100 protein-coding genes, 2 tRNA genes and 1 pseudogene (1 of these 103 running past the window's edge) are annotated in these 115,343 nt (G+C 40.8%); 48 read left to right on the top strand and 55 right to left on the bottom strand.

Annotated elements, in window-relative coordinates:
- Positions 1 to 180: 180 nt before the first annotated feature.
- Entirely contained in the window at positions 181 to 387 is a 207-nt protein-coding gene (locus V7L20_RS22905) for a hypothetical protein (protein WP_334746293.1), read from the bottom strand.
- 294 nt (positions 388 to 681) lie between these two features.
- On the opposite strand from V7L20_RS22905, the gene V7L20_RS22910 reads away from it, so the two are divergent.
- Together V7L20_RS22910 and V7L20_RS22915 are read left to right on the top strand one after the other, a co-directional pair.
- The gene (locus V7L20_RS22910) at positions 682 to 912 is read left to right on the top strand and encodes a DUF433 domain-containing protein (RefSeq protein WP_292779210.1); all 231 of its coding nucleotides are present in this window, start codon (positions 682 to 684) and stop codon (positions 910 to 912) included.
- Entirely contained in the window at positions 909 to 1,277 is a 369-nt protein-coding gene (locus V7L20_RS22915; RefSeq protein ID WP_322713711.1) for a DUF5615 family PIN-like protein, read from the top strand. The genes V7L20_RS22910 and V7L20_RS22915 overlap by 4 nt, the downstream gene beginning before the upstream one ends.
- 91 nt (positions 1,278 to 1,368) lie before the next feature.
- On the opposite strand, the gene V7L20_RS22920 is transcribed toward V7L20_RS22915, so the two are convergent.
- On the bottom strand, positions 1,369 to 4,092 hold the full coding sequence (locus V7L20_RS22920; protein WP_334746294.1) for a HEAT repeat domain-containing protein: 2,724 nt from the start codon (positions 4,090 to 4,092) through the stop codon (positions 1,369 to 1,371).
- A 129-nt stretch (positions 4,093 to 4,221) separates the two neighbouring features.
- The gene (locus V7L20_RS22925) at positions 4,222 to 4,662 is read right to left on the bottom strand and encodes a hypothetical protein (protein WP_334746295.1); all 441 of its coding nucleotides are present in this window, start codon (positions 4,660 to 4,662) and stop codon (positions 4,222 to 4,224) included.
- A gap of 204 nt (positions 4,663 to 4,866) precedes the next feature.
- On the opposite strand from V7L20_RS22925, the gene V7L20_RS22930 reads away from it, so the two are divergent.
- A complete protein-coding gene (locus tag V7L20_RS22930) occupies positions 4,867 to 6,243 on the top strand; it encodes a dihydrolipoyl dehydrogenase family protein (protein WP_334746296.1) in 1,377 nt (458 codons plus the stop codon).
- A 175-nt stretch (positions 6,244 to 6,418) separates the two neighbouring features.
- Here V7L20_RS22930 and V7L20_RS22935 read toward each other — a convergent pair whose 3' ends face one another.
- The 7 genes from V7L20_RS22935 to alr form a co-directional block, all read right to left on the bottom strand.
- Complete coding sequence (locus tag V7L20_RS22935; RefSeq protein ID WP_334746297.1) at positions 6,419 to 9,433, bottom strand: hybrid sensor histidine kinase/response regulator; 3,015 nt, start codon at positions 9,431 to 9,433, stop codon at positions 6,419 to 6,421.
- Positions 9,434 to 9,818: 385 nt separating this feature from the next.
- Positions 9,819 to 12,647: a methyl-accepting chemotaxis protein gene (locus V7L20_RS22940; RefSeq protein ID WP_334746298.1), complete on the bottom strand. Its 2,829-nt coding sequence runs from the start codon at positions 12,645 to 12,647 to the stop codon at positions 9,819 to 9,821.
- Positions 12,648 to 12,707: 60 nt separating this feature from the next.
- Positions 12,708 to 13,205 (bottom strand): chemotaxis protein CheW, encoded by a 498-nt coding sequence (locus V7L20_RS22945; RefSeq protein ID WP_334746299.1) that lies wholly within the window; start codon positions 13,203 to 13,205, stop codon positions 12,708 to 12,710.
- A gap of 4 nt (positions 13,206 to 13,209) precedes the next feature.
- Positions 13,210 to 13,587, bottom strand: a complete 378-nt coding sequence (locus V7L20_RS22950) for a response regulator transcription factor (RefSeq protein WP_334746300.1) — start codon at positions 13,585 to 13,587, stop codon at positions 13,210 to 13,212.
- Positions 13,588 to 13,779: 192 nt separating this feature from the next.
- Positions 13,780 to 14,847, bottom strand: a complete 1,068-nt coding sequence (locus V7L20_RS22955) for a response regulator (RefSeq protein WP_334746301.1) — start codon at positions 14,845 to 14,847, stop codon at positions 13,780 to 13,782.
- A 1,179-nt stretch (positions 14,848 to 16,026) separates the two neighbouring features.
- Positions 16,027 to 16,108 (bottom strand) — tRNA-Leu (locus V7L20_RS22960).
- Positions 16,109 to 16,378: 270 nt separating this feature from the next.
- Complete coding sequence (alr, locus tag V7L20_RS22965) at positions 16,379 to 17,566, bottom strand: alanine racemase (protein ID WP_334746302.1); 1,188 nt, start codon at positions 17,564 to 17,566, stop codon at positions 16,379 to 16,381.
- Between the two features lie 418 nt (positions 17,567 to 17,984).
- Here alr and V7L20_RS22970 point away from each other — a divergent pair, with 418 nt between their 5' ends.
- From V7L20_RS22970 to V7L20_RS23040, 15 genes are all read left to right on the top strand, one after another.
- Positions 17,985 to 18,482, top strand: coding sequence for an HNH endonuclease (locus tag V7L20_RS22970; RefSeq protein WP_069070622.1), 498 nt, complete (start codon positions 17,985 to 17,987; stop codon positions 18,480 to 18,482).
- A 764-nt stretch (positions 18,483 to 19,246) separates the two neighbouring features.
- Positions 19,247 to 20,530, top strand: a complete 1,284-nt coding sequence (locus tag V7L20_RS22975) for a DHH family phosphoesterase (RefSeq protein WP_334746303.1) — start codon at positions 19,247 to 19,249, stop codon at positions 20,528 to 20,530.
- Between the two features lie 235 nt (positions 20,531 to 20,765).
- Positions 20,766 to 20,909 (top strand): PIN domain-containing protein, encoded by a 144-nt coding sequence (locus V7L20_RS22980; protein WP_334746397.1) that lies wholly within the window; start codon positions 20,766 to 20,768, stop codon positions 20,907 to 20,909.
- A 287-nt stretch (positions 20,910 to 21,196) separates the two neighbouring features.
- A complete protein-coding gene (locus V7L20_RS22985) occupies positions 21,197 to 21,442 on the top strand; it encodes a hypothetical protein (RefSeq protein WP_334746304.1) in 246 nt (81 codons plus the stop codon).
- Complete coding sequence (locus tag V7L20_RS22990; protein ID WP_334746305.1) at positions 21,417 to 21,785, top strand: type II toxin-antitoxin system VapC family toxin; 369 nt, start codon at positions 21,417 to 21,419, stop codon at positions 21,783 to 21,785. Before V7L20_RS22985 ends, V7L20_RS22990 begins: the two co-directional genes overlap by 26 nt.
- Positions 21,786 to 22,000: 215 nt before the next feature.
- A complete protein-coding gene (sixA, locus tag V7L20_RS22995; protein WP_334746398.1) occupies positions 22,001 to 22,495 on the top strand; it encodes a phosphohistidine phosphatase SixA in 495 nt (164 codons plus the stop codon).
- A 107-nt stretch (positions 22,496 to 22,602) separates the two neighbouring features.
- A complete protein-coding gene (locus tag V7L20_RS23000; RefSeq protein ID WP_334746306.1) occupies positions 22,603 to 23,739 on the top strand; it encodes a citrate synthase in 1,137 nt (378 codons plus the stop codon).
- Positions 23,740 to 24,041: 302 nt separating this feature from the next.
- Positions 24,042 to 25,160, top strand: coding sequence for an NADH-quinone oxidoreductase subunit NuoH (gene nuoH / locus V7L20_RS23005; protein WP_334746307.1), 1,119 nt, complete (start codon positions 24,042 to 24,044; stop codon positions 25,158 to 25,160).
- A gap of 89 nt (positions 25,161 to 25,249) precedes the next feature.
- A complete protein-coding gene (ndhI, locus tag V7L20_RS23010; RefSeq protein ID WP_334746308.1) occupies positions 25,250 to 25,834 on the top strand; it encodes an NAD(P)H-quinone oxidoreductase subunit I in 585 nt (194 codons plus the stop codon).
- A 221-nt stretch (positions 25,835 to 26,055) separates the two neighbouring features.
- Entirely contained in the window at positions 26,056 to 26,670 is a 615-nt protein-coding gene (locus V7L20_RS23015; RefSeq protein WP_334746309.1) for an NADH-quinone oxidoreductase subunit J, read from the top strand.
- A 59-nt stretch (positions 26,671 to 26,729) separates the two neighbouring features.
- Positions 26,730 to 27,035, top strand: coding sequence for an NADH-quinone oxidoreductase subunit NuoK (gene nuoK, locus V7L20_RS23020; RefSeq protein ID WP_006199065.1), 306 nt, complete (start codon positions 26,730 to 26,732; stop codon positions 27,033 to 27,035).
- A gap of 6 nt (positions 27,036 to 27,041) precedes the next feature.
- The gene (locus V7L20_RS23025; RefSeq protein ID WP_334746310.1) at positions 27,042 to 27,962 is read left to right on the top strand and encodes an NAD(+) kinase; all 921 of its coding nucleotides are present in this window, start codon (positions 27,042 to 27,044) and stop codon (positions 27,960 to 27,962) included.
- A 159-nt stretch (positions 27,963 to 28,121) separates the two neighbouring features.
- Positions 28,122 to 28,364 (top strand): DUF3303 domain-containing protein, encoded by a 243-nt coding sequence (locus V7L20_RS23030; RefSeq protein WP_334746311.1) that lies wholly within the window; start codon positions 28,122 to 28,124, stop codon positions 28,362 to 28,364.
- A gap of 429 nt (positions 28,365 to 28,793) precedes the next feature.
- Positions 28,794 to 29,576, top strand: a complete 783-nt coding sequence (locus V7L20_RS23035) for a GNAT family N-acetyltransferase (protein ID WP_334746312.1) — start codon at positions 28,794 to 28,796, stop codon at positions 29,574 to 29,576.
- Positions 29,577 to 29,975: 399 nt separating this feature from the next.
- A complete protein-coding gene (locus tag V7L20_RS23040; protein WP_334746313.1) occupies positions 29,976 to 31,634 on the top strand; it encodes a glycosyltransferase family 39 protein in 1,659 nt (552 codons plus the stop codon).
- Positions 31,635 to 31,959: 325 nt separating this feature from the next.
- On the opposite strand, the gene V7L20_RS23045 is transcribed toward V7L20_RS23040, so the two are convergent.
- Both V7L20_RS23045 and cobU read right to left on the bottom strand, forming a co-directional pair.
- A complete protein-coding gene (locus V7L20_RS23045; RefSeq protein ID WP_334746314.1) occupies positions 31,960 to 32,364 on the bottom strand; it encodes a hypothetical protein in 405 nt (134 codons plus the stop codon).
- Positions 32,365 to 32,413: 49 nt separating this feature from the next.
- The gene (cobU, locus tag V7L20_RS23050; protein WP_334746315.1) at positions 32,414 to 32,986 is read right to left on the bottom strand and encodes a bifunctional adenosylcobinamide kinase/adenosylcobinamide-phosphate guanylyltransferase; all 573 of its coding nucleotides are present in this window, start codon (positions 32,984 to 32,986) and stop codon (positions 32,414 to 32,416) included.
- A 216-nt stretch (positions 32,987 to 33,202) separates the two neighbouring features.
- Between cobU and V7L20_RS23055 the strand changes: the two genes are divergently transcribed.
- From V7L20_RS23055 to V7L20_RS23080, 6 genes are all read left to right on the top strand, one after another.
- Positions 33,203 to 34,012, top strand: a complete 810-nt coding sequence (locus tag V7L20_RS23055) for a hypothetical protein (protein WP_334746316.1) — start codon at positions 33,203 to 33,205, stop codon at positions 34,010 to 34,012.
- A gap of 411 nt (positions 34,013 to 34,423) precedes the next feature.
- On the top strand, positions 34,424 to 35,356 hold the full coding sequence (locus V7L20_RS23060; protein WP_334746317.1) for a glycosyltransferase: 933 nt from the start codon (positions 34,424 to 34,426) through the stop codon (positions 35,354 to 35,356).
- Positions 35,357 to 35,438: 82 nt separating this feature from the next.
- Positions 35,439 to 36,395 carry a glycosyltransferase family 2 protein gene (locus V7L20_RS23065; protein WP_334746318.1) on the top strand — a complete coding sequence of 319 codons (957 nt, stop codon included), beginning with the start codon at positions 35,439 to 35,441 and terminating at the stop codon, positions 36,393 to 36,395.
- A 64-nt stretch (positions 36,396 to 36,459) separates the two neighbouring features.
- The gene (gene hpsU / locus V7L20_RS23070; RefSeq protein WP_334746319.1) at positions 36,460 to 37,041 is read left to right on the top strand and encodes a hormogonium polysaccharide biosynthesis acetyltransferase HpsU; all 582 of its coding nucleotides are present in this window, start codon (positions 36,460 to 36,462) and stop codon (positions 37,039 to 37,041) included.
- Positions 37,042 to 37,894: 853 nt separating this feature from the next.
- Positions 37,895 to 39,058, top strand: a complete 1,164-nt coding sequence (locus V7L20_RS23075; protein ID WP_334746320.1) for a substrate-binding domain-containing protein — start codon at positions 37,895 to 37,897, stop codon at positions 39,056 to 39,058.
- A gap of 366 nt (positions 39,059 to 39,424) precedes the next feature.
- Positions 39,425 to 39,901 (top strand): hypothetical protein, encoded by a 477-nt coding sequence (locus V7L20_RS23080; RefSeq protein WP_334746321.1) that lies wholly within the window; start codon positions 39,425 to 39,427, stop codon positions 39,899 to 39,901.
- 43 nt (positions 39,902 to 39,944) lie between these two features.
- On the opposite strand, the gene V7L20_RS23085 is transcribed toward V7L20_RS23080, so the two are convergent.
- The 3 genes from V7L20_RS23085 to V7L20_RS23095 form a co-directional block, all read right to left on the bottom strand.
- Entirely contained in the window at positions 39,945 to 40,343 is a 399-nt protein-coding gene (locus V7L20_RS23085) for a nuclear transport factor 2 family protein (RefSeq protein WP_334746322.1), read from the bottom strand.
- Positions 40,344 to 40,381: 38 nt separating this feature from the next.
- Positions 40,382 to 41,389: a zinc-binding dehydrogenase gene (locus V7L20_RS23090; protein ID WP_334746323.1), complete on the bottom strand. Its 1,008-nt coding sequence runs from the start codon at positions 41,387 to 41,389 to the stop codon at positions 40,382 to 40,384.
- Positions 41,390 to 41,478: 89 nt separating this feature from the next.
- Positions 41,479 to 42,270: an aspartyl/asparaginyl beta-hydroxylase domain-containing protein gene (locus tag V7L20_RS23095; RefSeq protein ID WP_334746324.1), complete on the bottom strand. Its 792-nt coding sequence runs from the start codon at positions 42,268 to 42,270 to the stop codon at positions 41,479 to 41,481.
- Positions 42,271 to 42,387: 117 nt separating this feature from the next.
- Here V7L20_RS23095 and V7L20_RS23100 point away from each other — a divergent pair, with 117 nt between their 5' ends.
- Positions 42,388 to 43,887, top strand: coding sequence for an amidohydrolase family protein (locus V7L20_RS23100; RefSeq protein WP_334746325.1), 1,500 nt, complete (start codon positions 42,388 to 42,390; stop codon positions 43,885 to 43,887).
- 8 nt (positions 43,888 to 43,895) lie between these two features.
- Here V7L20_RS23100 and V7L20_RS23105 read toward each other — a convergent pair whose 3' ends face one another.
- The 3 genes from V7L20_RS23105 to V7L20_RS23115 form a co-directional block, all read right to left on the bottom strand.
- The gene (locus tag V7L20_RS23105) at positions 43,896 to 44,810 is read right to left on the bottom strand and encodes a DUF4437 domain-containing protein (protein WP_334746326.1); all 915 of its coding nucleotides are present in this window, start codon (positions 44,808 to 44,810) and stop codon (positions 43,896 to 43,898) included.
- Between the two features lie 97 nt (positions 44,811 to 44,907).
- Positions 44,908 to 45,207 carry a protealysin inhibitor emfourin gene (locus V7L20_RS23110; protein WP_334746327.1) on the bottom strand — a complete coding sequence of 100 codons (300 nt, stop codon included), beginning with the start codon at positions 45,205 to 45,207 and terminating at the stop codon, positions 44,908 to 44,910.
- A gap of 130 nt (positions 45,208 to 45,337) precedes the next feature.
- A complete protein-coding gene (locus tag V7L20_RS23115) occupies positions 45,338 to 46,417 on the bottom strand; it encodes a M4 family metallopeptidase (protein WP_334746328.1) in 1,080 nt (359 codons plus the stop codon).
- A 603-nt stretch (positions 46,418 to 47,020) separates the two neighbouring features.
- Between V7L20_RS23115 and V7L20_RS23120 the strand changes: the two genes are divergently transcribed.
- Complete coding sequence (locus V7L20_RS23120; RefSeq protein ID WP_334746329.1) at positions 47,021 to 48,202, top strand: sensor histidine kinase; 1,182 nt, start codon at positions 47,021 to 47,023, stop codon at positions 48,200 to 48,202.
- 105 nt (positions 48,203 to 48,307) lie between these two features.
- On the opposite strand, the gene V7L20_RS23125 is transcribed toward V7L20_RS23120, so the two are convergent.
- A complete protein-coding gene (locus tag V7L20_RS23125; protein ID WP_334746330.1) occupies positions 48,308 to 50,578 on the bottom strand; it encodes a RelA/SpoT family protein in 2,271 nt (756 codons plus the stop codon).
- A 322-nt stretch (positions 50,579 to 50,900) separates the two neighbouring features.
- Between V7L20_RS23125 and patD the strand changes: the two genes are divergently transcribed.
- Complete coding sequence (patD, locus tag V7L20_RS23130; RefSeq protein ID WP_334746331.1) at positions 50,901 to 51,254, top strand: heterocyst frequency control protein PatD; 354 nt, start codon at positions 50,901 to 50,903, stop codon at positions 51,252 to 51,254.
- A gap of 126 nt (positions 51,255 to 51,380) precedes the next feature.
- Here patD and V7L20_RS23135 read toward each other — a convergent pair whose 3' ends face one another.
- A complete protein-coding gene (locus tag V7L20_RS23135) occupies positions 51,381 to 52,022 on the bottom strand; it encodes a TetR/AcrR family transcriptional regulator (RefSeq protein ID WP_334746332.1) in 642 nt (213 codons plus the stop codon).
- Positions 52,023 to 52,316: 294 nt separating this feature from the next.
- Between V7L20_RS23135 and V7L20_RS23140 the strand changes: the two genes are divergently transcribed.
- A complete protein-coding gene (locus V7L20_RS23140; RefSeq protein ID WP_334746333.1) occupies positions 52,317 to 53,906 on the top strand; it encodes a DHA2 family efflux MFS transporter permease subunit in 1,590 nt (529 codons plus the stop codon).
- Positions 53,907 to 54,623: 717 nt separating this feature from the next.
- Complete coding sequence (gene cysH, locus V7L20_RS23145; protein WP_334746334.1) at positions 54,624 to 55,349, top strand: phosphoadenosine phosphosulfate reductase; 726 nt, start codon at positions 54,624 to 54,626, stop codon at positions 55,347 to 55,349.
- Positions 55,350 to 55,467: 118 nt separating this feature from the next.
- On the opposite strand, the gene V7L20_RS23150 is transcribed toward cysH, so the two are convergent.
- From V7L20_RS23150 to V7L20_RS23175, 6 genes are all read right to left on the bottom strand, one after another.
- Positions 55,468 to 56,568 (bottom strand): hypothetical protein, encoded by a 1,101-nt coding sequence (locus V7L20_RS23150; RefSeq protein ID WP_334746335.1) that lies wholly within the window; start codon positions 56,566 to 56,568, stop codon positions 55,468 to 55,470.
- Positions 56,569 to 56,588: 20 nt separating this feature from the next.
- Complete coding sequence (locus V7L20_RS23155; RefSeq protein WP_334746336.1) at positions 56,589 to 58,049, bottom strand: trypsin-like peptidase domain-containing protein; 1,461 nt, start codon at positions 58,047 to 58,049, stop codon at positions 56,589 to 56,591.
- Between the two features lie 72 nt (positions 58,050 to 58,121).
- Positions 58,122 to 58,463, bottom strand: a complete 342-nt coding sequence (locus V7L20_RS23160; RefSeq protein WP_334746337.1) for a hypothetical protein — start codon at positions 58,461 to 58,463, stop codon at positions 58,122 to 58,124.
- Positions 58,464 to 58,519: 56 nt separating this feature from the next.
- Positions 58,520 to 58,858, bottom strand: coding sequence for a hypothetical protein (locus tag V7L20_RS23165; protein ID WP_334746338.1), 339 nt, complete (start codon positions 58,856 to 58,858; stop codon positions 58,520 to 58,522).
- A gap of 127 nt (positions 58,859 to 58,985) precedes the next feature.
- On the bottom strand, positions 58,986 to 59,279 hold the full coding sequence (locus tag V7L20_RS23170; protein WP_334746339.1) for a hypothetical protein: 294 nt from the start codon (positions 59,277 to 59,279) through the stop codon (positions 58,986 to 58,988).
- A gap of 9 nt (positions 59,280 to 59,288) precedes the next feature.
- On the bottom strand, positions 59,289 to 60,590 hold the full coding sequence (locus V7L20_RS23175) for a DUF4011 domain-containing protein (RefSeq protein WP_334746340.1): 1,302 nt from the start codon (positions 60,588 to 60,590) through the stop codon (positions 59,289 to 59,291).
- Positions 60,591 to 60,855: 265 nt separating this feature from the next.
- Between V7L20_RS23175 and V7L20_RS23180 the strand changes: the two genes are divergently transcribed.
- From V7L20_RS23180 to trxA, 5 genes are all read left to right on the top strand, one after another.
- Positions 60,856 to 62,109 (top strand): exonuclease SbcCD subunit D, encoded by a 1,254-nt coding sequence (locus V7L20_RS23180; protein ID WP_334746341.1) that lies wholly within the window; start codon positions 60,856 to 60,858, stop codon positions 62,107 to 62,109.
- 90 nt (positions 62,110 to 62,199) lie between these two features.
- Entirely contained in the window at positions 62,200 to 62,331 is a 132-nt protein-coding gene (locus V7L20_RS23185) for a type II toxin-antitoxin system HicA family toxin (RefSeq protein WP_334746399.1), read from the top strand.
- Positions 62,332 to 63,090: 759 nt separating this feature from the next.
- A complete protein-coding gene (locus V7L20_RS23190) occupies positions 63,091 to 63,621 on the top strand; it encodes a YdcF family protein (RefSeq protein ID WP_334746400.1) in 531 nt (176 codons plus the stop codon).
- 471 nt (positions 63,622 to 64,092) lie between these two features.
- A complete protein-coding gene (locus V7L20_RS23195; protein ID WP_334746342.1) occupies positions 64,093 to 65,256 on the top strand; it encodes a GuaB3 family IMP dehydrogenase-related protein in 1,164 nt (387 codons plus the stop codon).
- A gap of 357 nt (positions 65,257 to 65,613) precedes the next feature.
- Positions 65,614 to 65,937, top strand: coding sequence for a thioredoxin (trxA, locus tag V7L20_RS23200; protein WP_229553437.1), 324 nt, complete (start codon positions 65,614 to 65,616; stop codon positions 65,935 to 65,937).
- Between the two features lie 148 nt (positions 65,938 to 66,085).
- Here the strand turns inward: trxA and V7L20_RS23205 are convergent, their stop codons facing one another.
- Complete coding sequence (locus tag V7L20_RS23205) at positions 66,086 to 66,679, bottom strand: MarC family protein (RefSeq protein ID WP_334746343.1); 594 nt, start codon at positions 66,677 to 66,679, stop codon at positions 66,086 to 66,088.
- A 209-nt stretch (positions 66,680 to 66,888) separates the two neighbouring features.
- Between V7L20_RS23205 and V7L20_RS23210 the strand changes: the two genes are divergently transcribed.
- A complete protein-coding gene (locus tag V7L20_RS23210) occupies positions 66,889 to 67,701 on the top strand; it encodes a carbon-nitrogen hydrolase family protein (protein ID WP_334746344.1) in 813 nt (270 codons plus the stop codon).
- Positions 67,702 to 67,751: 50 nt separating this feature from the next.
- Positions 67,752 to 68,033 (top strand): hypothetical protein, encoded by a 282-nt coding sequence (locus V7L20_RS23215; RefSeq protein ID WP_334746345.1) that lies wholly within the window; start codon positions 67,752 to 67,754, stop codon positions 68,031 to 68,033.
- Between the two features lie 96 nt (positions 68,034 to 68,129).
- Here V7L20_RS23215 and fba read toward each other — a convergent pair whose 3' ends face one another.
- Positions 68,130 to 69,209 carry a class II fructose-bisphosphate aldolase gene (fba, locus tag V7L20_RS23220; protein WP_300423302.1) on the bottom strand — a complete coding sequence of 360 codons (1,080 nt, stop codon included), beginning with the start codon at positions 69,207 to 69,209 and terminating at the stop codon, positions 68,130 to 68,132.
- 220 nt (positions 69,210 to 69,429) lie between these two features.
- On the opposite strand from fba, the gene V7L20_RS23225 reads away from it, so the two are divergent.
- Positions 69,430 to 69,585, top strand: coding sequence for a hypothetical protein (locus V7L20_RS23225; protein WP_334746346.1), 156 nt, complete (start codon positions 69,430 to 69,432; stop codon positions 69,583 to 69,585).
- 87 nt (positions 69,586 to 69,672) lie between these two features.
- Here the strand turns inward: V7L20_RS23225 and V7L20_RS23230 are convergent, their stop codons facing one another.
- The 4 genes from V7L20_RS23230 to pdhA all read right to left on the bottom strand — a co-directional run bounded on the left by V7L20_RS23230 (position 69,673) and on the right by pdhA (position 73,661).
- Positions 69,673 to 71,001 carry a sensor histidine kinase gene (locus V7L20_RS23230; protein ID WP_334746347.1) on the bottom strand — a complete coding sequence of 443 codons (1,329 nt, stop codon included), beginning with the start codon at positions 70,999 to 71,001 and terminating at the stop codon, positions 69,673 to 69,675.
- A gap of 500 nt (positions 71,002 to 71,501) precedes the next feature.
- A tRNA-Lys gene (locus V7L20_RS23235) sits at positions 71,502 to 71,573 on the bottom strand.
- Between the two features lie 60 nt (positions 71,574 to 71,633).
- Positions 71,634 to 72,503, bottom strand: coding sequence for an aldose epimerase family protein (locus tag V7L20_RS23240; RefSeq protein ID WP_334746348.1), 870 nt, complete (start codon positions 72,501 to 72,503; stop codon positions 71,634 to 71,636).
- 123 nt (positions 72,504 to 72,626) lie between these two features.
- Positions 72,627 to 73,661 (bottom strand): pyruvate dehydrogenase (acetyl-transferring) E1 component subunit alpha, encoded by a 1,035-nt coding sequence (gene pdhA / locus V7L20_RS23245; RefSeq protein ID WP_334746349.1) that lies wholly within the window; start codon positions 73,659 to 73,661, stop codon positions 72,627 to 72,629.
- 767 nt (positions 73,662 to 74,428) lie between these two features.
- Here pdhA and V7L20_RS23250 point away from each other — a divergent pair.
- On the top strand, positions 74,429 to 76,732 hold the full coding sequence (locus V7L20_RS23250) for an IMS domain-containing protein (RefSeq protein WP_334746350.1): 2,304 nt from the start codon (positions 74,429 to 74,431) through the stop codon (positions 76,730 to 76,732).
- A 668-nt stretch (positions 76,733 to 77,400) separates the two neighbouring features.
- Here the strand turns inward: V7L20_RS23250 and dhaL are convergent.
- The 3 genes from dhaL to V7L20_RS23265 all read right to left on the bottom strand — a co-directional run bounded on the left by dhaL (position 77,401) and on the right by V7L20_RS23265 (position 80,448).
- Positions 77,401 to 78,048 carry a dihydroxyacetone kinase subunit DhaL gene (dhaL, locus tag V7L20_RS23255; protein WP_334746351.1) on the bottom strand — a complete coding sequence of 216 codons (648 nt, stop codon included), beginning with the start codon at positions 78,046 to 78,048 and terminating at the stop codon, positions 77,401 to 77,403.
- A 129-nt stretch (positions 78,049 to 78,177) separates the two neighbouring features.
- Positions 78,178 to 79,254, bottom strand: coding sequence for a dihydroxyacetone kinase subunit DhaK (dhaK, locus tag V7L20_RS23260; RefSeq protein WP_334746352.1), 1,077 nt, complete (start codon positions 79,252 to 79,254; stop codon positions 78,178 to 78,180).
- 318 nt (positions 79,255 to 79,572) lie between these two features.
- On the bottom strand, positions 79,573 to 80,448 hold the full coding sequence (locus tag V7L20_RS23265; RefSeq protein WP_334746353.1) for an MBL fold metallo-hydrolase: 876 nt from the start codon (positions 80,446 to 80,448) through the stop codon (positions 79,573 to 79,575).
- Positions 80,449 to 80,576: 128 nt separating this feature from the next.
- Between V7L20_RS23265 and V7L20_RS23270 the strand changes: the two genes are divergently transcribed.
- Together V7L20_RS23270 and V7L20_RS23275 are read left to right on the top strand one after the other, a co-directional pair.
- Entirely contained in the window at positions 80,577 to 80,780 is a 204-nt protein-coding gene (locus V7L20_RS23270) for a transposase (RefSeq protein ID WP_334746401.1), read from the top strand.
- A 71-nt stretch (positions 80,781 to 80,851) separates the two neighbouring features.
- Complete coding sequence (locus V7L20_RS23275; RefSeq protein WP_334746354.1) at positions 80,852 to 81,073, top strand: zinc ribbon domain-containing protein; 222 nt, start codon at positions 80,852 to 80,854, stop codon at positions 81,071 to 81,073.
- 132 nt (positions 81,074 to 81,205) lie between these two features.
- On the opposite strand, the gene V7L20_RS23280 is transcribed toward V7L20_RS23275, so the two are convergent.
- The 3 genes from V7L20_RS23280 to V7L20_RS23290 all read right to left on the bottom strand — a co-directional run bounded on the left by V7L20_RS23280 (position 81,206) and on the right by V7L20_RS23290 (position 84,562).
- Positions 81,206 to 81,670, bottom strand: coding sequence for a hypothetical protein (locus tag V7L20_RS23280; RefSeq protein ID WP_334746355.1), 465 nt, complete (start codon positions 81,668 to 81,670; stop codon positions 81,206 to 81,208).
- 769 nt (positions 81,671 to 82,439) lie between these two features.
- Positions 82,440 to 83,393, bottom strand: a complete 954-nt coding sequence (locus tag V7L20_RS23285; protein WP_334746356.1) for a heme o synthase — start codon at positions 83,391 to 83,393, stop codon at positions 82,440 to 82,442.
- A 233-nt stretch (positions 83,394 to 83,626) separates the two neighbouring features.
- Complete coding sequence (locus V7L20_RS23290) at positions 83,627 to 84,562, bottom strand: COX15/CtaA family protein (RefSeq protein ID WP_334746357.1); 936 nt, start codon at positions 84,560 to 84,562, stop codon at positions 83,627 to 83,629.
- A 410-nt stretch (positions 84,563 to 84,972) separates the two neighbouring features.
- Here V7L20_RS23290 and V7L20_RS23295 point away from each other — a divergent pair, with 410 nt between their 5' ends.
- The 5 genes from V7L20_RS23295 (at position 84,973) to V7L20_RS23315 (ending at position 92,469) form a co-directional block, all read left to right on the top strand.
- A complete protein-coding gene (locus V7L20_RS23295) occupies positions 84,973 to 86,112 on the top strand; it encodes a cytochrome c oxidase subunit II (RefSeq protein ID WP_334746358.1) in 1,140 nt (379 codons plus the stop codon).
- Positions 86,113 to 86,297: 185 nt separating this feature from the next.
- The gene (gene ctaD, locus V7L20_RS23300; RefSeq protein ID WP_334746359.1) at positions 86,298 to 88,034 is read left to right on the top strand and encodes a cytochrome c oxidase subunit I; all 1,737 of its coding nucleotides are present in this window, start codon (positions 86,298 to 86,300) and stop codon (positions 88,032 to 88,034) included.
- Between the two features lie 114 nt (positions 88,035 to 88,148).
- Positions 88,149 to 88,775: a cytochrome c oxidase subunit 3 gene (locus V7L20_RS23305; RefSeq protein ID WP_334746360.1), complete on the top strand. Its 627-nt coding sequence runs from the start codon at positions 88,149 to 88,151 to the stop codon at positions 88,773 to 88,775.
- A 1,223-nt stretch (positions 88,776 to 89,998) separates the two neighbouring features.
- On the top strand, positions 89,999 to 91,171 hold the full coding sequence (locus V7L20_RS23310; protein WP_334746361.1) for a serine/threonine-protein kinase: 1,173 nt from the start codon (positions 89,999 to 90,001) through the stop codon (positions 91,169 to 91,171).
- Positions 91,172 to 91,395: 224 nt separating this feature from the next.
- Positions 91,396 to 92,469: a PstS family phosphate ABC transporter substrate-binding protein gene (locus V7L20_RS23315; RefSeq protein ID WP_334746362.1), complete on the top strand. Its 1,074-nt coding sequence runs from the start codon at positions 91,396 to 91,398 to the stop codon at positions 92,467 to 92,469.
- Positions 92,470 to 92,662: 193 nt separating this feature from the next.
- On the opposite strand, the gene V7L20_RS23320 is transcribed toward V7L20_RS23315, so the two are convergent.
- The 5 genes from V7L20_RS23320 to V7L20_RS23340 form a co-directional block, all read right to left on the bottom strand.
- Entirely contained in the window at positions 92,663 to 92,833 is a 171-nt protein-coding gene (locus V7L20_RS23320) for a hypothetical protein (protein ID WP_334746363.1), read from the bottom strand.
- Complete coding sequence (locus V7L20_RS23325; protein ID WP_334746364.1) at positions 92,820 to 93,155, bottom strand: XisI protein; 336 nt, start codon at positions 93,153 to 93,155, stop codon at positions 92,820 to 92,822. Before V7L20_RS23325 ends, V7L20_RS23320 begins: the two co-directional genes overlap by 14 nt.
- Positions 93,143 to 93,559 (bottom strand): XisH family protein, encoded by a 417-nt coding sequence (locus V7L20_RS23330; RefSeq protein ID WP_334746365.1) that lies wholly within the window; start codon positions 93,557 to 93,559, stop codon positions 93,143 to 93,145. Before V7L20_RS23330 ends, V7L20_RS23325 begins: the two co-directional genes overlap by 13 nt.
- Positions 93,560 to 93,651: 92 nt before the next feature.
- Positions 93,652 to 95,436: a tetratricopeptide repeat protein gene (locus V7L20_RS23335; RefSeq protein ID WP_334746366.1), complete on the bottom strand. Its 1,785-nt coding sequence runs from the start codon at positions 95,434 to 95,436 to the stop codon at positions 93,652 to 93,654.
- Positions 95,426 to 96,718: an ATP-binding protein gene (locus V7L20_RS23340; protein ID WP_334746367.1), complete on the bottom strand. Its 1,293-nt coding sequence runs from the start codon at positions 96,716 to 96,718 to the stop codon at positions 95,426 to 95,428. Before V7L20_RS23340 ends, V7L20_RS23335 begins: the two co-directional genes overlap by 11 nt.
- An 836-nt stretch (positions 96,719 to 97,554) precedes the next feature.
- Here V7L20_RS23340 and V7L20_RS23345 point away from each other — a divergent pair.
- Positions 97,555 to 98,475: an RluA family pseudouridine synthase gene (locus V7L20_RS23345; protein ID WP_334746402.1), complete on the top strand. Its 921-nt coding sequence runs from the start codon at positions 97,555 to 97,557 to the stop codon at positions 98,473 to 98,475.
- Between the two features lie 254 nt (positions 98,476 to 98,729).
- Here the strand turns inward: V7L20_RS23345 and V7L20_RS23350 are convergent, their stop codons facing one another.
- The 7 genes from V7L20_RS23350 to V7L20_RS23380 all read right to left on the bottom strand — a co-directional run bounded on the left by V7L20_RS23350 (position 98,730) and on the right by V7L20_RS23380 (position 108,103).
- The gene (locus V7L20_RS23350) at positions 98,730 to 99,497 is read right to left on the bottom strand and encodes a phycobilisome rod-core linker polypeptide (RefSeq protein ID WP_334746368.1); all 768 of its coding nucleotides are present in this window, start codon (positions 99,495 to 99,497) and stop codon (positions 98,730 to 98,732) included.
- 675 nt (positions 99,498 to 100,172) lie between these two features.
- Entirely contained in the window at positions 100,173 to 100,757 is a 585-nt protein-coding gene (locus V7L20_RS23355) for a hypothetical protein (protein WP_334746369.1), read from the bottom strand.
- The gene (locus V7L20_RS23360; RefSeq protein ID WP_442943618.1) at positions 100,758 to 101,354 is read right to left on the bottom strand and encodes a phycobiliprotein lyase; all 597 of its coding nucleotides are present in this window, start codon (positions 101,352 to 101,354) and stop codon (positions 100,758 to 100,760) included. It abuts the gene before it with no gap.
- Positions 101,355 to 102,716: 1,362 nt separating this feature from the next.
- Positions 102,717 to 103,916, bottom strand: a complete 1,200-nt coding sequence (locus V7L20_RS23365) for an acyltransferase family protein (protein ID WP_334746370.1) — start codon at positions 103,914 to 103,916, stop codon at positions 102,717 to 102,719.
- Positions 103,917 to 104,369: 453 nt separating this feature from the next.
- Entirely contained in the window at positions 104,370 to 105,806 is a 1,437-nt protein-coding gene (gene glgA, locus V7L20_RS23370; protein WP_334746371.1) for a glycogen synthase GlgA, read from the bottom strand.
- A gap of 137 nt (positions 105,807 to 105,943) precedes the next feature.
- Positions 105,944 to 106,915: a hydroxymethylbilane synthase gene (hemC, locus tag V7L20_RS23375; protein ID WP_334746372.1), complete on the bottom strand. Its 972-nt coding sequence runs from the start codon at positions 106,913 to 106,915 to the stop codon at positions 105,944 to 105,946.
- Between the two features lie 765 nt (positions 106,916 to 107,680).
- Positions 107,681 to 108,103: a lysozyme inhibitor LprI family protein gene (locus tag V7L20_RS23380; protein ID WP_334746373.1), complete on the bottom strand. Its 423-nt coding sequence runs from the start codon at positions 108,101 to 108,103 to the stop codon at positions 107,681 to 107,683.
- Between the two features lie 190 nt (positions 108,104 to 108,293).
- Here V7L20_RS23380 and V7L20_RS23385 point away from each other — a divergent pair, with 190 nt between their 5' ends.
- Positions 108,294 to 109,265 (top strand): YegS/Rv2252/BmrU family lipid kinase, encoded by a 972-nt coding sequence (locus V7L20_RS23385; protein WP_334746374.1) that lies wholly within the window; start codon positions 108,294 to 108,296, stop codon positions 109,263 to 109,265.
- 130 nt (positions 109,266 to 109,395) lie between these two features.
- The gene (locus tag V7L20_RS23390; RefSeq protein ID WP_334746375.1) at positions 109,396 to 110,946 is read left to right on the top strand and encodes a metallophosphoesterase family protein; all 1,551 of its coding nucleotides are present in this window, start codon (positions 109,396 to 109,398) and stop codon (positions 110,944 to 110,946) included.
- A gap of 225 nt (positions 110,947 to 111,171) precedes the next feature.
- Here the strand turns inward: V7L20_RS23390 and V7L20_RS23395 are convergent.
- The 5 genes and pseudogenes from V7L20_RS23395 to V7L20_RS23415 form a co-directional block, all read right to left on the bottom strand.
- A pseudogene (locus V7L20_RS23395) lies at positions 111,172 to 111,988 on the bottom strand (NAD(P)H-quinone oxidoreductase subunit H); the annotation flags it as partial.
- Positions 111,989 to 112,483: 495 nt separating this feature from the next.
- Positions 112,484 to 112,894 (bottom strand): hypothetical protein, encoded by a 411-nt coding sequence (locus V7L20_RS23400; RefSeq protein WP_334746376.1) that lies wholly within the window; start codon positions 112,892 to 112,894, stop codon positions 112,484 to 112,486.
- Positions 112,895 to 113,417: 523 nt separating this feature from the next.
- Positions 113,418 to 113,852: a CAAD domain-containing protein gene (locus tag V7L20_RS23405; RefSeq protein ID WP_334746377.1), complete on the bottom strand. Its 435-nt coding sequence runs from the start codon at positions 113,850 to 113,852 to the stop codon at positions 113,418 to 113,420.
- 188 nt (positions 113,853 to 114,040) lie between these two features.
- Positions 114,041 to 114,502, bottom strand: coding sequence for a BON domain-containing protein (locus tag V7L20_RS23410; protein WP_334746378.1), 462 nt, complete (start codon positions 114,500 to 114,502; stop codon positions 114,041 to 114,043).
- Positions 114,503 to 114,655: 153 nt separating this feature from the next.
- Positions 114,656 to 115,343 carry the 3' portion of a histidine kinase gene (locus tag V7L20_RS23415; RefSeq protein WP_334746379.1) on the bottom strand. It continues 593 nt past the right edge of the window, so the window shows 688 of its 1,281 coding nt (coding positions 594-1,281); the start codon falls outside the window, past its right edge; the stop codon is at positions 114,656 to 114,658.

Here is a 115,343-nt window from a genome sequence, read left to right on the forward strand (position 1 = left end):
TTGGTAACGAAACAACTTCATTGATAAGTTTTCTTTAAGCGTTGTTAACGATCGCATAAGCGTTTGCCACAAATGGATAAGCATTCGTAACCAAACAGGTTGTGTTGTTAACGATCGCATAAGCGTTTGCCACAAATGAATAAGCTTTGGTAACGAAACAACTTCATTGATAAGTTTTCTTTAAGCGTTGTTAACGATCGCATAAGCGTTTGCCACAAATGGATAAGCATTCGTAACCAAATAGGTTGTGTTGGTAACGAACGCATAAGTTTTCGTTACCAAACAGGTTGTGTTGGTAACGAACGCATAAGTTTTCGTTACTAACGGATAAGCATTCGTAACCAAACAGGTTGTGTTGGTAACAAATGGACAAGCTGTTGTTACCACGGGAACTTCATTTGTAACGTTGCTGCTGCAAAATTGCTCAAATTCTTCTGAAGAGGATTTTCTTTAAGCTTTGCATCGCACGAGTAACAACATGATGCTGAGATGTATGTAGGGTAGAGCGATCGCCACACCCAACACCAAGATCCATGTTGGGTTGGATTGTGCTTCACGCAACCTACATCTAATTTAAAACAACCTCTAATGCTTAACGTGAAAAATTCAGATAATAGAAAAAATGGACGCAGTTATTTATAATTCTTCAATCTAATAACCCCACATAGCGAGGTAACAACCATGCAAAATCTCACCAGAATTACCCGCAATCCAGAAGTGATGGGTGGTAAACCCTGCATTCGAGGAATGCGTATTACTGTTGGTACTATCGTTGGGTTAATGGCATCTGGACACAGCAATAACGATATTCTTAAAGCATATCCCTACCTCGAAGAAGCTGATATTTATGAGGCACTTGCCTATGCTGCATGGCGAGTTGAAGAAATTGAAGTGCCTCTAAAAAGTGCATGAAAATTTTGATTGATATGAACCTTTCCCCTGATTGGGTTGCGGTTTTTCAGAGGTACAATATTTCGTCTGTCCACTGGTCTACTATTGGCAACCCCCGTGAGAAAGATGCAATCATTATGGAGTGGGCAAGAACTAACAGTTATATCGTCTTTACTCACGATTTAGACTTTGGTACTTTGTTAGCTGCAACAGGTGCTGATACCCCCAGTGTAATTCAAGTTCGCGCTCAGGATATTTTGCCAAACAGTATCGAAAATCTAGTCATTTCAGCCCTGAATCAGTTTGAGTCCTTACTGGAGTCAGGTGCATTAGTTACTATTGACCAAGCTCAATCTAGGGTGCGTATTTTACCAATTCGTAAATAGCTGACAGCTTTGATTTAAGCATTTACCTACAAATATGACGAAGTTCGTTACCACCACCACTAGATTTGTAACGTCGCTGCTGCAAAAGTATTTAAATTATTCTTGTGAAGAGGATTTTCTTTAAGCTTCGCATTGTACGAGTAATAACATTATGCTGATGCCAAGCTTGATAGAAATCGGGGAAAGGCATATTCTGGGCGCAATTCCAGACAACATCGTATTCTACATCACCCAATAGCAAAGAACTGCTTAAAGCTTTGATTACTGCAAATCGAGACTTATTGTCTAGTAAAATTCGCCTCAAGCTTTCTGCCGTAATTATACGCTTGCCCTCATCGACATCTGTTGATTGCAGCAATTGAACCAATGTAGTGATTGCTTGTGAATTACCAGGATCGATTTGCCCTAAGTTATATGCTACTAGCCTACGAGTTTCCTCATTTATATCTGTTGATTGCAGCAGTTGCACCAATGTAGTAATTGCTTGTGAATTACCAGGATCGATTTGCCCTAAGTCATATGCTATTAGTCTACGAGTTTCCTCATTTATATCTGTTGATTGCAGCAGTTGCACCAATGTAGTAATTGCTTGTGAATTACCAGGATCGATTTGCCCTAAGTTATATGCTACTAGTCTACGCATTTCCTCATTTATATCTGTTGATTGCAGCAGTTGCGACCAGGTGGCAGTTTGATTTTTATTGCTAGTGCTGATTTTCCATAAGCGATGTGCAGCCAACCAATAGATTTCTTGACTTACATCTGTTGATTGGAGCAGTTGTGTCAAGGCAACTATTGCATTTTGATTGCCAGTGACGATTTCCTGTAAGATATATGCTGCTAGCCTACGACTGTCTTCATCCAGATTTGTTGATTGGAGCAGTTCTGTCAAGGTGATGATTACATTTCTATCACCAGTACCAATTTCCCATAAGCTATAGGCTGCGCCCCGACGGGTATCCTCATCCAGATTTGTTGATTGCAGAAGTTGCACTAAGGCGGCGATCGCATTTTTATTGCCAGGATGGATTTGGACTAAGCTTGTTGCAGCTTGTATATATATTTCCTGATGCAAATCACTTGATTGGAGAAGTTGCACTAAGGCGGTGATCGCCTTTTCGTCGCCAGTACCGATTTTCCCTAAGCTTTTTGCTGCCTGCCAACGGATAATCTCATAATACTTATCAGTTGAATGAAGTTGTTGCAGCAAAGTGGCGATCGCATTTTTATTACCAGGGTCGATTTGCCCTAACTTTTCTGCCGCCTGAATACGAGTGACTTCTAAGGCATCTGTTGATTGCGACAGTTGCAGCAAGAGGGCGATCGCTTTTGTACGGTTTGTTTGTTCCAGTACTGAACTAGCTTCCTCTTTAATTGAACTCTGACTATCAATTGTCCACTTGACAATTTGTGTTACTATTTCATCTGCTCTGAAATAATCTCTAAACTCTGCAATTCCTGCGGCGGCTAAAAAATAGGCGCGATATTTATAAAATTTTTGACATCCATCTTTAAAATTAACTAAAGCATCAATAAACTCTTGCTTTTGCTGCTTGAGGTTTTCTTCTTCTCGCCCTAGCCAAAGTAATATTGTTTGCCTCCATTGCGGTTCAAAAATGCGATAATTTCCTTGTCTGGGATTGTCAGGAACGTGGTTGAGAAAGAAATGCCAGTCATCAATTGCTTTAGCAGCAAAATACTCTTGAAATGAGGCATGAAAGAAAGCATAAATAGGTTTTTTCTTTGTATCTATCCCGACACAGTTCAGCCAGCCGCGACTTAGTGCCAATTTCAGCAGCGAATTTTCGTCATCAGCATCGCCCAAAAACTGACTAACAAAATCCTGCCGTAAGCGAAAACGGGTTGCTTCTTTGTCTATTGCTGCTTTAGCTAATTCCCCTAACTTTACATTGAGTTGCTGACGCTGGTGAGAGTTGATCGCAAATTCCTCTTTTTTCCACTTATAGAAGTCATCAACAAATTGCTGATAGAGTCCCGCTTGAGTATCTGGTAATTTGCCATCTCCTGATTGCCAATTCAAGCACAGCAGCGTCAACCGCAAAGGATTTTTCACTAAATCCTGAATCCGTTCTTTACCTGATTTTTTTAACGCAGTACATAACTGCTTTCCAGTTTCAGGAATAGCAGCGAACCATCTGTGAATAAATCTCTCTACCTGTTCTGGATAAGAAAAATCTAAACTGCGATAGGTATCAAAATCATCAAGTGCATTAATGCTGCCATCCCACAGATTAACTCGACAAGTCAGCACAATTCGCGCTTGATAAATTAACCCTGCTTCCCGGAATTGCCGTGCAATCTCTGTTAGAGGATTAGATGCGGACATTTCATCTAACCCATCTAACAAAAGCCACACATTCTTTTGATTAAACAGAGCAACAAAATTATCCTTCAGTTGCTTAGTGGCTTCAGCTTTACCTATTTTCTCAGCTACCTGAGTCAACCAAGTTTCAAACAGATAAGATTTTAGTTCCTGACCTCGCAAATCTGCTAAAGATACCCAAATGACAATCGACTGGTGATTCTCACGAGATACCCAATTAGCAATCTGTTGTAACAGTGTTGTCTTTCCTGCACCAGGTTCGCCAATAATTGCTATTCGCTTACCTTTACTTTTAGGCGTGTTCTGCTGTTTGAGAACTTCTTCAAGAAAAGCATCATGCTCAAATGTTTTGGTGATTTGTGTCTCCTTGTACAGTTCTGACCCCTGCTCTGGAGAAATATCACTTTGACGCTTGGATGGTTTTTTGCGCTCAACTAATCCCAGTGGTACGTAAACATCATCAACTTGCAAGGCGACTCCTTCAGTTGATGTCAGAGGATTTGTAGTCAGCTTTCGCCGTTCTGCGAGTATTTCACAGCAGATTTCACGCCAGTCATCGGGAGTTAACTTTGTCCCATCCTCCCCTTGAGACGACTGTAGTCAAATCGTAAAGTTATTAGTTTGGTTATTTATCTGTCCTTGATTTACAACCCCAATTTTTTCTGCTAGCTGCGTCAGATTTTGAATGGTTGGCTGTTGAGACTTGAGGGTATTTTCGATTTCTTGAATTTTTTGAGTGAGTTTTGGTTCTGCTTTTGCTGCTGCTTCCACTTCTACAACAGCTTGAGCAATTTCTGGATCTTGTTCTGCTGCTGCTTTGAGTTCTAGCACTGCTTGACCATAATCTAATCGCTGCGGTTCATTTCCCTCTACAGCACTGGTGAGTAATGGCGATTTATTCTTCTGGCGGAGTAATCCGATTAACTTACCACCTAGCGTCCATGTAGCATCACCAATGTTTTCGCCGATTTTTTCTTGGGCTTTAGTCCAAAGCGTAGTTGCGATCGCAGTAGCAACAGCCGTCAGTGTTACAGTTACCATAAATTCACTACAAATTGAATTGATATAGAAATTTCTCGGCTCAATACCTTTTGCAATTTTTCACAGAGAATATCACGAATACTACGCACAACCTGATAAGTTGAATTTTAACTCAAATAATTTGAGTGGTTTGACTGGAATCAGCGTTGAAGAAGAACACCTAATTAGAACCCAAGCAAACTATCTCCAAGGAGTTTAGCACTGATGGAAACAGCAGATGTGATTGTAATCGGCAGTGGTCAAGGAGGCATTCCACTGGCGGCTGATTTTGCCAATGAGGGACGTAAGGTTGTCTTGTTTGAGCGGGATGCTTTAGGCGGCAGTTGCATCAACTATGGCTGCACTCCGTCGAAAGCGTTCTTAGCTGCGGCTCATGCAGCAGGGCGGGCGCGCCAAAGTAAGAAGTTAGGCATCCACACGCAGGTTGAAGTGGATTTTCCTGCTGTCATGGAGCGAGTTCGGGGAGTCCGCAGCAGCTTTAATCAGGGGATTCACAAGCGATTGGAGAGTGCGGGTGTCAAAGTCATTTGTGCCGAAGCTTCTTTTGTAGGTGAACGGACGGTCAAAGGTGGGGATGTTACCCTTCAGGCTCCTCTGGTAATCATTAACACAGGCACGTCAGCGCTGATTCCTGACATTCCCGGACTTGCAGGAACTCCCTACTTCACCAACCACAACTTCTTTGACTTGAACACCTTACCAGCCCGTTTATTGGTGATTGGAGGCGGCTATATTGGCTTGGAATTGGGACAAGGATTAGCGCGTTTGGGCAGTCAGACTGACTTAATTGTGCGGGGCGATCGCGTCCTCGATCGGGAAGAGGCTGATGTCAGCAAGGTCTTAGCAGAAGCATTAAAACAGGATGGGATTAAGCTCCACTTTGGAGTCAATGTGAATCACGTCGCCCACGAGAATAATGTGTTTAGCCTGACCCTGAGCAATGGCGAACAACTCCAGGGAGAAGCGTTGCTGGTTGTGACTGGACGCAAACCTAATACAAGTCGATTAAATGCAGCCGCCAGCAAAATTGAGCTAGACGATCGAGGGTTTATCAAAATCGATCAGCAGTTCCACACTACTTGTTCTGGAGTCTATGCGATCGGGGATGCTGCCAAACAGCCTGCCTTTACGCACGTCTCCTGGGAAGACTATCGCCGCTTAAAAGCAATTTTGTGTGGAGAAAACCGGACACGGAGCGATCGTGTCCTTGGCTATGCGGTTTACACAGAACCCCAGGTTGGGCGAGTGGGTATGACCTTAGAACAGGCTCTAAAACAAGGCATCAACGCGCGTGCTGTCACGTTACCCATGAGCCAAATTGCGCGGGCGATCGAGTGGGGGCATGAACTCGGATTTTATCGCATGGCGATCGACAGCGACACAGACAAAATCCTGGGAGCAACTCTGGTGGGCTACGAAACTGCTGAACTAGTGCATGTATTTTTATCCCTGATGGAAGCAGGAGCAACTTGGCAGTTGTTAGAGCGATCGGTTCATATCCATCCCACCTATGGTGAAGGTTTACCCAGTCTGGCACGATTGCTGCTTGGAGATAATATGCCAGGGTGTCCGAATATGTGAAGAGGTTTTATTGATGCATAACATCATACCAATTCGCAATTCGCAATTGAGAAATTTAGATGCAGCAAGGCAATCCCTGCTTACATCTGTTGCCTGATTTTAGAGAATTGGTATTAGTCTTTGGCGTAATGCACTCTACAAAAATATTTGAAACCTAATTATGAATTATCAATTTTTAATTAGAAGCTGCCTTTTCTGCTACACTACGAATTATTTCTTCCAGTGTTTGCAATAATTCTTGCTCGTTATAAGGTTTAGAAAAGTAAGCCCGTGCCCCCAATTGCATAGCTAGTTGCCGATGTTTATTGCTACTACGGGAAGTCAGCATCGCAACTGGAATATTTTTTGTATTAACGTCTGAATTTATCTTACCTAAAAAGCCATAACCATCTAAGCGAGGCATTTCAATATCACAAATTACTGCCTCTACTTTCAATCCACTATGGAGTTTTTCTAAAGCATCTTGACCGTCTTTAGCTTGCTCTACTTGATACCCTCCTTTTTCAAGGGTAAGCGCTAAAAAGCGGCGAACATTAATCGAGTCATCTACAATTAAAATTGTGCCTTTATGCTTAATAGATGCTGCTGATATTTTCTCTTCATCAAATATCAGGAACGGTGTTTTTAACCTTGCAGATGGTAATTGAGTACCTTTAGGAGTCCACCGATTTGTAGCAATCCAATACAGCAACTCATTGACATTAACTAGTGGCACTACTCGACCATCACCGAGAATCGTGCAGTTGCTAAAGCCTTTAGGTAAAGGTATATTTCCCTCGACTTGGCGAATCGCAACTTCCTGTTCACCCCAGCAACGGTCTATTTGGATTGCTACTGGCTGATTATTACCTTTGACTACTAAAACGCTGTTAGCATTAATTGCTGCCGGAGTTTCTAACTCTGAGCGATCATAGCGCAGGCAATTAAACTCTAAATAAGGAGTCAAGCGAATCAGTGGCAACATGTTTCCTTGCCAATTTAGAACTTCGCTACCTGCCATTTGTAAAACTCGCTCGTCTTGGAGTAAGGATATTTCTGAAATGACATCTGTGGGAAATGCCAATAGCATTTTGTTGATTTCTACTAGCAGAACTCGGGCCACGGAAAGCGTAAATGGTAGTGATAAAGTGAAGGTAGTACCAACTCCTGGTTCCGTATCAACTTTCACATCTCCTCGAATCAGTTTGAGGTTGTTACGAACCACGTCCATACCGACACCGCGGCCAGATAATGCTGTAACTTGTTCGGAGGTGGTAAAACCTGGTTCAAAAATTAGTGATAATAGTTCTTCATCACTAGCATTAGCAAGTAGAGAAGCATCCAATCCCATAGCTAAGGCACGGGTGCGAATTTTCTCCAGAGAAATACCCCAACCATCATCACGGATAGTAATCAGGGTGCGATTGCTGCGGTGAGTAGCTGTAATTTCAATTAATCCTTGTTCTGGTTTACCCAGAAGGCGGCGGGTGCTAGAGTCTTCGATACCATGATCGAAAGCGTTTCTTAAAAGATGCATTAAAGGCTCGTTTAATGCTTCTAAAATGCTGCGTTCAATTAAAGTGTTGCCACCTTCAATTTTTAACTGGACATTTTTACCATACTCTACATTTAAATCGCGCAAGGCTCTAGGAAAACGCTCAATTAAATCGGACAGAGGCCGCATTCGGATGTGATTTAGCTTTGTTTGTAATTGTTTGGACGTTTTGTTTAATTTCCGAGCAATTTGGTCTGTATCATCTACACTGAGTTGAACATCAGTTGTAACTTCTTGTACCTGAACAATGGTTTCCATAACTTCCTGCGATCGCAGGTTTAAATCGTTATAGCGATCCATTTCTAAAGTATCAAATTCTCTCTCAATGTCTTGTGTTTGTTGGCTATTGTCAACTTGCATTCGTACCCCAGCCGACATCCCAGCTTGAGTAGAAATTTTGTCATAAGCTATCCGTAATTCTTGGTTTTCGCGGTCGAGAACTTGGACTCGCTGGTTTAAGTTCCGAACGAGTTTGCGTAATCTTTCTAATTGGGAGTTTAATCCATTTCGCTGGACAATCAGTTCGCCAAATAAATCATTAATTTGCTCTAGTTGTTTGCTGGGAACTCGGACGCTATTCTCATGAGTTTCCCGCTCTTTAGCAACGCCATTTGCTTCAACTTTACCTTCGCCAAATTTGGCATCTGAAGGATTATTTTCTCTAGAAAATATTGTACTATGCTCTGTGACATTGACAGCATTAACATCATCGGCAAATTCTACATCTACAAATGTAAAATTAGCAGCAATTGCTTCATGATTAGTCCAATTTTCTTTAATGTTTTCTAGTGGCCAAACAGATGTTGACACTACTTCTGTATCTGTGGCAATATGTGGTATGATTTCTGCTGGTAATACTGGCTGAGATTGCTTATAACTATTATTGAAGTCAAGTTCTGTAGGCAAGTTATCTAGTTGATTTGTCAGCACCAAAGCTTGCGATCGCCGCCATGCTTGCAATGTTAACTGGGCAATTTCGGGAATGCGCGAGCTGCTAACAGTTTCCAATTGCTGCGTTACTGACTCACAAAGCTTGGTAAAAGCTGCTAACTGGAGCATTTCACCCAAACCGCCCAATTCAGCAGCCATGATCGCAATTTCTTCATACAATCTTGACTGTTCGCTATCTGCCAATATAAATTCTAGACGCTGCAAACACTCTTCTACTTCTGTGCTAAATAGCAACGGGATAACGTCTTGGCCATCTTCTGGCGATAGCATGGTTGAGGCATCTTCAGGGGTGGGGTCACCTAAGCGATCGTGCAACTCATCAAAAATTGGGTAACAAAAGGTTGCTAACCACTGATCTTCGACAACATTTCCTTGTACAAGCAATTCTACAATCTGACGCAGCCAATCAACTCCAGATAGCAATAAACTTTGCAACTGAGTATCAATTTCGAGAGAATTTTTTTTAGTTTTTAAAACTTTAAAGGAATCCTCTAGACGATGAGCTAAATGACTTAGAGATTTAAATCCCATCATCCCCGCGCCACCTTTGATTGAATGAGCGGCCCGGAGTGCAGCATTGATTTTATCCAAATCGATGCGGTTACTGGTATCGATTTCCAGTAATACCCCTTCTAAAGTATTTAAGTAATCAGTTGCTTCTTCCAGAAACTGCATCTGGATTTCTAGTTCTTTGTCTTGTAACATAGTTTTTGTTAATAGTCATTGGGCATGGGGCACTTGTACTGCCCTTCGATTATGCTCAGGAACCGCGACTTATAGTGAGCTTGTCCTCTTGGTAGTCGTTCGCGCTAGCGTCTCTGAAAGAGAAGAGCTTAGTCGAAGTAAGCCGAGGTAAGTCGAAGTATTGGGCACTTGTACTGAGCGACTTGTGCCGAGCGTTCGCGTAGCGTCTCGTAGAGAAGCCGAGGTAAGTCGAAGTATTGGACATGGGGCATGGGGCATGGGGCATTGGGCATTGAGCATTGGTCATTAGTCATTAGTAAAAGGACAAAGGACAACGGATAAATAATAAAAGTCGTTGGTCACTAGCAAAGGACAAATGACAAATGACAAATGACAAATGACAAACTTAACTAACTTTAAAAGCCTCAACAGTCTCTTGTAACTGATGGGAAATCTTTACAGTTTGTTGCAGAGATTCGGAAACTTGGCGAGAAGAATCCCTGGTGCGTTGTGATAAAGCAGCGATATCTTTCATTAATTGGCTAACACTTTGCGATGTTTCAACCTGAGATGCAGTTGTAGTGGAAATCGACTGCACTAAGGAGTCAATTTCACGCGATACATCCAAAATTTCACTCAGACTTTGTTTAGCTTCCTCTACAATTCGAGTTCCTTCTACAACTTGCGTAGTGCCTATTTCCATCGCTAGTACCACTTCACTGGTTTCTCGTTGGATATTTTCAACAATTTGTTCAATTTCTTGGGTTGCTGCGGCACTTCTAACTGCTAGTTCGCCGACTTCTTCAGCTACTACGGCAAAACCTTGACCTTCTTCACCTGCACGCGCTGCTTCAATACCGGCGTTAATGGCAAGTAAGTTAGTTTGAATAGCGATTTGGTTAATCAAGGAAACCACGCGGGAAATTTGTTGTGAAGATTCTCCCAAACGTTTCACTTTTTTAGCAGTTTCACCCACAGTTTTCCGCAAAGACAGGATGTTTTGTACTGTTAAATCCATCGCCTGTCCACTCTTATTAGCGGTATGAGCCGCATGATTGGCAACGAAAGCAGCTTTTTCGGCACTTACGGCTACAGACTGCATGGATTGGGTCATTTGGTCAACAGCATCAAGGGTGCAGTTGATTTCGGAAGCTTGGGTGAGTGCTTCCTCTGCTAAGTGGCGGATGGCTCCTTGGTTAGAGCCAATGGCAGTATTAACGTGGGTGGCAGCTTGTTGGACTTGGGTAACAATATCCCGGAGGCTTTCTACAATAGAGTTGAAAAAGTCGGCAACAGTGCCTATTTCCCCAGCCGTTACATCTGCACGTACTGTCAAGTCACCTCTGGCTGCACCTTCTACTTCATTGAGCAGTTGTAAAAGTTGCTGTTGCAGCGTTTCTTGTTGATGCAGTTCGTCGCCAGAATGGATTACTGCAACATTCTTAGATTGCTCTATCTCTTCTAATAACTTGGCTTGTTCTAAGGCATAGCCGATTTGAGTTGCTATCTGTTGAAACAAGTCAATTTCTGGCTGTTGCCAAGCACGAGGAGTTTCGCACTGATGAGCAATTAATAAGGATAATAGCTGGCCTTGGGCAATAATTGGTACGATCAAATTACTTTTGACAGCAAATTTTTCCAAAAATTGGATATAACCGATTGCATTTTTCAAGCTTTGGTCTTGATGAATGTTTGCAATTGCTTGCACCTGTCCATACTGATCAGTTTCTACATAACGTTCCCGAAAATAAGGCTCGTCAATTTTTACTCCAAGCATTTGTGGCCAATTATCAGTTACCGATTCAGCAACGACAACGCCATTTTCAGTATTTTGATTTAGACTATAAATAATTACCCGGTTTGCTTTTAGCGATCGCTGAACTTCTTTTACTGCTGCTTGATAAATATCTTCAGTTTTGATAATTTTCCGAATTCGTAGGGTAATATCTGTTAATAACTTTGCCCCTTCAACGTCCAGTTCTTGTTCCTTAACTAAGACCTGTAATTCTTTGGCCATCTGGTTGATATTTGCACTTAATACCCCTAATTCATCTTCTCTTTCGATTTCCAGACGGGTATTAAATTTACCTTGACCAAGCTTTGCTAATGCCACAGTCGCATCTAAAATTGGCTGTGTAGTAAGTTTAGCTAACCGAGATGCGATCGCAGCTACAATCAATGCTGTAACTGCTGTACCAATGCCTAGAATCCACAATAATTGTCTTTGCGGCTCAAATACAATTGCTGTGTCTGTAGATAAAAGTACTTGCCAGTTTAAATCTGGTAAACCGTTTAACTTAGTGGCTGGTACATAGCTGACTAGTTCTTCTTTTTGGTAAGTTTTGGGAACTTCTATAAAACTATCTACTTTATTGGCTGCTACCAGTTTAGTTAAACCAGAATACTCTCCCTTTGCCTCTTTCCCTAATAATTCCTTTTGTGGACTCAAGAAAACTGTTCCCGAAGCATCAAGCAAATGGTATTGTTGTCCGTTGGCTACGTAGTTTTTAATAACTTCTTGTAAAGATTTTACAGGCATCCGCGCTCTTACCACACCAATGGTTTGGCCCGTCCTTATCTCTTTCACAGGTGCAGCTATATAAATACTCACTACACCAGTATTTTTTTCTGCTTCAGGTTTACTAATGACAGGCGTATCTTTTTCTAAAGCCTCTTGAAAGTAAGTATGATCTTTTTGGTTGTCTAGGGGTTCGCCTCTGGATTGGACAATCAAGTTACCTTGGCGATTAAAAACAGCAACGCTGTCATAAGTTTTGTAGGCTTCGATAACTCCATCTAAGATTGCTTGTTTATCTTGAGTGGTGATACTGACACTAGCCTGGGGACTTGTCAAAAAAAGTAAACTTGATATGATTTGAATATCACCGTAGCGCCCCAACATGAAACGGTTAACTTTATCACTTAAGCCAATGGCTTGGGCTTGTTGAGATTGGGTAATTTGCTTAGTAATCGATTTGTTGGCAAAGCTAAAAGCGATCGCACCAATGCCCAATACTGGTATTGTACCGATTGCGATCGCTAAAATAGTCGCTTTCTTAGCCAATCCAAGTTTTGCAAAAGAGGCAATAGCCTGATTTAGTAAAGAATTATTAGCTGTTTCACTAGTAGTCTTAGCTGGTAGCTTTATCACACTACCACTTATTTTTTGGGATGAAGTTAGTGATGCTCGATTTTTGGCGCCACTACCTTGATTTGCATTGGTTTTATTAAACATAAGAGTAATTCTCTTAACTATGTGAATAAGAAGACTAAAAATCCTTTTTAGTAATACACCCTAATCACTGCGGAGAATAGAAGACTGCACAATTGCCTGAGCATCTAATACCAGTAATATTTCTTCTTTTTGTACAACGCACCCACATAAATAAGGAACTAAGCTGGATGCCACTTGTCCTATAGGAGAATGAATATCATCAGGGATGAACTTAGTCGTACCTTTTATTTCTTGCACAACTAAACTTAATACTAATGATTCCACTTGGATCACGATCGCATTGTACTGTCGCAGTCGATAATCTAGGGATTCTAAATTGAGCATTATTGGCAAATCAACAACCCAAATTATCCGACTCCGCCAATTCATTAACCCTAATATACAGGAGGGCATATTAGGCATTGAGGTTACAGATTCAATCGGTATAATAATTGCTTCTTGCGTATGTTTCATTGATAAAACAGCAGCAGTTTGTTGATTTAGCTGAAACTTTAGATAACCATCTGCTAAATTATTTTCGGTTTCTTTTGAAGGAAGTGTAATGTTTATACTAGTCATTGATTCAAATTACCACTGATTTAATAGTACGTAGCAGAAGTTCGCGGGTATAAGGTTTAGTTATATAGGCATCTGCACCTTGTCTCATTCCCCATAAACGGTCAATTTCTTGATTTTTTGAACTACAAATTACAATTGGCACTTTTGCAGTAATCGGATTTCGTCTCAGATAACGACATAATTCAAATCCGCTCATTTCTGGCATTACTACATCAGTAACAATCGCATCTGGTTTTTCTAAAACAGCTTTTTCTAAACCCTCTTTTGCACCACTTGCTTTAATTACGTTGTAACCACTTTCTTTCAGATAATGGCTCATTAATTCCAATTCGCTGGGAGAATCTTCTACAATCAGAATTGTGCCAATTAAAGTTATACTCACTATTAAATCTCCTAAAAAATAAATTAAACATATTAGCATTTTTTATTAGAATTCAGGAGTCATTAGTCAGAATTAAGAATGGAATTAGCATAGCTTGTTATTAGCTTACTAACTTCCTCAAGTTGAAGTTTTAATTTAAATCTCTTCGCTGGCTGTTTCATTTCTTCTAACTCTTGAATTCTGAGTACTAAATTATCCAAGATGTTTGAAAACAATTTTCAGCAATTCTGATTGTGTAAAAGGCTTAGTTAAATATCCTGATGATCTAACTATCTTCGCCTTTGCCCTGTCGATAAATCCTGTTCTACCAGTCACCATAATGATAGGTGTATGTTTAAAAGCTGAATGTTTTCGTAATAAGGAACATAGCTCGTAGCCATCTAAGCTTGGCATCTCAACATCTAGCAAAATCAGCTCAGGCTTACTCCGAAGAATTTGCATTAACGCCTTCACAGGATCGTTGATCATCACAACCGAAAATGTGTTTTCATCCAAAAAGTGTTTGATAGAATTCAAAACTGTTTGGCTGTCATCAATGCAGGCAATTGTATATAATTTTTTGCCAACAGGCAGCTGAGTAGTTTTATTATTTTCATGGACATCAAAATTGATTGGTATTGGTAACTTTTGCCCAAGTTTTATTTGCAGTTGTGGCTGAACTTGAGACGGTTGTATTCTAGACAAAAGTCGGGAACCCGCACCAGCCGGAATTGATGACTGGATATTTTGCCGATTTCGTAACTGCTTTTGACAGTGTTCAACAAGTAACCGCAAATCCAAGCGACAGAACTTTGGTAGTTCATCCAAAGAGCTTTCTGAGCTGAATTCATAGCTACCTTCTTTTAAAGATAAAAATGATTCCAGTACTTCTTTTGCTAATTCGTCTATCAGGCTTGCTGCTTGCACAGAGGTGATATAGTCCTGATTTACTAACCAACAAATAGCTTGGTAATCTGCATTTGTTATTGATTGGTGTTCATTTTTAGTCTCAAACATCAACCGCATCTGCACACGAGTGGCGCTGTTGAGAGCAGGAATTTGCTGGCTCAAGCCTCGCAAATGACTGTCAAGCCGCTCAAACAGTTTATCTGAATAGGAGGCATAAGTAAGTTTACCTTCCTCTAGATAAATTGACCAAGAAACTATTCCAGTAAATATGTTTAAGCACCCTGTAGCACGCCGACTGGTTAATTGTGCCAACAGAGATAGCGGATGTAGTTTCTGGAACAATCTGTAGCTACCTATAGGAGTTGTGCTCATTTTCCTTTTACTTCAGCTAAATTCAATACATGTAAGTTAAATTCGTACAAAGTTATTCCACAATTGACATCAAGTAAAAAACATTAAACTTTTGTATTTTCAAGTACATCAGTTTATATTTAGGATTTGTGGTGAAACTCAACGATAACAGGGTTATTTCAAATGTTAAAATCTCAGTAAATTCGGAAGTTATTATTAATTTACTTGCTGCTACTGAGGTTTATAGACATTTTTGGACAATAAGACATAAAAATGTCAAGACTAGATGAAGCCACTTTCCATTGAGTAACCCCAATCTGACCACAGGAATAATACTGATTTTGTAGATAGTAATATATTTGAACTTCTGTATTTACACTGAAGTGAACTCTATTTTTGAAGTAGATAACGACTAGATGAAGCCACTTTCCATTGAGTAACCTCAATCTGACCACAGTAATAATACTGATTTATTGATAATAATAAATTGATTTTTTAATATGTTTGAGTTTCATGAACAGAGATAGTATGTCTTATTTCCCTGTTCATACCTTGGTAAATAGTGCGGAAGACTTATCAGCAGAAACCAACATACTTATAAAACGAATGTGATTGTTACAGAACTCTTAGAGAAAGCGTAACTGAAAGTTAGAGGTAATCCAAAGTTTACTTGAACCGTGCGATCGCACAACTGAAGGGTAGAAGTTCGAGACAGGGGGAGCAAGAGAAGTGATTTGTATCAAGAATGATAAAAATAAATATTAAAGGGAATTGTTTATAGTACCTGACCTGGAGGAGTGTAGGTTTTCTCACCGCAGGCAATCTACTAGGTATTATTGAAATCCCACAAGTTACAGCTAACTTGGCATGGGGAAACAATGATTATAAAACTTTGTACATCATGGCTAGAAATAACTTGTATCGTATCCGCCTTAAAAACTCAGGTGTTAAACTAGGAAAGAGTTGCGCCCTGCGTAGTTGGCAAAATGAGCCTAGAAAATTGGCAAAAGAAATAATCTACAAAACTTATAATTAAAAATCATCATAAACACATTATTTATTATAAAACATCATGTGTTTATGTAATAATTTATATTTTATTTATCGCGTGATTAAGGTCTTTGTCTAAATGACAAAAAACAATTAGTCACTGCACGCTATAATTACCAGTTGAGATCAGGAAATTCAATTGATTAAAAATGCGGATGAAAGGACTTGAACCTTCACTCCTTTCGGAACTAGAACCTAAATCTAGCGCGTCTGCCAATTCCGCCACATCCGCATCAGTTTACTATCATACCATGACAAATTATTTTTGGGAATAGGGAATGGGGAATAGGAAATCAGGGAGTAGGGAAGGCAAGGGGACAAGGTGGCAAGGTGACAAAAGTTAGAACTTGCAACAAGTCTTCCATTCTCGTTGTATCTTCCCAATGCTCAATACTTCGACTTACCTCGGCTTACTTCGACTACGCCCAACTCTACCAGAGGCTACGCTCTAAGCGTAGCTATGCCGCAGCCTCTCGTAGAGAAGGGCAGTACAAGTGCCCAATTACATAATTGCAACACGAGGCAGACGATGTTTAAAACCACAGAGAATTTCCCAAGAAATAGTGTTTAATTGTTCTGCCCAATCATCTGCTGAAATTTCTTCTTTTCCCTCTTCCCCTAGCAAGGTGACTACTTCCCCTTCTTGGATATTGGGTATAGCACTCACATCCAACATCAACTGATCCATTGTAATTGCCCCGATTTGCGAAACTCGCTGACCGCGAATTAATACTTGCATTTTGTTGGAAAGATTGCGAGGTACACCGTCAGCATAGCCAATTCCCACGACGGCAAGGCAAAGTTCACGCGGGGCAATAAATTTATGCCCGTAACTAACAGCTGTTCCTGCGGAAATTGTTTTAACTTGGGTGACTCGTGCTTTAAGTTGCAAAACCGGCTTGAGATTGATCGCATTTTGTAAATGCGGTGCTGGGTAGAGTCCGTAAACTGCTAAACCGACTCGCACAATGTTGTAGTGTAATGCTGGATTTGTAAGTGCAGCAGCTGAGTTTGCCAAGTGTAAGCAGGGTGGTTCAATTCCCATTGCTTTTATTTGAGCGATCGCTTCCTCAAATCGTTTATGCTGTTCTTGCATTGCCGTAGTATCAGGATCATCTGCTGTTGCCAAATGAGAATAAATACTGGCAATAGATAGATGTGGTAAGCGCTGTACTAATTGCACAAACTCACCAGCTTGCTGCCAATTAGTTCCTAACCTGGACATTCCCGTGTCTAATTTGATGTGTACGGGGACTGAAGAACCATAATTCATCGATTCTAGAGTGTCGGAAAATACCAAAGCTTGTTTAGGGCTATAGAGTGTTGGCTGAAGTTTCCATTGTGCGATCGCATGAATCTGCTCTGGTGTATGAGTTGCCCCTAAAATCAAAATGGGCGCTTGAATCCCCTCTTCTCGCAATTGAATAGCTTCTGGAACTGTAGCGACTCCCAGCCAACTAGCACCTGCTTCCAATACTGTTTTAGAAACTGTCACCGCCCCATGCCCATAAGCATCAGCTTTGACTACTGCCATTAACTGGGTATGTGGCGATAAAAACTGTACCAATTGCTGTACATTATACGTCAACGCCTTTAAATCAATTTCTACCCAAGCGCGTTGGGAAAACCAAGCGTAGGTATTACACTCCTGACTATCAGCAAAATTTGGGGTTTGTTTATGACTTAACATTGCACTTACTCCTTCACACCACCGCAAAGCTTCCAGCTTATCTGTAGGGCTTTTTTATATGCAATACACTCTGACCTCATTTATAAACCTCTCTCCTAAAACAAGAGAAGCTTTGAATTTTACTCCCCAACGCTAGCTTTTAAGAGGCTGGGGGTTAGGTCTGTATTGAACTCAACACCGAAGCGCTATATCAACTCGCGTTCCTCAAAGCCATATCAATTTAATCAGGAAGTTTAACTTTTATCCGAGAGCTTATACAAGATCATGGCTAAATCTGCTTAGAAGGAGGCTGGAAGATTAGATTTGAGTAAAAGTTCACAAGGCGAAATTATTCCAAAAGTATAATTTATTCTCTTTTCCCTAGCAGGATGTATTTGTGTTAACATTTATGTAAAGCTAATACCCTGAGCGCAGATAAATGGGGAAGGTTTTAGTCTTAAACGCCTCTTACGAACCTCTCAATATAACGAGTTGGCGTCGCGCTGTAGTTCTCTTAATTAAGGGGAAAGCAGAACGCGTGGAACACAACGGTAAATTCCTATACTCGGATTTTCCGTTACCGACCGTGATCAGGTTGCGTCATTACGTGCGTGTTCCTTATAAAGAAATTCCTCTGACTCGCCGAAATATATTGCACCGTGACGGTCATGCGTGTCAATACTGTGGTTATACAGGGGATGAGTTGACCCTAGACCATGTAATACCGCGATCGCGCGGCGGGGGAGATACCTGGGAAAACATTGTTACCGCTTGTGTGCGTTGCAATGTTAAAAAAGGTAGTCGCACTCCCCATGAAGCTCACATGCCTTTACGTCATCCTCCTCGCCAACCGTATAGCAGCCTCTATTTCGAGGTCAGTAAACATCTTAAAAGTGGACTGCATACAGAGTGGCAAAAGTATGTTATAGGTCTTTGAGCAAAAAAGCAGAGGAGCAAAGGAGAAAGAAAAAATATCAGCGTTGCTTTAGTGATCAATTGTTAAAAAATTGGTGGCTATATTGGTTGTAAAGAATGTGAGGGCGTCTGGGAAACAAGCGCAATGCCTCAACGCTCAAGCCTCTACATTTATGTATGGGGCTTGCTCCTAGCTTCTACCTTCTTGTACTAGTAAAGGGCGGCATAAATCAAGCTACCATTTTAAAACTTGCAAAAGCCTTAATATATAAAACTTTTGACTTTTGAATGCGTGACTTTTGACTTCCGCCTTGCAAAACTAGGCTTGCTCTAAATTATTAGAATTTTCAAAGGGGATAAAAAACACGCATTATTCAATAAAAATAATTCTTAATTGCTCAATAGTCACAATTATGAGAGTATTTAGCGTAAGACTGTTTCAAATATCGAAGTAAAGTATAAAATAGAAATTATACCCTAAGTTAGATTAAAATTTCACTAATTGAATTTAGGAAAGACAAAAAAGCTCCTCAACCAGATTTATGCTGTCAGATAAAGCCCTATATACTAAACTTTCTTGTTTCCAGCACCTATAGGCCTAAGAGTGGAATTTACTTGATTATTGGCCATTGTTGAGCGCTGCTGTGACTGACAAAAATATACTTAGATGTATAGTGCAATGTTTTGATATTTTTGCGAAGATCAAAATAATGTGGCTGAATTCAATGAATTGCTGATTATGGTATTTCTGAATGAAAGGAGCCTCACACTTTAAAAAAGTTCCCTATGTACTTGAATTCTCCCGTTAGTAAATTTGAGAGTTTGTCATCGACCACAGAGCCAAACCCAGAGGAACCTGAAATAGAAAAAGCGCCAGTGGAAGTTTCATTTAAAACTCCCTCATTACCGCCATCAGTAGGTGAAGGAGCTATATATCTTAATCAGCGTAGTAATTCTCTGGCACAACAAAAATCAGAAGAACTGCAAAGAACGCTTCTGGCACACCGTCACGACCGCCAACTGGTAATTCTGCAAGATTTTCCCGATCCTGATGCCCTTTCCTGTGCCTGGGCTTATCAGCTGATTGCCCAGCAATATGATATCAAATGTGAAATCATTTATGCTGGCGCATTAAGCCATCAAGAAAATATTACCTTGGTAAGGCTGACTAATTTACCTATCCAACGCTGGACGCCGCAAACCTTGAAAACCAAGGATTTGTCATGTTACCAAGGTTTTGTATTAATTGATAACCAGGGAACCACTTCACAACTCCTGTCAGCAATGCAGCAGGCTGGAATTCCCTTAGTAGTCCTCATCGACCATCATAGTATCCAAGGCGATCTGCAATCAGAGTTTGAGGACATCCGTCCTTATGTAAGAGCGACAGCAACAATTTTTACTCAATATCTCCAAACGGGATTATTGGCATTAGATAGTAGCATAAATCAACACGTCAAATGTGCTACTGCCTTGATGCATGGGTTGCGATCAGATACAGATCGGCTCATGCAAGCCCAAGAAGAAGATTTTATGGCAGCGGCATATTTAAGCCGATTTTATGACGCTCAACTGCTAAACGCCATTTTACAGGCGAATCGTTCCAAGCGGGTAATGGATGTGATCGAGCGATCGCTAAAAAATCGCATCGTCCAAAATAACTTTTCCATCGCTGGTGTTGGTTATTTACGCTACGAAGACCGTGACGCCATCCCCCAAGCAGCTGATTTTCTCGTCACCGAAGAAAACGTTCACACCGCCGTAGTTTACGGCATTGTTCACGATGAAGACGAAGAACTAGAAATAGTCATTGGTTCCCTAAGAACCAGTAAACTTACCCTTGACCCCGATGAATTCATCAAAGAAGCCTTTGGACAAGATAGTGCAGGGCGCTTTTTTGGCGGTGGAAGAACAAGCGCAGGCGGCTTTGAAATTCCAATGGGCTTCTTATCTGGCAGCAACGAAAATTCCGCTTATGCGAAAATGAAATGGGAAGTATTTGAAGCTCAAATTAAGCAAAAACTGCTGAGGTTAGTTAATCCTAGAGACAATCCGATTCAGTCGGAATAGAGATATCAAGGAGATGCAAATAACTCCTAACTAATGCAACAGCCTGGGATAAACAGATTGAAAAAGATGTGGCTCAACAAGAAACCCTATCGCCTATTCCTGGCACTCCAACCTTAGAACCTTTAACCGACCTTGACTCCTGGACTCAAAGTTTAATAGGTGTAATCTAACTAGGAGAAGAAAATCCGACAGACAATTATGTGGATTATTTAGAGGAAAAATACGGTTGAAACGGGTGTTGTTCGACAGCGATGTGTTGCTCGATATTTTGGCACAACGTAAACCATTTAAAGCAGCTTCCGCACGAGCGTTAAATATAGTAATGCAGAATCAAGTACAAGGTTATGTTTCAGGTCATGCAGTAACCAATATTTTCTAAATCTTGCGCGTAAGGTTGGTAATGAAGTAGCGCGTGAACTATTAGCAAAGTTATTACAGCACCTTCAAGTTGCCAGCGTGATAGATGAAGTTATTCGGCAAGCTTTGAATAGCCCAATTAAGGATTTTAAGGATGCGGTAAGAGTGCTGCGGCGCTTACGGCAGGTTTAGAAATAATTGTGAGGCAAACACACCCGATTTTGTGGCTTCTTTAGTTTCGGCAATGCTGCCAGATGAGTTTTTGACAACGCTAATTTGAGTGAGTTTATTTTTCTGATAGGTATAAAAATGACACAGCAAGAATTGTTTAATGAGTTTTTATCCCTTCTTGCCGAAGCACAGCGTCAAGTAATCGACTTTATTGCTTTTTTGCGACAAAGATATGCAGTAGTTAAACCAGCCTCTCAGTCATCTGATATTGACTTGATAAATGATAGCTTTATTGGGATGTGGAGCGATCGCCAAGATTTAGCTGATAGTACTGCTTGGCTATGTGGTGTTCGAGAAAATGAGTGGTCAAAGTCACATGACTAACTCAACCATCGTTGATACTGATATTCTAATTGATGCAGGTCGCGGTGTTCTCGAAGCAGTAAAGTGTTTGCAAAATCTGAAAGCTAGTTCTGGCATAGCAATTAGCATAATCACACAAATAGAACTAATGGTTGGTTGTGCTAACAAAGCAGAGCTACAAACACTAGAAAATTTCCTCAACCAGTTTTACATCATTAAGATTGACCACGCTGTGTCTGACATAGCAGTTAATTTATTGCGGTCTTATCGGCTCAGTCATGGTTTAGTCATTCCTGATAGTCTTATTGCAGCTACAGCAATAGTGAGTGGGAAATTACCCGTTTATCACAAAAAACCAACGTGATTATAGATTTATTCAAGGTTTAAATCTATTGCCATATCCATAATATTCAAAATGTCTAACACCTTATTGTAAAGGACAGATGGCAGATCAATGAATACGTAATAATGATTAAGATTAGGATAGATGAAGTCATTAGGATAGATGAAGTCACACCAGACTTAACTCCTAACTCAGTACGGGCTATACCCCGCTACGCTAATAATATTAATAAAAATATGGAACTATATTTAATTCGTCATGGTATCGCTGAAGACAAGGGATTAGACATCAAGGATGAGGAGCGCAGCCTTACTAAAGAAGGAAGGCAAAAAACTGAAAAAGTTGCCCACAAACTTGTTAAATTGGGATTAAGCTTTGATTTAATTCTCACCAGCCCCTTAGTGCGGGCCCGCCAAACGGCTGATATTTTTATAGCAGAAAAACTAAGCTCCCAATTAGAGGAATCTAGCCACCTCGCCCACGATGGTCAAATTTCTAGTTGGCTAAAAGACTGGTTAGAGCCAAGAAATTATTCTCAAAATACTCAACTAGCATTGGTTGGACATGAACCTGATTTGACCAATTGGGCAGAAATTCTTCTATGGGGAGAAGTCAAAGGAAGTTTAGTCTTGAAAAAAGCAGGTATGATTGGGATAAAACTACCAGAAACAGGTTCTGCTCTGGGTCGGAGTCAGATGTTTTGGTTGACACCACCCAAGTACCTGCTATAGCAGTTTTTCAACATTTCCAATTGTTGTTAGAAGGGCTACTGTTATAGCGACAATAATTTCTGGTAAGTTAGCTTGATCAGATATTTCATAAAGCGAATGGTGGTGCCATGATGGTGTGCGAATACAAGCCTGGTTTAGAAGGCATTCCCGCCGCTCAATCAAGTATCAGCTATGTTGATGGGCAAAAGGGAATATTAGAATATCGTGGCATTCGGATTGAAGAATTAGCAGAAAAAAGTACATTCTTGGAAACTGCTTATCTCTTAATCTGGGGCGAACTGCCAAGCAAGGAAGAACTGAAAACATTTGAGCATGAAGTTCGTTACCACAGGCGAATAAAGTACCGCATTCGGGACATGATGAAATGCTTTCCAGAAAGCGGTCACCCAATGGATGCGCTGCAAGCCTCTGCTGCTGCTTTAGGCTTGTTTTATTCGCTCCGGGATTTACATAATCCTGGCTATATTCGAGATTCGGTGGTGCGCCTGATAGCAACCATTCCCACAATGGTAGCAGCGTTCCAACTAATGCGAAAAGGTAATGATCCGGTACGTCCTCGTGATGATTTAGATTATTCCGCCAACTTTCTATACATGCTCAATGAGCAAGAACCCGATCCTTTGATGGCGCGGATTTTTGATATCTGCTTGATACTTCAAGTTGAGCATACAATGAATGCTTCCACTTTCAGTGCCAGGGTGACAGCTTCCACCTTGACCGATCCTTACGCTGTGGTTGCTAGTGCTGTGGGAACTTTGGGAGGGCCCCTGCATGGTGGAGCCAATGAAGAAGTAATTCAGATGTTGGAAAAAATTGGTTCAGTGGAAAATGTCCGTCCCTACATAGAGCATTGTCTGGAAACTAAATCTAAGATTATGGGCTTTGGACATCGCGTGTATAAAGTCAAAGACCCACGAGCCATAATCTTACAAGGACTAGCAGAACAGCTGTTTGAAAAGTTTGGGCATGACAAATTCTATGATATTGCCCTAGAAATGGAACAAGTGGTAGGAGAAAAACTCGGTAGCAAAGGGATTTATCCTAATATTGACTTTTATTCAGGTTTGGTGTATAGAAAGATGGGAATTCCCACAGACTTGTTTACGCCAATATTTGCGATCGCTCGCGTTGCCGGTTGGTTAGCCCACTGGAAAGAACAACTAGCAGAAAACCGAATTTTTCGTCCTACTCAAGTTTACAACGGTCTGCACGAAGTTACTTATACCCCCATTGACCAACGGTAAATGGGAATTAAGATTGGGGATTGGGGATTGGGGATTGGGTAGTTATTCTTTGTCCCCCTGCTTTCCCTGCTTGCTCATCCCCGCATCCCCTCAATAGCTAATCTCAATGCCAACCATAAGTAGAAGTTCTCATTTCGCTTCAGAGGGCTAAAACCATCCAAGGATATACTAGGCATGGGAATTAGCAACAAATCTTCAATCAAGCGTCATCTGGGCAAAAATTAAAAACGCGTGAATTTACAGGTATTCATTCAACTAATAGTTGTAATTCACTATGACTCAATGTCTTAAAGAGTGGAAACATGAACTCAGGAATTGACCTCCAAGGAACTTTTATTGAATCCCTCCGGGATTTAGGTATACCAGCAGGAACAGCCAAAGCGATTTGGATGCCACTGCCAATGATACTGATGCTGATTGGGGCAACAGTGGGGGTATTAGTTGCTACTTGGCTAGAGCGAAAAATTTCCGCCGCCGCACAGCAGCGAATTGGCCCAGAATACCAGGGGCCTTTTGGGTTACTGGTACCTGTAGCGGATGGTTTGAAATTGGTATTTAAAGAAGACGTAGTACCAGCCAAATCTGACCCTTGGCTGTTTACCCTTGGGCCAATTATTGTTGTGATTCCGGTGTTTCTGTCATTCCTGATCGTCCCCTTTGGGCAGAACATCGTAATTAGCAATGTCGGCATGGGCGTATTCTTGTGGATTGCCTTGTCAAGCATTCAACCCATTGGTTTATTAATGGCTGGCTACGCATCTAATAATAAATACTCCCTCTTAGGGGGGTTGCGGGCAGCAGCGCAATCTATTAGTTATGAAATTCCTTTGGCGCTGGCGGTGTTAGCGATCGCTATGATGTCTAACAGCCTCGACACCGTTGATATTGTCAATCAACAGTCTGGCTACGGCATTCTGGGCTGGAACATTTGGCGACAACCAATCGGTTTTGTGATCTTTTGGATAGCCGCTTTAGCTGAATGCGAACGATTACCCTTTGACTTACCCGAAGCGGAAGAAGAAATCGTCGCAGGCTATCAGACTGAATACTCAGGTATGAAATTCGGTCTTTTCTACCTGGGTTCTTACGTTAACTTGATCCTTTCTTCCCTACTAGTAGCAATTCTCTACCTGGGCGGTTGGGACTTTCCCATTCCCCTCAACCTCATCGCTGCTTGGCTGGGAGTCAGTGAACTAAATCCCGTGTTGCAGATAATAACTGCTGCTTTGGGTATCACAATGACCGTGTTCAAAGCCTATTTACTAGTATTTGTTGCCATCCTGTTGCGCTGGACAGTGCCACGGGTACGGATTGACCAACTGTTAGATTTAGGATGGAAGTTTTTATTGCCAGTTGGCTTGGTTAATCTTCTATTAACTGCCGCCTTGAAACTAGCCTTTCCCTTCGCCTTCGGCGGCTAAATCAATTTTAGATTTTAGATTTTAGATTTTGGATTAAATCTCAAATCTAAAATCCAAAATCCAAAATCCAAAAGAGAGAGTGAAATACAATGCTAAAGTTCCTGAAACAAGTTGGTGATTACGCCAAAGAAACAGTACAAGCTGCACGTTACATTGGTCAGGGGCTTTCTGTCACCTTCGACCACATGCGGCGGCGTCCAATTACCGTACAGTACCCTTACGAAAAACTGATTCCTGGTGAACGGTTTCGCGGTAGAATTCACTTTGAATTTGATAAGTGTATCGCCTGCGAAGTCTGTGTTCGCGTTTGTCCGATTAATCTGCCTGTAGTAGATTGGGAATTCGACAAAGCTAGCAAAAAGAAAAAACTCAACCACTACAGTATTGACTTTGGAGTTTGTATCTTTTGTGGTAATTGTGTGGAATTTTGCCCTACTAACTGTCTATCTATGACAGAAGAGTATGAGCTTTCCACTTATGATCGCCATGAATTGAACTATGACAACGTAGCGTTAGGTCGTCTGCCCTACAAGGTAACAAATGACCCAATGGTTACACCACTGCGCGAACTTGTTTACCTACCCAAAGGCGTCCTCGAACCACATGGACTGCCCGCAGATGCACCGCGTGCTGGTGCGCGTCCAGATGACCTGGTAGAACAAACAGAAAAATAATGTCATTTGTCCATTGTCATTTGTCCTTTGTCCTTTTTATTTGACCAATGACTAATGACCACTGATCAATACTTCGACTACGCTCAGTACAAGTGACCAATGACCATACAAATTTGTGATTTGTGATTTTGGATTCAAACAAAAATCTAAAATCGTTCGACTGAGCGAAGTCGAAGTCTAAAATCCAAAATCCAAAATTGATTGACTAAGGACAAAAAACAGTGAATCTAGCCGAAGGAGTACAGTTTGTATCACTTGGCATACTAGGCATGATGATGATTGGGGCGGCCATTGGTGTGGTGCTGTTCTCCAACATCGTCTATTCTGCCTTTTTGCTGGGGGGTGTGTTCATTAGCATAGCGGGAATCTACCTGTTGCTAAATGCTGATTTTGTTGCAGCTGCACAAATACTAATTTACGTTGGGGCGGTTAACGTGTTGATTTTGTTTGCCATTATGTTGGTGAACAAGCGGCAGAATTTTGTAGCATTTCCTAACTCTTGGGTGCGGAAAGTACTAACGGGTATAGTCAGTGTCGGATTGTTCGGTCTTTTAAGTACGATGGTGCTGGCTACTCCTTGGGCTTACTCAACTGCTCCTGTGGCGGGTGGTAAAAGTTCTATAGTTTTAATTGGAGAACATTTCTTCACTGACTTTTTACTGCCTTTTGAACTGGCTTCCATTTTGCTGTTGATAGCAATGGTAGGAGCAATTATTTTGGCACGCCGCGAGTATTTGCCAGACCTATTGACACCATCCAAACTGGGGCAAACTGTTTTGACTTTGCAAGAACGCCCCAGAGAACTAGTATCAACAACCAGCGAAACAAAAGAGTAATATTTGTGACCAGAGTCGCAAATATACAGCCGATTTTTTCAGGAGGGATACCCAAATTCATGCAACTCCAGTACTTTTTATTACTAGCAGCAGCTTTATTCTGCATCGGCATCTATGGTTTAATTACCAGCCGCAATGCTGTGCGAGTGCTGATGTCAATTGAGTTACTGCTCAATGCTGTTAATCTGAATTTAATGGCATTTTCCAACTTCCTCGACTCAACATTAATTAAGGGTCAGGTTTTCACAGTATTTGTGATTACCGTGGCCGCAGCCGAGGCGGCGGTGGGTTTAGCGATCGTGCTTGCCATTTATCGCAACCGCGATACCGTCGATATGGAGCAGTTTAATCTCCTGAAATGGTAATTGTGCGTGCAACTAAAGCAGGTAATCATTGCTTATAAAGCGCGAGATGCCCGGAGTAAACAATGGGCAGAACTCTGTGCTAAACAACTAGAAAGTCGCGAGTGCCATGTGTTGATGGGGCCAAGCGGCCCGAAAGACAACCCCTATCCTGTCTTTTTGGCTTCGGCGGCTCAACCAATCGATCTCGCCTTGGTACTCGGTGGCGATGGTACTGTTTTAACTGGTGCCAGGCATTTAGCCCCAGCTGGTATCCCTATTCTGGGAGTGAATGTGGGAGGTCATCTGGGGTTTTTAACTGAGTCAGTGGAAGAGTTTCAGGATACTGAGAAAGTTTGGGATCGGCTGTTTGAGGATCGCTATGCTATCCAACGACGGATGATGTTACAAGCTGCTGTGTATGAGGGTCATGGATCTAATTTAGAACCAGTTAGTGACCATTATCTGGCTTTGAATGAGTTTTGTGTCAAACCCGCATCTGCTGACCGGATGATCACTTCAATTCTGGAAATGGAAATTGACGGTGAAGTAGTCGATCAGTACGTTGGGGACGGGTTAATCATTGCTACTCCTACAGGTTCTACTGGTTATACCGTTTCTGCCAATGGCCCAATTATGCATGATGGTATGGAAGCAATTACCATCACTCCTATTTGTGCAATGAGCCTTTCTAGTCGCCCCCTGGTATTACCCCCTGGTTCTGTAGTGAGTATTTGGCCTTTGGGAGATTATGATTTGAGTACCAAGCTGTGGACAGATGGAGTTTTGGGGACTTCAATTTGGCCGGGAAACCGCGTTGATGTGCGGATGGCAGATTGTCGGGCTAAATTTATTATTTTGCGCGAGAACAATTCTTACTATCAAACGCTGCGGGAGAAGTTGCTTTGGGCTGGTACAAGGGTTCACTACAGCAATAATCACCGTAATTAATTAAGTCTTTTAGAGTGCATTTACCGCAGATTGCGATCGCGTAGGGTCGCAATTAAAATTATCTAAGCCCCTGGATTTATCCGGGGGCTTTCTCAAGGGCAGTAGAGGATGAATTAGAGAGAGATTCAATTTACATAATTCAAGGCTGATATGCTTTACATGATTGTTGCACACTTTAAAAATGAAGATCCTCTGCCCGTATATAGCAGGTTTCGAGATCAAGGTCGTCTCGCGCTTGAAGGACTGATCTATGTTTCAAGCTGGGTCGATGAAAAAATGCATCGTTGTTACCAGCTAATGGAAACGGATAATCCAACATTGATTGAACAGTGGATTGCTAATTGGAATGATATTGTTGATTTTGAAGTCTATGGAGTAGTTACGTTTAAAGAAGCTACTTAACGTATTACTCCTTTGCTTTAGATTCGTGTTGAGCATATCATGTAGTGTCTCCATCAGCAATCATGCGATCGCTTTGAGCTTCTGAAGATGAATTGAATAATAAATGCTGGTTCTTTCGCTGGTTCTTAACCTTGGTTTTGGTCAGGACTAATTTAGATGCATCTGCCCTGATTTTGATTATTTTAATTGGTTTACATTTATAGCGTATATCAAAGGAAAATTTTGTATCTTATTGCCAGATTTTTTAGGAATTAATGTCCATAATAAAAGCACTCTACCTCTAATCCAAGAGAGTAAAAAAGCTCTCTAGAGGCTCTTTTATCAAAAACCGTCTCAATCACCTTTTGACACATTAATGCATAATGTGGGCTATTTGTATAGTGTCTAAATTTTAGTAGAATATTTTCGCAAATCTAAATAGGAAGATAGATGGAAGTTTCTGGACGCAACATCAATTACCCACTGAATCCTCCTCTCACTCTTGAAGATTTTCCCGTCCTTCAAACTGAAAAATATACCCTACGGCTAGCGTCAACTAAAGAAGAATTAGAATCAATTTTTCGGTTGCGCTTTGAAGTTTTTAATCTTGAACTAGGCTTGGGATATTCTGCTTCTAACTTTACCCAGATGGATATAGATAAGTTTGATATGGTTTGCCATCATTTAATCATGATCTCCAAACAAACGGGTAAAACCATTGGAACTTATCGGATGCAAACCTATGCAATGGCTTCTCAAAGATTAGGCTTTGATGCTGCCGATATATTTAATCTTAATGCGATTCCCAATTCTGTACTTCAGGCATCAGTTGAAGTTGGACGTGCATGTATAGCTAAAGAATACCGCAATATTCAGGCACTTTTACTATTATGGAAAGGGCTAGCAAATTATCTCATCTGGAGTAAAAATCAATATTTCTTTGGGTGTGCATCATTACTAACACAATGTCCTTTAAAAGCTACTTGCACTTATGATTATTTTCAGCAGAATGGCTTAATGCATCCAAGTATTTTGGTTTATCCAAATTCACAATTTTGTTTAAAAATGCCTCATAGATGTCCAGATTCATCCAACGTTGAAATACCTAAAATTTTGCAAGCATATTTAAATATTGGGTCTAAAATATGTAGTATTCCAGCTATTGACCGACACTTTAAGACTATTGATTTTTTAACTATATCTGATACCAAAGACTTTTCTAGATGGCGTTAGCAAATATTGTAAAAATTCTCTTTTGTCTTAACGACACTCAGTCGCAACTACAGGAACAAAGCTAGTCTATTGTGCTATTGCTAGCGCACCACATGGGCTGTAAGAATAGCAATATTTATGGTATTTTACTTCTCATCTACATCTTGGCTGTAAAACGAAGGTCAGTTTTGCCGTATTGGATACAACCTTGTGCTATTGTTTTCAGAGTTAATAGAGGAGAGATATTTATTGTCAATATTTCAAATCAGATGACTCTCACTCAAAGTACGTTGGCGATGTCTGATGAGCAGGTTCAGATATGATAACTAGCGATGTCTACAACGGGCGTAGCTGTGGCACTTCATCCAGTACGCCTACCTGACTGGATTATTTTAGACAAATTATTGGGAAAAATTACTTATGCGCCATCTCAAATTTGCTCCGAGTTGGTTGCGATTTTTAATTATTTTCTTATTGGCGATGGGTATATTGTTTCGCTTTTTTAACCTTGACGGTAAAGTTTACTGGTATGATGAAACTTATACCTCATTGCGGATTTCTGGTTACAGAATAACTGAAGTAAAACAACAAATTTTTAATAATAGTGTCATTACTGGAGAAAGCTTTGCCCACTTTCAAGGTGCAAATCAACAAAAAAGCTTAAATGACACAATTATGACTCTGGCAAAAGAAGATCCGTACCATCCACCGCTTTATTACATAATAGCCAGATTGTGGATGGAAATTTTTGGTAATTCGGTGACGGCGATTAGAAGTTTATCTTCCTACATCAGTTTGCTGGTTTTTCCTTGTGTTTATTGGCTATGCCGAGAATTATTTAATGTACCATTATCGGTTCCTGGTGTAGCGATCGCACTCATGGCAATTTCTCCAATTCAACTAGTTTATGCCCAAGAAGCACAAGAATATATTCTCTGGTTAGTCACCATCTTACTATCCAGTGCATCTCTGTTACGAGCAATGCGGCTAGAATCACAAGATAAAGATGAGCTAGCAAACGAACAAAAACAGCCCGATTTATTCGCTATCTGGAGTATTTATGCAGTAACTTTAGCTATCAGCCTTTATACATGTATTTGGAGTGCATTTGTAGCACTTGCTCACGTAATTTATGTAACGAGCGCTGCCAAATTTAAGTTTACTGAAACTGTCAGAACTTATCTGTTAGTATCACTGGTAGGTTTTTTAGCCTTCATGCCTTGGATAACAATTGTGATAGGTGACTTTTTTCAATTTTTGCTTTCAGCAGATAAAACAAAAAATCAGTCATTTTTGATGCCTATATTTCCATTTTTACAGATGCAGTTAAGCCGGATTTTTTTTGATATAGACCTTAGCCCAGCTAATCCTCTGAACTCTTTAATTACACCAATACTTTTAATTATTATCGGATATTCAATTTGTTTTCTTTGTCTAACAACTAACTATAAAGTCTGGTTTTTTCTCATCACATTCATTGTAGTGCCAGCACTACCCTTAATACTGTCAAGTGCTGGTGGCATACAATTATCTACCGAACCATATTTCATGCCATCTTATTTAGGAATCCAAGTAACTGTTGCTTACCTATTAGCTACACAAATATATAATGAAAGCGTGTCACGCCGGAGCATTTGGCAGATAATCATGACATTGGTGATTGTTTGTGGACTGATTTCTTGTAAGGTGAGTTCCCAAGCAGAAACTTGGTGGAATAAGGGTGTGAGTTATGGCAATCCACAAGTTGCCCGAATCATTAATCAGACTAGTAGTCCACTTTTGGTTAGTGATGCTTTGGGCAATAATTATGGAAATATTTTTTCTCTAAGCTATCTTTTAGAAACAAAAGTGCGATTTTTATTGGTGAACAACCAAAAAATTCCCATAATCCCTGATGGGTTTGCTAATGTATTTTTATTTAATCCTTCAGACCCTTGGCGCGAAACAATTGAAAAAAAGTATAACTTAAAGACAGATATTGTTTATAGTGATCAATATTATTCGGTCTGGAAATTGGTTAAATCTCCTAATTTGCGCCAACGTAATATCTCAATTAATAAGTTAGTTAGCAGTTTATAGGAGAGCTATTTCATCTCATTTAGACCGCTCAGAATCAATTCTGAGTCTAATAGCGAAAGTTGTCTTTAAACGACTGAGAAAAGGCTATAGTTCAATATGCTTAACTTTGTGAAAAATTTTAGGTTGGGTTAAGCAAAGTGCAACCGAACAAAGCCTCGGAAATATTGAGTTACCCTACGGATCTTGCTACGTCCCTTAACCCAACCTACACAATTTAAGGCTTTTGGCTCAACCCAACTCTCTCCCCCTTTTTCGAGAGCTTGCTCTGATATACTTCATTTGCTCATGAATGGAGAATCCTGAATTCTTCTTCAAGCAATGTTGTTTACAAGCGATCGCGAATTATTTTAAGTTGATCTTGAGTCTTAATTGGCTCTCGCGGTGCTGGTAATTCGGTATTAGGCCAGCTAGGTAAATCATTGCAAGGGCATAACAACGCCGGCATCCCAACGTTTCGCACTGCTACAGGCATACTGCAACGGCTGCAAGGTAGCATCTCCCAGGCTGGGGTCAACAGTTCACCAATGGTTTCATGTGTACCCTCTAGGTAACAATCACCAGATTCTGGTGAGAGAATTTTTTGCCAGCACTCTTCAAATTCTTTACTATAGTGATCGCCATTTAGCACCGATTGCGGCAAAAAGCTTGCCTTACCGTTGCTCGTAATCACTTTCTTACCTAACTGAAACCAGTAGGCAAGGTATCCTCTAACTTCTTGTTTGGTTGCCATATTACAATTTTAGATTTTAAATTTTAGATTTTCGATTAATTTAAATCAATTAAGAATCTTGACTTCTCACTTCTGGTTCTCCTCTATTTGGCAATGGGTAACCAAGGATGCTGAGATTGAGAACATGACCACCAGTAACTAAATAAACAGTATCGCTGAGTACACCTAGCTGGCGCACCAAAGAACCGAGGCGATCGCAAAACGTCCTCCCAAGAGGATAAGCTGGTATCACACCCCAACCCACCTCTTCTGCTACAAACAGCATATCAGCAGCAACCAGATCCACCGTCTCTAATAACTCTCTAACAATGTTTTCCCAGCTAGATTTGTCCTCTTCTAAAAGATTAGCAACCCAAGTTCCTAAAGAATCAACTAAAAGACAGGTATAAGGTTTGGCATCGGCGAGGGTAGCAGAGAGTTCCACAGGTACAGATAAAGTCACCCAGTCTTGGGGGCGACGTTGTTGGTGTTCTAAAATACGTTGATGCCATTCTTGGTCATTTGGGTTATCGGTGGCTGTTGCTACGTAAACAACTGCTTTTTTTGACTGGATGGCCAGAGTTTCCGCCCATTCACTTTTACCAGATCGTGCTGGCCCTGTTACTAAAATGATTTTACCCAAAGTTGTTTCCTGAGTATTTTAACAATATGCCTAATGTTGCAATTTCTCACCGCAGTTTTTTACTTTATCGGCAAAATTTTTAGTTTCAAATAACTTTTAAGAGATAAAATTAGCACCAGCATCATTGATGTCACAATTGGCAAAAGCCAAAAATCCCAACAACCCCATTCTTAATTATTTAACACCATTGGGAACAGTAAACTTTAGGATGTCTTTATGAACGCAGGCTTAAAACGCATAGAAGCAACTCTACATGATTTAGGGAATCGTGGCACTGCCTCTGCCACTGAAGCTGGTGATTCAACGACAAAACGGCCTTTTTCCTTTAGAATTAGTGTCGGAGCCAACGAACCCACAGAAAGTACACAAACTCCATCCTCTCAGGAAGAAAAAACAGTTGACTTAGGTGTAGATACTGAGAGTGATTATCCTTATGAACAAAATTTCTTTCCTCACCATGACTCTGTGCAGACCTTTCAAGCAGAAGAGAATGGTAGCAAAACACCCAGTCTACCCAAGTTGAAAACTCCGAGCTTTAGTAGCCATCGCCACGGAGCAAACCCAGGATTGGCGATGAATCTATTGCAAGAAATTCAGGAAACTGTCGCTGGTTGGCAAATAGAACTGCAAAATATTGTGAAGCAAATTCAGGATATTTACTTAGAAGGACCAATTGTCAATGGCTGGTTAGAATCCAATCCCAAGGAACCAGAAGCAGGAGGAACTGCAACACTGCGCCATGCAGAAGTTGACCGCCTGATGAACTACGTAGAAGAAATTTGTGCCACTGGTGGGAAAGTATCTTATCAATCATCTATTACTGGCTACCGCCTCTGTGGTATAGACGATACTGGTAAAGTCTGGTCGCGCCCATGTCCGGCAGATCAGATTCCCAATGTTAGCATGGCGATCGCGCGTTACCAAAAGTTACGTCAACTGTTAGGGCGCAAGCAATCTTTGGAAACCCGCCTGAGTCAATTAGCCCAAACACTTGTAGTTTTACACAGTCATATTCAACAAAGGTAAAGTTTTAAAGATTATTTCCGAAGAAACTCGGTTGGTGGGTCGGTAATTTTTAGTTTAGATTAACTCTCAGCAGGTGTGCCTTGGATTTAAGATTTTAATCTAAAATCGTTCGATGGTTCCTGAGCGAAGTCGTAAAGCCTGCGGCATAGCTACGCTTAGGGCGCAGCGTCTGGCAATACGGTTCGGATAAGATCCCCCCGCCTGTGGCGACCCCCTTAAAAAGGGGTAATTAGAAAAAAAGCCTGCCTTAAAAAGGGGGGTTGGGGGATCTTCGAGGAATAAACACGTTAACCGAACCGTATTGCAGCCTCTCGTAGAGAAGGACTGAGCGTAGCCGTACTTTTTCAAAGAAGCAAGCTACACGTAGCGTTCTGCAGGAAAGTCCCAAATCTAAAATCCAAAATAAAATCTATGCCAAACACCCAAATCTCTGCCATTATCTGTACCCACAATCGAGATACCTATTTAGGAGCTGCAATTGATAGTCTTTTAACGCAAGATTTTGCTGCTGACTTTGAAATTGTAGTAGTTGATAATGGGTCTAGCGATCGCACTCGTGAGGTTGTAGAACAAAGAACCCATAATCCGCGCCTGAAGTATGTATTTGAACCCACCATTGGTTTATCTGTTGCCCGGAACACAGGTGCAAAAGTAGCTAGTGGTGATATTCTTGCTTATCTGGATGACGATGCTGTTGCGAGTAAGGGCTGGCTACAAGTTTTATATTTTGCCTATTACAATAATTCTAAACTAGCGATCGCAGGTGGCAAAGTCACTCTCATCTGGCCTCTAGGAATTCAGCAACCACGGTGGCTATCTCCAGGATTAGCTGCAAATCTCGGTGCATACGATTTGGGTGACAATATCATCTACATTGAGCAACCTGGTTTAACACCCAGAGGTTTAAATTACTCCATCCGCCGCAGTTTTCTAGAAGAAATTGGCGGTTTTGATCCTCATCTCGGTCGAGTAGGAAAAAATCTACTATCAAATGAAGAACTGCAAATGACCGAATTTGCCCTACAACGTAATTGGCAAGTCGCTTATCTTCCCGAAGCGCTGGTTGCTCATAATGTTGCTCCAGAACGCCTCCAACGCTCCTGGTTTTTAAACCGTGGCTGGTGGCAAGGTATTAGTGAATGTTATCGAGAAGAACTCGCTGGAAAAGCTGGAATTACTCAATTACAGAGAGGTACCGAACGGTTTGTGCGTGGCTTGTATAAGGCATTGCAATATTTTTATGATCCAGCAGAACGGTTTGATAAACTTGTATATGCTTATGGTCAGATTGGTTATTTAAATGCAGCTATTCAAGGTCTTTTATCCAGATCAAATAATAAATAAAGAAAAGTTCAGAAGACTTTTCTCTTCAAAATACAATCCGCAATCATATTCAAGCCCATTTTAACTCCTAACTCTTAAATATATGTCATCTAAAATACCAGTTTCTGTATTAATTCCGGCAAAAAACGAACAAGCAAATTTGCCAGCTTGCCTTGCTAGCCTTAGCAGAGCAGATGAAATATTTGTAGTAGATTCTCAAAGTACTGATAAAAGCATTGAAATTGCTAACAGTCACGGTGTAAATGTCGTACAATTTAACTTCAATGGACGCTGGCCCAAAAAGAAAAATTGGTCTTTAGATAATCTACCTTTTCGTAACGAATGGGTGCTAATTGTAGATTGCGATGAACGCATTCCTTCAGAACTTTGGGAAGAAATTGCTCAAGCAATTCAAAATAACCAATATGCTGGTTATTATCTCAATCGTCGCGTATTTTTCTTAGGAAAATGGATTCGTTATGGCGGGAAATATCCCGATTGGAATCTACGTTTATTTCAACATAAAAAAGGTCGCTACGAAAACCTACATACAGAAGATATTCCTAATACTGGCGATAACGAAGTTCACGAACATGTGATTTTGCAGGGCAAAGTTGGGTATCTCAAAAATGATATGCTCCACGAGGACTTCCGCGATCTTTATCACTGGTTAGAACGACACAACCGCTATTCCAACTGGGAAGCCAGCGTTTATTTTAATATTCTTACAGGTAAAGATGATAGCGGCACTATCGGTGCGAATTTATTTGGTGATGCAGTGCAACGCAAGCGCTTTTTGAAAAAAGTATGGGTACACCTGCCATTTAAACCTATTTTACGGTTTGTTTTATTTTATTTTATTCAACGCGGTTTTTTGGATGGCAAAGCCGGATATATTTATGCACGCTTGCTGAGTCAATATGAATATCAAATTGGCGTTAAACTCTACGAATTACGCAATTGTGGTGGTCACTTAAATACTGCAACTACCCCGAAAGAAGAAGCAGGAAAGCAGGGGAGCACAGGAGCGGAAGGAAAGCTATTGACTATTGACTCCTAACTGCTGTACAGACGCGATTAATCGTGTTTATACTCCTTACTCCTAACTCCTAACTCCTAAATAAATGAGTAATGACCAACCTTTTGTAGATTTACGCAAATACGACCAATCCTGGTTTGATCGAGGCCGTCCAGCTTGGTATATTTTGTTATGGTGGCTTGTACAAGCGATCGCCTTTCCCCTGACTCCTCAACCGTTAAATATTTTCCGTTGTGCTTTGCTACGACTATTTGGCGCTCGTATCGGTAAAGGCGTATTAATTCGACCCACCGCCCGCTTCACTTATCCTTGGAAAGTTACCATTGGCAATCACAGTTGGATTGGAGATAACGTAGTTTTATATAGCCTCGATCAGATTAGCATCGGTGAACACTGCGTAATTTCCCAAAAAAGTTACTTATGTACTGGTAGTCATGATATCCAAGACCCTGCCTTTGGGTTGAAAACAGCGAGTATCAATATTGACAATGGTGCATGGGTAGCAGCAGATTGTTTCGTTGGGCCGGGAGTGCAAATCGGCGCTAATGCTGTGATTGGCGCTCGTAGTAGTGTTTTTACTAATATGCCTTCTGGCCAGGTTTGTTGGGGAAGCCCCTGTCATCCCAAGACGGTTCGGATAAAACTTGATCCCCCCATAAACTCTTGATTTGAGTGCGTTGCGGGGGTAAATGAGCAATCGTACAGAAAGTTCCGCGCTTGGCTGGAAATTTTACTAAATATATTTTTTATTAATGAATACTGGTTTAAGTAAGTATCGTTTCTACCATATTCATAGCTTATCTGGCAGTATGATTTTTTTGAGGAGCCTACAACAATAAGTGGCTTTTTGGCGTTGCTGAATTAAAGTATGAATCAGGATGTAGAGACGTAGCAGTGCTACGTCTCTACAAGGATTTTGGTATTGTGCAAAATCATTATCATTTTCATACATGGAATCAGCAACGCCGACTTTTTATCCTTTGAGGAAAAAACTGTCCTAAGTATTAATCAATAATTAATTTGTTAAGACAAAAGAAATGCTTATTTATAAATTGAAATAACTCTAGAAAAATTTAATTAATTCATAACCAAAATTTAATAGTAATCTAACTCACACTTGTTTAATTTTATGATGAACTGTAGAGCGTAGGTAGAATTGCAGTTTTAAATTTCTTACCCAGAATACTGTAGTTCCCTGTTATAACAAGTGATGCTAATATTGGCATTTGTAGGGCAGTTTATATATTGAGAATGTTTTGAGAGTTTTAGAAGTTTTAATAAGCAGAGAATTACCATGACTCTTTACGGCTCTTAACACCTTCTTACATATTTAAATTTTTGCCTTGAATTTGCTTTAACTCTACATTGTTCAGCGTTCTATGCAAACTTTTGATTGGATCAATAACCTTTATTCATGCCAGTTTTTTCAGCTTAACGAAGGTTATTTATAATCATCAGCTTGAGACTTAATTTGGATTGGATATGGTGTTGAACCAGAAATTAATTTTAAGGAGCAAGAAATGAGTTTATCTCCCGTTCGCCTGAATAATTTGACAAATTCAATTTCTGTACTTGCCATCACAATTGGTTTAGTAGTAGGCCAATCCGCTACTCAGAAATCTTTAGCTCAGACCATAGGTAATGGTGTAGGTGCAAGCACTGTAAATGCTTTGTTTACAGGTCTAAAAACAGTCGCTCCGAGCATCACGCTCACATATTCTCCAGTTGGTAGTGGCGCAGGGTTAACAGCTTTTTTCACTCAAACCCCACCAGCTGGTACTCCTGGCCCAATCACTTTTGCAGCTAGTGACGACCCCGTAGCAGGAACAGAAACAGTTACTGGCGGTCGTGGTTACGTCCAAGTGCCTGTAGTAGGTGTCGGAATCACATTAGCTTATAACGCTAATGGTCTTACTGTACCAACAGGTGGAATTAAGCTTTCACGAGCTAGTTACTGTGGTATTTTGAACGGTAGCATCAAAAATTGGGACGATAAGAGCATTAGTGCAGATAACGGCGGCCAAATAGCAGGCAATGTACCCATTAAAGTTGTACGTCGTAGTGACTCAAGTGGTAGCACTTTTGTTTTAAGCAGTCATCTTAATACTGCATGTAAGCCTGCTGCGACTCCAGGTCTTCCAGCAGCTTATGTATGGAATAGAGGAGTGGGTACAACTGTTAATTGGCCAACCACTTTCATTGGCGCTACTGGTGGTAGTGGTGTAGCCACTGCGATCGCAAGTACTAAGGGTGCAATTGGTTATGTGGATAGTGCTACCCGTTTAGCTAGAAATCTACCAGCCGCACTCTTACGTAACAAGACAGGTAATTACACTGCTCCCTCAACAGACGCAATTACAGATGCTCTTCTAGGTGGAACTGTCGTCAAATATGGTACTAATCCCACTAACAGGCTGATTAGAATCGATAATTTGAACGATCCAACCCGTCCAAATGCTTATCCTATTTCTACAGCAACTTATTTCCTGTTTTATGACATATATTCAGATGCTACCATAACAAATAGTATCAAAAGCTTGCTCACCTTGGCTTCGGGATCAATTGGGGATACTTTCGTTGCGTCTCTCGGATATGCTCCTCTTCCCGCTTCCATTAAAACTGTGTCTATAGGTGTTGTGAATACTTGCGTAAATAGTGTTTTAGGTCCTTCTCCTTGCAATTAGGTTATAAATTGACCTAGCAGCCTGTCAAAGCATAGCTGTTAATTCTGTTTGCAGACTTTAACAGCTATCTGGCATTGCTAAATTTAATTAAGACTTACCCACTCAAGCCTGAAAACCTGATCCCTCCTAATAAAAAGGGTAGAATTCTAAAGTCCCATTTTGGCGATCGTAGTACTGTTTTTACTAACATGCCTTCTGGCCAGGTTTGTTGGGGAAGTCCCTATCGTCTAAAGATGACTGCGATAAAACTTGCTCCCCCGAAAAAGCCGTAATTTTATAGATAAATATAAAATCAAAGTTTCCTCAAGCAAGACGGTAAGCAGCAATGATAGTATATTTTCATGGCTGCTCTAATCCTTGCTATTGATGAACAAACTATTGGATGAAACGCTGTCAATCAAAATTGCTGAACAGATAAACAGCAGAGCTAGTACTCCGTTTGATAATGCTTACAAAGCAGCATTATCTACTGAGGGAGCAAGATATATTCAGGGATTTTTAACTTTTGCAGGGAAACCATACAGACCGATTGAACACGGTTGGATTGAGATAGGCGACGCCTCTAATGTCCGCATTGTCGATCCCACATTACCGCATCTAAACAAGAATCCTCAAGACCTCTGGTATTTTGCAGCACAAACGCTGACCCTTAAAAAACTGAAAGCTATCATTGAAGAATCCAAAGAAGATTATCCAGAGGATGATCCATTGCCAATCTATGGTGATCCACCTTATGAATATTACGGTGATGTCATGTTAGGTGGTCAAGACTATTTAGCAGCATATCAAGCCGCAGAGGCTAAATGCAAAGAAATCAACAAACTCAACCCTGAGAGAAATTAAATAATTCGTAATTCGTAATTTGTAATTACGAGTTAGGAATTATTTAATATGATTTTCCATCACTGCCAAAGTATTCCCTATAGCCACAAATTTTGTCTCCACGCACATCAAAAGAAACTGCTACTCGATTTTTGTAAAGCTGTCCGAACAAAAGCCCTTCATCCCGAAACTCAAAAACAACTGTCGTTTCATTGCTAGTAACACGGTCTAGACCAGTCAGGTTCAAACCAGGACTAAAGGATTCAAAAACATACTCGAAAAATTCTCTAGCTCGCTCTTTTCCGACATTCAAACCGTGGAATTTTCCCATTGGAAACCAAAGGGTAAAATCTTCTGTGAGCATATCTAACAAAGGTTCCCACTCTCCTGTTGCCATACCATGCGTCAGATTCTCAAATGCCTGCCGAGCAACTTTTAAAGTATTTTCTGAATCTTGTGTCATTCTCACCCCCGACTGGATATAAGCTAATACCGTATTATTTAAAACTTCACAATTACTTTGCCACAATTCTGACCACTGAGGAGATATTCTACAGCATCAGGTATTGATCCTATGCCTTGAAACTGTGTTGGGTCAACGGCGACTTTGAGTTTGTTTGTGTAGAACAGGTTTAAAAGGCGATCGCGTGCCTCTGCCATATATTCTTTATAATGAGGCATGAGAAAGCCTCTCACAGAAACTGCTTTCCAAAATAGCTGCTGATAAATGCGTGGTTGGGTAATTTCTTCTACATTATTTGCGTATTCGGAGATAAAACCAACCACTACTAAACGTCCCCGCACTGCCAAGTTTTCAACGCAGGTATCAAATACAGCTTTGCCTACACACTCAAAAATTAGATTAATCCCATTGGGGTATTCTTGCTTGAGGACTTGATTGAGGTTTTCTGTGCGATAGTTGATAATGCGATCGCACCCTAATTCTCTCAGTAACTTTGCTTTAGCCTCAGAACTACAAGTACCAATAACATGATTACCACCTAGCTTTGCCAATTGTACCGCAATATGACCAGTTCCCCCTGCTGCTGCTGTCACTAAAACCACTTCATTACTCTTCATCTCTCCCACTTGTTCCAATGCAACCAAAGCTGATACACCTGTAGGCATTAGTGTTAGCAACTCTGGCGTTGCTTCTTGCACTTTCAGAGCTAAGTTTGCATGAATAACCTGATATTCTCGATAACCGCCACCACGCGCTGTAGTTACTACAACATCACCTATTTGAAAATCTTTGACATTTTCACCCATAGCCACAACTTTTCCCACAGCCTCCACACCTAAATCAAAGGGAGGGATTAAGTTAACATAAGGAACATCACCACGACAAAGTAAAGTATCAAAGCCACCGTTAACGCCAGCAAACTTGTTTTGAATTAAAAGTTCATCACCAGCAGGTTTAGAAATAGGAATTTCGACAATTTCAACGGCAGATTTAAAATCTTGATCAAGTTGCTTTGCTATTAACTTTTTGTAAGTTTTTGCGTTCATTTACCAATTTGATTTAATCAATATCAATGTTGGGTGCGTTATGCTTCAACTAACGCACCATCAACAATCGAAGCTACATTACACTAAGCTTATAAAGCTTTATCCCACTCTAATTGATAAGCTAAACCATATTTAATAAAATCTTCTTCTTTAGCTTTATCACTTTTTCCAAAAACACCTAAACTATAAGGATTATCTTGCATACGTTGTGTAACTTGTTCTTTTTCAAATTGGATAACTTCCGCTCTAGGTTTATCCGGTTTAAAAAAGTCTATGACCAATACAGTTCTATCATAATTGGTGTAATTATGCGGGCAGTGTGGATAGCTGTGATCTAAAACCAGGAATTTTCCTTCATGCCAATAAAGCTGCTCATAGCATATTTTCATAGCTACATCTCCCTCTGGCACGATTAATCCTAGATAGCCACGATTCATATGAGGGTTATAGTTCACATGCAACTTGATATCTAAGCCTGGATGAAATGTACCAAAATACACATTTCTGATGATTTCATTATCGATAAAGTTGACTTTTTCTATTACTTTAGCCAAATTTGGGAAATATTTATCTCTTAATACAAGTGCTTTTTGTGATGCATCATCTGACCCATAATCAGGATATTCTATTTGATGTACCTGAATATATTTTTCAATAAACATACCTTGAAATAAAATTCCAAAAGCACTGTATTTTGAATCACCCTTGGTTTTAATCGTTTGACTTTTAGGCCCAAGAATCTCATAAGTTAACTTTAACTCCTCATCAGATGCATCCTGAATAAAGCGTGTAAACTCATCTCTAATCACTTCCCAGTTATCTTCAAAACTTTTGAGAAAAGGAAATTGCTTTGGGTCTATATGATACTCATTAAAATCCATTGTCTTTTCTCCTGAAGATAATTGAATAAAAAACCATTACATGGTGATAGGATTTGGTTTGCGTCCCGGTATGATGTTGGAATTCCTGACTAAACTCATTTTAGTGTGAGGTCTACTGTGTCTGAAACTCCCGTATTAGATCAAATTATCAAAAATGTGCGGGTAGTTCGTCCCCATGAGGATGCAATCGAACTACTTGATTTAGGCATTAAGGATGGAAAATTTGCTCAGATTGCCCCTAATATTAGCCCAGACACAGGCAAAGAGGTATTTGATGCCCAAAACTTGTTAGGCTTTCCTGGGGTCGTGGATGCCCATATGCACATCGGTATCTATCAACGCCTTAATAAAGATGCTGTGACTGAAACCAAAGCAGCTGCGATGGGAGGTGTAACTACTAGCTTAAATTATATCCGTACAGGGCAGTATTATCTTAACAAAGGCGGTTCCTACCGCGATTTTTTTCCAGAGGTGTTGGCGTTATCCGCAGGTAATTTTTTTGTAGATTACAGCTATCACATCGCACCTATAGCTAGCCAGCATATCGACGAAATACCTTTATTGTTTGAAGAACACGGTGTCTCTTCGTTTAAAATTTTCATGTTTTATGGCGGATATGGGTTGCATGGTTTGTCAGACCAGCAAAACCTCTTTTTAATGATTAATAAAGAGGAACGGTATGATTTCGCCCATTTTGAATTTATTATGCGCGGTCTCACTCGCTTAATGGAAAAACATCCAGAAGCGCGAGATACTATCAGCTTAAGTTTACACTGCGAAGTTGCAGAAATTCTCAACGCCTACACTAAAATAGTTGAATACGATTCTAGCTTTAATGGATTACACGCTTACAGTGCAGCGCGTCCTCCTCATTCTGAAGGTTTAGCAATTTGCATTGCTTCTTATTTGGCGCATGAGACTAACTGTGCAAATATCAATTTGTTGCACCTGAGTTCGCGTAAAGCAATGGAAGCAGCTTTGACTATGCAAACTGCTTTTCCTCATATCAATTTTCGACGAGAAGTCACTGTTGGACATTTGTTATTAGATGTCGATACTCCTAATACAATTTGGGCAAAAGTCAACCCTCCTATTCGTCCCCGTGCTGATGTGGAATACTTATGGCAAGCAGTATTGAACCATCAGGTAGATTGGATAGTTAGCGACCACGCTTGCTGTTCTGCTGAACAAAAAAGAAGTCCTAAAGACCCAAATAATATTTGGTTAGCAAAGTCTGGTTTTGGCGGTACGGAATATTTACTTTCTGGTGTATTTAGTGAAGGTAGCAAGCGGGGGATGTCCTACAATCAAATGGCTAAATTGCTATCTTGGAACCCATCGCAACGCTTTGGTTTGTTAGAAAAAGGCGATATTGCCATTGGCTATGATGCTGACTTGGTACTGGTAGACCCCAATGAAAGCTTTGTGGTAAGTGCTGCTGAGTCGGAGTCACAACAAGGTTATACACCATTTGAAGGAATGGAGTTAACTGGAAGGGTAAAAAGTACCTTTTTGCGTGGAAATTTGATTTTTAATAACGGACAGGTTTTGGGTTCACCCACTGGACGTTATTTAAAAAGACCTTCTAGTAATTGCGACAGAAACTTTGCTGCTTAACAAATCTATTAGTCTTGAGGTGTATATGACAAGACTGTTCCAACTTGTGATAAATCCCTATCAACTCTCACAAAAAACAAACCGCCATCCTCCGTTGTATGTGTAGGAAGAGTGCTAAAGCTAGGACAATAGCCAAAGTGGTCTTTTGCAAAACTGTAATTTCCTATATCACAGTATCCAACTAAGCCGTATGCTTCTTCATTATAAGATTGAATCATTTGATACTTGCCATCGTAATGTGGCAAGATAGCAAGCAACCATACTCCACCCCCGTTACTATCTTTTCTTAAGTACTTTTTTTTAGATATCTCAAATTGAACTGTATCTGTCTTACTCCAGGGTAGCAATTTGCTATCCAATGCAGGGATGAAGTCACGCAATCTAGCATCTGGATGATCGTTTATTGCGTTTTTATATTTCAATGGAATAGCGCCATTCTCCATCCAAAGTATTTCAACTTCTTCATTGCCTAGCGCTTTCCAAGGACCTACTTTCACTCCTGCGGGGATAAAAGAGTAGCCATGCTTGTTTAATTGCCACTCACCTAATTGAATTGCACCCCTGAGTACAAAAATCTCTAAATCGGCACTAAAAAAGCCAGAAGGCGCTTCAAACTGAGGCGGTAAAACTACTTTTGAAGTGGATGCACCACAGTCATGCCACGTTAGCGATCGCTTACTACCAAATGCTACATTATCTGGCATTCCACTCACTCGCCAACCGTGTTCTTCTGGTAGGGTATTTGTATCAAAGAATTGGTATTGGCGAGGTAGATACTCTTTGGAAATCGCTGTGCGCCTTCCTGATAAATTCATGCGCCCTCTGCCGTCTCCACCCCAATCCTCTTTTACAGATGCTACATGCAAAAAGTCATCAGTTTGGTTTTCTTCTGCGGAATTAAAAGTTATATTTTCTTCGCCCACGACTTCAGATTCTCCTAGTTATATGCATCTCTTTAGGCATTCAATTTTATATTGTGCTGACTGGATTTTCCTCTAAAAATTCAATTGTTAAAGCAAATTATCTTTTTTGTGCTATGTTCTGTAGCCATTCAATTAGGGGTCTTAAGGTTCCTGGCAATACTGACTCACTGACAGTCACCGTATGCTGCTTACCGTTATCTTCTACTGTTAACTTATATTGAAAGCGATCGCTCTGGGGATTTGGCGAAGTAATTTGTTCAGGTAGCCTAAATAAATCAGCAGCTTCCACTAATCGGGGAAGTGTATTGGCTTCGTTTGGCGGGAGAGTGTCTGTATCAACGGTTGTTTTCTTGGTAATCCCAGCAAAGCCGCCTGTGCGTTCAAACGATATCCGCATTTTTTTGCTCTTTGTTGCGCTACTTGGTTGGGAGAAATACAAAGACTGGAAGATAATAGTTTTCACCTCCCAGTTTAGCAATAACAATTAGTACATCTAAAAGTTAGAAGTTAAGAAAAAACTCCTAACTCTAAACAACTCCTACCTTTTGCCAAGCGTTCTGTACAGCTTTTTGCTCATTACTATCATTACCGTAGAGTTCACCAGCAACTTGAATGGTGACGTTGGCAGCTTTTTTAAAATCTGCTTTGGCATTCAAGCGATCGCGTAAAGCAATATACCAGATTTTGCCAACTGTTTCCCAAGCATAACCACCAATCTCAATAGCCGCTAGATAAAAGGCATGGTTAGGGATTCCTGAGTTGATATGCACCCCGCCACTATCATCAGTACCAGTATATTTATCCTTTACATGGGCTGGTTGCGGATCTTTACCCAATACTGGGTCATTGTATGCTGTTCCCGGTGCTTTTAGCGATCGCAGGGCAACACCTTTGATAGTCGATAGCAAAAGACCTTCGCCAATGAGCCAATCTGCCTCTTGTGCAGTCTGATTTTTGGTCTTTTGTTTGACTAAGGAACCGAAGACATCAGAAAATGATTCATTCAGTGCCCCAGGTTCGCCATAATACTGTAAACCCGCTTCATATTGGGTTATACCATGAACTAGTTCATGCCCAATAACATCAATTGATTTCGTGAAGCATTGAAACATTTCTCCGTCGCCATCACCATAAACCATTTGATCGCCGTTCCAAAAGGCGTTGTCATATTGAGCGCCATAATGCACGGTGGAGTCTAAACGTAGTCCTTTGTCATCGATGGAATTGCGATCAAACATCTCATGAAACAAGTCATAAGTAGCACCTGCTGCATCGTAGGCTTCATTCACTGCTGGATCACTGCTGGGAGGGTCTCCTTCACTACGCACCAGCGTACCAGGGAGTTGCTGTCCATTTTTGGCATCATAGATGGTGCGGCGCTTTTCACCAGGGGAAGGGGCAAAGGAAATATTACCTACAATGTTTCTCCGTCCCAGAAATTGTGCCGAAATATTTAATGTATGAAAAGCCCAAGTACGCTGCTGGGGATTGCCATTCACCACGACATTTTTTAGTATATGGGGCGGGATAATACAACAAATAGGGCATCTATAATGTTGCGATCGCTCATACTTGAACCCGGCTGATTTCTTTTTATTTCGAGCCATCCAAGATATTCTCCTTTTGAAACTAAGTGATGGCAAATAAAGGAACAGAAAAACGAATCCAAATCGTGTATTCCTGGTTTATTTTCTGAAAATTTTTCTCCTTTGTACTTTCCGATTGGTTTGTGGAGGATGGATAGTATTCTCATGGAGTACTTTTGATGTATAAATTTTGCCTAAAAACACAAGGTTTGTGGGCTATCCTAATGAAAAATTTGTTTAAGATAAACCAATTCACAGGGGCATTGTCACCACGGCTTAGTGGGAAATCTTCCTTGATTATAAAGTAAACCTTAAATTTAAAGTACAATTATTATACTTGATCAAGATGGGACAGGAAAATCGCAAATTCAACCACCTAAACGAGCAAACTAGCAGCCTAAACCAGATGTAACGTAAATATGTAAAACCAAATTCTTAGTAGCGAATGAAAAACTAATTTTAAAGTTGTCAAAAAATTAATAAATCACTTTGAAGGTAATCTCAACTAATCAACAGTCTTTTCACTAATATTTATCTTTTGCCAGTTGCCAACTTTACCTTAAATGTCTTAAGCTAGCTCTAGCCTAAAGGGCTTCGTGCTTACTGTCTTTGGTTGAGCAAAAGATGGATTTTAGTCAGACTCTAATTGCAAAAAGCGATGCCATTGTTGATCAATGGGTAAAAGCGGTTTACCAAGATCAACAAATTGAAGCTACTAATGAACTTACTTTCAACGCTGTACGGAATAGCTTACCCCGCATTTTAAAAGCATTAGCAACAGTACTTTCTGAATCTGAAACGAGCGATTTGCAAACAGTAGTAGATGCAAGTTTAGAACACGGTACACTTCGCGCCCAACAGGGATTTGAACCAGAGGAAATTGCGCGAGAGTATCGTTTACTCCGGTTTGTAATTTTTTCCTTTTTAGAAGAAGATTTATTACAGGGATCTGCACAAGAGGTGCTAAGGACTGTTCGCCTGATTGATACAGTAATTGATGAAGCGATCGCGCGTTGCTTTAACAGTTATACTCAAGGACGATTACAAGAGCTTAAACAACTCCAAAGTCAGTTACGGTTGACTAACCAAGAACTAACTCGTCTGGTTAGTGCTAATAAAGATAACCTCTCTCATTTGGCTCATGAACTGAAAACACCCCTGACTTCAATCATCGGTTACGCAGACTTATTTCTGCGCCAGCAGCGTCAACAACAACCGGAAATCAAGGACACGTATTCAAATATTGAAAGTATTGAGCGAGTTCTCAAGAATGGTAGGCTTCTTCTGCGGTTAATCAACGATACTCTCGAAATTTCGCGCTATAATGCCGGACAGATGAAATTGCAGCCTACTTTAACTGATGTGCGTAGTTTAATCAACTTTGTTTTAGAGATGATTGAGCCATTAGCGCGTACTAAAGAATTATCCTTGGTTGTTGAATGCGAACGCGCTCCAAGTCAAGTTACCACAGATTCTCTTCGGCTTCAGCAAATTCTGACAAATCTGCTGAGTAATGCAATTCGCTACACAGAATCTGGTTCAATTCATTTGCAGTGCTGGACGATATCTCAACAGCAGTGGGCTATCTGCGTTACTGATAGTGGTATTGGTATTTCTTTAGATGCTCAAGCACAAATCTTCAAACCTTATTTTCGGGAAATAACTGCTCCCCAAGTGCAAAGTTCTGATGGTACAGGATTAGGTTTAGCAATAGTCTCTCGATTGGTTCAGTTAATGGATGGTGAAATTAAAGTAGATTCACAGCTAGGAAAAGGATCTACATTTACAGTAACTTTGCCATTATAAACCATCGCCTATGGTCAAGGCTGATTATTTTAAGGAAATTTGAAATATGAAATCGCAACTTAAAATTGGTGCGTTAACGCAGTCTAACGCACCCTACAGGCGCATCTACTCGTCAATTTGACCAATGCGGCGGATATTCAAAATGTCGCTCATTTTCTTAATTTGGACAAACACTTGCTCTAATTGCGAGCGATCGCGTATATCTATTCCTAAGTCCATCAATGCAGGTTGACCAACAGAGGTTTTCACTTGGGCATGACGGACATTAATTCCTTGGTCACTCAACCGTGACAAAATATCCTTTAGCACCCCTACGCGGTCAAGAGCTTCAATTTGAACATCTACTGGGTATGTGTGCGGACGACCACTATTTTCGGCGGCTGGGTTCCATCTAACTGGTACTAAACGCTCATATTCCACAGTCTCTAAATTATTGCAGCCTTGGCGATGAATTGAAATCCCTCTACCTCGCGTCACTACACCAATAATCGGTTCGCCAGGAATCGGAGTACAACACCCAGCTAAATAATACACCAACCCTTCTACCCCAATAATTGGCGAATCACTAGAGCGAGAGATAGTCGCAGGTGCATCCCGCAAAGCTTTTGATGTAGCTGGTTCTTTAGGAATAAATGGCGAGACAGTGGAAACTGGTTGTTGTGCTTTCGCCACTTCTCGCCAACGATTTAGCACTAAGTTCAACGTTACTTCTCCGTAACCCAAACCGGCAAGTAAATCCTCTACGCTGTGGTAATTACACTTTTGGGCGACAGTCTCCATCGCATCCGACTTCAGCAAACTATCAAAACCAGTTTTACCGAGTTCTTTTTCTAGCAATTCCCGTCCACGGGCGACATTTTCTTCCCGGCGCGATCGCTTGTACCATTGTTTTATCCGATATTTCGCTGCTGAAGTTCTGACAAAGTTTAACCAATCCAAACTCGGATGGCAGTTCTTTTGGGTAAGAACTTCTACAATATCGCCATTGTGTAGCCGCGTTGACAGAGATACCATTCGCCCATTCACCCGCGCCCCTGAACAATGGTTTCCTACTTCGGTATGAATCCGATAAGCAAAATCTACAGTGGTGGAACCGGGGCTTAAAGGAACAACATCCCCCTTAGGCGTGAAGACATAGACATCATCTTCAAATAAATTATCTTTGACGCTATCAAGATATTCTTGTGCATCCTTGAGATCACTTTGCCATTCCAGCAGTTGCCGCAGCCAAGTAAACTTGTCATCCGTCTCTGTCAAATGGCTAATACTAGAACCTCCTGTTTCTTTGTACTTCCAATGGGCAGCAATCCCATACTCAGCGATATGATGCATTTCGATTGTCCGAATTTGCACCTCTAAAGGACGGCCAGTTAGTCCAATAACCCCAGTATGCAACGACTGGTAACGGTTAGGTTTTGGCAGTCCAATGTAGTCTTTAAATCTTCCAGGAATTGGGCGAAAAGCATCATGGACCACCGCCAACGCCCGATAGCATTCCTCATTGGTTTGAACAATAATCCGCAGCGCCGCCAAATCGTAAATTTCATGAAATTCCTTTTGCTGGCGGTGCATTTTTTGGTAAATACTATAAAGGTGCTTAGGACGACCGCTAATATCCTGAAAGCGAATTCCGGCTTGCTGCAAACGCTCTTGCAACATTTTCGTAGCTTTAGCCAATTTCTCTTCTCGCGCCGTCCGTTTTTCAGAAACATGCTCTTGTATTTGGCGAAAAGCTTCCGGTTCCAAATACTTAAAAGCCAAATCTTCCAGTTCCCATTTAATTCGCCAAATCCCCAAGCGATTGGCTAAGGGTGCAAAGATATCTCGCGTTTCTTGGGCACTGCGGCGACGGCTGGCCTCTGGCATATATTGTAAAGTTCGCATATTATGCAAACGATCTGCCAATTTCACCACAATTACCCGAATATCTTGCGCCATTGCCAAAAACATTCGCCGGAAGTTTTCGGCTTGACTTTCGGTTTTGCTAGTAAAATTGATTTTAGAAAGCTTGGTGACACCTTCAACCAATTGCCGCACTTCTGGGCCAAAGCGTTCTTCTATTTCTTGACTTGTTACTTCTGTATCTTCAACGACATCATGAAGAAATCCAGCTGCTATCATAGCAGCACTGCCTCCCAAGTCACGCAGCAATTCAGCCACAGCAATGGGATGAGCAATGTATGGTTCTCCCGATTTGCGGTATTGACCTTCATGCAATTGGTAAGCAAATTCAAATGCGCGACCAATTAAGACTGTATCACTATGCTTTCGGTCATCTTCTGGTGTGCCGCTACTTGTGGATGACTCCTTCAAACATTTCTTTAACCATTCTGGAATAGAAAGATCAACTGATAAATTTATAGCTAGGCTGCTCATACAATTGGGTTTGGATAGGATCGGTAGATTAAGTGAATGATAAATAAAACTGGCAGCATCGCCGTAAAAAGATGCTGTCGCCCACAGACCGATAGAAAAAACAGTGTAAAGATGATTTTCCAATTTCCGATAGCGCAGCGTTAGCGACACAGGAGCGTGCGGTAGTCATCCAATTAGAGTTTCAAAGATCATAAAGAAAATCGATTGATGGCAAACAAAGCCCCAAATCCCGATTTGAGGCTTTTAGTGCTGATAAGTGTTTAAGAAAGTTTATTGTAGAAGAAAAATTACTTGACATTAATACTATCTTAACTACCACTGGATGTCTTTAAATCGTGAGAAATATCTGGCACTCGTAACCTTGCTAGAGCAATTACGTTCCGATGCCACAACGACCCAAATTGTTGCACCACAACTGCGGCAGCGTGTAGCCTCGTTGCAGCAATTCTTTGGGGAGCAGATTGTGCCTTTGGCTGATGAAAACTGGCGAGTGCAGTCTTATCAAACCGAAATGAGCAAGCAACTGCGCCTGTTGGCAATAGATGTGATGTTTTTGCAAGGAGCGCGCCAAGCATCTACTGTACAAACGAGACTTCAGACGATTAGCGATCGCTTGACCACTCTCATTCAATACTGTAATGCCATTCTGGAACCAGAAGCGGAAGGAGAAAAATAACAATTGTTCACCTTTTTCTCTAATTAATCCATCATCTCATTTATGACCTGTACTGAAAAGTTATTTTGATAACAAGTTGGGATTGGGGATTGGGGATTGGTTATTCCCCTTATCTCCCTTGTCTCTCTATTCCCCATTCTCCATTCCCATTTGCCCTGAGCGAAGCCGAAGGGATGCCCCATTCCCAATTCCTTTGAGGAGAAGATTTATTGTGCGGCGCATGTATGTTTCTACAGGCTCAGTTGTGGGTTTAAATATCAGTGCATAATATAGTGACCCGCTTAGAAGGTCAATAATTAAGTCTACGTCTGCATCTTTGTGAATTTCGCCTCTAGACTTGGCACGCTCTAGTACTTTAGAAAAGGCTTTACGTCGAAGTTTCGTATATTTTGTCCAATAAACCTCTGCAAACTTAGGATTGCTAGACGCTGTACTAATTATCAAGGCGAGTGTCTGACGACCAAGGGGACTATCTATTTTTTTGGCAGCATTATTTATCAAAATATCCATGTCTCCCCAAAACCTGCCAGTATCGGGGATCACTAAATCATCTCTCAGACTTTCTATCGCGTCTGCAACTAGTTCTTCTTTGGAAGTGTAACGTCGATAGATAGTCGTTTTACCAACTCCAGCACGGGAAGCGATCGCTTCTATACTCATGCTTTCATATCCTACCTCTGCAAGCAAATCCAAGGTCGCTTGCACAATAGCCTGATCGGCCTGGATGCTGCGTGGTCGTCCAGAGAGGCTGTTGATTTGCTTACTCATAAAATATCATCCCCAAGCAATATCTTCTTGGCTATTTGCTCCTAGCTTTGGGCATAGAACATTGCCTATAGGAAGCAAATAACCCCTATACCCCAATTCTGATGCATGAAAATAGCAGCAGTGACCATCCATCCTTAGCATAGGTATTTTTCCTACTTTTTATTGAATTCTTCCTTGACTGTTTTATTATGATACGCTACCGTAGCGTATGTATATAAAATTTAATTTTAGCTTTGGCGTCAGTGTCTCAATCAAGGCATTGCTTGACATCTTCCAAATATTATTTATGTAACAATGGCTACTAATATTAAAAGTTCTAGTTTTGACCAATTTGGTTATGTTCACGGGCCATTGAAGTGGGCGATCGCTTTTACGGCTTCCCTTGGTGCCATCTTAGAAGTAATTGATACTAGTATTGTTAACGTAGCTCTCACCGATATCCAAGCGACTTTGGGTGCAACTGTCAGTGAAGTGGGTTGGGTAGTTAGCGGATATGCGATCGCTAACGTCGTCTTAATTCCCTTATCGGCATGGTTGGGAGATTACTTTGGGCGTAAAACCTACTTTATCTTCTCACTGATTGGTTTTACGATTTCCTCCGTTTTATGTGGGCTGTCCTTCAATCTACCGATGTTGATCGTTGCCCGAATTCTCCAAGGTTTATGCGGTGGCGGGTTGCTAGCGAAAGCCCAAGCGATTTTGTTCGAGACTTTTCCCCCAGCTGAACAAGGTTTGGCCCAAGCAGTTTTTGGTGTAGGTGTAATTGCTGGCCCGGCAATTGGCCCAACCTTGGGAGGATTCTTAGTAGATGGTTTAGGCTGGCGCTGGATTTTCTTTGTTAACATTCCCTTTGGGCTCATCGCAGTAGCGATGTCTTTGGCGTTTTTGCCAAAGAATAAGGACAGGAACGAGGCTCAAAACCAAGCTGTTGATTGGTGGGGAATTGGGTTTTTAGTCGTGGCTGTGGGTAGCATACAAACTGTATTAGAAGAAGGGGAGACAGATGACTGGTTTTCCTCTGGTTTCATCGTCACTCTGGCTATCCTTGGTATTATCGGCTTGGGGTTGTTTATTTGGCGAGAACTGAAAACACATCACCCTGCTGTGGATTTGAGAGTTTTGCATCACCGTTCTTTAGCTGCGGGAAGCGTTCTCTCAGCAGTGGTGGGTATGGGGCTTTATGGCGCACTCTTTGCTGTGCCGATATTTGCTCAGAGCGTGCTGCAATTTACGGCAACACAAATAGGACTATTGTTAGCACCTGGAGCTTTAGCATCTGCCATCGGTATGATCTTATTAGGCAAACTGACTAGTATAATTGATGCCCGATTTTTAATTGCGATCGGCGCTGTCGGCTCATCTGGAGTCATGTTTCAATTGGCAGCAATTACCCCACAAAGCGGGACAGACGATTTATTTTGGCCATTGGTATGGCGCGGAGCTTTTACTGTATTTATGTTTCTCCCTTTGAGTTTGGCAGTTTTAGGGCCGCTACCCAAAAAAGATATTTCTGCTGGTTCTGGTTTCTACAACCTGACTCGACAACTAGGTGGCAGTATCGGCATTGCCTTACTCACTACTCTACTTGACCGGAGGCAGACCTTTCATCGAGCTATCCTATCAGCAAAACTTAGCCCTTATGACCCAGAAACCAATCAGCGTCTCGACTTGCTCAATGGGGCACTTCAAAGCCAAGGCATGGATGCGGCAACAGCGCAACAACAAGCACTAGCTTTATTAAGTCAAATAGTAGATACTCAAGCTGCTGTTTTATCTTACGCAGATTGCTTTCGAGTCGTAGGGGTAGGGTTCCTTTGCTCATTACCTCTATTATTATTCCTGGGCAAAGGCGGCGCAGGAGCGAAAGCGCCAATCGGTCATTAGTGGCCTGTCCCATTAATTTTACTCGGTTCGTAGTAAACACGAAGCGTGCTTAAAAATCTAGGGATAAAGTCCTTACTACGAACTTGTCTACCCCTAGATTCAAAGCTGACAGACTAGTAGGGGTAAATAGCGATCGCATCCCAATTTTAAATTCTCTGATTGCAAAACTACGTAAAAACACGGCTTCCAAATTATTTTCTACTGAAATTCATAGAAAAAAGTTAATATACACGGATTCATCTGGATTAAAATTAAAAGCCCCACTCAGTTTTGAGCCGGGCTATGTCAAGTTTTATTGCTAAAATTAAAAATTTTTATTTTAGAAAAAGTTCATTATTGTAATTATGCTAACGCTAGTCAACATCATTAAAGCGCCCATGATTATAGATTCGCCTAAGCGATTGGGGGATTTTGAAGTGTTCATTTAAGTAAAATCCTTTTTATTAATTGTTCCTTAACCATATCAAAATCAGTATAAATATCGATAAAAGTATTGTAAAACTTAAATTTCCGTAAAGTTTCTTAGTAAATAGTGTAGTTTTTACTTATGTATTTGTTTTGACTGAATTCTCAAAATAGAACAACACCCCATACCCCATTCCCGAAATGTAGTAATTTCCGAACAGAATAATTACCTTATCTCCGAGCGGAATATGTACCTTTGTGGATTAAAATAAATCTTAGGTCAAGGTAAAAATATTTGAACAGAAGATTATCATGACAGTTTCCACGGCATCTAGAAACCAAGCGATCGCTTTTGACTTAGAAAAATTAAATCAGGAATTTGAAACTGCCACTCCCAAAGAAATACTGGCATGGTCTATAGAAAACATCCCAACCGGACTGGTGCAAACAAGCGCCTTTAACGTGGATGATATGATAATTACTCATATTCTTTACACTGAACTGAAGCATCCAGTTCCTGTGATCTTTCTCGATACTTTGCACCACTTCCCTGAAAGCCTAGAATTAGTAGCCAAAGCCATACAAATCTACAACCTGGATTTGCAAACTTTCAAAACTCCAGACGTAGATACCCGCGAAGCCTTTGAAACCAAATACGGTGACAAACTCTGGGACAAGGATATTGCCAAATTCCATCAGATTACAAAAATTGAACCACTGCTACGGGGTCTAGACGAACTCAACAGCGTCGCTTGGATTACTGGACGCCGTCGTGACCAAGCAGTAACTCGTGCAAATATGCCTATATTTGAATTAGATGGTAAAGGTCGGCTGAAAGTAAATCCTATAGCTACCTGGACACGCAAAGACAGCTGGGTTTACGTAGCTGAACACGGAGTCATCTACAACCCTCTACACGACAAAGGTTATCCCAGCATAGGCGACGAACCCATTACCACCAAAGTAGGCGAAGGCGAAGATGAACGCGCCGGACGTTGGCGGGGAAGTGATAAAACAGAATGTGGAATTCATATTTAAAAGTGAGTGGGGAGTAGAGATTGGGGAGTGGGGAATAGAAGAAAATTTCCCGCGACCTTCCTTACTCTGCGCCTCTGTGGTTAGATAACAGTGTTACACAACAAATTTAGAGGCTAGTTTATTGGCCATTTTGCTGGAAAAGCTGGTCTAGAGAAGCTAATTCAGCTTCTTTGGCTGCGTCAATCTCTGGCAAAGGTCGCTGCATAATTGAATAAAGTGATCGCTTTTGCACTTTTACAGCCTGTAAGCCCAACTCCCGTAAGAAATCCTCAATTTTCACCACCATTTGTTTACGGTCGGCTTTTGTAATATCGGGACTTTGATAAATTGCAGCCTTAATAACAGGCAAAAATATTGTTTTAACTACTTCATATTTTCCATTAAGCACAGCCTCTTGGGCTTTATCAACCAATTCTTTAATGCTGGTTAAGGATTCCCAATCTTGAGCGGTGCGCTTTTCTATACGAAACAGCATATAGCTGTAGCCTTCTAGGGGTTTACCGTCACGCTTAAAAGTTTTTGTTGTTCCAGGTGAACCAAGACAGAGGCTATCATTGACAATACAAAGGTTATCGTTATTTATCTTGTTATCCTGCGCCAAAATTGCAGCAAAATAACCTGCTTTCAGGGAATTAGTACCACCTCCATTAGCTTCAGAAAATGTTTGTTGGTAGCCTAGTTCTAACCGACGCTCACCAATATCGAGTAAATCTTCAATACCGCGATATACTGGTTCTGCTAGCTTTATAACATTTGAAAGTTGCGGCACAGGTAGCAATTCAGAAAATCTGCCCATTGTATTAATAAATTTACCAATGGAGTCATTATTAACTATGCTAAATAAACCTGCTTGTAACTCAACTAATCCATCATTGAAGGGAAATAAGGATGTGAGAGGATAGTTGCACTGAATGACTTTATCCAGATTATCTGCTATTGATTTTTCTAGTTGTCCAGGTGCAGCCAGATAGGGAATTATTACGGATTTTCTACCGTGATTGAAGCGGACAGCAGCATGAACCACCGGATATCTTTGCTTGAACCATTCTACATCTTTGGCCAAGCGCATCTCCACTAGCCAGATACGACAATAGGCTTCACCTGCAATAATAGGTTTTTCATCGTAGTCTACATCAACTCGATGTTTCGATAGAAAAAGGATTTTATATTTTGGAGCCTCATGGCTGAAAGTTTCAAATAAACTCTGGAAAAAGCTCATGAAATTATTCCTCTGTCACATTAAGGTAAATGCTGTGAAATTTGAGTCCAAATAGCACGAATGGGAATACCTCCCGTTGAACCTGAAGTTACAGTACGTCCTATACCGGGACTTCCTTGATGAATTGCAATCAATTCCCATTGGTGATTAAAAATTGGTGCGCCAGAGGAACCGTCATCAGTTTTCACATTATGGTCAATGTAATCTTCTCCTACTTGTGTAATTTGTCCAAGGTCGGAAATTATTATTGGGTTGCCTTGTGGATGATGGATAATACGAACATCTTGACCACTATCTAATATAGATGTTTCATTAATAAAAATTGATTTTTGCTGTGTTTGAGCGTTGATTTTAAGTAAAGCATAATCAAGGTGACTATTATTATTAATAAAATCTAATTTAAAAATATCCTTTTCTGATTCGTAACTTCCATCTTTATAACCAAAGCGCACCCATGCTTTTTGCACTTGGCTCTTACTAAAAATGTGATTACAGGTTAATAAAAAATTTTTTGTAATTAACACTCCTGTGCCTATGGCGTTTCCTATAGGTGATTCGATTCTGCCAACTGTGTTACAAGCCGCTAAAGCTTTAAAGTTTTCCTGACCTTTTTCGACTAATCGAGTGTATAATTCTACATCTTGGTCTTTTAATCCATAAATTGATGCTAAATTGCGTAGAGACTCAAGTACACTTACTAATGGGTGAGCGTTAAAGTTTTTATGAGAGATTTGATAATTTTTAAATGCTGATACTAATGATTGAGCAAATATATGAGATTGAGTGTCAAATCTCAAATTACTTAAAAACGCATAATCAACACCAGCGCTTTCTAAAAAATTTTGGCGATCGCTTGCTACATTAACCTTGAGAGCAAAGTTATTTAGCGCCATAATTAATGGTATCACATCTTTCTGCTCTAAAAATATTTTCGGATTCATGAAGTTCTCATTTGTCCAAATTAAGCTATAATTATCAGTTGCAAATAACGAATTTTCAATAGTTTGAGTAGCAGAGAATGAATCAGCAAAAGGTTCCGATGTTTGTTGCTGAAATTTATCATCTAATTTCAGATTATATGTTTGCACATTTTTACTTAAAATTGGGGTTAGGATTATAGAATCTGTAGTAACTTGGGTATAAGTGGTCTGATTAAATCGACGCTTCAAATCCTGAAGAAACTCTTCTGATGAAGTTTTTTGAAGAGAATATTTTCTTAAGGCTTTCTCAATTGTTTTAAGTAAAGTTTCATATAGATTATCGATATATTCTTCCCGTACAGCTTTTGAATTATTTAACTCAAATGACCAGTAATTATACCATTGCCAAAGAGATTGAAATTGATTGGAATTTGGAGCATCTATACCTATCTCTTTAAGAATACTTATTTGTAATCTCACCTCCCAATAAAGCTTTTTATAGTCCTCATCTTCAGACTTAACTAGCTCAACAGGCTGTCCTTGAGTAGCTACCGAAAGCATGGTTAACTTTAACTGTTTAATCTTTGCTATTAAAGATTCAAATTGTGATATTTGCCACTCATAAACTAATTCTTATTGAGATTTATCTTTGATATAATGCTGGCACGAAATAATATCAATTTGATTGAAAACGCTAGTATATAGGTCGTGAATATATCCTGCTTTTGAAGCATATCCACTTTTTAAAGATGACCAGCGATCGCGCCAATCTGAAAGAGATTTAAAGTTATTAGGATTTTCGATGTAAACCCCTTCCTCTTCAATAAATTCTATCAGGTCAGCAATATCTTTATAAAGTAGTGTATACTCTTTTTCTTTTTCATGAATTTTCAACTCTCCAGTAGAAACCGCAATCATGATTAATTGCAACTGTTGAATTTTAGTTGACAGTTCTTCAATTAGTGCTACTACCATAGAAAATCCAAGTTTTATTCAAATCTCTGTTTATAAAGCTACACTAGGAACTGTGTTTATTTCTGATTGCATAGATTCTCTATATACTCTACTAGTCGGTTTATTTGAGTGTCTCTATCGCGGTTCCATTCACGAGACCAAATTCTGTAAATGCGCCAGCCTAATTTTTGTAGGACTTCTTGGCGGAGGCGATCGCGATCGCATGCTGTTGGATAGTCACGATACGTTGCTCCATCGCATACAATGCCCAAAAAATACTCCTCTGTTTCTGGCTTGAGGTTATCTATCAACACTAAATCAATCGGGTAAGCTGAACGACCTACCCGTTTCTTAAATGAAGCGAAAAATACCTGTAAATCTTTTTGTAAAAAGTCTCCTAAGTTATAACAAATCAAAAGTTAAAAATTCACAAGCATACTCAGCATTTAGTATAGAATTAATAGATTGATACTTTCTGATCTGTTTTTCTAAATCAGAATACAACTGTCTTAAATCGACTAAATCTGTTGAAAAAGACCAAGTTTAAATTCTTGATGGAGCATCAAGGATATGAGCTACTGCTGGCTGTAACCGTTCCAAATCATACAATGTTTCGAGTGGTTCTGTTATTTTTAGCAGTTGCGTCAATGAAGCTATAGTATCCTGAGCAAGTTTTATTCCTTGAATAAGATTGTCAATATTACGACGTAAATAATTATTGATATCAGACGACCAAGATTCAGATTTTAGTGGACTATTTGACCATATCGTTTTTTGCCTTCCCCGAAATATAGCCTCGAATTGACCAAGTTTTTCCAGTGGTATTTTTGCTTCCAATAATCTGGTTTATGACCAATCGTCCAGATTATCAAGATTAAACTCTAGCACAGGAGTTTCTTTTCGTTCTAACCTGAGAATTTCGCCATACAGGTCAAAAGCAGATTTATTTAATGGTTGCTTCTGTTTATGTAGGCCTACTACATGATCATTAAGAACTTGCTGATAGTCACGTAAAGGTTTAAAGAATGTATCCCAATCTTGCTGTTGTGCTTTGTTTCTTTCTGAAAGCTGAGTACGAGTTTGGTCTAGTTGATTAAAGAAATCTTTTGCTTTTGTTGTGACTTGGTGATGTAAATTTAGACAAACATCTTCCAATTTACTTTTTTTAAGTCTGTCAAAGACAACTTCTAGAGCAGTTTGCTTTTCCGCAACTACAAGCACTTTCTTATTTTTGCCGATTAACTCAGTGATGATGTTAACAATAGTTTGGCTTTTTCCTGTACCAGGAGGCCCCTGCACTACACAGCTAAGTCCTGCCTTTACAGCTTCTATAACTACTTGCTGGCTGGAGTCGGCGTCACATATTTGATAAATTGATGAGGGGTCTATTTTTTCAAGTTCTTGCTCTTGAGTAGTGGGGAGCTTATTGACATTATCAGGTGTTCGTTTTATGGCTAGTTCTTTCAAAATAGGATGATTAGCTATCTTCTGCTGATTTTGTTCCAAGTCTTTAATCATTGCTGCTTTTGCATCTTGGAACAAAGTAATGTGTGCTGTTTCTTCTACTTGCCAGTCAGGTTGTTTAGCGATCGCAGCACGAATAGCATCAAAAAAACTCTCATAGCTCAATTTTTGAACGCGATCGCTCTCAGGCAATACAATATTAAAATCTTCACGTAACTTGTTGACTAAAATAAAGTTAACAGAAATATCATCATCAGTAGAGTATAGTGTGAACTCTGGCGACTTTCTACCCTTTTTGTCTAATTTGACAGGAACAAGCAGCATTGGAGAAACATACTTTTCCTGGGGTTTTTCGGGGTCAAACCATGTTAAAGTACCAAAAATTAGAAAGAGACTATTAAAACCTTTCTCCTCCAAGCTTGATTTCGCACCTTTACGAAGTTCATCTAATATCCTGATCCGGTCAATATCACTCTGCTTGCTTGTGAGTTGACTAAAAGTAAATGGAGTGGATTCTTCTCCTACAAAGTTTTTATATAAAACTGAAGAGGTTGTAAGAATATCAATTACTGGTTTTTTATTTTTGCGAAAATCAAGTAAAGGATTACTGTTGGAGTCGCCAGCAAGTTTTTTCTTCCAAATATTGATTTTTTCTTGGATTGCCTGAGTGTCCGAGATACTCATTCGGTTTCAATTGGTAGTGATCGACAAAACTAAGCTTGTGTTTTAATACTTCTATTGTAAGTAATATGTATTATAAAAATCATGATTTGTTACAAATTGCAGACACAGCGATTATTATTCAAGTAGACGACACTTTTAAAAATCTTAATTTTAGCGACGTTATATGTAAAGCTTCTAAGCTATGGTTTATTAAAACGCAGACTGCTGTAAGCAATAGTATGATTGGCGTGGTAATTTAACCTCATATAGTTAAATTAAGATATGTATGATTAAAATTCTTCACCTCTCTGACATCCACATGGGAAGCGGCTTCTCCCACGGACGAATTAATCCCGCGACTGGATTAAACACACGATTGGAAGATTTTGTCAATACCTTGTCTAAATGTATTGAGCGAGCGTTGACAGATGCTGTTGATATGGTGATATTTGGTGGCGATGCTTTCCCAGATGCTACACCACCGCCCTATGTACAACAAGCTTTTGCTAGCCAGTTTCGCCGTCTCATGGATGCCAATATTCCAACAGTGTTGTTAGTAGGTAACCACGACCAACATTCCCAAGGACAGGGAGGAGCGAGTTTAAATATTTACCGCACTTTGGGAGTGCCAGGATTTGTTGTTGGTGATACATTAACTACTCACTGCATTGAAACCCGCAATGGCAAAGTGCAAGTAATCACCCTCCCTTGGCTAACTCGTTCGACTTTGATGACTCGCCAAGAAACTGAAGGTTTGTCTTTGACAGAAGTCAACCAACTATTAACGGAACGCCTGCGAGTTGTTCTAGAAGGGGAAATTCGCCGTCTTGACCCCGATGTGCCAACTGTCCTTCTGGCTCACTTGATGTCTGACAATGCTAGCTTGGGCGCAGAACGTTTTTTGGCAGTAGGTAAAGGCTTTACTCTACCCCTATCTTTGCTGACGCGACCTTGTTTTGATTATGTAGCGTTGGGACATGTCCACCGCCACCAAAATCTGAACAAATCCAACAACCCACCGGTGATTTATCCAGGGAGTATTGAGCGGGTAGATTTCAGCGAAGAAAAAGAAGACAAAGGCTATGTGATGATAGAACTAGAGCGGGGGAAAGTTGAATGGGAATTTTGTCCCTTAACAGTTCGGACTTTCCGCACTATTAAAGTGGATGTCTCGAAAGCAGATGAGCCACAAGGGGTGTTAATGAAAGCGATGGCTAAGTATGATATTCAAGATGCTGTAGTGCGGCTAATTTACAAACTCCGCTCTGAACAGATGGATTTAATTGACAGTTCCTCTCTACATACTGCTTTAAGTCCGGCTCATACTTACACCATTCAAGCAGAATTAGTGAGTCAATTAGCTCGTCCCCGCATTCCTGAATTGACTGCAAGTAGCAGCATCGACCCAATGGAAGCGTTGAAAACCTACTTAAACAACCGCGAAGACCTCAAGGACATAGCAGTATCAATGCTGGATGCAGCACAGAAGTTATTAGCAGATGATGTGGAAGTTTGGCTGGAACCAGCAACTAGTGAGTAGGTTAAAATAATTGTTGAGATATGAGTCAATTCCCAAGCTTCACAGGACGCGAATGCAGCCCTTAGCAAAGTCGGTTTTGGAGTCGCTAAGATATGTGGCAGCCATCATATTATGATACATAGCGATGGACGCAGGACAGTAGTTCCTGTACATTCAGGTGAAATAATTGGTCGTGGTTTGCTGGCACAAATACTACGTGATTACCAAATAACTTGTGAATAATTTAGGGAATTATTGTAAGAATTGATGCTTTTAAAAGTTAAATATTATGTATAGATAATATAGTTGTAAAAGTGCGATGCCTTCTCTACCAGAGGCTTCTCTTTCAGAGACGCTAACGTGAATGCCAACGGGGGGCGTAGTCATCGCTAAATATAATATTTAAGATGCTGTACTGGGGCTAATTTATAAACTCTGCTCCGAACAGATGGATTTATCCGGTCATCTGGAAAAACCTACGAAAAACCTAACTCCCTTCCCGACGCTATAAGAGGGAAATTTCAAAGTCTCTCTCCTTAAAGGAACCTGAGTTCGGGATAAGCTGAAACCCTTATTATACCGTTGCTTGATTTTGGGATATATCAACGTACTTTTGTCGTTTCAGGCTGTTAAAGTTAAATAAATCTCATTAACCCGAACTGACGTTAAAGCAAGAAAGAAATAGAAGTGAGGTCTTCCAGATGACCTGAATTTTCATCTTCTAAATGAAGTTCTTTGAGAATATGTTAAAACCCTTTGATGGATTGTCCGATATCGGTTAGGATAATCCATCAACAATCAATTAGAGGAAAAATTTTAAGCACGCTTAATCGCGCTGCAACATAAAAATCACCCAAATATAAACTTGGACAGATTTTATAGGAGTTTGCTACTCTACTATCAATTGTTGTTTTTCTTCTAGTCAGAGGAAATTTTGGATTCAGTATATAAAGTTATCGAGCCTTGAATAAGCTATTTTTTACAGGTAAATCTTTTCCTTTTATGGCTTTTGTCCTATCACTAATGATTTGGTGGGGATACAAAGAAGTACAAAACCAATTTGTACAGCCGCAAGCAGTTATAGTGTTGGGTGGTTCAACGAGACATTTGGAGCGAGAGAAGTTTACAGCCGAATTTGTCAGCCAGCATCCAAATATACCAATTTGGATTACCGGGGGTAGTCCAGCTAGATTCACCCAACATGTGTTTACTAAAGCTGGTGTTGATCCCAAACGTTTACATTTGGACTATGAAGCTGTAGATACCGTTACTAATTTTACTACGTTGGTAGATGATTTGCAAGCTCGTGGCATCAAAAGCGTTTATTTGATTACTTCAGATTTCCACATGCGCCGAGCTTGTGTCATCGGCGAAATTATTTTGGGTAGTCGAGGTATTTATTTAAAACCAGTGCCCGTTCCTTCAGAAAAACCCCCCGAATCTATCGAAAAATCTATTCGTGATGGAGCTAGAGCAATACTTTGGATAGCAACTGGTTACACTGGTGTGAATGTAGTTAAAAATAAACGGTAAATCAAACCAATTTTGGATTTTGGGTCACACCTTTGGTGCGCTTCCAGCACAACTTGGATTTTGGGTTGTGGAATTGAAAATCTTCAGATTCAGAAGGTTTATCGATTTGGAACTATCCAAACTTTTCCAATTTAGTATCATTTATGAGAATTTGCCTGATCTTGATCTAAGTCAATATAGGCAAATTCAGAAAACTAAAGCCAATGATATAGAGACTAGCTAAGTAATAATAGACACATTCAAGTACAATTGCCGAAAACTAGCGCAACACCAACCTTCAAAGAACATAATATAAAAAACAATTAACAATTTTTGCTCATTTGTTTGCCTGGTAAATCACTTTGCGTCCATAAAAGTTTCGAGCGGCGGCTCGGGTAAGTCGAATTTATCTGTGTAGTTCAGGGAAAAAACGCCCCAACTTATCTCACAATTTGATACCCTATCTTAAACAGATTTGAGAAAAATTAAAGCGTGGAAATTCAACTTGGACGGGGAAAAACAGCTCGCAGAGCTTACGGAATAGATGAAATTGCTCTAGTCCCTGGTAATAGAACACTAGACCCCAGTTTGGCAGATACTAAGTGGCGTATTGGCAATATTGACCGAGAAATCCCAATAATTGCCAGTGCGATGGATGGTGTTGTAGATGTTCGCATGGCTGTACGTTTGTCACAGTTAGGAGCATTAGGTGTCCTGAATTTAGAGGGTATTCATACTCGCTATGCCGATCCAGACCCAATATTAGATCGGATTGCCTCTGTGGGGAAAGATGAATTTGTTGCCCTGATGCAAGAACTCTACGCCGAACCAATAAAGCCGGAATTAATTGAACAACGGATTCAGGAAATTAAACAACAAGGTGGCATTGCAGCAGTAAGTGCGACTCCAGTGGGTGCAAGTAAATATGGTGAGGTAGTGGCAAAAGCTGGAGCAGATTTATTTTTTGTACAGGCTACGGTAGTTTCTACTGCACATCTGTCACCAGAGTCTTTAGTGCCACTCGATTTAGCAGAATTTTGCCGTTCTATGCCCATCCCCGTGGTATTGGGGAATTGTGTAACTTACGAAGTCACCTTGAATTTATTGAAAGCAGGAGCGGCTGGGGTACTGGTGGGAATTGGGCCTGGTGCTGCTTGTACGTCTCGTGGAGTTTTGGGTGTAGGTGTACCACAAGCGACTGCGATCGCAGATTGTGCAGCAGCACGAGATGATTATTACAACGAAACTGGCAACTATATTCCCATTATTGCTGATGGCGGTTTAATTACCGGTGGCGATATTTGTAAATGCATCGCCTGCGGTGCCGATGGTGTGATGATTGGTTCTCCCTTTGCCAGAGCCGCAGAAGCCCCAGGAAGAGGTTATCATTGGGGCATGGCAACTCCCAGCCCAGTCTTGCCCCGTGGCACCCGCATTCGCGTTGCCACCATTGGTAGTTTAGAGCAAATACTCGTTGGGCCAGCAGGGCTGGATGATGGTACTCACAATCTTTTAGGGGCTTTAAAGACCAGCATGGGCACTTTAGGAGCCAAAAATATTAAAGAAATGCAACAAGTAGAAGTTGTGATTGCGCCTTCTTTATTAACGGAGGGTAAAGTTTACCAAAAAGCTCAACAATTAGGTATGGGGAAATAGAATTGGACACTGGGGACTGGGGACACAACGACTGCGCTCAGTGCATTGCTGGGGACTGGGAAAAAGTTATTCTAATCCCTAATCCCCAATTCCCAATTCTTTAATAAATTTTTCTAGCCCCCTAAACAATTGCTGGAAAAATCCTATATCTCGCCTACAATAGAGATAGCGGAGACGAATGTTTCCGTTCACTCCTCACACCACACTCCGCCCGGACTAATGTTCGGGCGGTTCCTTATGTTTATAAATAAATTCTAGAGCTTCTTTGCAAATGTACATCCTCGCACTTCCAAGCTGAGGTTTTTGCTATGGTAGAATTTTCACCAAGTTCAGATATTATTGACGAAGGTTTTAGGCATGTCAACAGCCGCGCAAGTTACCGATTCTAGTTTCAAGCAAGAAGTACTCGACAGCGAAGTACCCGTTTTAGTTGACTTTTGGGCACCCTGGTGCGGACCATGCCGTATGGTAGCTCCTGTTGTCGATGAAATCTCCGAACAATACAAAGGTCAAATTAAGGTCGTCAAAGTCAACACGGATGAAAATCCTCAAGTTGCTAGTCAGTACGGCATCCGCAGTATTCCCACATTAATGATTTTTAAAGATGGACAAAAAGTGGATATGGTAGTCGGCGCTGTGCCTAAAACTACATTAGCTTCCACTCTCGAAAAGTATCTTTGAAACTCAATTGGCAATAAACTCCTCTTGAGTTGCCCATCTTGCTCTAACTTTAGGTTAATTTTTATAAACAAGTTTGAGAGGTGCGAATTTCTTGTCTCTCAAACTTATTTACATTTGTATACAATTTCAGAATATTTTTAGGAGTTTTCTAGCTCAAAAACAATTCCTTAATTCCCGTACTACCAATTTCCACCGCTAGCGCCGCCAACAAAAAACCCAAAAGTTGAGTCACAATCACTCCTCCTTCTGCACCAATCCACTGGTCAATCAGATTTGCTAAACGCAAAATCAACCAAGTGATAAACATCGCCCCTAAGATACCCACTGCCACAGCAATATGCGGACTCTGCGATTTCGACATCAGCAACATCACCGTTGTCAAAGTCCCCGGCCCTGCTAATAATGGTAAAGCTAGTGGAGTAATTGCGACATCGCGTCCTTCTTCAATAATCGGCTGATCTAATTCTCCCCGCAGCATTTGTAAAGCAATTAACAGCAACAATAGTCCTCCTGCTACTCGCAAAGAGCCGATACTGATTTCCAAGTAATTTAAAATTATTTGCCCTGCAAAGGCAAATAGCAAAAGAACTACGATCGCAATGATAATTGCTTTATCTACAACTTTGTTTCTTTGGTCTGGCATCATGCCTTTAGTCAAAACTAAAACAATCGGTATATTGCCCACAGCATCCGCCAAGACAAACACAGCAATAAATGTTTGAATGAGAATAGAAATATCCACAGCAGGTAGGTTTGATCACGGTTTGATCACAACCTAATTCTTATCTTACTCAGTTTGCTAGAACCCAGAGGAAGATTAAGATCAGCATAAAACAAGTCTGTTAAAGAAAATCTTGGCTGACTCATTTCTAATTAAGTTCTACAGATGTTGAAGTAGCGATATATTTTGATAATCTATCTTGCATAAATCAACTATTCGTTGTTGAATCTATGAAGTCTTATTTAGCCGCCGCTATTCAATTGACCAGTGTGCCCGATCTACAGAAAAATTTGGCACAGGCAGAAGAATTAATAGAGCTTGCCGTGCGTCAAGGTGCCCAATTGGTTGCTTTGCCAGAAAACTTTTCCTATATGGGAGAAGAAAAAGACAAACTCGCGCAAGGTGATGCCATCGCTCTTGAAAGTGAAAAGTTTCTCAAAAAAATGGCTCAACGCTTTCAAATTACGATCTTAGGCGGCAGCTTTCCAGTCCCGGTAGACAATACAGGCAAAGTTTATAACACCACTTTACTCATTGACACAAACGGTCATGAACTTGCCCGCTACTACAAAGTACACCTATTTGATGTTAACGTCCCCGACGGCAACACTTATCGGGAATCCAGCACGGTTGTAGCTGGTACGCAACTACCACCTGTCCATTTTTCCGAAAAACTTGGTAATTTAGGGCTTTCCATTTGTTATGATGTCCGCTTCCCCGAACTGTACCGTCATCTAGCAAATAAAGGAGCTGATGTTATCTTTATTCCCGCCGCCTTTACCGCCTTTACAGGCAAAGACCACTGGCAAGTACTACTACAAGCCAGAGCCATCGAAAATACTGCCTACGTCATTGCTCCTGCCCAAACAGGCAATAACTATGCCCGTCGTCTAACCCACGGACATGCGGTTATTATCGACCCTTGGGGAGTAATTTTAGCCGATGCTGGAGAAAAACCGGGAATTGCGATCGCAGAAATCAAGCCCACTAGGCTCGAACAAGTCCGCCGTCAAATGCCCTCTTTACAACATCGGGTATTCTAGGCAGGGAGTAGGGAGTAGAGAGTGGGAAGCAGGGGAGAGAAGGGGACAAGGTGACAAAAGTTAGATACTTGCAACAAGTCTTCCATTCTTCTTGTCTCCAATGCCCAATGCTCAATAATTCTCTTCTTAGGCTGCGCCGTAAGCGTAGCTATGCCGCAGGCTTTACGACTATGCCCAACTCTACCAGAGGCTGCGCCCTAAGCGTAGCTATGCCGCAGGCTTTACGACTACCAAGAGGACAAGCTCAGTACAAATCCGCTCAGGCTGAACTCAGGACAAGCTCAGTACAAGTGCCCAATGCCCCATTCCCCATTCCCAGCCCTTATGAATAAAACAAAAAACCGGGTATTTCCCGGTTTTTGACAACATTCAAATCCTCAGTTTTAGGAGTATAGCAGGACTATGCCCCTATTTATTTTTTGTCAAAATTAAACTTTAGCAGCTGCCTTGGTAACAACGTTGAGTTCACCTTTAGCATACTTAGCAGCAAAATCTTCTAAAGAAATTTGCTTAATCTTGCTTGCGTTGCCAGCAGTACCAAATTGCTGATAGCGTTCAGCACATACCTTCTGCATATATGTAATTGAAGGTTTGAGGAAGTGACGGGGGTCAAACTCCTCTGGTTTTTTAGCCAAAGCTTCACGTACAGCAGCAGTAATAGCCAAACGGTTGTCGGTGTCAATATTTACCTTACGTACACCGCTCTTGATCCCTTTTTGGATTTCTTCTACAGGTACGCCGTAGGTTTCAGGAATTGCACCACCATACTGGTTAATTAGCGCCAGCAAATCTTCAGGTACAGAAGAAGAACCGTGCATTACCAAGTGGGTGTTAGGCAGACGGCGGTGAATTTCTTCAATGCGGCTGATGGCCAAAATTTCGCCAGTCGGCTTGCGGGTAAACTTGTAAGCACCGTGGCTTGTGCCAATGGCAACAGCCAAAGCATCTACTTGGGTTGCTTCTACGAAATCAACAGCTTCATCGGGGTCAGTTAACAGTTGAGAGTGGTCAAGTGTACCTTCAAAGCCGTGACCATCTTCAGCTTCACCAGCACCAGTTTCTAGTGAACCCAAACAACCGAGTTCACCTTCGACGCTGACGCCCAAAGCATGAGCTACATTTACAACTTCGCGGGTAACACTAACGTTGTACTCGAAGCTAGCGGGGGTCTTAGCATCAGCTTCTAAAGAACCATCCATCATCACGCTGGTGAAGTTGTTCTTAATTGCTGAATAGCAGGTAGCAGGCGCATTCCCATGATCCTGGTGCATGACAATGGGAATGTGAGGATAGGTTTCTACTGCTGCCAAGATCAGGTGACGGAGAAAGTTTTCTCCTGCATAATTACGAGCGCCGCGTGAAGCTTGTAAAATTACGGGGCTATCTGTCTCGACAGCAGCCTTCAGGATCGCCTGAATCTGCTCCAAATTGTTAACGTTGAAAGCTGGGATGCCGTAACCGTTTTCAGCTGCGTGATCCAACAGCAGCCGCAGTGGTACAAGCGCCATAGATAGTCCTCCTAATGTGGTTGTCAGCTAGTCGGTCTGAGAGAAGCGTAATTATTACGCTAAATCTTAAGAGTTTTTTCAACTTATAGGAAATTATAACTAGTGTCGTGTGTCTATGTTGAAAAAGTTTACGCCATCGTTCATAAACATACCCGTTGATAAACATGCCTTATATTTCACCTATTCTACTGTATGGTAAGTTACGCCACGTTTAAAGGCTTTGGTAACTCTGTATCCTAGATTGCTCACTGAAGGCGATCGCCTACAAGGGTTAGTAACACTTTTGTGCGAATACGTTACCCAAGTGCGATCGCACTCAAACCATCTGCAAAATCTCAATTCCAATAAAAAGCGATCACATTTTCCAAACGCCTAAATGAATGATCAGTGATCGCTCTTTATAAGTATTCAAATTCAGTAGACCGAAAAGTTCTGCACTAAAATTAAGATTAAATAGCTAGATTTATGAAACATTGTTTAGGCAGTCCTGTCGAATTGGGATCTCAATCACAAACTCGGTTTCCTGACCGGGTATGGAATGGCATCGCAGTGAGCCATTATGCTTCTTAGTCACAATCTGGTAGCTGATAGATAACCCCAATCCAGTCCCCTTGCCAACTGGCTTAGTGGTAAAAAATGGGTCAAACAATCGTTCTTGAGCGAATTTTGAGATACCAAGACCGTTATCTACAATCCGAATCTGTATCTGATGTGAATCAAGCATTTTAGTACAAATCAGAATTTGACTGGACTGTTGCTCAATCTCCCCAAACGTGCGCTGTTGGTCTCGTTCTTCGAGGGCATCGATTGCATTGCAAATGATATTCATAAACACCTGGTTCAGTTGAGAAGCTTTGCACTCAACCAACGGCAGGTTGCCATAATTCTTAACCACTTTAATTTCGCGGTCAAACTTGCCTTTCAGGCGATGCTGCAAAATCATCAGCGTACTATCAATGCCCTCATGGATGTTGACCTGTTTGATCTCAGCCTCGTCCATACGGGAGAAGTTCCGTAAAGAGCGGACAATCGTTTGAATTCGGACTGCTCCAACTTCCATTGAGGAAAATAACTTGGGCAAATCTTCTAGCAGGAAATCTAGGTCGATCTCCTCGCTTTCGGACTGGATTTCCACCACTGGTCTGGGATAATGCTTTTGATACAACCGCAGCAGTCTTAATAGGTCTTGAGTATAGTCATTGGCAGGCTTGAGGTTGGCATAGATGAAGTTCACTGGGTTATTAATTTCATGCGCTACTCCAGCGACTAACTGCCCTAAACTAGACATTTTCTCATTTTGCACTAGCTGAGTTTGCGTTCGCTTCAGTTCAAGTAAGGTAGTTTCCAACTCAGTTGCTTTCTGACGCAGCTGAGCTTCTGACTCTTGCAAAGCTTTTTCAACTTGTTTATTAGCACTGATATCACGAGCAATTTTGGAGATACCAATGATTGTACCTTTCGAATTTTTAATTGGAGAAATTGTTAGCGAGATATCAATCAGCGTCCCATCTTTGTGTTGACGCACGGTTTCAAAGTGTTCAACTCGTTCTCCTCTGCTCAATTTCTGAATAATTTGGGTTTCCTCGTTGATCCGATCACCAGGAAAAAGTATTATCCCATGTTGACCAAGTACTTCTTTTTCCTTATAGCCAAATATTCTTTCTGCACCAAGATTCCAGCTAACAATTACTCCATCTAAGGTTTTGCTGATAATAGCATCCTCAGAGGACTCTACAATTGCCGCTAGGCGAAACAAAGCTTCTTCAGCTTGCTCCCTTGTCAAATTTTCCATATTAATTTACTTCCTAAATTAATAGATAAAGGGCATACCCAAATTCTTGACTATTGTCTGTTTCAAATACTCCTTTTTTGTTCCCATAAAAGGAAAAGACTCAGCTTTACACAACTTTAATTAGTATTCCCTGAAGTATTAAATAATTAACATTTAAGTTTTTATAACTTACGTATTATACGTGTATACTATAGGAATCATATTTGATTTCTTAAAAACCACGAGATAATACTGATAAAAATATCTGTCTAACAGCGAACAATAATAAACCAGTATCTACAAGCTGCGATCGCAGAAGTAGCCGTAAAATCACTCAAATAGGTAGACAACTCAGTTAATTTCGATTAATCTGTAATCTTTCTTTTATCTTCAGCAAAAAGCGATCGCTCATCTGATCTTTTATTCTCCAGAGCGATCACATTCACAAAATTTCACTAACAATAAAACTCGCCTCTGCGCTCATCTCAAAAGCTTCAGCGAGTACTCCTTAAACTTTTATATGGGTCGCCCGGGATTCGAACCCGGAACTAATCGGTTAAAAGCCGAGTACTCTACCGTTGAGTTAGCGACCCTTTCATTGCATTTCGCAACTTTGCCATCATAGCATAGATATCTATAGATTTGTAAAGGGTTTAGAAAAAATTAGCGGTCAACCTTATAGATGCTGTATGGCTAGCTCCTGGTGCTAACACAGTCAGGTTATCACCAGTATTGAGAGAGTTACGGGTGGCACTCCACGGTTCTAAACAGTAGAATTCTTTGCCTTTGACTGTCCAAAATACCAGCCAGGTAGAGAAATTATCATAATCCAAAGTGAGTTTTAACTTCCGGCTGGGATCTCTAGCAGTGGCTGATTGACTTGTTAACTGTCCAAAGGCAAAATCAATTTCATCACGGCTAAAGTCAAAATTGCCGTCAAAAGAATGAATTTCCTTAGTTTGATTGTCTTGATACTGCTTAGAAGGAATTTCAAACTCTAACTGTGTTTTATCACCACACAGAAAGTAAGGATGGAAACCAGCCGAAAAAGGCATTGGTGTGGATGACAAATTTTTATACTGCTGGCGGACTTCTAAAATATTACCTTGAAGTTCGTAGGTAAAAGCCAGCTGAAAATCAAAAGGATAAACTGCCTTGGTTTGCTCATTGCTATCAAGAACAACAGTGAGACTAGCTTTATCTCCAGTTTTCTGTCCTGTTGCTGACCACGGCAATTCACGGGCAAAACCGTGTTGTTTGAGAGTATATTGTTGCCTGTTGTGAGTGTAAGTATTATCTGGTAGATTGCCACAAATAGGAAACAAAATTGGATTCCCACCTCTAACACTCAACTCAGGATGAGTAAAGCGTTCAGTATCCAGATAGAAAATTTCTTGCCCTTGAATGCGCCAACGGGTGATGATGCCACCACGTTCTGGTACGACTTCCAACTGAGAACCTGCGCCTTCGTCAGAAAGAATGTAAGTCTTGTACTGTTGCTGTTGAACTGCAATGCTAAACACAAATTTTAGTCCTGGGATTAGGGATTGGGGATTGGGGATTAGGGATTAGGGATTGGAGATTGGGGATTAGGATTAAAATAACTCTTTCGCAGTCCCCAGTCCCCAGCCCCCAATCCCCAGAATTTACTCGTCTTCTGCAAACACGAAACGATATAACTCGCTCTTATCTGGTTCAGGGCTGCTTTCGGCAAATTTAACCGCTTCGTCGATTACATCCTGAATTTTACGATCAATTGCTTTGATTTCTCCCTCATCCGCCAGATTTTGCTCTACCAAATAAGCTGCCAACTTCTTAATTGGGTCACGGGCGAACCAAAATTCTTTTTCCGCTTTGCTTCGCATTTCATCTGGGTCAGCCAAGGAGTGACCCCGGAAGCGGTAGGTAAGCGCCTCAATTAATGTTGGGCCTTCACCTGCACGGGCACGGGCTACAGCTTCTTGAGCCACGGCTCGGACTGCCAGTACATCCATACCATCGACTTCCACGCCCACCATGTTAAATACACTGGCTTTTTTATAAATCTCTGGCTGGGAAGTTGCTCGTTCGTGAGACATACCAATGGCCCACTTATTATTTTCGACTACAAAAAGAATTGGTAGTTTCCAGAGGGCTGCCATATTTAGCGTCTCGAAAAACTGACCATTGTTAGCTGCACCGTCGCCAAAAAAGCAAGCTGTCACTTGGTCAGCATTTTTATCTCCAAGCACTTCGCGGCGGTATTTGCTTTGAAAAGCCGCTCCAGCTGCTACAGGAATTCCCTCAGCCACAAAAGCATAGCCACCCAGCAAGCGATGTTCGGCAGAAAACATGTGCATGGAACCACCGCGCCCTTTGCTGCAACCTGTGGCTTTGCCAAATAATTCTGCCATGACCTCTTTTGCTGGTACACCCGCACTCAAAGCATGAACGTGGTCGCGGTAAGTACTACAAACATAATCTTCACCCGGTCGCATTGACTGCACAACACCACTGCAAACAGCTTCTTGACCGTTGTACAAATGGACAAAACCAAACATTTTGCCCCTGTAGTACATTTCAGCGCACTTGTCTTCAAACAAGCGCCCTAACACCATATCCTCATACAACCGTAACCCTTCTTCTTTAGTAATGTGCGTAGTAGCAGGATTAAATGTGGGTAAAGTACGCTCTTGAACCATTATTTTTGAGTATCCCTGTTGTACAACTTAAAAGTTATGGTCTTAAATAAGTTGGTCTGATAACACCTCAGCTTTTAACAGGCTAGCGTTTGTAAGACTCAACAATCAAACTTTATTTATGCACCAAAAAAGGGTCTTAGGGAATAGTTGAATTTATAGTTTTTGATTTTTAACTTTTGAGCTCATACCCCGTGGGGATTTGACTCTAACGGCAATATCTGCCGCTTTAGGTTTTCTCTATCACTATTCCCCTTCACAGAGTAGCAATCAAGATAGACTGCTTTCTGCATATCCATTAACAATTTAAAAAAAGCAGGCAAAAATCTATAATACCCAAATAAGTAATTGTAATGAAGGGTAAATTATGATATGATTTTCTTCTCATGTTATCAGGGTAAATCCCTAATAGTGGTATTTTTGTTACCTGCATAGTGGGAAAGTCCCAAAAAAATCAATCATCAATAGATTCTTCCAGCCACAACAATTATGCCGTAATTAAAAGTGGTAGTTGTGGTTTGTGGTATCGAAGGCTGATAATAGTTGTGTTAAACAAAAATACTAAGAATTAAAACGAACAATTGAGGCTTTCTAGGTGAAAGCAAAAAATTAGTACTAAAATGTGACTCAAAATTTCGGGAAGGTACAAAACAAGTTGTTGCAATATACACTTGTAGAGTAAATTCTATACGGTATTTTTATGGCACAGTTTTACAGGCCTGGAACGCTCTAGGTGAATTATGTTGATCGCGGTGCAGGGGAAGTAGACTGTGCGAATTCCGCTAGATTACTACCGAATTTTAGGACTACCGTTAGCGGCAAGTGATGAACAATTGCGGCAGGCATACAGCGATCGCATTGTACAATTGCCACGACGTGAGTATTCTCAGGCAGCAATTTCTTCTCGTAAACAACTCATAGAAGAAGCTTACGTGGTTTTATCAGATCCAAAACAACGCAGTACCTACGATCATCTCTATCTTGCCCACGCCTATGACCCTGATAACCTTGCTGCTGCCGCAGTAGCCAAGGAAAATCGTCCAGAAAGCACCAAAAGGGGTATTGACACCCAGAGTCTGGGTATCGAAATTAGCCAAGACGAATTAGTTGGCGCTTTATTAATTTTGCAAGAGTTGGGCGAATACGAGCTTGTATTGAAACTAGGTCGTCCGTACCTAGTAAATAAAAATAGTGCTAAAAGTGTAATAAAAAGTAATAATTTAACAGATGAAGAAATATATGAAAGCCTTGAACATCCAGATGTTGTTCTCACTGTTGCTTTTGCCTGTCTCGAATTAGGTCGTGAACAGTGGCAGCAAGGTCATTATGAAAATGCAGCCATATCTCTAGAAACGGGTCAAGAGTTACTAGTACGTGAAGGGTTGTTCTCCACTGTACAGGCAGAAATTCAGGCGGATCTTTACAAATTGCGACCATATCGAATTTTAGAGTTGTTGGCACTACCTCAAGAAAAAACTGCCGAACGAAGCCAAGGCTTGGAATTATTGCAAAATCTCTTAGAAGATCGTGGTGGCATTGATGGCACCAATAATGATCAATCGGGTTTAAATATAGATGACTTTCTGCGATTTATCCAGCAGTTACGCAACCACTTAACAGTAGCAGAACAGCACAAGTTATTTGAAGCTCAAAGCAAACGTCCTTCTGCTGTTGCCACTTACTTAGCTGTTTATGCTTTGATAGCGCGGGGATTTGCTCAACGGCAACCTGCTTTAATTCGGCAAGCAAGGCAAATGCTCATGCGTTTGGGCAAGCGCCAAGATGTACATTTAGAACAGTCGCTATGTGCATTACTCTTGGGACAAACCCAAGAAGCAACTCGTGTTTTAGAACTTAGTCAGGAGTACGAAGCTTTAGCTTTTATTCGGGAAAAATCTCAAGACTCTCCAGATTTGTTACCGGGGCTGTGTTTATATGCAGAACAGTGGTTGCAACACGAAGTATTTCCTCATTTTAGAGATTTAGCAAACCAGCAAGCTTTCCTAAAAGATTACTTTGCTAACCAACAGGTGCAAGCTTATTTAGAAGCACTGCCAACTGATGCAGAAACAACTAATGAATGGGCTGTAATTAACCCTCAGTATTTTGCCCAACCCAAGATAAATAATTCTTCTTTCCACAACAATTCAACTAGCACTTTAGGGCAATTTAATTACAGCAGAACACCTGACCCAGATTTGCCAAAAACACCAACAAAAGAAACGTCCGAATATCCAAACTTTTCACCACCTATGTGGAATTCATCTGGAAGTGTAAAATCAGAGGTTCCTGCTGCTGAACGGGTGAGTAGAGGCACCAATCAGCATTTGAACGGTTCAGCTAAAAGTGTTGCACCCGGTCATAACCAAAAGCGTAGGCAAAGAAAACCTACTCAATCTGCTAGCCGAGAGCGGATACCAGATAATCGTCCTCATTCTCGTCGTCCCCGGCGGCGGCGAACTTTTGCTAACACCATCGAAGGTAAAACACGGCTGGTATGGAGAGTGTTTATTTCTTTGGTGAGTCTATTAGTTCTCTGGGTGGTAGTCACAACAACTTTTGGATGGTTAAAAAATCTGTTTTTCCCTACACCACCTATGCGTGGTTCAGAATTATTTGTGGAAATAAATAAACCACCAATAGCTATTCCTGATCCAAATAGTAAACTAGAATCATCAGAAGGCCCTCTAACAAATGCAACGGCAGAGGGAGTCATTAGGACTTGGTTATTGACGAAAGCTGAAGCTTTCGGGCCGAATCATGAAATTAATAATTTAGAACAGATTTTAACTGGTTCAGCTTTGTCTAAATTGCGGCAGACTGGTGAACAGTATAGGTTAGAAAACCAATACTACAAGTACGACCATAGTCTGAAGATAGAATCTGTAGAAACAAGTGATTTATTTGCAGATCGTGCTGTAGTTAAAGCTACCGTTAAGGAAGCGAAGCAGTTATATGAAAATGGTCAGTTTCAAAAGTCTTATAACGAGAATTTGCGAGTTCAATATGATTTGATTCGAGAACGAGGTAAATGGCGCATCCAAAGTATATATGCTGTCAATCAGATAATTTAGATAAATTTAAGTTTTTAGGCAATGGCTACGACTCATACCAATTCGCAATACTTCGGCTACGCTCAGTACAAGTTCGCAATACTTGGGCTACGCCCTTACTCTTCTTAGGCTGCGCCCTAAGCGTAGCTATGCCGCAGGCTTTACGACTACCAAGAGGACAAGCTCAGTACAAGTTCGCAATGGGCTTCGCCCTGCTACACTAACGCAATTGAGAAATTTAGATGTAGCAAGGCAATCCCTGCTTACATCTGTTGCCTTATTTTAGAGAATTGGTATCAACCCTGCGCTGAAGGTTTTCTTAAAAAGCTTTAACAATTATCAGTTATCAGTTAAAAATGTAACTCAAATGGGAGTCAGAGTCTCCTACTTATAATAAGTGGTGTGTTTCAGTCGGGAATTTGACCACGACTGAAACCGTGATAACTGATAACTGTTGACTGTTTAGCTCAGGTGCTAAACAGTTGACTTTGACAAAAAAATTTCAAGGTTCAAAATCTCCTTCAACTTCTGAATCTTAAATCGCTATAAAAATAGAGAAATAATTTTTATTTTCCTTTTAATAATGGCTACAACCGCGCAATATACCTGCCTGCGCGGTCGAAGTTCTTAAATTGCATTAATAGTCAGGCTTACAATCCTTTCCCGAATTGAAGCTACGTAAACTACTTCTAGTGGACTGGCTCTTTAGAACTTTCCAATACACTTAACAAACTTTTCAACATCAAATAAGCAGAAGTTGCTCCTGGATCTGGATGTCCAATACTGCGTTCTCCCAGGTAGCTAGCCCGTCCCTTTCTCGCCTGCATCGGTATAGTTTCCTGCAACCCTTTTTGGGCTGCTGCTACAGCCTGTTGTATCGCTTCCAGCGTCTTCTTAGTTTCTTTTACAGCTTGTCCAAAAGCGACTACAGCCGGAGATAGCACATCCACCATTGTTTTGTCTCCTAGTTGTGCTTTGCCACGTTGTAGCACCCCGTCTAAGCCTGCTTGGAGTAGCCCTAAGACATCTTGTTCTGTTAATTCTTGCTTACCAACTACTGCTGTACTGGCTCGCAAAAACCAAGTGCCGTAAAGAGGGCCACTAGCACCGCCAATGGAAGAAATCAAGGTCATACTCACAGCTTTGAGAATGCTGCTGATGTCCTTGTCTGTAAGAGTTGGTAACTGAGCGCTTACCTTTTTGAAGCCGCGATCCATATTGATCCCGTGGTCAGCATCTCCGATCGCAGCATCTAATTCTGTCAAATATACTTTATTCTGCTCTATCTCGGTTGCAAAAGCCTGCAACCATTGTAATATCTGCGCCTGACTCAACATATTAAAATAATTCGTAATGATGCTCGAATACTCGCTCTAAGCGTTCGCGTAGCGTCTCGTAGAGAAGCTATGCCGTTCGCGCAGCGTCTCCGATAGGAGAAGAGAAGGCTTTACGCTACGCTAACGTAATTATGAAATTCCCCAGCGCCAACTTGGTGTTTTGACTGGTGCATCCCATAGGCGGATCATCTCATCATCTAATTTCAGCAGGGTAATGGAGCAACCTTGCATTTCTAAAGATGTGATGTAAGGGCCTATCAAGTTTCGCACAATTTGCAATCCTTGCTGCTCGCAGATTTGGGCGAGTTTACGGTAAACAATATACAGTTCAGAAACGGGAGTTCCACCCATACTATTGACGAAAGCTAATAAGCGATCGCCTTTGGCAAATGGGAGATTTGTTAGTTCTACATCTACCCATTCTCCTTTGTCTTCATCCCACTCGCGTAGTGTGCGGCTGTATGCTGCATCCTCAATGAGCGATCGCGTTAAAATTTCGGTAATCTCATCTACTGGTTTGATAGCTGTACGTTCTGTTCCTGGTTCCCCGTGGATACCGATACCTAATTCGATTTGGCGATCGCCCAATTCAAATGTCGGCGTTCCATTAGCGGGCACTGTACAAGATGTTAGAGCAATCCCCATACTTTGCCCATTCAGATTTACCCGGCGACATAAGTTTGCTAATTGTGGCAAATCATACCCAGCCTCAGCCGCCGCACCACAAATTTTTTCCGCCAGTATTGTTGTTCCCACACCCCGGCGTCCTTGGGTATAGAGACTATCCTTGACTGCTACATCGTCATCAATCAAAATATTTAGCGATGGAATGCCTTCACTACGGGCTAACTCCGTTGCCATTTCAAAGTTCATCACATCGCCACTGTAATTTTTGACGATATAAAGGATACCTGAACCTCCATCTACTTGCTTGGCTGCTTCTAGCATTTGGTCTGGAGTAGGTGAAGTGAAAACCTCACCAGGACAAGCTGCATCCAGCATTCCTCTGCCCACGAAGCCAGCGTGCATTGGTTCATGTCCACTGCCACCACCAGAAATAATTGCTACTTTCCCTGGAATAGGTGCATTGGCTCGATAGACAAAGGCAGGATCGTAGTTCAGTTTAATTAAATCGGAATGAGCCGCCGCCATACCTTCTAGACTTTCCCGCACAAAGTCTTCCGGCTTGTTGATCAGCTTTTTCATAATCCGTGTTTGGTTAAAAGGGTGTTAAAATCCAGGTTATAGCGCTTCTGGTTTGTATGCAATATAGTCTGACTTCTCTCTAAATCTCTCTCCTAAAAGAAGAGAGACTTTGAATTTTCTTCTTTCCCGCGTCGAGAATGGGGTTAGGGGGTTAGGTTTTTCTATATGATGTGAAAAGTCATACCAATTTTGTATGAAGATGTGCCTAATAATGCAAGAAATAAAGAACGAACCACCAACAGCGCCAAGTACGCCAAGAAATAAGAAATTAAGAGATTTGGCACAGTTTCACAAAGAAATGGTATCAGTTATTTAACGTCAATTCAAAGATTCCATCCACTCAATACACTTGTGCATCTGCTGGCGCATGGTTTCCCTATCAGCATGAAACCTTCGCCCATGACCTGGTAGCACCCACTCAAAAGAGTAATTAGCCAAGTTACGCATTGATTTAGTCTGTTTTGACCAAGAATACCAGCAGAAATCGCGGAATGCAGCCAATTGATGCAGGCTTTCTGACCAAGCGAGATGGTCGCCAGTGAACAGAAACTTATTTTTATAAAGTAGAACAGTTTGCCCTTTGGTGTGACCGGTAACTGGGATAATTAATAAATCTGGAGTCAAAGTAAATGGTTCTAAACCAGTTAGCTGTATTTCTACATTGCGAGTATCGGCAGTAATATCATCAGCATGAAGGATGCGATCGCACTGAAAATGTTCCGCAAACTTTTGATGATCTGCCACATCATCCTTATGAGTTAGGTACATATAACGAATTCCACCCATATTTTCTAAACGCTTAACTAAAGGCGGCGTAAACCGGGGAGAATCTACCAAAATGTTACCTTCTGCAAGCTGAATTAAATAACTAGTAGCAGCGTAAGATTTTTCAGAATGATAGCCGCAGTGGTAAACATTTTCCGCTACTAATATGGGAAACTGTTGTTGAGCAACTTTGATATCTTTTGGTTTCTCAACTGTACCAATAGAACTGGTAGGACATGCCAAAAGTGCTTCAAGTGCTGCTAATCTTTCCGTATCATTCGTTGGTTGATGATAAACCGCTGACTGTTCATCAACACGATAAAACACTTCAGGAGTCATCCAGCGACAGGTATCACAATCAATACAGGTAGTATCTATATAAAAATCGCCGTTGACGTTTTGGGAGCGACGTTGATTTAAATGAGCCATATTAATCCTTTTGTTTGTAGTTGCTTACTGGGTAGGGATAAACTCTATATCACTAAGCTAGCAAAAGCGGACTGAGACTGGAGACACCACTAGAAGTAAATCTGCTCAAAAATATAAGCACTGCTAAAATATTTCCTAAGCCTAAACATTACAAAACTAATTTAGAAAAACTTAGAAGATTATCTAGAAAGTTTGCTAAAAAAGTTAATGGTTCAGCTCATAAACAGAAAGCCAAATTACACTTGGCTAAACACCATGCAAGGGTAACTAATCTAAGAAAAGACCTCTTTATAAAATTACTACTTACTTATGCAAAAATCACGCTAGAGTAGTTATTGAAAACCTAGCTGTAGCCAATATGGTTAAAAACCATAAGTTAGCTTAGGTAATAGCTGACTGTGGTTTGGGGGAGTTTAGAAGACAGTTAGAATATAAAGCTAAGAAATTCGGCTGTGAAATTATAATAGCTGATCATTGGTATCCATCATCTAAAACTTGCTCTAACTGTGGACATATTCAAGATATGCCACTTCAAAAAAGAGTTTCCAATTGTGATCGTTGTAGTCATTCAATAAATCGTGATCTGAATGCCGCGATTAATTTATTATGGTTGGCTTCGTCATGAATGCTTACTGAGGGCTAATCGCTTCCATACTGCCTACAAAGTAAGAAATAAAGTTTATACAAGTACAGACTTTATATAGGAGGTAAGAAAGTTGATATTTGGTTCAGGGAATATTAAATCGTTGTTTTGAGCTTAGAGCGAATCTACTCCAAATTCCTGGGGACGATGGCGAACCGCTGTATAGGCTTTCATTGGCGGCAATTCTGGTCGTCTTAAAAACCAGTATTCTGAAGCATCAGAGCCGTAATTAAATCCCACAATTACCACATACTCTTCCTTGGGCTTATAGGTGTCAATCACATTAAAAAGTTGAGCATACTCGATCGACTGTTCTTTCGCCGCTTGTGAGAGGGTCATCATCTTCCAGGGTTCACTTCTTTGCGCCACATAATGCACTTTACTTCCGATCGCAGATGGACTTTCTGTGATTGAAAAATCGTTGCCACCAGAATGCTGGATATTCACGACTTTATGAAGATAAAGGTAGCCTCGACCTGAGCGCTGATAAAACTTCCACGCCTGGGCGCTAAACAGGACTTCACATTCATCGATGATGTTTCTTGCGATTTCGACTCTCAGTTCGCGTTCAGGTGTCATGTCAGTTCACCCGTGCAGTGGTCAGGCTTCTTACCCTCATTTATCATAGTAACAGAAGACAAGAAGTAGGGAGTTGTGATCGCTATGTGTCGTTTAAGCAGTTATAGACAGCGACTTTAGGTGTTGTTGATGGCGGCGCATTCCTTCAACTAGCATTTCTCACAAGTTCCGCGATGTCTGTGACGGACTACGCCTATGCACTCTTCATAATCCTTACCCTGAATATGTTTCGGGACTTTTTGAGAGTTTATTTTTTCATGCAGTGTAAAAAACTGGAATCTAGATTTTATAAGGCTTTGAGGATTGTGATGAGAAATCCGGGTTCAACTATAGCTTTCTCATTAGGATCTAAACCGTGTGTAGATGCCTGATTGATGCCAGGGCAAACGCATCTTATTTAGTAATAATGGTTCTTCCGGTAGTTTTATGGAGAATTAATAGAAAAATGCCAGTTCAATAAACTGCATAATCGAAAATTGCTAATGAATCCTTACCCTTTTTTAGATGACTCAAGTTAATGTTTAATATTTGCGATACCGCTAAGAAGTTTTTGAGCTAATATGATTAAAATTTTACTTGCGTAGGCGTAGCCCGCACTTCTTTACGAGACGCTCTTGCTAGCTTGCTTCCACGAAGTGGTACGGCAAGCTCAGTGACCATCGTAGACATCGCAAATACACCACACTCTAAATTATGTATAATTTAGAGTTTATTAAAAACGCGATCGCGCCAATCAATTTTCCAACGCGATCGCTAAATTTTGCATTCCCTAAGCAATAAAATGCAACTGCTTGATCGCTGCACTAATTAGATTATGGGTGACAGGAAGACTATCAACTACCATCCCCAGACACAACAGCATCATGTAGGAGATGGAATAGAGAAACAACTCTTTAGCTACAGTGCGATCCTCTGGATTCTGTAACAACCGCCAAGATTTGTGGATAAATAATCCTCCCAGAATTAGGGCGATCACAGCGTAAAGAACTCCACTTGAACCCAAAGGATAAACCAATAACAGGGTTGCAACTACAGTGATCAGCGTATAGTACCAAATCTGCTTCACGGTTGCTCTGTCACCTTCAATTACAGGTAGCATTGGTATCCCAACCTTTGCATAATCATCCCGAATCATCAGAGCTAAAGCCCAGAAATGGGGAGGTGTCCACAAAAAGACAATGGCAAAAATTAACCATGCTGACCAGCTTAATGTGCCCGTGACAGCAGCCCAACCCACTAAAGCCGGAATTGCCCCAGCAGCCCCACCAATGACGATATTCTGGGTGCTGTGGCGTTTTAGCCAGTGGGTATAGACCAAAATATAAAAGACGATGCCAGAGAAGGCTAACAGGGCGGCTAACAGATTGGCAAATACTGCTAGGAGTGTAAAGGAAATCGTCGCCAGTGCGATCGCAAAAATTAGAGCATCGCGCGGCTGCACCTTACCAGAAGGCATCGGACGATGGCGTGTCCGCTCCATGTCATAATCAATATCCCGGTCATAGACACAGTTAATTGTCTGGGCGCTTGCAGCAGCCAAAGTGCCACCAGTGAGAGTTACTAGCAACAGCAATGGGTCTACTTCTCCCTTCGCAGCAATCCACATACTCCCAGCCGTGGTAATTAAAAGCAACGGAATAATCCGAGGCTTCGTTAGCTGGTAGTAACTTTGAATTACCTGTAAAAATGTTCCGTGGTGGCGAGAGACATTAGTCTCAATCATTTTGGCTCTGATTCCTTATTTTTCAACAACTTATATGCAGCCCCCGCTCAAGCTGGCTCTTTCAGGCAAACGAAAACACAGATTTTCTGCACCTGCATGGGTCGCAATACTCGCCGTTGCGGCTTTCGTCGTTTATTGGGGAGCAGGTAGCAGGGAGCAGGGAGCAAGGGAGAAGAGTTTTCCCCTCTGCTCCCCGCACCCCGCCCCTCTGCCTCTTCCCAATGCCCCATTCCCTACTCAGCACTCAGCACTCGTGAATCAGCAATAACTGAGTCACGCAGTGCGAGAACTGTGAAAACCACCAAAGTACCCAGCAAAGTAGCTCCTATAGCTTGGTGAGAGACGGTGAGAGGCTCGACTTGGAGGTGTAATTTGAAGGTGGCGAATCCCAACAAGATTTGTAAGATCAACAATCCACCAGCCATATTTGCCAGTCGCCGCAGGGCTGGATGTAGTGCTGGTGTACGCCAACAGATAAATACCATTGCCAAGGTTGCCACTGTTGGCGGCACCAAACCAGCAATATGGCTGTACATTACAGTACAAAGTTGAGAACCGCCGAGACATTGGTGTAGCGCCCAGCGAGAGCCTACTAAAGCACCCAAGAGACTTTGCAGGTAAACCAGAACAGCAGCAGTTAAACCGACCCAAGGCAACTTACCAACGGTTCCAGTCCCCTGAAAGGGAGTGAGTGCTGTGCCGATAATCACAAGGGTGCTAAAAAACAATAGCGCCGTTCCTAAATGAGCGGTAACGATATCAAACCGCAACAGTTCGGTGACGGTCAGTCCGCCCAAGATGCCTTGGAAGACAATTAAAAACAGGGCAAATGTGGATGCCCAAGGCAGCCAAGAGGGTAAGAAACGACGATGCCACCAGGACAAACCGAAGAGTGCGATCGCGCTTAAACCAATTAAAGCCGCATCCAATCTGTGAAACCACTCCAAAAACACTTGGAGATTCATTTGCTTGGCTGGCACGAGTTCGCCATAGCATAAGGGCCAGTCTGGGCAAGCAAGCCCAGCATTCATCACACGGGTGGCGCTGCCTATTGCCATCAAAATTAAGGTGGCTATGCATATTTTCCACACTAAGCGACGAATCATTTCCTTGGGCTTTTGCTGCTGAAGAGCCGCTTCATTTTGTTGTTGTAGGACAAATTCGCTCATGAAGGATACCTTCTGCCCGCTCTTGGTGGATCTGTTAAAATTTTCAATTTTCTTTTAGTGTCCCATCTCCACCCTAGCGTATAGGCTATGGGTTTATAGATTAGCACTCACTTATACTTTTACTTTGAATCACTCCAGCAAGGTTTTGCCTGAAGCTTTAGGTATTTTTCAAGATGTCAAAAATTGATTAATCACAATTAATTTAAACATTCTAAATTTTTCCTTAAATTTTTTCACTGATTCACATCTATTTTTGGCGTTGTATGATAGAAAACTCATACTCAAAATTAATGAAATAGCCAAAAAAATTAATAAAAATTTCAGACCTTTGCCCCCCATGTCTGACAGCCTAGACTACCTTAGTAAGTGAGCAGCTTTAAGATAACGTAGTAAATTCAATTAAGTAAGCCGTGAAGATTCCAAGTTCAATCTGGACATTACTCATTGGCATCGTACTAACGCTCGCCAGCCTTTGGTACGGTCAAAATCACGGACTGTTGCCAGCAGCAGCCACAGATGAAGCTGTATTGGTGGATGGTCTGTTCAACGCGATGATGATCGTTTCTACAGGTATATTCCTAATTGTCGAAGGTGTTTTGATTTACTCTGCATTTAAATACCGTCGGCGTGCAGGTGACAATGAAGACGGTCCACCAGTTGAGGGCAATATACCTTTAGAAATTCTCTGGACGGCGATCCCAGCAATTATCGTTATCGGTATTTCTGTTTACAGCTTTGATGTCTACAACGAAATCGGTGGCTTTGATCCCCATGCTATCCATGAAGCGCCGATGAATCAGGAGTCGATGGCAATGCCTGGAAGTGCAATGGCCGCAACTTTAAACGATACTCCTCCCAGCACCGAACCCAACCTCAATCAAGAAAAATCTGATGAGGCAATGCAAGACCCAGCTACGGCAGAAGTTCGTAATGCTGACCAAATTCCCCAACTGCGGAATGCTCCTGGTGTCGGTAGTGTTGCTCCGACAATTGGGGGAACTCCTGATAAAGCAGGCAAACCAGCAGGATTACAGGTCAACGTCACAGGTCTACAATATGCCTGGCTTTTCACCTATCCTGAAACTGGTATAACTACAGGTGAAATGCACGTCCCCATCGGGCGTGAAGTGGAAATCAATATGACAGCCAACGATGTCATCCACGCCTTCTGGGTGCCAGAGTTTCGCCTGAAACAAGATGCGATCCCTGGTAGGCAAAGCGAGATTCGCTTCACCCCCAAAAAAGCAGGAGATTATACCCTAATCTGTGCTGAACTTTGTGGCCCCTACCACGGTGCGATGAGAGCAACAGTAGTCGTTGAGCCAGAAGAAGCCTTTGACAAATGGGTGCAAGAACAACTAGTTGCTAGCAAAGAAACACTAAATCAAGCTGTTGCTGTGAGCGAGTCCCCGTCTTGGCGGTTTCCGGCGATGGGGAACTCACGAACCCGAAGGGTTAACCCTGCCGATCTTTCTCCAAATGAATTTCTCGCCCCTTACACCAAGGACATGGGAATTCAGCCAGAAATCCTCCATCAAGTTCACAAATAGTCATTGGTCATTAGTCATTAATCATTAGTCACTGGTCATTAGTACTCATACAAATGACAAAGGACAAATGACAAAGGACAAATGACAAAGCGCAAAGTCTGAGCGGAGGTTTCCTCCGGAAAGCGCAGCCCGCCGTAGGCATCAGAACTTGTAAGAGAGGACAAATGACAAAGGACAAATGACAAATGACCCAAGCTCAACTGCAAGAAACTGCCAACGCCCCTGCTCTTGTTGAGGAGCCAGGGATCAGAAAATGGCAAGACTATTTTAGTTTCAACACCGACCACAAGGTGATTGGGATTCAATACCTAGTCACTACATTCATTTTTTACTGTATCGGTGGCGTGATGGCTGACTTGGTTCGTACAGAACTGCGAACCCCAGAAGTCGATTTCGTCACCCCTGAAGTCTACAACAGCTTATTTACGCTGCACGCCACGATCATGATTTTCTTGTGGATCGTGCCAGCTGGTGCGGGTTTTGCTAACTTCCTCATTCCTTTGATGATTGGGGCAAAGGATATGGCGTTTCCGCGCTTGAATGCTGTTGCCTTTTGGATGATTCCCCCTGCGGGTTTATTGTTGATCGCTAGTTTAGTGGTAGGCGATGCACCGGATGCGGGTTGGACTTCCTACCCTCCCCTGAGCTTGGTAACAGGTCAAGTAGGTGAGGGAATTTGGATTATGAGCGTTCTCCTACTAGGTACGTCATCGATTCTAGGAGCAATCAATTTTCTCGTCACATTGCTCAGGATGCGTATTCCCGGTATGGGGGTTCACCAAATGCCCTTGTTCTGCTGGGCGATGTTTGCTACTTCAGCACTGACTCTGGTATCTACACCAGTGTTAGCAGCAGGTCTAATTCTCCTGGCTTTTGACTTATTGGCAGGAACGACATTTTTTAACCCAACTGGGGGTGGCGACCCTGTTGTGTATCAGCACATGTTCTGGTTTTACTCCCACCCTGCGGTTTACATCATGATTTTGCCCTTTTTTGGGGCAATTTCAGAAATTATCCCAGTGCATTCCCGCAAGCCGATTTTTGGCTATAAAGCGATCGCTTATTCCTCTCTAGCGATCAGCTTTTTGGGGCTAATTGTTTGGGCACACCACATGTTTACCAGTGGTATCCCCGGTTGGCTGCGGATGTTCTTTATGATCACCACCATGATCATTGCCGTACCCACGGGAATTAAAATTTTCAGTTGGTTAGCAACCATGTGGGGTGGGAAAATCCGGCTTAACAGTGCCATGCTGTTCGCAATGGGCTTTGTTGGCACCTTTGTGATTGGCGGAATCAGTGGCGTGATGTTGGCAGCAGTGCCCTTTGATATTCACGTTCATGACACCTATTTTGTAGTGGCACACTTGCACTATGTCCTGTTTGGTGGTAGCGTTCTTGGCATTTATGCGGCGATTTATCACTGGTTCCCAAAAATGACGGGACGGATGCTGAACGAATTTTGGGGTAAGGTTCACTTTACCTTAACAATAGTGGGTCTAAACATGACCTTCTTACCAATGCACAAGCTGGGATTAATGGGCATGAACCGCCGCATCGCTCAGTATGACCCCAAATTTACCTTTATCAACGAAATCTGTACTTATGGCGCTTATATACTAGCAGTTTCGACATTCCCCTTCATTATCAATGCCATTTGGAGTTGGTTATACGGCGAAAAAGCTAGTAATAATCCCTGGAGAGCATTGACCTTAGAGTGGATGACTACATCACCACCTGCGATCGAGAATTTTGATCAAACTCCAGTACTGGCTACAGGCCCCTACGACTACGGCTTGGAAAACGCTAAAGAAGGTGTACCTTTGTCTGATCCCAATCCAGTCTTATCTGCTGGCCCAAACTCAGTATTAAGAGCAGAACCCGACCCGGCAGTTGCTGCTAATCCTGAAGACCGGAAATAGAGTTAGGAGTGAAGAGTTATGAGTTATGAATGATGAGTTATGACAATTCCTAACTCCTAACTCCTACCCCCCACTCCCCATTCCCCATTCCCAATTCCCCACTTATCAAAATTCATGCAAAGTCAAACTATTGACCCAGCTAAAACCGAACTGAATCATCACCACGCGGCACAAGCGTCCGTCAGTCATCACGAAGAACATCCAGATCATCGTATGTTTGGGCTAATTGTCTTCCTGATTGCTGAAGGGATGATTTTTATGGGACTATTCGGAGCCTATTTGGCTTTCCGTGCTACCTTACCGACATGGCCCCCAGCAGGTACCCCAGAGTTAGAACTATTGCTACCTGGAGTCAACACCATCAATCTAATTTCTAGTAGTTTTGTCATGCACAATGCCGATACTGCTATCAAAAAGAACGATGCGCGGGGTACTCAGATTTGGTTAGCAATTACGGCTGCAATGGGTGCTATCTTCTTGGTGGGTCAAGTATATGAATATACCCATTTAGAATTTGGTTTAACTACCAATTTATTTGCCAGTGCATTTTACGTTTTGACTGGTTTCCACGGATTGCACGTTACTATCGGCGTTTTGGCAATTGTTGCCGTGTTATGGCGATCGCGCGTTCCGGGTCACTACAGTAACGAAAAGCACTTTGGCATTGAAGCAGCTGAAATCTATTGGCACTTCGTTGACGTAATTTGGATTATTTTGTTCGGATTACTGTATCTACTGTGAGTATTATTTATTAGTTGTTCATTCCACGCGGACAACTTAATAGGCCCCCTAATGGGGGCTTTTTTCATTGAAAGCGACGTCCATCCCCGGACTTCGTCTTGCTACGCACTCCGTGGGTGGACAAGGTTGTTCCCCCGGTCGCTTGGGGCAAGCACGGCATTGGCCAAACAGATAGTTTCTTCCCCATGCTCCATACTTCGACTACGCCCAACTCTACCAGAGGCTGCGCCCTAAGTGTAGCTATGCCGCAGGCTTTACGGCTTTGCCCTTCTCTTCTTAGGCTGCGCCCTAAGCCTAGCTATGCCGCAGGCTTTACGACTACCAAGAGGACAAGCTCGGGCTGAACTCAGGACAAGCTCAGGACAAACTCAGTACAAGCGCCCTATTCCCCATGCCCAAAAACTCCACAGAGGAAGTGGCGTGGAGTTTTTTTTTAATAAAATGCTGCTGTTGCAGCTAACTGCCCTAAAATCACATTATTTTATTTCTTGGCTGGCAGCAAAATCTAAATTAAGACTGTTTCTAATACTGCTTGGTTAAGAAGATTTGTACGTTGAGCGTAGACTTCTTTAATTATGAGTTTTGTTAAATGGAACTGAGTTATTGCAAGCAACACAGGCGCAAGTAAAAAGTAGGAAAGGTTGGAAAAGTTGGATGTTTTGTAGAAACTATTGAATAAACCTAAAAAATTGACAAGTTACACCTATCTAACTCAAAATTCATCACTTGATATTTACCCCCAGGCTTACCTGCTCTTGCTCTTGTTCTTGGTGAGTTTTGCCGAACTTACGTTGATATGACAAGGCGATCGCCTTTAGTAATGACTAAAATATGGTAACAAAATTTTGGTGAACACTGTAAAGATACTTGTGCCTTTAAATGCCACTGTTCCAGGTTTTGTCAGCAATCAGACCAAGATTTAACATAAATATCTTGACTTCTGAATGTTGTCGTCTGCCGACAGTTATAACTACTATGGACTAGTGTTAAATTTACTTAAGTGATAAAATTATAGAACTATTACAAAAATAAATTTTTATATTAAGATACCCATAAAGGGATGAAATAAACCAATCAAGCGGCTAACCATGAAATTGCTCAAAAGCATAGTGTAGGTAGCCCTAGAAGCTGATAGCCTCAAATATCAAAAAATATAGCGGCAGGTATTCATAACCTTACCCAAGCTCTGAATGGTCAGTAAATTAACAAGTAGTATACGCCACATGAGCCAGAACCCTCTAGTTAGAAAAAAACTCCGAAGTCGCTTTGAGAGAGTCAAACTGATAGAAAGCGGAGTATCTGGTAATACTTACTTGTTATCAGGTGCTAGACGTAAAAAACATCAATACTCTCTGGTTAAAAAAACACTCCGGAATCGCTTTGAGATTGTCAAACACTTAGGAAGCGGTGGTTCTGGTGATACCTACTTGGCTATTGACTTAGATTTACCAGGACGACCTTATTGTGTGGTCAAACATTTCCACCCAAAAGATACCAATCCTGCTGTTCTACCCATTGCTAAAAGCCTATTTGATCGGGAAGCGGAAGTTTTATACCAGCTAGGCAACAACCACGATCAAATTCCGAGACTGTTTGCTCATTTTAATGAAGATGGAGATTTCTATTTAGTTCAAGAATTTATTGACGGTCATGCATTGACTCAAGAAATTGTCCGAGGTCAGCCTCTTAGCGAAAATACAGTCTTAAATTTATTAAAAGACATCCTAGAAGTGCTGTCCTTCGTCCACCAAAATAACATTATTCACCGGGATATTAAGCCCCAAAATTTAATGCGGCGGCACTCCGATCAGAAGATTGTGTTAATTGACTTTGGAAGCATTAAGAAAATTGGTGCTTTAGGAGCAGGCTTAACAATTTCTGTTGGAACTCCTGGCTATATGCCAAGCGAACAGGCTAAAGGAAAGCCAAAACTTTGCAGCGATATCTATGCAGTAGGAATGATTGGCATTCAAGCTTTAACAGGTTTAATGCCTGAACAACTACAAGAAGATCCTAATACAGGAGAAGTTCTCTGGCGCGATAAGGCACAGGTAAGTGATGCTCTAGCAAATATTTTAGATAAAATGGTTTGCGATCGCTATAACCAGCGTTATCAATCTGCTGCAGAAGCTTTGCAAGCGCTTAATTCCGATCTGGAATTGTCAGAGTCCTTACAATCTATTGGCATAAACCAAAACACTGATGATACCTATTTTCTAAATTATAAAAATTTTCTTTTGCTATTGGGAATAGGGCTTGGTGCTATCACTAGTTTGATAGTACTAGTTTTAATCTATACATTTATTAATACAGGTACATCACATCCAAACCAACCTACTCAATTAAATAATTTTAGAGAAAAATTGCTTGAGCCACGGTTCACTAATATTAAGTGAGTCGGCAAGTAGCTAAATTAGTAACTAACAGAGGAGTCTATAAAAGCAATTCGACTATTACAAAGATTAATCAAAGAGGAAATTGAGCCTTAATACATGAGAAAGACTTAATCATTGACCAGCAATCATAAGATTCGCTATTTACTAGCTTATTCAAGATTGAATTTTAACCTAAATATTTATCGATTCCTGTAGGATAAATAGAATAAACAACATTTAAAGATATGGACAATACAAATCAAAGAAAAGCTTTAGTTAACGGTGAAGTTGGCCTCTTTATTAGAGGTTTGATTATTGGTAAAGTGCTGACAATTATGGTTATTGGGGGATTGCTTTGGTGGTTACTGAAGTCGAATTTCTTGACCCGCAACAGTATTAATTCCTCTAGTCAAAATATAAACAGCCTTTCGACTACTGTATCAACTTTTCAGACAGTTACTAATGTCCCTAATGCTTCATTTAACTATGGAGGCAGTACAGCTTGGGCATCTATCCGGCAATTGGTAGATTCTCAGATCCAGAGTGATCGCCCTGAACTACAATTACGCTATGTAAACCCTGTTAATGGTAGCCCTGGTTCTAGCTCCGGTATTCGGATGTTGCTTGATGGAAAACTCGACTTTGCTCAATCCTCCCGCCCCCTTACAGATGAAGAACAAGCGATCGCAAAAGAGCGAGGCTTTACCCTTAAGGAACGTCAGGTGGGTAGAGATGGCATAGCAGTGGTAGTCAACCCATCACTCAATGTGCCTGGTTTAACTGTTGATCAATTGCAGCAGATTTATTTGGGAAAAATTACTAACTGGAATCAAGTAGGTGGGACAAACCTAGCCATCACACCTTTATCTCAACGACCAAAAGACGCAGATACAGTAATATTCCCTAGCAACAGCAACTTGAAGGGGCAAGCATTTGGCTCTAATGTGCAGTATGTCTACTCTACTACAGAGGCAGTGCGCCAACTCAGTAAAACTCCTGGTAGTGTCTATTACGCTTCTGCCCGTTCAGTATTACCTCAATGTAGTGTGAAAGCTTTGCCATTGGGTAGTACTTCTGGTAAGTTTATTACCCCTTACCGCAAACCTCAGGTGTCACCTGAGCAATGTCTACATCAGCGCAATCAGCTAAATACTCAGGCTATTAAAGATGGCAGCTATCCCATGATTGCTAACTTATTTGTGATTATTAAGCAGAATAAAGGTCGGGAACAGCAGATTGGAAATGCTTATGCTAATCTTTTATTAACTGATCAAGGGCAAAAGGCAATTCGGCAAGCTGGTTTTGTTGAAGTTCGTTAGGAGATTTGGAAGACAAATGAGCAAGCTTCCTACTGATCCCCAACTTTTTAAACAAGTTGGAGATTCAGAGTGATCGCTTTTTTATCCATTTACTACTTGTTCAATATTCATGTATTGATCGCTTGATAGGACTCACGCACAGGTCACGCAAAATCAAACCACAGAAAACGCAGAAAACACAGAGGAATAAGAGTTAGAGAGGTTTTTTGTGTAATACCAATTCTCTATAAGCTTGCACTAAATAATTACCTCTATCTTCCTTGGCGTTCTTGGCGTTCTTGGCGGTTCGTTTTTCATGATTAAGTGCATGTTCATAGAGAATTGGTATAAGTCCTAGCTTGAGTTGAAGTTCACTCGACAGCATAAGAGGTAAACTGGCGCTTAAAAGGAGAATGGAACCCAATGACAATATCAGAAGGGGGTACACCTAACTCAATCAATCGTTCAGCAACAGACTCTTCTGTACCGTTATACTGAATCCATATTTTCCCATTTTGAATATCAAAATGCATGACCGGGCCAAATACCCGCTTATCTCCTTGCCAGCCAACATAGGCTAATTGATAATGGTCGTTTTCATTGTCTAAAATTAATTGTGATTTGACAGTATCGGTATTAGACTCAATTTGTTGATGTTCACTTAAAATTTGTTTAATAAATTGTCGATAGCATTTTATTTTATCCATAGCCGAATCTCCTCATGTTTTGGGTCGTAAATTATTAACTTAACTTGGTAACGATGAAGGGTGCGTTGGACAAAAGAAAGTTGGAAAAAGTCTTGATATGTTTCTATAGGAACGGCTAGATAAAGCACTCTATCTGCTTCCTCTTCTTCAATAGCTTGACAGTAATTTAAATATTGTCCAAGTGCAGTATGAAATTCACTGATATCTGAATCTGCAATAAAACTTTTAATTTCAACAGCTATTTTCTCAGTATTACGTTCTGCGGCAATGGCATTTTTAGCCGCTAAGTCTATTTGTAGTTTAATTGCTTCGCTAATACGAATTGTAAATGGATCGTGAGTAATTATCCACCCATCTTTTCTTAATGCTTTTTTTACCTGTTGATGGAAAGCATCTTTAGCCATTTTGCTATCTCTAGATTAGAGTCTCAAAATGAAAATATCCCATTTTATATGATATTTTAACGTTTAGCTTAACTCAACATTAGATTTTTGCTCTATGTAATGCGATCGCACTCTCCATTATTCTGCATTGCGGCGGCAAGTTTTTCTAAATTCTCCCGCACAGCCACACAACGAAGGTGCTCAACACCCCTAACTTGTCCGCAAATATCTAAAGCTTGCAAATAAAGCGGTTCTGCTTCACTGTAGCGCCCAGTTGCACGATAAATTTCTGCGAGATTATTGAGACTTTCGGCAACATTGGGATGATTTTCTCCCAATAGGTGCTTATCAAGTTCTAAGGCTTTTATACATAAGGGTTCCGCTTCATTATAACGCCCCTGCTCCCTGTACATATAACCAAGAGCATAGATAGTATCTGCTAATAGTGGATGCGCTTTTTGTAATACACGCTGCTTGAGTTCTAACGATTCCAAAAACAAAGATTCTGCTTCACTGTAGCGTCCTTGAGCGCGGTATATTAAACCTAAATTGTGCAAATCTGTCGCAACATCAGGATTTTCTTCTCCCAAAAATTGCTTATCTAGTTCTATTGCTTGTTGGGATAACGGTTCAGCTTCACTGTAGCGTCCTTGATGATAATAAAGTAGCGCTAAATTATTCAGTATCAGAGCGAAAGAAAGATGATTTTCACCAAACAAACGTTTTTCGAGTTCTAATGATTGCAAATATAAAGGTTCTGCTTCGTCATAACGTCCTTGTTCATCATATAGTAATGCCAAATTGTTCAGACTGGCAGCGACATCGGCATGATGTTCTCCCCAGAAACGCTTCCTCAGTTCTAAAGCTTGTTGATATAGAAGTTCTGCTTTACTATATTGTCCAGTAGATTTGTAGAGTCCTGCCAAATTATTCAGGCTAGTAGCAAAAGCAGGATGATTTTCTCCTAACAGACGTTTCCTTAGTTCTAAAGCTTGCTGATATAATGGTTCGGCTTCACTGTAGTTTCCTGTTGCACGATATATTCCTGCTAAGTTGTTGAGGCTATTAGCTAAATCTATCTGCAAACCTGATTCATTTTGTAGCTCAATCGCCTGACGCCAATACTTTATTGCTAGTTCTTGTTCTATTTGATAATTCTGAGACTCACCCCGCTCTAATCTACTGCGATAAATATCACCTAAGCTTGAGTATAAAGTAGCCAAACTGGGGTCTTTAGTTCCCCCTTCTTGTTCTACTTTCTCGATTAACCCTTGTAAATCTTGGATGGGCAAGAAAAAAGAGTTATCTTCATTAGTATCTGTGCTGGCTAATTCTGTGTTTCTAAAAACAAAACGTATAGGTTCTAGTTCTTTGCCAGGAATAGCATTCGTCTTTTTAGATTCAAACCGAAATACACCATTGCGCCAACTCCAAAAGTCAGGAGCTTTTTTAATCAGGTTGACTAATATTTGGTTAGTTACCCAAAGCACGATCGCAAAGGGAAATTCGCGCAATCCTTCTCTTGTCCACTGTAAGTAACCAAAAAATTTTTCCTGTTCTGATTGCTCTTTTCCCAATCTGAGAAAATAAAGTTGTTCTGCACCCGTCACAGTAATCACTGCCGGGTTTTGCTGACGAAGATATTCTTCTTGTTGTACCAGTTGGTTAAGAGCAGCTTTTAGGCTTGGTTCCTGACGTGCTAATGTCACTCGATATGTACAGAAAGCGGCTTGTAGTTCGGCTTCATATTGGGCAATAATATCATCACGAAAGTTAGCATCATCGCAAACTGCAATTAGTAAATTTAATCCTCGCTTTTGAGCTTCAATAGAAACAATTAAATCATCATACGCGTCTTGATTTTCTTCTTCCTCATCTAATAATTCATCATTTAACATTAATTGCTCCCTGTCTTTTCAAGCTTTCTATAATAATTGGATGAACATCGTACCAAGTTTCATCAGTGCGATATTCTAGAACATATAATCCATGTAACAAATCTAAAAACTCTGTTTGTTTGGGGTCATTAGGCATAAATTGCTCATAAACACTCTGCAAAATATCTATATCAACCTTTCCTAGGCGGATAGAAAAATCATTGCGGATTTTGTTGATTGCTTGCAAGAGAATTTTATCATCAATAATAACTTCGGCTGAGGGATTTCGCCGGATCATTCGCAAACAAATGCGGCAACATTCCTTAGAAATCCGAATTAACTCTCGCAATACGCCACCACTGGAAATTACAATTTTTTCAGCAGTTTCTGTCGTGATTAATTCACAAGGAATCCGCTTTTGTAAAACTTCACCGAGAATCTTTGTTGCTTCCGGGCGAGGTTGGGCATTAAGGAAGCGATTTTTACCTTTCTCAAAAATTTTTAAGACAGGCATTGCCACAACTTGATCGTTAGTTTCAGTGGCAATTATTGTGCTGATAAACGTTTCCCGAAGTACTGCGATCGGGATAGTATAGATAATTTGAAAGTTAGGTTGGCAAAGAGCTTTAATGTTATCTCGATAAATTTCGTTAACTCTGCCTAAGTCAAGTTTATCTAAATCATCAATAATTACTAAAACGTTTTGTTGAGTTGCAGCTTGAATTAAAGCAGCTATTTCGTTAATTCTGGCAACTAAATCTGATAATTTGCGTTCAAATTCTTGCTTAATTTCATCTCTAACGCTAGCATCAGCTTTTAATTTAGAACTAATCAATTTTAAAAGGTCAAAACCTATACTAGCTTCTGTTTGCAAATTCGATTCTTCAGTGCGAGTGCGGGTAGCAAACCACTTATAAAGAGCTTCTTTAGTAGATTGCGGAATATCAACTTTGCGTGCTTCTGCCTCTGTCATTAAATTAACTGCGATCGCAAACAGTATATTAATATGATTAACTGCCGACATTTCAATTTTATCGGCAATAGAAAAGAGAACTACAAAATATTTATCTTGAATTTGTCGGCTAAACTCAGCTAACAAAGTAGACTTACCACATCCCCGATGTCCTGTAAAGACAATTTTGCCATCTCCATTAGGACTATCTTCGACTAATTGGTTCAGGTCTGCAATCAAATCATCACCATATTCAACTCTAAATCTTTCCATTTCGTTCTGTTCCATCAACGGAAACAGTTCGAGATTGCTGTATGCTTCTTGAAAGGAGTTTAATAAGTCTTGAGACATTGAATAGTGCCATAAACGTGCTAACTATCCATATAATGGCTTATGATTTTTGAAGTATAAGTTAAGGTAATTATAACTTGCCTAACTCTGTAGATAAATGAGTACTAGGTAATACTGTCTTATATTTTTTAATAAGATACTCTACCTTCCATAATCCCAACCAATAAACAAGTAATAGCGATGAATATAAATAATAATCAATAATAGATTATACATTCAATAAATATCAATTAATAATAGATTATACATTTGAAATAGTGAAAGCTACTTAAAAAATAAATTAAATAAAATTTTCGTTTATAAAATTAAATTTTCCGCATCCTATATTTATGTATTCTCTGGCTATTCTTGCTACAGTAAAGAGATTAGAACTCACCAAAGCAGGCTCGCAACTTATAGAGCAGTCTAACTTGCATGAGCATTCTTGATCGGTTCCCAAACTGTCAGCCTATTCACGCACGCGAGCGCAGTTAGCACTTCCGTCTTTAGTGTTGCAATTTGTAGATACTGCTTTGTTATAGTCTGCTTTTATACTTGTACACTTTGCCGTATTATCTCCTACTCTTTTTCAAAAATCAAATAGGATTTTTATATAAGCTAATGATTAGGAAAGATAGGATTGACCCAACCTACACAATTTAAGTTTTTTGGCGCTAACCCAAGCGTATTGATTTATAACTGCCCTTTTCAAGCATTCCGCGCTTTATTTAAAAAAGGGGAATTAATAATTTAGAGCAATTGTGAGCGAATTTAATTTACAAATCCAAGAAAATAGCGAACGCTTGTCAACTCCGCTAGAAGGTGCAGCCTCTACTTTACTTTCCTTCAGGGATACGATACACTGTCTTAACATTAAAGGCAATGATCGCCTTGACCGTTACCTTTCCCAAGAATTACCAGACTTATCCCGTTCCCGCATCCAACAGTTAATCGAACAGGGTAATGTTCAACTTAATGACAAAGTTTGCACATCTAAAAAGATTAATGTCAAGTTAGGCGATCGCATCACTCTCGAAATACCAGAAGCACAACCTTTAGAACTCCTTGCAGAAGATATTCCCTTAGATATCCTCTATGAGGACGACCAGCTACTTATTCTCAACAAACCCGCAGGTTTAGTTGTCCATCCTGCGCCTGGTCATCCAGATGGCACTTTGGTAAATGCTCTATTGGCACACTGCCCTAATTTACCAGGAATTGGCGGAGTCCAACGTCCGGGAATCGTCCATCGATTAGATAAGGATACAACAGGTGCGATCGCGATCGCGAAAACAGAAGTTGCCCATCATCATCTACAAGCACAACTCAAAGCTAAAACCGCACGGAGAGAATACTTGGGCGTAGTTTATGGTGCGCCAAAAGTTGAAAATGGCATAATTGACTTACCCATTGGTCGCCATCCACAAGACCGCAAAAAAATGGCTATTATGCCTATTGAACAAGGCGGACGAGCCGCCGTCACTCATTGGCAAGTACTAGAACGCCTCGGTAACTTCACCTTAATTCACTTCCAACTAGAAACTGGACGCACCCATCAAATTCGCGTCCACAGCACTAAAATGGGTCATCCCATTGTCGGCGACCCAGTTTATAGTTCTGGTCATTCAGTGGGGGTCAATTTACCCGGTCAAGCACTGCACGCTTGGCGACTAAAATTGCAGCATCCTATATCTGGAGAGTTGATTGAGGTGACAGCAAACCCTCCTAGCCACTTTACAAAACTTTTGGAGATATTAAAAAGACGAATTGCACTTTAAACTCATTCCATATCTGAAAACATAGCCATTTCGGGACTTCCAACTAAAAAATATTCTATCGGTGTGTAGGCAAAGGGGCACTTATAGCTCAAAATTCTCAATGCCCAATGCCCCTTAACAACTAGCGTGCATCAGACATGGGATAGAGTCTGTTCCACTAGTTATACCTAAATGAAACTCCTAACTAACCCAAGACTTATGCACGCTATAAAATGAGTAAATGGATGTACTAGACAGCCGTCGAACAAAAACCGTTATTTAATTCCTGCCAGTTGCCGATAAGGTACAGACTTTTCGATATCGATGTTGAATGACGAGATCCTTTGTGGCACATTGCCAGTTGCATTGACACTTTGTGCCATAGACAAGAATAGAGCTGGATCGCCTGCCTTGGGTTTTTGCTCTTGTGGAAGGAATCTGCGTACTTCGACCTGCCAAATGATTTGGGGGAAACCCAGTTGGGCACGGTGGTAAGCCTCGTATCGCGGAGATTTAATGTTGAATGGCAACTCACCCTCAGCGCGGGATGGCAGTATGCGACGGCGCTGATAAGGCACTGTGGAGTCTCCAAAATTGCTCAGGTACTCTTCAGTGTTAAGGACTTCATCAACAAAGCCTCTAATACCTTTGGTAGCGACTACAATTGACCAGGCAATTTTTTCCCGTTCACTGTATGGGTCGCGTCCTAGAACGCGCTGGATTACCTGTTCAACAAAGCGATAATTACTGTTGAGGTCGTAGAAGCTTTTCTTAAAGGTATTGGAAAGCAGCAATCCCCGAATAAAGTCCCGCACTGTAATCTGTCCATTACGGAGTTGAGACTCTAAAAATGTTTCGCGATCGGCAGCAAAGGCATGAAAGAAAATTTGACGATATGCTGCTTCGATCAGAAGGTCTAAATCTGACGGAGAAAGCAGGTTGTCTGTACTAAAAATCCTGGGCTGTTCATCACCCGGTACTTCGTATGCAGCTACACGCTGATTCTGACTTGAAGGGTCGTATGTTAACAGAGGAATTGCCACTCTAAAGCCTCCATATTCTTAATTAAAGTTAACAACTTTAAATCATATATTAAGGGAGTAGTTGTGTCAGAACTTCAGATTCTGATAAAATTTCACGAAACTTAACTAAGAAGAATTTAACTATCCCGAAAAACAAGGATTAGCTTATTGGATTCAACCCATAGCTAATCTGTAAAGGAGTGCGGCTTTCAGCCTAATAACTACCTAAAAAATTTTGTTCACATACTTCAGATTAGAAGATTAAGTTTCACTTTTTTGAAATAAAGCAACAATTTTTAACATATAGCAAAATAAATTAATGGGGAATGCAACATTGAAAAACCCTATTCCCTAGTAAAGACGCGATTAATCGCGTCTCTACTCCATTGACGAGAAATAAAAAGGTACAGAGCAAGCAAATTTATTTATGCAAAATAAAAAACATGTATGTAGTGACACGTAGTGCAAGAAATACTACGTCAGTTGACTCAGAGCAAATAAATTTATTCATGGTTACTGAGCGACTTATACTGAGCTTGACCCGAGCAAAGCCGAGGGGCGTAGTCGTAAATCCTGCGGCATAGCTATGCTTAGGGTACAGCCTCTGGTAGAGTTGGGCGTAATCGAAGTAAGTCGAAAGCAGCTAAAGTATGGGTTCAAAATTTTTGACTTTTGACATTTCGACTTTGCTCAGTGTTAACTTTTAACTCCCCGTTCGCGCAGCCTCCCGTAGGGAACGGGCTGACCTATCCAAAATTCCAAGGGATCTATGGTTGACTTACAGTAAGGCCAACTACGCAAAGTTGCTTCCATCCCTGGTTCGCAGTAGGGGGGTTCCAATCCTAGTCCTAAACATAGATGAGATAGGATGGTAGCAAACTGCTGATTGTGACCAAAGTCTCCTAGATGGGCATGGGCGTATTCATGAATCACTAAACCAAACCAGTCTCTAGGTGCAACTCGACCGACATCTATCAGAATAGTTACTGGGCTTGTGAGAATGTTGCACAGTCCATCGATGCCGAAGGATTGAGCTATAGGGACTGCAAAAATTTGGATGTGGCGACGCTCTTGGGAATGAAAGCACTCATGACAAAGGTCTAGATAGATGTTTATCTGAGCGTTAACAATGTTAATATTATCGCCGATCCAAGTACAAATGGGGATGCGATCGCGCACGTTATCGAACACATCCACCATACCCGGTTCTAGGGCAAACCCCTGTACTCGATGCAGATAATCTCGACCACGAGTAAAAGCATCGGTCTGCTTGAGAATCATTCACCAGCCCAAAACTGAATAAAACTGTTTTTTTTCTAGAACATCCGACCCAAGTCTTTCTGTTATTTGTTCTGGGTTGGAAGCTTCAATGCGAGTTTCGGTACAAAATGATGCAGTGCTGAAGCCACCAAAGCGCTTCACTGTACTGGTTCGCAGTCGCATATTTGGGCTGGCGAACCAGAATCTCTCAATGGAACTCATTGTTTCGTATTCAGTTGTTAACACTAGCCCATCTTCATCATCCATGTGAAAAAGACCGACTACAGGCATAATTTCAGCGTAGCCTCTTTCACGGAGTAATCTACCAGCTCTTGGGTTATCGCCATCAGGCACGATCGCAAATATGGTTTTCCCTTGATGGTTCTCGTCATTTTCTCTATCCCAAGCCATTGTACCCAGCCAACGCACCCGTGACCCACCTACTGACAGGCTGGGGTCAATCTGATGATACTGGCACAGTTCAATAATTTCTGGATGATTGGCGTCCAGAGTTTCTACCTGTATATCAGATTCTCCGGTTTCTGAGCGCTTAAAAGGCAGGTGATGAGTTGCACGTTGCGATCGCCACTTACCAGCACTTAATTGAAAAAATTCCATTGCGTCTATCAATCTTCTGACTCCTACTTATTACTCCTGCGGATGATATTTTACGGTTTTTTATTTTTATAGTTTTTGGTATATCAACATTGTGACATACTCTACACACTTTCGTGTGGAACCATTATAAAAAATAAGTAATTAATTAAAATTAAAGATGTCAAAACGTCGTTTTTCTAAAACTTTAATTATATGCAATTCACGCTGACACAACTATGACTTAAGTGATTTATTTCCAATAATATAAAATTTGGATTATTCATTTATTTTTAATCTAAAAGCTATTCAATTCTATAATATCACTTTATCAAAAATAATTTAGTAGGAGGTAGTGGTCAAAATTATGTTCGTTAAAAACTGCCTTAGATTTAGAATTAAATATCCTTGCTTTGTTAGCAGTGTCAAGTCATTTGAGCAAATACTTTTTTCTAATAGTTACAATTAATGGTTTTTCAATATAAGAATGGATTACGCATCCCATAGCTACTACTATAATAATTACAGATGCAATAGCGTTGTCATATATATGCTGTATTGCTCCACATGTAAGATATTGAATTTATTTGTAATTTTATTGAAACCTTTACTCATATTGCTTCAAAAAAACCTGTGTGTTAAATATATCGAATAAGAGGCATTGCCTAAATAAATTAGAATTAGTGATACATTTATTGTATTTGAAACTTATAAATAAACAGATTCGATAATCAAGAGTGTAAACGAAATTCTATAAGCTACTAATGGAGAGATGCCTGAAACATCAAATTCACGATATTTTGTATTTATAACTGATATTTTAAATAAAATTCTTGAGAGGTAAATTAATAATTTTATACACTTTAATTGATATTTATATACTGTACAAGCAGCTAAACAAGCCAGCATAAACTCTAGATTATGTGGAGAAAATATCAAGTTAAGTAGAAAAATTTTGCCAATTGGTAAAACATTAAAAATATTAAGAATTATACCAATTATCCAAGTAAAAATTATTGCCTAGGATATTTTTGAATTTTTCAATATTAGGAAACTAAATATACAGTAGAAAAAAACTTCATAGCAGAGCATCCAACTGACACCAATAAAACTACTCTCTAGAATAGAATGCTCTTGAGGTAGCAACAAAACAGCCTTGATAATTTCGTCTACACTTCGCTGATAAATGCTATCTTTACCAGTATTAAATAGGGAAACTAAAATCTTGATGCCTAAAATGCTCCAATATAATGGATATACTCGGATAAATCTTTTAAAAACAAAAGGCGTAAACTTATCCGGTTTCCCTATATCAGATTGATAAATATAAAATCTAATAAATCCACTGAGTACGAAAAAGAAATCAGATGCTAATCGGCATACCAGTTAAGCTTGATTTAAAGCTCTATTTTCTATCCAAGACATGACTAGTTTTCTAAACTTGCCTGTTTTTGCCTCAGTAAAATGTGCGATGACAACCGCATATAAAAATACAAATACAACTATAATAAGTGCCAAGAATACGTGAAAAATATCTGGCTCCCAAGGGCGATCACCAATTACACATGCCCTGATAAAGCATAGTATCGGCATGTGGACAAGATAAAGAGTGTATGAACATCCTGCTAAACCTTTAGAAAATTTTTCGTATGCTCCTTTTTGCCTTATTTGGCTACGACTATTAACTAGAAGATATATCATGACAGCAGTAGAAATTCCAATGAAAAAATCTGCTATTTCCCGGTTAATAAAACGCTCACTTATTAATGCAATGCACAGAATTAATATAGAAAAAATAGTAAGTAAATTTAAAATATTCTTATTATTAAGATATTTAGAAGGATGACATATACTAACTAATGCTCCCATCAACCAAACCAGAAAATAAATTCTAATTTCCGAACCAACCATTAATAATATGCCTGAAACTAAAAAACCGTAGAAAACACGTGCCTTTAAGGATTTAACCCAAAAAAGTAGAATGATTGCAGGAAAAAGTATATAGTACCAAAACTCATAGGCTAAACTCCAAACTGCCTTATTTGAACCAAATAAATCTACAAAAATTGTTTGGACAAAAGCTATAGTTCCCAAAGCATTTTGAAATGTGAAATTTTCCAAAATTTTATAAGTTGCTAAATGACCGTTGTGAAACTTTTCTCCATAAAAGCTATTTTGTCCAGTACCAAATATTTTTATACCAAGAGAATCCCAAAAAGAAGATAGCAACAAAGCAGGAATTAATACTATATATAAACGTGTTAAACGATCTACTAAATAATTAACCCAAGACCATTGCTTTTGCTGAATCCTTCTTATTACACTAGCTGAAATAAAAAATCCACTTAGCACAAAAAAAATCATTACAGATTGATGACCCAATACTGTTAATGAATTTAACCTTTTTATCAAAAAACTAGGATTTCTAATTTCTGAATATTCTATAAATAACAAAATTCTCATGTGGCCGAGAAGAACTAACAAAGAAGCTAAACCTCTTAAGAAATCAAGGTGAGTAGACCATCGATAATTCCTGATTGAAGGAATACTATAAATAGGCTGCGTCTGAGTTTTTTCTACTAACATTTTGGTTATACAACAAAGATTAAATTGTTATAGGAGGAATAATAAATCTAAATTTTTAAATTTCTTATGTCTCATTCTCAATAGTGAAATTTGCCATTCAAAAAATCTATAGAGAGACATGCCAATATATCAAAAAAAAGCAAAGTCTAATTCATTTTCTAAATTAATTGTGTTATGTACAGCAATCAATATTTTCCTAGTTAAAGCTTGAAAATATAAAAAGGATACTTGCGTATCTCAATACAATAAATAATATATAATTATCTAGATATGAATACTTACAAGTTTACAAAAAAATTTTTTTTAGTTTATACCATCTTCATGAAAATTAAATACTTACAAAAAAACTCATGATTAGCATCTTCAGATATCAGACTAATCTGAACAATGCTATCATGAGTCCCAAAAATTAGAGTTGGCACGTATGATACATCTGTACGCCCCTACAGAACTTTATGACTTGCTATTAGCGATCGCTTCGTTTAACACTAACTCTGGTTGTGGTGTTTCTTCTTCTGGCAAACCGTAAATTGACCTGTACAACTTCACGTACTCTTTGGCAGATTTATACCAACTAAAGTCTTGGCCCATGCCCCGTTTTTGTAGTTCTAGCCATTGTGGTTTAAAACGGAAGCCTTCCCAAGCCCGGATCATACAGGTGAAAAGGTCTAGCGGTTCATAGCGGTCAAAGCAATAACCGGTGCCTGCTGCATTTTCGGGATCGTGATGGCTTACAGTGTCAACTAATCCGCCTGTGCGACGGACAATAGGCACAGAACCGTAACGTAAAGACATCATTTGGCTGATACCGCAAGGTTCAAAGCGACTAGGCATTAAGAAAGCGTCAGTGCCAGCATAGATCCGGCGAGACAAAGCATCGTTATACAGTAGATAAGTTGCCATACGTCCGGGAAAGCGGGATGCTAATTGCCACATCTGAGTTTCATAGTAGCGATCACCTGTCCCTAACAGCACAAACTGTGCATCTGTATAGGAGAGAAAGCGATCAAGGATTTGCAATATCAAGTCAATGCCTTTTTGTTCCACTAATCGGGTCACAATCCCAATTAAAAAGGCTTTGGAGTTAACTTCTAATCCTATTTCTTCTTGCAAAGCAATTTTGTTGGCTTTGCGTTTATCTAAAGTATCAGCAGTGAAGGTTTGGGCAATGTATTTATCATCTTCTGGGTTATAAACTTCAGTATCAATCCCGTTGATAATTCCAGATAACTTACCGCTAATAAAGGACAACAAACCTTCTAATGTTTCACCGTAAGTAGGTGTTTTAATTTGCTCGGCATAGGTGGGCGAAACTGTATTTACCTTATTGGCAAATTGCACTGCCGCCGCCATTGTGTTGTGTCCTTGCATATACCAAGGACACCAAGTAATTTTTTCTAAATACCAACGCCACGGCCCTTGATAAGCCAGATTATGAATGGTAAAGACTGTGGTGATATCAGGATCTTGATGCATCCACACGGGAATCATCCCCGTGTGCCAATCGTGACAATGGATAATTTCTGGTTTCCAGTAATTCCAGGCAAACTCAGCTGCACCATTAGCAAACAAAGTGAACCGCCAGTCTTCATCTTCTCCAGAATAGATGCGGCGGGGCATAAAGGCAGGATGTCCAAATAAGTACAAGGGAACATCAGTACCAGGCAGAACACTCTCGTATACTGCAAAGTGTTGGAACATGGCATCTCCCCACCAGATGGGTTCATAGGGAATTTCCATTTTGTCTGGCAGGAAGCCGTAGTAAGGCAAGAATATCCGCACATCATGCCCCATTTCTCTCAGGACTTTGGGTAATGCCCCGACAACATCACCCATTCCTCCTACTTTGGCAATGGGTGCTGCCTCTGCTGCAACAAATAGAATCCGCATGGTAATTTTTGCTTCCCTGAGTCTATAATTGTGAAATTAACTCTACGATCCCGACCAACGCGATATGTCGCGTCTGGCACGTATGAGAGTGCAACGGCGATCAATTCTTATCTAATCACATCGGCTTGCCCAATTGCTTAGGAACCGCGCCCAATCACTGCAAAAATTTCTGACAAAATTTCTTGCGCTCCCTGTTGCCGCAATAGTTCTGCTAGTTCTGTGCCTAGCGCTTCAGCATTATTGGCAATCCCTGTGACGGTATCTTTTACGAGTTTTTGACCATCTACACTGGCGACTATCCCTGTTAAGGTCAAATTATCACCAGATATTTCTGTATTTACACCAATAGGTACTTGACAGCCGCCTTCTAAAGAGCGTAGAAAAGACCTTTCGGCGAGACAGCGATCGCGTGTTTCGGGGTGTTCGATCGCTTTGAGTAGAGATAGCAATTCACTATCATCAGCACGGCATTCTATCCCTAAAGCACCTTGTCCTACGGCGTGGAGAGAGATTTCTTTGGGGAGAATTTGATGAACGCGATCGCCCATTCCTAATCTCTCTAACCCTGCTGTTGCTAAAATTAGGGCATCGTATTCGCCTGCATCCAGTTTTGCCAACCGTGTAATCAAGTTTCCCCGGACATCCTTAAAGGTAAAGTGGGGGAAATGGTGGCGTAACTGTGCTAACCGTCGCAGCGAAGATGTACCAATTACCGCGCCTTCTGGCAATGTATCAATTTGTTTATCTTTGTGCTTTTCATGCACCACTAATGCATCTGCTGGATTTTCCCGTTCAGTAATTGCTGCCAGCGTTAACCCTTCTGGTAAGTGAGTCGGCAGATCCTTGAGGGAATGAACGGCAAAGTCAATCTCCTGATTGAGCATTCCGAGTTCAAGTTCTTTAGTAAAAAGTCCTTTATCGCCAATCTTAGCTAATGCTACATCCAAGATTTTATCCCCTTGGGTAGACATGGTGTGGACTTCAAAAGTGATATCAGGGAATCTTTTCTTTAGCTGCTCTTGTACCCAGTATGTTTGAACCAGAGCAAGTTGGCTTTTGCGTGAACCAATACGAATAGTGCGTGGGGGACTTGAAACAACTGAAGTCATAAAACAATATGTCAAACTAGGTGATAAATTCACTCTCATCTAGACTACCGTAGTCAGGGACTCATACCAATTTTGGAGTTTGGATTTTGGATTTGGGATTACAATTCTTTACCTAAAGTTTGTTACAGGAATCTTAAACAATTCTATTTAAATAAATATCATTTTAGTATAATATTATACGTTTATTTTAAAAAACCACATAAATACACGGTACATTGATTGAAAACTGCTATAAAGACGTTCGGCGATCGCTACTTCGATAACATTAATAGGACTGACGCAAAATGAAGGAAAATCGAACCACAGAGACACGGAGAACGCAAAGGAATAATAGTTTGAGAGGTATTTTGCGTAATACTGTTTCTTTGTGAAGCTGTACACCAAATTGGTATAATTAGTGACTCAAAAATATTAGTCGAACGGTTTAAATTATTTTATGACTTATTATAAAAATCGTATTTTATTTTTGAAATTATCTACGTAGTGCGCGGTAGTGCGCGTTCGCGTTGGCGAATGCGAGTAGCGTGTCGCAGACAAGCCTCTGTGCAAAGAGAAGCGTCTCGCACACAAGCGCAGTGCAAGCCTAGAGGCAAAGAGTGGGGAATAGGGAATTAGGTTTTTCGAGTTGTACTGAGCTTTTTCAGAAATCAAATATTAGTCCTATAATATCAGACTAATTAAAACCACGTCCTTTGTAGGCGTGGTTTTTTTGATACTAATGACCAATGACTAATGACTTTCGTGTTGCAGTTTTATTCAACTAGATCAAGGGTCAGATTTGAGATATTCCTGTAATTCTTGAGTACGCAGTTTTGTAATATTTTCTAGACAACCAGAATAAATGCTAGGGGCAATACTTCCTCCCTCATATTTACTTCTTTCAAACTCACAATTAGTATCTCGAAACTTGAGCCATGCTTGTTGTGCAGCAATCAATTTTTGTTTCCTAGACGTTTCTAAAGTAGATAACAATTGTTGATAAACTTGATTCAGTTTTTTATCTTCCTTTTGATAAGACAACTTCGCGCATTCATTAATTGCTATTTGAGTTTGAGCATTATTGCAGTTGACCCTTTGAACTAAGCGCATCTCCCGTAAATCAGGCGTTGTACCTGCTATTGTCACGGTGGGAGTATTTAAACTGCTGAGAGTTAGCATACTTGCTAAAACTAGTAATAATTGACGCATGGCAAAATTTAGATTGTTCCAATAAAGACAAAAGATACTTAAATACCCGTCAGCATTGGTATGTTCCGATGCAGAAGACTTCTAAACTTCTTACAAAAGGTAAACCAGCCGCCAGAAGGAAGCCGAAATTTCACAAGAATGCTAAAAATAATTTGGTATTTTAGTGATCTAAGTTTAACCTTTATATTTTATGAATCGTTCCGCCTGCCTCATTTTTAATCCAGTTGCGGGTCAGGGTGACCCACATATAGAACTGGCAGAAATTCGGGCAATCTTAGAGCCAGAAATTGATCTAGATATTTATCTCACAACTGAAGAAATCGACGCTGACGAACTGGCTTATGCTGCGGTAGGGAGGGGAGTAGATGTAATCATTGCTTCGGGGGGAGATGGCACTCTTTCGGCGGCGGCGGCGGCTGTAGTGGGTACTGGTATTGCATTTGGCATCATTTCCAGAGGAACAGCAAATGCTTTTGCTACAGCTTTAGGAATTCCCGACACGATCGCAGGTGCGTGTGAGACAATTTTGCAGGGAGGAACCCGCCATATAGACGTAGCCTATTGCAATGATCGGCCAATGGTACTTTTGGCAGGTATTGGCTTTGAAGCTGAAACTGTAGAATTGGCAGACAGGGATGCTAAGAATCGCTTTGGAATGATGGCCTACGTTTTCGCTGGAATTCAGCAACTGAGAAATTTAAAAAACTTTGATGTTGAAATTGAAACAGAAGACAGGATAATTAAAACTAGTGCCTGTGCAGTTACAGTAGCAAATGCCGCGCCTCCTACTTCAGTCTTAGCTCAAGGGCCAGCAGGTCTGATTTATGATGATGGGTTACTAGATTTAACGATTGTAGCTTCAGTTAACAAGGCAGGAGCGATCGCAGCTACATTTCATCTATTCCAAACGGCTTCTACAGGTAACGCTGTAGAACGGGATGATATTGGTTTTCTGCGAGCCAAACAATTTAAAATTACAACTAACCCACCGCAAAAGGTTGTTTTAGATGGTGAAATAATAGGCAAAACACCTGTAGAAATTAAGTGTGTACCAGCAGGTTTAAACATTTTTGTGCCATTAGTAGAAGAAGTTGAACCTACCGAAAAACTAGAGGGACTCCCTAATCTGACTATTGAGATGAAAGACACAATAGAGGAGTGAGGATGGGGCATTGGGCATTGGGCATTGGGCATTGGGCATTGGGCATGGTTATTCTTCTTGTCCCCTTGCTCCTCCTACCTCCCCTACATCCCCTGCTCCCCTTCAATTGAAAACTCAGGAGTAGGTTGCATTGAAACTTGTATCTGATCCAACGATCGCTAACAAAATTTCTAAGATGAATCAACGGGTACGGTGGCAAGATCCATTAATTGTGGAACGAAACATCGACCAAACTCGCCTAGTGTTGGAAAATGGCCAAACAGACAATTCTGAGTTCTCATTTTTAGTTGTAGGTGATAGTGGTTCCGGCAAGCACCGGGGACATAATCCTCAGCGAAAGGTGGCTGAACTTATGTTGCCCCATCACAGCGAATCCCGTTTTATGTTGCATACCGGGGATGTAATCTATTTAGTGGGGTCGAGTGAATACTATCAGCAGAACTTCATCGAGCCTTACCGAGAGTTTATCTTGGGGGGAGAGCATCCTCAAAGGATTGCTTATGACGAGATGATTTTTAAGCTGCCCATTTTACCTGTACCGGGTAATCACGATTACTATAACTTGCCGATTCTATTGAGCTTGGCCTCTCTGACAACATTACCCATTCGCCGCCTATTGCGATCACGCTTAGACCTGGATGTAGGCTTGCATGGTTCAGGAACGGGTGAAGCCTACGCACAAGCATTTCTAGACTATCTTCAGGCGCTTCAGCTTCCAGGAGAGTTAAATAATCATTTAAATCAGTATTACACAGCTAAAACAGATACAGGTTATTGTCTAAGCTATGAGCCTGGACATTTTACCCGCCTTCCCAATCGCTACTACACTTTTCGCTATGGCGGTGTTGATTTCTTTGCCTTGGATTCAAATACATTTAACGATCCACCGCCTCTACCTAAAACAAAACAAGGCGATGCCGATCGCAGAATTTTAGAAAAACGTCGTGAAGATTTAGAACAAGAAAAGCAACAAATCATTGAAGCCTCAGCCAAGCTTCGTCCAGAAAACCCTATTGAAGCTGACCAATTAGACGACTACCACGCCAAGGTGTCACAAATTGAAGAAATTATTGTTGATATCAAAAAGCAATTAGCTGCTGATAAAACAACGCTGACTGATACTGAACAACTAGACTGGCTTAAGCAAAGATTAATTGAATCTTGGAATAATTCTGAAGTTCGGGGAAGGGTGATTTATTTCCATCATCCTCCCTATGTAACTGAAGCGACAAAGTGGCAACAAGCACAAACTTTAATAATTCGCGATCGCCTCCGTGGTGTGTTGGATGCAGTAGCTAAAGAAATAGGTTCCCTAACTCAGGGGCGTTCTTTGGTTGATTTAGTATTAAACGGTCACGCCCACTGCTTGGAACACCTAGAGACAATGGATACAGGACACGCTGATTCTCATATCCACTGGATTGTTTGTGGCGGTAGCGGGTTTAGTTTGCGACGCCAACGGATTGAGGGAGCAGATTTAATGGAGGAAAATAGATTAGTGGCGCGATCGCATCTCTTCATTGGTCGCAATGGTCAAGGTTTTCAGAAGCGACGACCTTACTCAGGTTTACGCATTGACGTTAAAGGCGAAGGTCAGCCTAAGTTTATTGTCCGTCCTTTGGTTGCTGAATGGTATCAGAGACAATGGCATGATCGTAAACTTGAGCCGTTGATCATTTAAAAAATGGGGAATGGGCACTTGTACTGAGCGTAGTCGAAGTATTGGGCACTTGTACTGACCGACTTGTACTGAGCTTGTCCTAAGCTTGTCCTCTTGGTAGTCGTAAAGCCTGCGGCATAGCTACGCTTAGGGCGCAGCCTCTGGTAGAGTTGGGCGTAGTCGAAGTAAGCCGAGGTAAGTCAAAGTATTGGGCATGGGTTATTCTCCTTGTTCCCTTGTGCCCATTCATCGGTCTACCGATCCCATCACAACATCGACACTTCCCAGGATGACGAAAATATCTGCTATTTTTTGACCTCTGATTAACTGAGGTAGAACTTGTAAATTATTGAAATCGGCTGGACGAATTTTCCAACGCCAGGGAAAGATACCATCGTCTTCAATAATATAGATTCCTAATTCTCCTCTCCCTGACTCTATACGGACATAATTTTCGCCTTGAGGAATCTTAAATGTGGGTGCAACTTTTTTAGCAATGAACTGGTAATCAAAACCGTTCCACTCAGATTTAGTACCTGCTACCAGGCGTTGAGCTTCTAAATTTTCGTATGCACCACCCGGTAATCCCTTAAGTGCTTCCTGAATAATCTTGACTGACTCACGCATCTCTCCAATTCTGACGAGATACCTGGCAAAACAATCTCCTGCTGTATCCCATTGTACTTGCCAGTTAAAATCGTCATAGCATTCGTAGTGGTCAACCTTTCGTAAATCCCACTTCACCCCAGAAGCCCGTAACATCGGCCCAGAAATCCCCCAATTAATCGCATCTTCACGACTTAAAACGCCCACACCCTCAACTCGGCGGCGAAAAATGGGATTATTGGTAATCAGTCTTTCATACTCATCAATTTTTGGTGCAAAGTAATTACAAAAGTCTTCGCATTTGTCCACCCAGCCCCAAGGAAGGTCAGCAGCAAGCCCACCGATGCGAAAATAATTAATTATTGTTGACCATTCGGTAGCCTGTAGCAGCTTCAAATAAGTCGAGAATCATTTCGTGATCGCACAAAGTGTAAAATATGGGAGTTTGTAGCGTCACGATGCTTGCGTCCATCCATTTTCCGTTCAGCATGAATTACCCGCACTCCATGAGTGAAAATGGTTATAGAGTGCTATAGGGGAGTGCAAACTTCAGGAAATTCATAAGCAGGTTGACACATATATCCAAATGAAGCACCATACTAACCAGCTTGAAGACTTGTGATAATTGGTAGACGTGGGAATAGCGGGAATAGCTCATCTTCTTTAGTGATAACTAAGGGCTTTTTTTCTAACATGGCTATTACAAGCTAAAAATTCTTATACAATTCTATGTCAGCTTGCACTTTATTCGTTCATATAAATCAATACGCTTGGGTTAAAGCTAAAAACTAAAACTAGCGTAGGTTGGGTTGAGCATAAGCGTTACCCAACCTACTATTCTTCTTAACCTAAGCGTATTGCCATATAAATAGAGACGCAATCATTGCGTCTCTAAAAACCACTTATTTAGCCTTCTGACGTGCAATTGCACCCAGCCAAAGGAAGTTGTTAATTAAACTATTCCTGGGCCTCTACCTCGGCTGTCACCCCTATCTGTCAACTTGCCTTCCTCGTCGTCCTGATTAACTTCTCCAAGTTCTTCAATACGTTCTTCTCTATCTTCTACGGCTTGTTGGCGTGCATCACCCGGTTCTTCGTAATACATTTCCGGTTCAATTGCATAGTTATTAGACAAACCTTCTCTGTCCACGGTATAGCCGTCAGTGGTGCGTATACTTTCTGAATCGGTTTGGTCATCCGTAGGTGCATCTGCCTCCCGTTCTTCTGTGGGGAGTGTTTTATACTTATCTCCTTCTCTTTCCATGCGAGCAGCAGTTTCAGCTGGGATGATGCCACGATCATATGTATCTACTTCTGCTCTATCAGATGAATCTATATCTCTCTTAACTGCTTCATTAGTCATAATTTATGTCCTCGTTAAAGAATCTATTAAATAACTTCAAAGCCTAGATTAGGCTGTTTTTCAGCTTCGTTCTACTATCTTTAGAAGTGATTTAAAATTAAATATAATGTTATTTTCTCTATCTTTTGATGTATCAAAAAGACTAATTCAGCAGAATTCAGAATTTAGGAGTAAAACACGTTTTATACCAGGAAACAGACTTAGCTATAGGACTAATATTTAATTTCTGAAAAAGCTCGGTACAATTTGAAAAGCCTTATTCCCTATTCCCTACTCCCTACTCTCTGCCTATCGCGCTTGCGCTGCGCGCACCAGATATATAATTTCAAAAATAAACATACCATTTCAAATGTCGCAGGAGCGTATAATACAATTTTTTTAACTTTTGACTTACGCCTTGCGGTACTAATTTAACCTAGTTTGGAAGTTTAAGTCCCCTGCTTGTATAGACAGGGGATTTTGTGTCGGGGCCTAAATCTCCGTCACAAAACTTAATTGCGAATTAGTTTAATAATTGGTAAATTTATTCGCCCACAAATTGGTTTTTCAGTGATTGAATTTCATCGACTAATTCTTGCCGGGTTGAAGCCTTCAATAAATAACGAAAAATAAACCAAGTAGCATAACTAATTCCAATTAACTCAAAAGTAGGTGATAGTAATGGAATATCATTAATTGCATCCAGTACTGCTAGTACTATCTTGGCTGTAACAATTGCGGCTAAAATTAAACCAACTGTTGTTATAGGCTGCTTATAGTTATTAAAAAAGCTACTTATATATTCAGGTAATTGCTCCAAAAATTGAGAAACTTGTCTGCTAATTTGCTGCCATTGAGATTCTGGTTCAGGTGCTGGTGGTAACTTTGGTAAGTTTGTAGTATCTGCACCTTCAATTGCTAGCGTGCCTTGTGAGAAGGAGGCATTCATGGATTCACCTTGCTGTTGTTCGGTTTCCATAATTTATATTTTCCGTAAGTACAGAGAGATTGTATAACTGAACTGAGCATTAATAAATATAATAATTATTCAGATCATCAGTTGTCAATTCTTAGTAGTCAGTAATCAGTATAACTGATCACTAATACTGAGTAGGAATCTCAACTTATTTTTGCCTACCTACTCAGTTTCATTTGTTGTTAACTGCTTTATTTTGTTGGTGGAGTAACAGTTGCTTTAACAACTACAGTTTTAACACCTTTAATCTGTTTAGCTAAAGTTTCAATCTTAGCCAACTCCTTCTGATTGTTAACAGTTCCCCCGACAGTGACAATCCCATCTTTTGTTGCATCAACTGTTAGTTGACTCTTGGGTATGTTAGCTTCTAACTTGGAGCGTACTTCACTTGCTAGGTCTTCTGTAGCTCTTTGGGCATCGCCACCAGTTGTATTATTACGTTGTTCACGGGCACGGATATCAGAATTAAGTTGTTTTCTACGAACTTCACTTTGAGCGTCTTGTTGAGAAGCTGTTGTTGTTTGTGCAGTCGGTGATTGTGGAGCTTCGTTAGGATTGTTGGGTGCAGATTCACTTGTTTTAGAAGCGTTATCACAAGCAGCAACACCAAAAATTAAAAGTGAACTAATTAAGAAAGGAGTTAGCTTTTGCATAGGTTTAATTCTGAATCGCAAAGTGAAACTTGTCGAATTTGTGGATATTAACGGCAGAAGTAAGGAGCAAGTTTCTTAAGTTAGGAGCAAAGTGTTTTTATGTTCTTGCTCCTGAATTGAGAGGAAATTAGTGTGAGTGACAACTATCTTAAATTAGAGTGTTTCATCACGACGGTCAATAATGACTACAGGAGGCTCGTCTCCATGAAGACCTGTTGTATAATCGGTACGATCGCTATTAACAGCTCCTGTATCATGATATGTTCCTCGATCTAAATCTGGGCGATATTCGCCTAAATCGGTGCCATCATACATAGCAAATTCTTCAATACCGCGACGTCTAAGAATCGCTTCAGCTTCGCGGATTTCAGCTTCGGTACCATCGATAATTACTAAGTAGTCACCTCTTTGGAAGCGATCGCCATAAACTCGCGCCCTGTCTTCAGGAATTCCCAAGCCAACTAGTCCACCAACAATACCCCCAGCTGCTGCACCAATCGCACCACCAGCCAATGTTGATGCTAAAGCGGTGGCTGCTGCACCACCTGCAATCACGGGTCCGATTCCAGGAATTGCTAAAGTTCCAAGACCAACTAATAAGCCAGTCAAACCGCCTACAACTCCGCCTGTAGCTGCTCCAGCTTTTACACCTTCGTCTGCTTTATTTCCTGTGCCGACATTTTTATCTACATCTACACCACCGATCCCCTGACCATTGGTATCCTTGGCTATGATGGAGATTCTACTTAAAGGAAAACCTGCATCTCGTAATTCTGTAATTGCTGCTTCTGCATCTCGACGATGAGAAAAGACTCCAATCGCGCGTCTGGCAACACCACTA

The organism is Nostoc sp., assembly GCF_036916735.1.
In the GTDB taxonomy this organism is placed as follows: domain Bacteria; phylum Cyanobacteriota; class Cyanobacteriia; order Cyanobacteriales; family Nostocaceae; genus Nostoc.

What these genes read in the sequence shown, in the direction of transcription:
- V7L20_RS23120 (WP_334746329.1), top strand. Translation starts at nt 47,021, where the DNA reads ATGGATTTTAGTCAGACTCTAATTGCAAAAAGCGATGCCATTGTTGAT.
- dhaK (WP_334746352.1), bottom strand. Translation starts at nt 79,254, where the DNA reads ATGAAAAAGCTGATCAACAAGCCGGAAGACTTTGTGCGGGAAAGTCTA.
- V7L20_RS23280 (WP_334746355.1), bottom strand. Translation starts at nt 81,670, where the DNA reads ATGACACCTGAACGCGAACTGAGAGTCGAAATCGCAAGAAACATCATC.
- patD (WP_334746331.1), top strand. Translation starts at nt 50,901, where the DNA reads ATGTCTTTAAATCGTGAGAAATATCTGGCACTCGTAACCTTGCTAGAG.
- V7L20_RS22935 (WP_334746297.1), bottom strand. Translation starts at nt 9,433, where the DNA reads ATGTTACAAGACAAAGAACTAGAAATCCAGATGCAGTTTCTGGAAGAA.
- V7L20_RS23030 (WP_334746311.1), top strand. Translation starts at nt 28,122, where the DNA reads ATGATTGTTGCACACTTTAAAAATGAAGATCCTCTGCCCGTATATAGC.
- V7L20_RS22985 (WP_334746304.1), top strand. Translation starts at nt 21,197, where the DNA reads ATGACACAGCAAGAATTGTTTAATGAGTTTTTATCCCTTCTTGCCGAA.
- V7L20_RS23040 (WP_334746313.1), top strand. Translation starts at nt 29,976, where the DNA reads ATGCGCCATCTCAAATTTGCTCCGAGTTGGTTGCGATTTTTAATTATT.
- ctaD (WP_334746359.1), top strand. Translation starts at nt 86,298, where the DNA reads ATGACCCAAGCTCAACTGCAAGAAACTGCCAACGCCCCTGCTCTTGTT.
- V7L20_RS23290 (WP_334746357.1), bottom strand. Translation starts at nt 84,562, where the DNA reads ATGAGCGAATTTGTCCTACAACAACAAAATGAAGCGGCTCTTCAGCAG.
- hemC (WP_334746372.1), bottom strand. Translation starts at nt 106,915, where the DNA reads ATGACTTCAGTTGTTTCAAGTCCCCCACGCACTATTCGTATTGGTTCA.
- V7L20_RS23085 (WP_334746322.1), bottom strand. Translation starts at nt 40,343, where the DNA reads ATGACACAAGATTCAGAAAATACTTTAAAAGTTGCTCGGCAGGCATTT.
- V7L20_RS23115 (WP_334746328.1), bottom strand. Translation starts at nt 46,417, where the DNA reads ATGGCTCGAAATAAAAAGAAATCAGCCGGGTTCAAGTATGAGCGATCG.
- alr (WP_334746302.1), bottom strand. Translation starts at nt 17,566, where the DNA reads ATGTTAAGTCATAAACAAACCCCAAATTTTGCTGATAGTCAGGAGTGT.
- V7L20_RS23410 (WP_334746378.1), bottom strand. Translation starts at nt 114,502, where the DNA reads ATGCAAAAGCTAACTCCTTTCTTAATTAGTTCACTTTTAATTTTTGGT.
- V7L20_RS23360 (WP_442943618.1), bottom strand. Translation starts at nt 101,354, where the DNA reads ATGGAATTTTTTCAATTAAGTGCTGGTAAGTGGCGATCGCAACGTGCA.
- V7L20_RS23305 (WP_334746360.1), top strand. Translation starts at nt 88,149, where the DNA reads ATGCAAAGTCAAACTATTGACCCAGCTAAAACCGAACTGAATCATCAC.
- V7L20_RS22975 (WP_334746303.1), top strand. Translation starts at nt 19,247, where the DNA reads ATGTACTTGAATTCTCCCGTTAGTAAATTTGAGAGTTTGTCATCGACC.
- V7L20_RS23080 (WP_334746321.1), top strand. Translation starts at nt 39,425, where the DNA reads ATGAACAAACTATTGGATGAAACGCTGTCAATCAAAATTGCTGAACAG.
- V7L20_RS22970 (WP_069070622.1), top strand. Translation starts at nt 17,985, where the DNA reads ATGGGGAAGGTTTTAGTCTTAAACGCCTCTTACGAACCTCTCAATATA.
- V7L20_RS23355 (WP_334746369.1), bottom strand. Translation starts at nt 100,757, where the DNA reads ATGATTCTCAAGCAGACCGATGCTTTTACTCGTGGTCGAGATTATCTG.
- V7L20_RS23320 (WP_334746363.1), bottom strand. Translation starts at nt 92,833, where the DNA reads ATGCTGTCGAGTGAACTTCAACTCAAGCTAGGACTTATACCAATTCTC.
- nuoK (WP_006199065.1), top strand. Translation starts at nt 26,730, where the DNA reads ATGCAACTCCAGTACTTTTTATTACTAGCAGCAGCTTTATTCTGCATC.
- V7L20_RS22955 (WP_334746301.1), bottom strand. Translation starts at nt 14,847, where the DNA reads ATGAGCACAACTCCTATAGGTAGCTACAGATTGTTCCAGAAACTACAT.
- V7L20_RS23075 (WP_334746320.1), top strand. Translation starts at nt 37,895, where the DNA reads ATGAGTTTATCTCCCGTTCGCCTGAATAATTTGACAAATTCAATTTCT.
- V7L20_RS23210 (WP_334746344.1), top strand. Translation starts at nt 66,889, where the DNA reads ATGAAGTCTTATTTAGCCGCCGCTATTCAATTGACCAGTGTGCCCGAT.
- fba (WP_300423302.1), bottom strand. Translation starts at nt 69,209, where the DNA reads ATGGCGCTTGTACCACTGCGGCTGCTGTTGGATCACGCAGCTGAAAAC.
- V7L20_RS23400 (WP_334746376.1), bottom strand. Translation starts at nt 112,894, where the DNA reads ATGACTAATGAAGCAGTTAAGAGAGATATAGATTCATCTGATAGAGCA.
- V7L20_RS23095 (WP_334746324.1), bottom strand. Translation starts at nt 42,270, where the DNA reads ATGGATTTTAATGAGTATCATATAGACCCAAAGCAATTTCCTTTTCTC.
- glgA (WP_334746371.1), bottom strand. Translation starts at nt 105,806, where the DNA reads ATGCGGATTCTATTTGTTGCAGCAGAGGCAGCACCCATTGCCAAAGTA.
- V7L20_RS23380 (WP_334746373.1), bottom strand. Translation starts at nt 108,103, where the DNA reads ATGCGTCAATTATTACTAGTTTTAGCAAGTATGCTAACTCTCAGCAGT.
- V7L20_RS22945 (WP_334746299.1), bottom strand. Translation starts at nt 13,205, where the DNA reads ATGACTAGTATAAACATTACACTTCCTTCAAAAGAAACCGAAAATAAT.
- trxA (WP_229553437.1), top strand. Translation starts at nt 65,614, where the DNA reads ATGTCAACAGCCGCGCAAGTTACCGATTCTAGTTTCAAGCAAGAAGTA.
- V7L20_RS23125 (WP_334746330.1), bottom strand. Translation starts at nt 50,578, where the DNA reads ATGAGCAGCCTAGCTATAAATTTATCAGTTGATCTTTCTATTCCAGAA.
- ndhI (WP_334746308.1), top strand. Translation starts at nt 25,250, where the DNA reads ATGCTAAAGTTCCTGAAACAAGTTGGTGATTACGCCAAAGAAACAGTA.
- V7L20_RS23330 (WP_334746365.1), bottom strand. Translation starts at nt 93,559, where the DNA reads ATGGCTAAAGATGCTTTCCATCAACAGGTAAAAAAAGCATTAAGAAAA.
- V7L20_RS23160 (WP_334746337.1), bottom strand. Translation starts at nt 58,463, where the DNA reads ATGGTAGTAGCACTAATTGAAGAACTGTCAACTAAAATTCAACAGTTG.
- V7L20_RS23110 (WP_334746327.1), bottom strand. Translation starts at nt 45,207, where the DNA reads ATGCGGATATCGTTTGAACGCACAGGCGGCTTTGCTGGGATTACCAAG.
- V7L20_RS23065 (WP_334746318.1), top strand. Translation starts at nt 35,439, where the DNA reads ATGTCATCTAAAATACCAGTTTCTGTATTAATTCCGGCAAAAAACGAA.
- cysH (WP_334746334.1), top strand. Translation starts at nt 54,624, where the DNA reads ATGACAGTTTCCACGGCATCTAGAAACCAAGCGATCGCTTTTGACTTA.
- V7L20_RS23175 (WP_334746340.1), bottom strand. Translation starts at nt 60,590, where the DNA reads ATGAGTATCTCGGACACTCAGGCAATCCAAGAAAAAATCAATATTTGG.
- V7L20_RS23135 (WP_334746332.1), bottom strand. Translation starts at nt 52,022, where the DNA reads ATGAGTAAGCAAATCAACAGCCTCTCTGGACGACCACGCAGCATCCAG.
- V7L20_RS23230 (WP_334746347.1), bottom strand. Translation starts at nt 71,001, where the DNA reads ATGGAAAATTTGACAAGGGAGCAAGCTGAAGAAGCTTTGTTTCGCCTA.
- V7L20_RS22930 (WP_334746296.1), top strand. Translation starts at nt 4,867, where the DNA reads ATGGAAACAGCAGATGTGATTGTAATCGGCAGTGGTCAAGGAGGCATT.
- sixA (WP_334746398.1), top strand. Translation starts at nt 22,001, where the DNA reads ATGGAACTATATTTAATTCGTCATGGTATCGCTGAAGACAAGGGATTA.
- V7L20_RS23310 (WP_334746361.1), top strand. Translation starts at nt 89,999, where the DNA reads ATGAGCCAGAACCCTCTAGTTAGAAAAAAACTCCGAAGTCGCTTTGAG.
- V7L20_RS23340 (WP_334746367.1), bottom strand. Translation starts at nt 96,718, where the DNA reads ATGTCTCAAGACTTATTAAACTCCTTTCAAGAAGCATACAGCAATCTC.
- V7L20_RS23265 (WP_334746353.1), bottom strand. Translation starts at nt 80,448, where the DNA reads ATGGCTCATTTAAATCAACGTCGCTCCCAAAACGTCAACGGCGATTTT.
- V7L20_RS23385 (WP_334746374.1), top strand. Translation starts at nt 108,294, where the DNA reads ATGAATCGTTCCGCCTGCCTCATTTTTAATCCAGTTGCGGGTCAGGGT.
- V7L20_RS23325 (WP_334746364.1), bottom strand. Translation starts at nt 93,155, where the DNA reads ATGGATAAAATAAAATGCTATCGACAATTTATTAAACAAATTTTAAGT.
- V7L20_RS22940 (WP_334746298.1), bottom strand. Translation starts at nt 12,647, where the DNA reads ATGTTTAATAAAACCAATGCAAATCAAGGTAGTGGCGCCAAAAATCGA.
- V7L20_RS23190 (WP_334746400.1), top strand. Translation starts at nt 63,091, where the DNA reads ATGGCTTTTGTCCTATCACTAATGATTTGGTGGGGATACAAAGAAGTA.
- V7L20_RS23055 (WP_334746316.1), top strand. Translation starts at nt 33,203, where the DNA reads ATGAACGCAGGCTTAAAACGCATAGAAGCAACTCTACATGATTTAGGG.
- V7L20_RS23335 (WP_334746366.1), bottom strand. Translation starts at nt 95,436, where the DNA reads ATGTTAAATGATGAATTATTAGATGAGGAAGAAGAAAATCAAGACGCG.
- dhaL (WP_334746351.1), bottom strand. Translation starts at nt 78,048, where the DNA reads ATGTTGAGTCAGGCGCAGATATTACAATGGTTGCAGGCTTTTGCAACC.
- V7L20_RS23060 (WP_334746317.1), top strand. Translation starts at nt 34,424, where the DNA reads ATGCCAAACACCCAAATCTCTGCCATTATCTGTACCCACAATCGAGAT.
- hpsU (WP_334746319.1), top strand. Translation starts at nt 36,460, where the DNA reads ATGAGTAATGACCAACCTTTTGTAGATTTACGCAAATACGACCAATCC.
- V7L20_RS23090 (WP_334746323.1), bottom strand. Translation starts at nt 41,389, where the DNA reads ATGAACGCAAAAACTTACAAAAAGTTAATAGCAAAGCAACTTGATCAA.
- V7L20_RS22990 (WP_334746305.1), top strand. Translation starts at nt 21,417, where the DNA reads ATGAGTGGTCAAAGTCACATGACTAACTCAACCATCGTTGATACTGAT.
- V7L20_RS23045 (WP_334746314.1), bottom strand. Translation starts at nt 32,364, where the DNA reads ATGGCAACCAAACAAGAAGTTAGAGGATACCTTGCCTACTGGTTTCAG.
- V7L20_RS23140 (WP_334746333.1), top strand. Translation starts at nt 52,317, where the DNA reads ATGGCTACTAATATTAAAAGTTCTAGTTTTGACCAATTTGGTTATGTT.
- pdhA (WP_334746349.1), bottom strand. Translation starts at nt 73,661, where the DNA reads ATGGTTCAAGAGCGTACTTTACCCACATTTAATCCTGCTACTACGCAC.
- V7L20_RS22925 (WP_334746295.1), bottom strand. Translation starts at nt 4,662, where the DNA reads ATGGTAACTGTAACACTGACGGCTGTTGCTACTGCGATCGCAACTACG.
- V7L20_RS22910 (WP_292779210.1), top strand. Translation starts at nt 682, where the DNA reads ATGCAAAATCTCACCAGAATTACCCGCAATCCAGAAGTGATGGGTGGT.
- V7L20_RS23365 (WP_334746370.1), bottom strand. Translation starts at nt 103,916, where the DNA reads ATGTTAGTAGAAAAAACTCAGACGCAGCCTATTTATAGTATTCCTTCA.
- V7L20_RS23150 (WP_334746335.1), bottom strand. Translation starts at nt 56,568, where the DNA reads ATGAGCTTTTTCCAGAGTTTATTTGAAACTTTCAGCCATGAGGCTCCA.
- V7L20_RS22915 (WP_322713711.1), top strand. Translation starts at nt 909, where the DNA reads ATGAAAATTTTGATTGATATGAACCTTTCCCCTGATTGGGTTGCGGTT.
- V7L20_RS23000 (WP_334746306.1), top strand. Translation starts at nt 22,603, where the DNA reads ATGATGGTGTGCGAATACAAGCCTGGTTTAGAAGGCATTCCCGCCGCT.
- V7L20_RS23315 (WP_334746362.1), top strand. Translation starts at nt 91,396, where the DNA reads ATGGACAATACAAATCAAAGAAAAGCTTTAGTTAACGGTGAAGTTGGC.
- V7L20_RS23405 (WP_334746377.1), bottom strand. Translation starts at nt 113,852, where the DNA reads ATGGAAACCGAACAACAGCAAGGTGAATCCATGAATGCCTCCTTCTCA.
- V7L20_RS23180 (WP_334746341.1), top strand. Translation starts at nt 60,856, where the DNA reads ATGATTAAAATTCTTCACCTCTCTGACATCCACATGGGAAGCGGCTTC.
- V7L20_RS23035 (WP_334746312.1), top strand. Translation starts at nt 28,794, where the DNA reads ATGGAAGTTTCTGGACGCAACATCAATTACCCACTGAATCCTCCTCTC.
- nuoH (WP_334746307.1), top strand. Translation starts at nt 24,042, where the DNA reads ATGAACTCAGGAATTGACCTCCAAGGAACTTTTATTGAATCCCTCCGG.
- V7L20_RS23155 (WP_334746336.1), bottom strand. Translation starts at nt 58,049, where the DNA reads ATGCTTTCGGTAGCTACTCAAGGACAGCCTGTTGAGCTAGTTAAGTCT.
- V7L20_RS23285 (WP_334746356.1), bottom strand. Translation starts at nt 83,393, where the DNA reads ATGATTGAGACTAATGTCTCTCGCCACCACGGAACATTTTTACAGGTA.